Source organism: Levilactobacillus yiduensis (genome assembly GCF_024718525.1).
GTDB lineage: Bacteria > Bacillota > Bacilli > Lactobacillales > Lactobacillaceae > Levilactobacillus > Levilactobacillus yiduensis.
On record NZ_JAMXAZ010000007.1, the window covers coordinates 1 to 115,343 of the forward strand.

General features: G+C 52.6%; 110 protein-coding genes and 1 other annotated feature (1 of these 111 running past the window's edge). Of the genes, 9 read left to right on the forward strand and 101 right to left on the reverse strand.

All coding sequences use genetic code 11. The features are described from left to right. The first annotated feature begins 101 nt into the window (after window positions 1–101). On the forward strand, window positions 102–734 hold the full coding sequence (locus NGM66_RS05485) for an XRE family transcriptional regulator (protein ID WP_258115434.1): 633 nt from the start codon (window positions 102–104) through the stop codon (window positions 732–734). 3 nt (window positions 735–737) lie between these two features. Here the strand turns inward: NGM66_RS05485 and NGM66_RS05490 are convergent, their stop codons facing one another. Beyond that, window positions 738–1,022, reverse strand: a complete 285-nt coding sequence (locus tag NGM66_RS05490; RefSeq protein WP_208909774.1) for an LlsX family protein — start codon at window positions 1,020–1,022, stop codon at window positions 738–740. A 474-nt stretch (window positions 1,023–1,496) separates the two neighbouring features. On the opposite strand from NGM66_RS05490, the gene NGM66_RS05495 reads away from it, so the two are divergent. Further along, window positions 1,497–4,598, forward strand: a complete 3,102-nt coding sequence (locus NGM66_RS05495; RefSeq protein WP_208909775.1) for a YhgE/Pip domain-containing protein — start codon at window positions 1,497–1,499, stop codon at window positions 4,596–4,598. Between the two features lie 217 nt (window positions 4,599–4,815). Here NGM66_RS05495 and rplS read toward each other — a convergent pair whose 3' ends face one another. From rplS to NGM66_RS05590, 19 genes are all read right to left on the reverse strand, one after another. Then, window positions 4,816–5,172, reverse strand: a complete 357-nt coding sequence (gene rplS, locus NGM66_RS05500) for a 50S ribosomal protein L19 (RefSeq protein ID WP_048736156.1) — start codon at window positions 5,170–5,172, stop codon at window positions 4,816–4,818. A gap of 112 nt (window positions 5,173–5,284) precedes the next feature. Further along, window positions 5,285–6,064, reverse strand: a complete 780-nt coding sequence (gene trmD / locus NGM66_RS05505) for a tRNA (guanosine(37)-N1)-methyltransferase TrmD (protein ID WP_208909776.1) — start codon at window positions 6,062–6,064, stop codon at window positions 5,285–5,287. Continuing rightward, entirely contained in the window at window positions 6,064–6,582 is a 519-nt protein-coding gene (gene rimM, locus NGM66_RS05510; RefSeq protein WP_208909777.1) for a ribosome maturation factor RimM, read from the reverse strand. Before rimM ends, trmD begins: the two co-directional genes overlap by 1 nt. Before the next feature lie 84 nt (window positions 6,583–6,666). After that, the gene (locus tag NGM66_RS05515) at window positions 6,667–6,927 is read right to left on the reverse strand and encodes a KH domain-containing protein (RefSeq protein ID WP_208909778.1); all 261 of its coding nucleotides are present in this window, start codon (window positions 6,925–6,927) and stop codon (window positions 6,667–6,669) included. A gap of 9 nt (window positions 6,928–6,936) precedes the next feature. Continuing rightward, the gene (rpsP, locus tag NGM66_RS05520) at window positions 6,937–7,212 is read right to left on the reverse strand and encodes a 30S ribosomal protein S16 (protein ID WP_024525325.1); all 276 of its coding nucleotides are present in this window, start codon (window positions 7,210–7,212) and stop codon (window positions 6,937–6,939) included. Between the two features lie 87 nt (window positions 7,213–7,299). Next, window positions 7,300–7,590 carry a hypothetical protein gene (locus tag NGM66_RS05525; RefSeq protein ID WP_245155239.1) on the reverse strand — a complete coding sequence of 97 codons (291 nt, stop codon included), beginning with the start codon at window positions 7,588–7,590 and terminating at the stop codon, window positions 7,300–7,302. After that, a complete protein-coding gene (locus NGM66_RS05530) occupies window positions 7,587–8,912 on the reverse strand; it encodes a vWA domain-containing protein (RefSeq protein ID WP_208909780.1) in 1,326 nt (441 codons plus the stop codon). The genes NGM66_RS05525 and NGM66_RS05530 overlap by 4 nt, the downstream gene beginning before the upstream one ends. 3 nt (window positions 8,913–8,915) lie before the next feature. Continuing rightward, the gene (locus NGM66_RS05535) at window positions 8,916–10,091 is read right to left on the reverse strand and encodes an ATP-binding protein (protein ID WP_208909782.1); all 1,176 of its coding nucleotides are present in this window, start codon (window positions 10,089–10,091) and stop codon (window positions 8,916–8,918) included. A gap of 92 nt (window positions 10,092–10,183) precedes the next feature. Further along, window positions 10,184–12,832, reverse strand: a complete 2,649-nt coding sequence (locus NGM66_RS05540) for a cation-translocating P-type ATPase (RefSeq protein WP_258115436.1) — start codon at window positions 12,830–12,832, stop codon at window positions 10,184–10,186. Window positions 12,833–13,274: 442 nt separating this feature from the next. Next, window positions 13,275–14,720, reverse strand: coding sequence for a signal recognition particle protein (ffh, locus tag NGM66_RS05545; protein WP_208909786.1), 1,446 nt, complete (start codon window positions 14,718–14,720; stop codon window positions 13,275–13,277). A 19-nt stretch (window positions 14,721–14,739) separates the two neighbouring features. Then, entirely contained in the window at window positions 14,740–15,081 is a 342-nt protein-coding gene (locus NGM66_RS05550) for a putative DNA-binding protein (protein WP_258115437.1), read from the reverse strand. Window positions 15,082–15,535: 454 nt separating this feature from the next. Next, on the reverse strand, window positions 15,536–17,020 hold the full coding sequence (ftsY, locus tag NGM66_RS05555; RefSeq protein WP_208909789.1) for a signal recognition particle-docking protein FtsY: 1,485 nt from the start codon (window positions 17,018–17,020) through the stop codon (window positions 15,536–15,538). Then, entirely contained in the window at window positions 17,020–20,574 is a 3,555-nt protein-coding gene (gene smc, locus NGM66_RS05560; RefSeq protein WP_208909793.1) for a chromosome segregation protein SMC, read from the reverse strand. Before smc ends, ftsY begins: the two co-directional genes overlap by 1 nt. 12 nt (window positions 20,575–20,586) lie before the next feature. Then, window positions 20,587–21,282, reverse strand: a complete 696-nt coding sequence (gene rnc / locus NGM66_RS05565) for a ribonuclease III (RefSeq protein WP_208909795.1) — start codon at window positions 21,280–21,282, stop codon at window positions 20,587–20,589. A 197-nt stretch (window positions 21,283–21,479) separates the two neighbouring features. Further along, window positions 21,480–21,731, reverse strand: a complete 252-nt coding sequence (gene acpP, locus NGM66_RS05570) for an acyl carrier protein (protein ID WP_208909798.1) — start codon at window positions 21,729–21,731, stop codon at window positions 21,480–21,482. 75 nt (window positions 21,732–21,806) lie between these two features. Continuing rightward, complete coding sequence (gene plsX, locus NGM66_RS05575) at window positions 21,807–22,841, reverse strand: phosphate acyltransferase PlsX (RefSeq protein WP_208909800.1); 1,035 nt, start codon at window positions 22,839–22,841, stop codon at window positions 21,807–21,809. Between the two features lie 751 nt (window positions 22,842–23,592). Then, window positions 23,593–25,626: an ATP-dependent DNA helicase RecG gene (recG, locus tag NGM66_RS05580; RefSeq protein ID WP_208909806.1), complete on the reverse strand. Its 2,034-nt coding sequence runs from the start codon at window positions 25,624–25,626 to the stop codon at window positions 23,593–23,595. Between the two features lie 72 nt (window positions 25,627–25,698). Beyond that, window positions 25,699–27,390 (reverse strand): DAK2 domain-containing protein, encoded by a 1,692-nt coding sequence (fakA, locus tag NGM66_RS05585; RefSeq protein ID WP_208909807.1) that lies wholly within the window; start codon window positions 27,388–27,390, stop codon window positions 25,699–25,701. A 32-nt stretch (window positions 27,391–27,422) separates the two neighbouring features. Next, on the reverse strand, window positions 27,423–27,785 hold the full coding sequence (locus NGM66_RS05590) for an Asp23/Gls24 family envelope stress response protein (RefSeq protein WP_125575174.1): 363 nt from the start codon (window positions 27,783–27,785) through the stop codon (window positions 27,423–27,425). Between the two features lie 232 nt (window positions 27,786–28,017). On the opposite strand from NGM66_RS05590, the gene rpmB reads away from it, so the two are divergent. Beyond that, a complete protein-coding gene (gene rpmB / locus NGM66_RS05595; protein ID WP_125575175.1) occupies window positions 28,018–28,203 on the forward strand; it encodes a 50S ribosomal protein L28 in 186 nt (61 codons plus the stop codon). A gap of 672 nt (window positions 28,204–28,875) precedes the next feature. On the opposite strand, the gene NGM66_RS05600 is transcribed toward rpmB, so the two are convergent. From NGM66_RS05600 to gmk, 11 genes are all read right to left on the reverse strand, one after another. Beyond that, entirely contained in the window at window positions 28,876–29,550 is a 675-nt protein-coding gene (locus NGM66_RS05600; RefSeq protein WP_208909808.1) for a thiamine diphosphokinase, read from the reverse strand. Continuing rightward, complete coding sequence (gene rpe / locus NGM66_RS05605) at window positions 29,550–30,203, reverse strand: ribulose-phosphate 3-epimerase (RefSeq protein WP_135367930.1); 654 nt, start codon at window positions 30,201–30,203, stop codon at window positions 29,550–29,552. The genes NGM66_RS05600 and rpe overlap by 1 nt, the downstream gene beginning before the upstream one ends. Window positions 30,204–30,215: 12 nt before the next feature. Then, window positions 30,216–31,112: a ribosome small subunit-dependent GTPase A gene (gene rsgA / locus NGM66_RS05610; protein WP_208909809.1), complete on the reverse strand. Its 897-nt coding sequence runs from the start codon at window positions 31,110–31,112 to the stop codon at window positions 30,216–30,218. A 302-nt stretch (window positions 31,113–31,414) separates the two neighbouring features. Then, entirely contained in the window at window positions 31,415–33,445 is a 2,031-nt protein-coding gene (gene pknB / locus NGM66_RS05615; RefSeq protein ID WP_208909811.1) for a Stk1 family PASTA domain-containing Ser/Thr kinase, read from the reverse strand. Beyond that, window positions 33,445–34,191, reverse strand: coding sequence for a Stp1/IreP family PP2C-type Ser/Thr phosphatase (locus NGM66_RS05620; RefSeq protein WP_258115438.1), 747 nt, complete (start codon window positions 34,189–34,191; stop codon window positions 33,445–33,447). The genes pknB and NGM66_RS05620 overlap by 1 nt, the downstream gene beginning before the upstream one ends. A 12-nt stretch (window positions 34,192–34,203) precedes the next feature. Further along, entirely contained in the window at window positions 34,204–35,547 is a 1,344-nt protein-coding gene (gene rsmB, locus NGM66_RS05625; protein ID WP_208909815.1) for a 16S rRNA (cytosine(967)-C(5))-methyltransferase RsmB, read from the reverse strand. After that, on the reverse strand, window positions 35,547–36,491 hold the full coding sequence (fmt, locus tag NGM66_RS05630) for a methionyl-tRNA formyltransferase (RefSeq protein ID WP_208909817.1): 945 nt from the start codon (window positions 36,489–36,491) through the stop codon (window positions 35,547–35,549). The genes rsmB and fmt overlap by 1 nt, the downstream gene beginning before the upstream one ends. 487 nt (window positions 36,492–36,978) lie before the next feature. Further along, complete coding sequence (gene priA / locus NGM66_RS05635; protein ID WP_208909819.1) at window positions 36,979–39,396, reverse strand: primosomal protein N'; 2,418 nt, start codon at window positions 39,394–39,396, stop codon at window positions 36,979–36,981. 11 nt (window positions 39,397–39,407) lie between these two features. Then, on the reverse strand, window positions 39,408–40,619 hold the full coding sequence (coaBC, locus tag NGM66_RS05640) for a bifunctional phosphopantothenoylcysteine decarboxylase/phosphopantothenate--cysteine ligase CoaBC (protein WP_208909821.1): 1,212 nt from the start codon (window positions 40,617–40,619) through the stop codon (window positions 39,408–39,410). 88 nt (window positions 40,620–40,707) lie between these two features. Beyond that, window positions 40,708–40,923, reverse strand: coding sequence for a DNA-directed RNA polymerase subunit omega (gene rpoZ, locus NGM66_RS05645; RefSeq protein WP_061776946.1), 216 nt, complete (start codon window positions 40,921–40,923; stop codon window positions 40,708–40,710). A gap of 3 nt (window positions 40,924–40,926) precedes the next feature. Then, window positions 40,927–41,541, reverse strand: coding sequence for a guanylate kinase (gmk, locus tag NGM66_RS05650; RefSeq protein ID WP_208909824.1), 615 nt, complete (start codon window positions 41,539–41,541; stop codon window positions 40,927–40,929). A 404-nt stretch (window positions 41,542–41,945) separates the two neighbouring features. On the opposite strand from gmk, the gene NGM66_RS05655 reads away from it, so the two are divergent. Next, entirely contained in the window at window positions 41,946–42,272 is a 327-nt protein-coding gene (locus NGM66_RS05655) for a hypothetical protein (RefSeq protein WP_208909826.1), read from the forward strand. Window positions 42,273–42,328: 56 nt separating this feature from the next. Here NGM66_RS05655 and NGM66_RS05660 read toward each other — a convergent pair whose 3' ends face one another. From NGM66_RS05660 to NGM66_RS05770, 23 genes are all read right to left on the reverse strand, one after another. After that, window positions 42,329–44,389, reverse strand: a complete 2,061-nt coding sequence (locus tag NGM66_RS05660; protein WP_208909828.1) for an MSCRAMM family protein — start codon at window positions 44,387–44,389, stop codon at window positions 42,329–42,331. 151 nt (window positions 44,390–44,540) lie between these two features. Continuing rightward, complete coding sequence (recN, locus tag NGM66_RS05665) at window positions 44,541–46,256, reverse strand: DNA repair protein RecN (protein ID WP_208909830.1); 1,716 nt, start codon at window positions 46,254–46,256, stop codon at window positions 44,541–44,543. Window positions 46,257–46,330: 74 nt separating this feature from the next. After that, window positions 46,331–46,786 (reverse strand): arginine repressor, encoded by a 456-nt coding sequence (locus NGM66_RS05670; protein ID WP_208909831.1) that lies wholly within the window; start codon window positions 46,784–46,786, stop codon window positions 46,331–46,333. Window positions 46,787–46,878: 92 nt separating this feature from the next. Beyond that, window positions 46,879–47,694 carry a TlyA family RNA methyltransferase gene (locus NGM66_RS05675; protein ID WP_208909832.1) on the reverse strand — a complete coding sequence of 272 codons (816 nt, stop codon included), beginning with the start codon at window positions 47,692–47,694 and terminating at the stop codon, window positions 46,879–46,881. Beyond that, the gene (locus tag NGM66_RS05680; protein ID WP_208909833.1) at window positions 47,695–48,597 is read right to left on the reverse strand and encodes a polyprenyl synthetase family protein; all 903 of its coding nucleotides are present in this window, start codon (window positions 48,595–48,597) and stop codon (window positions 47,695–47,697) included. After that, window positions 48,587–48,835, reverse strand: coding sequence for an exodeoxyribonuclease VII small subunit (locus NGM66_RS05685; protein ID WP_208909834.1), 249 nt, complete (start codon window positions 48,833–48,835; stop codon window positions 48,587–48,589). The genes NGM66_RS05680 and NGM66_RS05685 overlap by 11 nt, the downstream gene beginning before the upstream one ends. Beyond that, complete coding sequence (xseA, locus tag NGM66_RS05690; protein WP_208909835.1) at window positions 48,828–50,180, reverse strand: exodeoxyribonuclease VII large subunit; 1,353 nt, start codon at window positions 50,178–50,180, stop codon at window positions 48,828–48,830. Before xseA ends, NGM66_RS05685 begins: the two co-directional genes overlap by 8 nt. Beyond that, on the reverse strand, window positions 50,167–51,033 hold the full coding sequence (gene folD / locus NGM66_RS05695) for a bifunctional methylenetetrahydrofolate dehydrogenase/methenyltetrahydrofolate cyclohydrolase FolD (RefSeq protein ID WP_208909848.1): 867 nt from the start codon (window positions 51,031–51,033) through the stop codon (window positions 50,167–50,169). Before folD ends, xseA begins: the two co-directional genes overlap by 14 nt. Window positions 51,034–51,684: 651 nt before the next feature. Next, window positions 51,685–52,113 carry a transcription antitermination factor NusB gene (gene nusB, locus NGM66_RS05700; RefSeq protein ID WP_135367947.1) on the reverse strand — a complete coding sequence of 143 codons (429 nt, stop codon included), beginning with the start codon at window positions 52,111–52,113 and terminating at the stop codon, window positions 51,685–51,687. Continuing rightward, window positions 52,110–52,553, reverse strand: coding sequence for an Asp23/Gls24 family envelope stress response protein (locus tag NGM66_RS05705; RefSeq protein WP_208909850.1), 444 nt, complete (start codon window positions 52,551–52,553; stop codon window positions 52,110–52,112). The genes nusB and NGM66_RS05705 overlap by 4 nt, the downstream gene beginning before the upstream one ends. Window positions 52,554–52,592: 39 nt before the next feature. Next, window positions 52,593–53,153, reverse strand: coding sequence for an elongation factor P (efp, locus tag NGM66_RS05710; RefSeq protein ID WP_125575197.1), 561 nt, complete (start codon window positions 53,151–53,153; stop codon window positions 52,593–52,595). A gap of 76 nt (window positions 53,154–53,229) precedes the next feature. After that, entirely contained in the window at window positions 53,230–54,294 is a 1,065-nt protein-coding gene (locus tag NGM66_RS05715) for a M24 family metallopeptidase (protein ID WP_258115442.1), read from the reverse strand. Between the two features lie 98 nt (window positions 54,295–54,392). Further along, the gene (rpmA, locus tag NGM66_RS05720) at window positions 54,393–54,686 is read right to left on the reverse strand and encodes a 50S ribosomal protein L27 (protein ID WP_125575279.1); all 294 of its coding nucleotides are present in this window, start codon (window positions 54,684–54,686) and stop codon (window positions 54,393–54,395) included. Window positions 54,687–54,711: 25 nt separating this feature from the next. Next, window positions 54,712–55,050: a ribosomal-processing cysteine protease Prp gene (locus NGM66_RS05725; protein WP_208909853.1), complete on the reverse strand. Its 339-nt coding sequence runs from the start codon at window positions 55,048–55,050 to the stop codon at window positions 54,712–54,714. Between the two features lie 27 nt (window positions 55,051–55,077). Continuing rightward, the gene (gene rplU, locus NGM66_RS05730) at window positions 55,078–55,386 is read right to left on the reverse strand and encodes a 50S ribosomal protein L21 (protein ID WP_011667708.1); all 309 of its coding nucleotides are present in this window, start codon (window positions 55,384–55,386) and stop codon (window positions 55,078–55,080) included. A 21-nt stretch (window positions 55,387–55,407) separates the two neighbouring features. After that, window positions 55,408–55,486 (reverse strand) — a sequence feature (ribosomal protein L21 leader region). A gap of 48 nt (window positions 55,487–55,534) precedes the next feature. After that, window positions 55,535–56,134 carry a TetR/AcrR family transcriptional regulator gene (locus tag NGM66_RS05735; protein ID WP_258115443.1) on the reverse strand — a complete coding sequence of 200 codons (600 nt, stop codon included), beginning with the start codon at window positions 56,132–56,134 and terminating at the stop codon, window positions 55,535–55,537. A gap of 602 nt (window positions 56,135–56,736) precedes the next feature. After that, the gene (locus NGM66_RS05740; protein ID WP_208909855.1) at window positions 56,737–57,279 is read right to left on the reverse strand and encodes a dUTPase; all 543 of its coding nucleotides are present in this window, start codon (window positions 57,277–57,279) and stop codon (window positions 56,737–56,739) included. 11 nt (window positions 57,280–57,290) lie between these two features. Then, complete coding sequence (locus tag NGM66_RS05745) at window positions 57,291–58,232, reverse strand: hypothetical protein (protein WP_208909857.1); 942 nt, start codon at window positions 58,230–58,232, stop codon at window positions 57,291–57,293. Continuing rightward, window positions 58,225–59,103 (reverse strand): exonuclease SbcC, encoded by an 879-nt coding sequence (locus NGM66_RS05750; protein ID WP_208909859.1) that lies wholly within the window; start codon window positions 59,101–59,103, stop codon window positions 58,225–58,227. The genes NGM66_RS05745 and NGM66_RS05750 overlap by 8 nt, the downstream gene beginning before the upstream one ends. Before the next feature lie 880 nt (window positions 59,104–59,983). Beyond that, a complete protein-coding gene (glnA, locus tag NGM66_RS05755; RefSeq protein ID WP_258115444.1) occupies window positions 59,984–61,324 on the reverse strand; it encodes a type I glutamate--ammonia ligase in 1,341 nt (446 codons plus the stop codon). A gap of 41 nt (window positions 61,325–61,365) precedes the next feature. Further along, on the reverse strand, window positions 61,366–61,746 hold the full coding sequence (locus NGM66_RS05760; RefSeq protein WP_208909862.1) for a MerR family transcriptional regulator: 381 nt from the start codon (window positions 61,744–61,746) through the stop codon (window positions 61,366–61,368). 109 nt (window positions 61,747–61,855) lie between these two features. Continuing rightward, entirely contained in the window at window positions 61,856–62,785 is a 930-nt protein-coding gene (miaA, locus tag NGM66_RS05765; protein WP_208909864.1) for a tRNA (adenosine(37)-N6)-dimethylallyltransferase MiaA, read from the reverse strand. Beyond that, a complete protein-coding gene (locus NGM66_RS05770) occupies window positions 62,782–63,537 on the reverse strand; it encodes a glycerophosphodiester phosphodiesterase (protein WP_258115445.1) in 756 nt (251 codons plus the stop codon). The genes miaA and NGM66_RS05770 overlap by 4 nt, the downstream gene beginning before the upstream one ends. A gap of 195 nt (window positions 63,538–63,732) precedes the next feature. Here NGM66_RS05770 and NGM66_RS05775 point away from each other — a divergent pair, with 195 nt between their 5' ends. Continuing rightward, on the forward strand, window positions 63,733–63,909 hold the full coding sequence (locus NGM66_RS05775; protein ID WP_125575207.1) for a DUF3042 family protein: 177 nt from the start codon (window positions 63,733–63,735) through the stop codon (window positions 63,907–63,909). Window positions 63,910–64,618: 709 nt separating this feature from the next. On the opposite strand, the gene NGM66_RS05780 is transcribed toward NGM66_RS05775, so the two are convergent. The 7 genes from NGM66_RS05780 to NGM66_RS05810 all read right to left on the reverse strand — a co-directional run bounded on the left by NGM66_RS05780 (window position 64,619) and on the right by NGM66_RS05810 (window position 70,580). Continuing rightward, entirely contained in the window at window positions 64,619–65,029 is a 411-nt protein-coding gene (locus NGM66_RS05780) for a rhodanese-like domain-containing protein (RefSeq protein WP_208909868.1), read from the reverse strand. 29 nt (window positions 65,030–65,058) lie between these two features. Beyond that, window positions 65,059–66,030: an ROK family glucokinase gene (locus tag NGM66_RS05785; protein ID WP_135367958.1), complete on the reverse strand. Its 972-nt coding sequence runs from the start codon at window positions 66,028–66,030 to the stop codon at window positions 65,059–65,061. 4 nt (window positions 66,031–66,034) lie between these two features. Then, a complete protein-coding gene (locus tag NGM66_RS05790) occupies window positions 66,035–66,265 on the reverse strand; it encodes a YqgQ family protein (protein WP_125575210.1) in 231 nt (76 codons plus the stop codon). A 42-nt stretch (window positions 66,266–66,307) separates the two neighbouring features. Continuing rightward, window positions 66,308–66,988 carry a rhomboid family intramembrane serine protease gene (locus NGM66_RS05795; protein ID WP_245155241.1) on the reverse strand — a complete coding sequence of 227 codons (681 nt, stop codon included), beginning with the start codon at window positions 66,986–66,988 and terminating at the stop codon, window positions 66,308–66,310. A gap of 15 nt (window positions 66,989–67,003) precedes the next feature. Then, window positions 67,004–67,558, reverse strand: a complete 555-nt coding sequence (locus tag NGM66_RS05800) for a 5-formyltetrahydrofolate cyclo-ligase (RefSeq protein ID WP_245155242.1) — start codon at window positions 67,556–67,558, stop codon at window positions 67,004–67,006. Between the two features lie 55 nt (window positions 67,559–67,613). After that, entirely contained in the window at window positions 67,614–67,763 is a 150-nt protein-coding gene (gene rpmG / locus NGM66_RS05805; protein WP_081721478.1) for a 50S ribosomal protein L33, read from the reverse strand. A gap of 705 nt (window positions 67,764–68,468) precedes the next feature. Continuing rightward, a complete protein-coding gene (locus tag NGM66_RS05810) occupies window positions 68,469–70,580 on the reverse strand; it encodes a peptidoglycan D,D-transpeptidase FtsI family protein (RefSeq protein WP_245155243.1) in 2,112 nt (703 codons plus the stop codon). Between the two features lie 812 nt (window positions 70,581–71,392). Here NGM66_RS05810 and NGM66_RS05815 point away from each other — a divergent pair. Then, the gene (locus NGM66_RS05815; RefSeq protein ID WP_258115446.1) at window positions 71,393–74,035 is read left to right on the forward strand and encodes a YfhO family protein; all 2,643 of its coding nucleotides are present in this window, start codon (window positions 71,393–71,395) and stop codon (window positions 74,033–74,035) included. A gap of 467 nt (window positions 74,036–74,502) precedes the next feature. On the opposite strand, the gene NGM66_RS05820 is transcribed toward NGM66_RS05815, so the two are convergent. The 9 genes from NGM66_RS05820 to NGM66_RS05860 form a co-directional block, all read right to left on the reverse strand. Beyond that, window positions 74,503–74,811 carry a HesB/YadR/YfhF family protein gene (locus tag NGM66_RS05820; RefSeq protein WP_125575215.1) on the reverse strand — a complete coding sequence of 103 codons (309 nt, stop codon included), beginning with the start codon at window positions 74,809–74,811 and terminating at the stop codon, window positions 74,503–74,505. Between the two features lie 220 nt (window positions 74,812–75,031). Continuing rightward, window positions 75,032–75,508, reverse strand: a complete 477-nt coding sequence (gene greA / locus NGM66_RS05825; RefSeq protein WP_125575216.1) for a transcription elongation factor GreA — start codon at window positions 75,506–75,508, stop codon at window positions 75,032–75,034. A 101-nt stretch (window positions 75,509–75,609) separates the two neighbouring features. Then, window positions 75,610–76,293, reverse strand: coding sequence for a uridine kinase (gene udk, locus NGM66_RS05830; RefSeq protein ID WP_373418473.1), 684 nt, complete (start codon window positions 76,291–76,293; stop codon window positions 75,610–75,612). Window positions 76,294–76,296: 3 nt separating this feature from the next. Continuing rightward, window positions 76,297–77,430: an endolytic transglycosylase MltG gene (gene mltG, locus NGM66_RS05835; protein WP_245155244.1), complete on the reverse strand. Its 1,134-nt coding sequence runs from the start codon at window positions 77,428–77,430 to the stop codon at window positions 76,297–76,299. A 324-nt stretch (window positions 77,431–77,754) separates the two neighbouring features. After that, on the reverse strand, window positions 77,755–80,163 hold the full coding sequence (gene pheT, locus NGM66_RS05840) for a phenylalanine--tRNA ligase subunit beta (RefSeq protein ID WP_208909874.1): 2,409 nt from the start codon (window positions 80,161–80,163) through the stop codon (window positions 77,755–77,757). A 9-nt stretch (window positions 80,164–80,172) separates the two neighbouring features. Further along, a complete protein-coding gene (pheS, locus tag NGM66_RS05845) occupies window positions 80,173–81,219 on the reverse strand; it encodes a phenylalanine--tRNA ligase subunit alpha (RefSeq protein WP_208909876.1) in 1,047 nt (348 codons plus the stop codon). Between the two features lie 332 nt (window positions 81,220–81,551). Then, window positions 81,552–81,911, reverse strand: coding sequence for a winged helix-turn-helix transcriptional regulator (locus NGM66_RS05850; protein WP_373418475.1), 360 nt, complete (start codon window positions 81,909–81,911; stop codon window positions 81,552–81,554). Between the two features lie 41 nt (window positions 81,912–81,952). Further along, window positions 81,953–82,450: an HD domain-containing protein gene (locus NGM66_RS05855; protein ID WP_125575222.1), complete on the reverse strand. Its 498-nt coding sequence runs from the start codon at window positions 82,448–82,450 to the stop codon at window positions 81,953–81,955. A 524-nt stretch (window positions 82,451–82,974) separates the two neighbouring features. Further along, window positions 82,975–83,745: a TrmH family RNA methyltransferase gene (locus NGM66_RS05860; RefSeq protein ID WP_208909878.1), complete on the reverse strand. Its 771-nt coding sequence runs from the start codon at window positions 83,743–83,745 to the stop codon at window positions 82,975–82,977. Window positions 83,746–83,856: 111 nt separating this feature from the next. Here NGM66_RS05860 and NGM66_RS05865 point away from each other — a divergent pair, with 111 nt between their 5' ends. Next, window positions 83,857–84,129, forward strand: a complete 273-nt coding sequence (locus NGM66_RS05865) for an acylphosphatase (protein ID WP_208909879.1) — start codon at window positions 83,857–83,859, stop codon at window positions 84,127–84,129. Window positions 84,130–84,232: 103 nt separating this feature from the next. Then, window positions 84,233–85,147, forward strand: a complete 915-nt coding sequence (gene yidC / locus NGM66_RS05870; protein ID WP_208909880.1) for a membrane protein insertase YidC — start codon at window positions 84,233–84,235, stop codon at window positions 85,145–85,147. Window positions 85,148–85,361: 214 nt separating this feature from the next. Here yidC and NGM66_RS05875 read toward each other — a convergent pair whose 3' ends face one another. From NGM66_RS05875 to NGM66_RS05885, 3 genes are all read right to left on the reverse strand, one after another. Continuing rightward, on the reverse strand, window positions 85,362–85,766 hold the full coding sequence (locus tag NGM66_RS05875) for a YxeA family protein (RefSeq protein ID WP_208909881.1): 405 nt from the start codon (window positions 85,764–85,766) through the stop codon (window positions 85,362–85,364). Between the two features lie 258 nt (window positions 85,767–86,024). Next, window positions 86,025–87,689, reverse strand: a complete 1,665-nt coding sequence (locus NGM66_RS05880; RefSeq protein WP_208909882.1) for a HAMP domain-containing sensor histidine kinase — start codon at window positions 87,687–87,689, stop codon at window positions 86,025–86,027. Further along, window positions 87,686–88,372 (reverse strand): response regulator transcription factor, encoded by a 687-nt coding sequence (locus NGM66_RS05885; RefSeq protein WP_020090053.1) that lies wholly within the window; start codon window positions 88,370–88,372, stop codon window positions 87,686–87,688. The genes NGM66_RS05880 and NGM66_RS05885 overlap by 4 nt, the downstream gene beginning before the upstream one ends. A 414-nt stretch (window positions 88,373–88,786) precedes the next feature. Between NGM66_RS05885 and adhP the strand changes: the two genes are divergently transcribed. Then, on the forward strand, window positions 88,787–89,803 hold the full coding sequence (adhP, locus tag NGM66_RS05890; RefSeq protein ID WP_208909883.1) for an alcohol dehydrogenase AdhP: 1,017 nt from the start codon (window positions 88,787–88,789) through the stop codon (window positions 89,801–89,803). A gap of 163 nt (window positions 89,804–89,966) precedes the next feature. On the opposite strand, the gene NGM66_RS05895 is transcribed toward adhP, so the two are convergent. The 28 genes from NGM66_RS05895 to NGM66_RS06030 all read right to left on the reverse strand — a co-directional run. Further along, window positions 89,967–90,596, reverse strand: a complete 630-nt coding sequence (locus NGM66_RS05895) for a matrixin family metalloprotease (RefSeq protein ID WP_208909884.1) — start codon at window positions 90,594–90,596, stop codon at window positions 89,967–89,969. A gap of 128 nt (window positions 90,597–90,724) precedes the next feature. Beyond that, entirely contained in the window at window positions 90,725–91,381 is a 657-nt protein-coding gene (locus NGM66_RS05900) for a matrixin family metalloprotease (protein ID WP_208909887.1), read from the reverse strand. 450 nt (window positions 91,382–91,831) lie between these two features. Continuing rightward, a complete protein-coding gene (locus NGM66_RS05905) occupies window positions 91,832–91,990 on the reverse strand; it encodes a hypothetical protein (protein ID WP_208909889.1) in 159 nt (52 codons plus the stop codon). 83 nt (window positions 91,991–92,073) lie between these two features. Further along, window positions 92,074–92,886, reverse strand: a complete 813-nt coding sequence (locus NGM66_RS05910; protein ID WP_208909891.1) for a Cof-type HAD-IIB family hydrolase — start codon at window positions 92,884–92,886, stop codon at window positions 92,074–92,076. 114 nt (window positions 92,887–93,000) lie between these two features. Then, window positions 93,001–93,189 (reverse strand): 50S ribosomal protein L32, encoded by a 189-nt coding sequence (gene rpmF / locus NGM66_RS05915; RefSeq protein WP_125575232.1) that lies wholly within the window; start codon window positions 93,187–93,189, stop codon window positions 93,001–93,003. Window positions 93,190–93,255: 66 nt separating this feature from the next. Continuing rightward, a complete protein-coding gene (locus NGM66_RS05920) occupies window positions 93,256–93,807 on the reverse strand; it encodes a DUF177 domain-containing protein (protein ID WP_208909893.1) in 552 nt (183 codons plus the stop codon). A 73-nt stretch (window positions 93,808–93,880) separates the two neighbouring features. Then, complete coding sequence (locus tag NGM66_RS05925) at window positions 93,881–95,029, reverse strand: nucleotidyltransferase (protein ID WP_208909897.1); 1,149 nt, start codon at window positions 95,027–95,029, stop codon at window positions 93,881–93,883. 1 nt (window position 95,030) lies between these two features. Further along, complete coding sequence (locus NGM66_RS05930; protein ID WP_208911040.1) at window positions 95,031–95,774, reverse strand: class I SAM-dependent DNA methyltransferase; 744 nt, start codon at window positions 95,772–95,774, stop codon at window positions 95,031–95,033. Then, a complete protein-coding gene (rsfS, locus tag NGM66_RS05935) occupies window positions 95,771–96,127 on the reverse strand; it encodes a ribosome silencing factor (RefSeq protein WP_208909898.1) in 357 nt (118 codons plus the stop codon). Before rsfS ends, NGM66_RS05930 begins: the two co-directional genes overlap by 4 nt. 11 nt (window positions 96,128–96,138) lie before the next feature. Beyond that, window positions 96,139–96,747, reverse strand: a complete 609-nt coding sequence (gene yqeK, locus NGM66_RS05940) for a bis(5'-nucleosyl)-tetraphosphatase (symmetrical) YqeK (RefSeq protein ID WP_209280026.1) — start codon at window positions 96,745–96,747, stop codon at window positions 96,139–96,141. After that, complete coding sequence (locus NGM66_RS05945) at window positions 96,737–97,369, reverse strand: nicotinate-nucleotide adenylyltransferase (protein WP_208909902.1); 633 nt, start codon at window positions 97,367–97,369, stop codon at window positions 96,737–96,739. The genes yqeK and NGM66_RS05945 overlap by 11 nt, the downstream gene beginning before the upstream one ends. 15 nt (window positions 97,370–97,384) lie before the next feature. Further along, window positions 97,385–97,693, reverse strand: coding sequence for a YhbY family RNA-binding protein (locus tag NGM66_RS05950; protein ID WP_208909905.1), 309 nt, complete (start codon window positions 97,691–97,693; stop codon window positions 97,385–97,387). Between the two features lie 18 nt (window positions 97,694–97,711). Continuing rightward, complete coding sequence (gene yqeH, locus NGM66_RS05955; protein WP_208909908.1) at window positions 97,712–98,854, reverse strand: ribosome biogenesis GTPase YqeH; 1,143 nt, start codon at window positions 98,852–98,854, stop codon at window positions 97,712–97,714. Continuing rightward, window positions 98,835–99,377, reverse strand: coding sequence for a YqeG family HAD IIIA-type phosphatase (locus NGM66_RS05960; protein WP_208909909.1), 543 nt, complete (start codon window positions 99,375–99,377; stop codon window positions 98,835–98,837). The genes yqeH and NGM66_RS05960 overlap by 20 nt, the downstream gene beginning before the upstream one ends. 198 nt (window positions 99,378–99,575) lie before the next feature. After that, complete coding sequence (gene rplT / locus NGM66_RS05965; RefSeq protein ID WP_208909910.1) at window positions 99,576–99,935, reverse strand: 50S ribosomal protein L20; 360 nt, start codon at window positions 99,933–99,935, stop codon at window positions 99,576–99,578. Window positions 99,936–100,005: 70 nt separating this feature from the next. After that, window positions 100,006–100,200, reverse strand: a complete 195-nt coding sequence (gene rpmI / locus NGM66_RS05970) for a 50S ribosomal protein L35 (protein ID WP_045806761.1) — start codon at window positions 100,198–100,200, stop codon at window positions 100,006–100,008. Between the two features lie 50 nt (window positions 100,201–100,250). Continuing rightward, window positions 100,251–100,775 carry a translation initiation factor IF-3 gene (infC, locus tag NGM66_RS05975; protein WP_209280027.1) on the reverse strand — a complete coding sequence of 175 codons (525 nt, stop codon included), beginning with the start codon at window positions 100,773–100,775 and terminating at the stop codon, window positions 100,251–100,253. 707 nt (window positions 100,776–101,482) lie between these two features. After that, window positions 101,483–103,423 carry a threonine--tRNA ligase gene (gene thrS, locus NGM66_RS05980; protein ID WP_208909912.1) on the reverse strand — a complete coding sequence of 647 codons (1,941 nt, stop codon included), beginning with the start codon at window positions 103,421–103,423 and terminating at the stop codon, window positions 101,483–101,485. A gap of 357 nt (window positions 103,424–103,780) precedes the next feature. Beyond that, the gene (gene dnaI / locus NGM66_RS05985; protein WP_208909914.1) at window positions 103,781–104,707 is read right to left on the reverse strand and encodes a primosomal protein DnaI; all 927 of its coding nucleotides are present in this window, start codon (window positions 104,705–104,707) and stop codon (window positions 103,781–103,783) included. Between the two features lie 3 nt (window positions 104,708–104,710). After that, window positions 104,711–106,075, reverse strand: coding sequence for a replication initiation and membrane attachment family protein (locus NGM66_RS05990; protein ID WP_208909916.1), 1,365 nt, complete (start codon window positions 106,073–106,075; stop codon window positions 104,711–104,713). Between the two features lie 3 nt (window positions 106,076–106,078). Beyond that, on the reverse strand, window positions 106,079–106,585 hold the full coding sequence (nrdR, locus tag NGM66_RS05995) for a transcriptional regulator NrdR (RefSeq protein ID WP_208909918.1): 507 nt from the start codon (window positions 106,583–106,585) through the stop codon (window positions 106,079–106,081). Continuing rightward, complete coding sequence (gene coaE, locus NGM66_RS06000; protein ID WP_208909920.1) at window positions 106,585–107,214, reverse strand: dephospho-CoA kinase; 630 nt, start codon at window positions 107,212–107,214, stop codon at window positions 106,585–106,587. Before coaE ends, nrdR begins: the two co-directional genes overlap by 1 nt. After that, window positions 107,207–108,067: a DNA-formamidopyrimidine glycosylase gene (gene mutM / locus NGM66_RS06005; protein ID WP_208909922.1), complete on the reverse strand. Its 861-nt coding sequence runs from the start codon at window positions 108,065–108,067 to the stop codon at window positions 107,207–107,209. Before mutM ends, coaE begins: the two co-directional genes overlap by 8 nt. Before the next feature lie 20 nt (window positions 108,068–108,087). Continuing rightward, window positions 108,088–110,748 (reverse strand): DNA polymerase I, encoded by a 2,661-nt coding sequence (polA, locus tag NGM66_RS06010; protein ID WP_208909924.1) that lies wholly within the window; start codon window positions 110,746–110,748, stop codon window positions 108,088–108,090. Window positions 110,749–111,125: 377 nt separating this feature from the next. Beyond that, complete coding sequence (locus NGM66_RS06015) at window positions 111,126–111,830, reverse strand: Bax inhibitor-1/YccA family protein (RefSeq protein WP_208909926.1); 705 nt, start codon at window positions 111,828–111,830, stop codon at window positions 111,126–111,128. A 142-nt stretch (window positions 111,831–111,972) separates the two neighbouring features. Next, window positions 111,973–112,644: a nicotinamide riboside transporter PnuC gene (gene pnuC / locus NGM66_RS06020; RefSeq protein WP_208911042.1), complete on the reverse strand. Its 672-nt coding sequence runs from the start codon at window positions 112,642–112,644 to the stop codon at window positions 111,973–111,975. Between the two features lie 314 nt (window positions 112,645–112,958). After that, window positions 112,959–114,290, reverse strand: a complete 1,332-nt coding sequence (gene murC / locus NGM66_RS06025; RefSeq protein WP_208909928.1) for a UDP-N-acetylmuramate--L-alanine ligase — start codon at window positions 114,288–114,290, stop codon at window positions 112,959–112,961. 159 nt (window positions 114,291–114,449) lie between these two features. Continuing rightward, window positions 114,450–115,343, reverse strand: partial view of a DNA translocase FtsK gene (locus NGM66_RS06030; RefSeq protein ID WP_258115448.1) — the 3' portion only. Its footprint extends 1,986 nt past the window's final position; the window shows 894 of its 2,880 coding nt (coding positions 1,987–2,880); the start codon falls outside the window, past its right edge; its stop codon occupies window positions 114,450–114,452.

Consider the following 115,343-nt stretch of genomic DNA (forward strand, 5'->3'; position numbering starts at 1 on the left):
CATAAGGGAAGGCATTCCCTATTTCTATACAATTCAGAAATCTTTTATGCATTTACACAAGATATTTTACGCTCTCAAATATTAGTTTGAACGCCATTTCCTTGGCACACGATTTTGATGTCAGTAACCGGGAAAATTTCAACACCCGCGTCAGTGACCTGTGCGCGCAGCACGACTACCGGCAATTACGCGATTATCTGAACAGTGAAGCCGTCCTGTCCGCAATTGAAACGGCAGATCAAACGCAGGCCTATTACTATTACCTGGGCGTTACTGACTTTCAGCTGGGCAGTCTGACCGCGGCCCAACAAAATTTCCGCCTCGCGCTCGCCAGTGCGGCAACCAAACGACCTACGGCGTTGACACGACTCTGTTACGGCTCACTAGGGCTGGTCGCCGCTTGCGAACAAAAACGACAAACGGCCACGACCGCTATTCAAGCAGCCCTGGCCTACCTTGATGAAACACCCTATGAGGAAAATCTCAACTGTCTCTTTTATTTGGCCGCCTATGCCCATGAAAAACTGGGAGATTCTGCCATTGCGGCGACCTATCTGAATCAAGGCATCGCTTTTGCCAGTGACCACAACTCTCACTACATGCTGGCCAACGACTACCACTTGTTGGCGCTGTTAAGTACGCACGCGGCAACCCCCACGTCGCCACTGATGGCCAAGCAATACGAAACCATGTTAACGACCCTATTTCACGAAAAAGTCTACGACGACTTTTAACTTTCAAGGAATCAACCGGTGTCTGAGTTCTAGCAAGGTAAATAACGCCACACTCCCACCCAGCCAAACTAGGCTCATTCCCTGATTTAAGGTCTGCCCACTCACTTGACCGGCCGTTCGGCTAAGGTGATAGAAAACTAGACCAAAGACGCGTAAATTCATTACAGCGGCGGGCCCCATGCGAATCGTCGCGTAGGCGGCCGAAATCACGACTGACAGTAGGCCCGCTATCACACACAAGCTGATCAGACTTTCCAAACACCAACGCCGCGCATTTACCTTAAACATGATGGTACCCCCTCTTTTAGCGGTAATCCTAGCACAGACCGCCCTAAGCAGTGACCCTCACAACCAAGTTAGGGCACATGATTAACTAAAATGCGGTTAAAAAAATCACCCGCCATTCCTGCGAATGGGCGAGTGATTTTGATTCCATGGTTTTATAATTTTTTTATGCTCGCAAAAAACACGGTTACTCAATATCACCTTGACCACATCTATTCCGCCATTCCACGAAAAAAATTAACTGGCCAAATGCCCAGTCAAATAAGACTTGGCTAACAGTTCATCAAAAATAAATCTTGCAATCTAAAACCTAGACGAGTAAGCTCCAAAGTATGGCTGAATTTTCAGCCTGTTTTTTAACGCAATTGCGACATGCCCTATACTAATTTCTCGGGGTGGACACAGATTAGTGTCAGGGCCTGCATTGTAATACAACATGCCATATACATTTTATGGTGTCACTGAGGAGTGTGGAACATGAAACATAAGTTTTTAACCGGCGGTGTCTTAACCGCCGGACTCGTACTACCCGTCGTTTGTGCCGGAATCGTCATCCATTCACTTTGGGACCCGTTCGGTCAGACAAGTCACTTACCAGTAGCCGTCGTGAATGAGGATCGCCCGGTTACATTTCAAGGCAAGCGCTTAGCAGTTGGTCAGCAAGTCGTGGACCAGCTCAAACACAACCACAAGCTGGGCTGGAAATTCCTCTCCGCTAAGGATGCCGCCGCGGGAATGCGCCACAATCGGTATTATACCGTCGTCACCATCCCCGCTAATTTCTCACAACACGCCACGACCGTGTCCACTAGTCATCCCCAAAAGATGCGCCTAGCCTACAAGACCAACGATTCGTTGAACTATATCGGGGAGATCATTAGCCAATCAGGCGCCGCTGAACTAAACACCGCCGTCAAACGGGCTGTGACCAAAGCGTACGCGCTGAGTATGTTTAAACAGATCAAATCCAGCGGACGTGGCTTTCAAACGGCCGCCAACGGCGCCACACAGCTCAAGGATGGCACCGTCACGCTGGCAGACGGCATGAATGTCTACACGACAGGTGTCACGAAGGTCAACAACGGCCTGCTCCAGCTGTCGACGAAGGTCCAGCAATTGCCAACTGGTGTTCAACGACTATCCGCGGGCGCTGATCAGTTATCGACCGGCCTCCAGACCCTTCAGGCCAAGACCCAGCCACTAGCCAGCGGTGTCACGCAACTGGCTACCGGGGCTAACCAAGTCGCGACCGGGTCTACGACACTCTCTGGTGGCCTGCAGCAACTGGCCACTAAGACACACCCACTGGCCAATGGCGTTACCCAGTTGGATAACGGTTCCGCCCAGGTCACGGCCGGGTTGAAAAAGCTCAATCGCCAGACTGGCGCGCTTGCCTCTGGCGTGGTCCAACTGGCCGATGGCAGTCAGGTGCTGGCCACGAGTACCGCTAAGTACGTCAACGGCGTTTATCAGGTCCATACGGGGATACAACAGCTGGATACGAATGGCCAAACGCTAGCTGGCGCCGTCTCCAAGCTAAGTGATGGCTCCTCGTCATTGGCCAATCAAGTGGCTGCGGGACAGGCTGACGTCAACAAGTTGGGAACAGCCGTGACTGACTTAAAGACTAAAGCTGCCAGTGGTGCCACCGACCTGCAGTCTCAGGGGGCCACGTTGCAGCAGGCTCTTCAGGCCCATTTAGGTGCTTTAGATAAGGCAATCGCCGGTAGCGCATCAGCCGCTAAATTGCAGGCCGTCCAAACCACGCTGACCAAACTGCAAGGCGCTTCCACAGCCAGCACCCCCGAGGCCACCCAAGCCGCAGCAAAACTAAAAACCGCGGTCGCCCAGTTGGATCATTCCCAAGAAGCATCGTCTTCGACTGGAATGACGCAAGCCGAAATCGACGCCAAAGTGAACGCCGTGGCCAAGGATACGCAAATGACCGCGGCACAAAAGTCTGCCATGACGGCGGCCCTAGCGGATGCTGGACAAAGTCAATCAGCCACCACAACGACTACGACCGCGGCCAAGTCAGCAGTCACGGCAGCGGCCAATGATCTCGTCTCGGCAAGTGCCACCGCAACACCGGATACGGCAACCACGCAAAAGACGGTAGCCACCCTAAAACGCGAGGTTGCGGCGTTAGCACCAACCAGCGAGGCAACGACCATGAGTGCCCTGCAACAGGTCACGCAAGATGTCCAACAACTCGGCACTTTATTCGCGACTATCACGAAAACAACGTCCGAACAAAATGAGGCCCTAAACCAACTCAACGGTGCCGTCAACACCGACAACAAGTCCCTCGTCAAACGGTACGGCGCCCTAGTCAGTGGCACCCAAGCCCTTTCAACCGGCCTGACGCAGGTCAATCAAAAGGTTCCAGCATTTACAGCAGGCGTGCAGCAATTGCTTGCCGGCAGCCAGCAGCTCGCCACCAACGGGCCAGCGCTGGTCACCGGTTCGCAACAATTGGCAGCCGGCACAGCCAAGTTCAAAGGCGGATTGCCAGCATTGACTGGTGGGGTAACGCAACTGCTCAATGGCTCACTCACCCTCACCAACGGGTTAGACCTCTTAAATGGCCAGCTACCGGCATTAACCGGTGGGATTGGCCGGTTGGTCGCTGGTGCCGGTCAGTTGACCACGGGCACCCACCAACTCTCTAACGGATTGACCCAACTCAACGGTCAGGTCCCTGCCTTGACTACCGGTGTTTCGCAGCTGGCTAACGGCGGGACTCAACTAAAAGGTGGGCTGCAAACGCTGAACCAGCAGGCACCCCAATTAGTCGCTGGTGTCGATCAATTAGCGACTGGTTCGCAAAAGTTAGCCGCCAATTCGCCTAAGCTGATGGCGGGAACCCAGAAGCTTCAACGGGGCAATGGCAAACTAGCCACGGCATTACAAGGCGGTGCTGATCAGGTGAAGGCCACGCCATTGACGGCCCAAACAGCCGACATGTTCGCTTCACCTTCTACCTTGGCCCATGAACGTTTCAGCTACGTTCCCAACTTCGGTCACGCCATCGCACCATTCGTGGTCTCGCTCCTCACTTTCTTAGGACTGACCGGCTTGGTCGTCTGGTTCGACTACCGTAAGCAGTTACAAACGCCACGGCAATTGGCCAACTTAACGGGATGGGTTCTGTTACAATCCCTGATTACCAGTGCCGGTATGGCTGTCATGCTCCAGGCGGCCCAACCATTTACGTTCATGGCCTTAACCGGACTGTTTGCCCTAGCCGTCCTAGTCGTTGAACTCGTGTTACGGTTCTTCATCGGTCGCCTGGCAGTTCTGGTAATCGGCGTCCTGTTCTTCTTACAGCTCTGCGTCGCCAATGGAATCTTCCCTGTCCAAACCGTGAAGACCCTCTACGCACCGCTAGCCAAGTTTTTACCCATCACGTACGCCAACCTGGGACTGACGCAAGCGCTCAGTGGGACTGGCATTAGTCCCGCGGTCCTGACCATGGGCATCAGCGCCGCAGTCGTCATCATTCTGATTGGTGGCGCGCTGATTGGGTTCAAGCTTATGCAACTCCAGACAGCGGCAACTGACGAACCTGGCAAATAAGTTTTAACAGTACGCACGACACTAACACTTATGACTAAATAAAGCAGGCCTACCGGTGACATTCTCACTGGTGGGCCTGCTTTATTTGGGTAGCTTAAATTTTTTGCGCTGATTGACAGCCATCTTCGCGTTCAAATGCTTTGGTGACCACGACCTGATGCAATCCTTTGTTATAAAAAAACCAACCACCGAAGTGATTGGTTTTTTAAGACGCAAATTAGTTGCGACGGCGTTCTGGGATCCGCGCTGCCTTACCGTTAAGTTCACGGAGGTAGTACAGCTTAGCACGACGTACACGACCTTGACGAATAACGTCAATCTTAGCAACACGTGGGGAGTGTAATGGGAAGATCCGTTCCACACCGACACCGTTACTGATCTTACGTACCGTGTAAGTTGCTTGGATGCCAGCACCCTTACGCTTGATTACGACACCTTCGAACAATTGGATACGTTCGCGGGTACCTTCGACGATACGGGCGTGAACCCGAACAGTGTCTCCGGCACGGAAGTCTGGAACATCGTCCCGTAATTGTTCTTGGTTGATCTTAGCAATTAAATTGTTTTGGCGCATAATATATTCTATCCTTTCGCCAACATTCATTCTCAGGAGCGACAGCGGAATGTTGTTTCTGTGGCTAAACAGCCAAAATTAAGTGTACCATATCTGAAAATGCCTGTAAAGGTTATTTTCTTGACTCCTGTTTGGCGGCTTGCCGTTCTTCCTCTTCAATACGGACATCGGCCAGTAAATGCTTCTGTTGCGCGGTCAACTTGTGGTGGTCGATCAAATCCGGCCGCCGCAGATAAGTCCGCCGCAGCGCTTCTTTTTGCCGCCACTCGTCGATTTTACCGTGGTTGCCACTGATCAACACGTCTGGGACCTTCATCCCCCGGAATTCAGCCGGTCGTGTGTATTGCGGGTATTCCAGCAAGCCCGAAGAAAAGGAATCACCTGGGGCCGACTCTGCGTTACCCAAGACACCCGGCAACAGCCGCACCGTCGCATCGATCATCACCATTGACGCCAATTCGCCCCCGGTCAAGACGAAGTCCCCCAAGGAGACCTCATCCGTCACCAGCGTGCGAATGCGCTCGTCATAGCCTTCATAATGCCCGCACAGGAAGGTTAGATGCTCTTCATGGGCAAATTCCTCGGCCACGTGCTGATCAAAGGTCACGCCGGCAGGATCGAGCAAAATGACCCGCCCCTTCGGCAAGCCTTCCGCTGCCGCTTGTTCTTCGGTGGCCTTGAGCGCATCGAAAATGGGTTGTGGTTGGAGCAACATACCAGCTCCGCCGCCAAACGGATAGTCGTCGACGTTACCGTGCTTATTGGTCGAATAATCACGGAAATTCGTCACGGGCATGGTCAAATGGCCGTTTTCAATGGCCTTGCCGACGATTGAGTCGTGCATTGGCCCTGAGAACATGTCGGGAAATAAACTTAACACATCGATTCGCATTACTCGAGTCCCTCCATCAATTCGACCGTGACTTGGCCGGCATCTAAGTCGACCTTCTTGACCACGTCATCAATCTTCGGCAATAACAGGTCGTCCTTGTCCGGCCGTGCCACGACCCAAACGTCGTTAGCGCCCGGCGACAGGATCTCTTTGATCTGGCCGAGTTCCTCACCGTCAACCGTGACGACCGTTAAGCCCACGATTTGGTGGTAGTAGTATTCACCCGGTTGTAAGTCGCTGGTCTCTAACTCATTGTCCGTGACCTTGAGCGTGCTCTGCTTGTAGATCTCCACGTCGTTAATGGACGGTTTGCCGGTGAACCCTAACAAGTAGAAGTTTTTGTGCTTGCGCATGGTCGCGACCGTCAATTGTACGGGTTGCGTTTGGCCCTTTTGAAAGGCGTAGAGCGTGGACCCGACCGCAAAGCGACTCTCCGGAAAATCCGTGGTCGCCACGACCCGGACCTCGCCCTTGATTCCATGGGTGTTCACAATGGTCCCTACCGTATAGTAAGCCATGTCAGTCGCCTCCTTTTTCATTCGTAATTTTTTAAAGTTTCCTAATTAATTGGGTAACAAAAAACTCGAGGAAACGTTGCCGCCTCACTCGAGTTTCTTTGCTGGGCGGTCATCAATGATGAGCCGGACCCGCTTGTTGCCTTGTACGCGCACGCTATAGACAATCGTCCGGATAGCCTGTGCGACACGGCCTTGTTTACCAATCACCCGTCCGACATCATCGGGGTGAACGGCTAACCGATATTCGTAGAAGCGTTCCGTTTCGACCGGCGTCACCACCAAGTCTTCGGGATGCTCCACGAGGGGGCTAACAATCGCTAGAATTAATGCCTTAAAATCGGTCATTGCTAATCACTACTTTTTAGTGTACTTAGCTTCATGGTATTGCTTCATGATCCCTGCGTTAGAGAGCAAAGTCTTAACCGTATCTGAAGGTTGAGCACCATTGTTCAACCAGTTCAAGATAGATTCTTCCTTTAACGTCACTTGGGCAGGTTGGGTAACTGGGTTGTAGGTCCCAACTTGTTCGATGAACCGACCATCACGAGGGCTCCGTGAATCGGCAACCACGACCCGGTAGAATGGGCGCTTCTTAGAACCCATCCGCTTTAAACGAATCTTAACTGACATGTAGACACCTCCTGTATTTCTTTCAACGTGTAATAATATACCAGTTTCTGGATATGATGTAAAGGGTTTTTTCTTTACACCTTGAAATTATTCAAAATTCCGTTGTAACCAGGCAATATCGTTCGGCGTTAATGACTGTCGATGGGCACCGATCCACGACTGAACCGCCGCGTAATTCGTGAAGTCGACAGTACTGTCGGCGACCCCCGCCGCTTGTAGGTCCTGAGCAAATTTCAAATCCGCAATCGTCATGGGTGCCTGAAACAACGGGTTTTCTTCGGCCCGCGCCGCCCACTCATCGGCCAAAATGGCCCGGGCGTTGCGAAAGGCCGCGTCTTGTTTGAGTAATGATCGTAATTCGCTGGGTGTCAATGTCATGATTGCGCCCTCCTTAAGGCTTGCCACTGCGGGTCGGCCGTCAGACTCACGACGGTTCCCGGGGCCTGCGTAACGGAAAATTCGGCGACAGGACTGGTCAGTAGCCATAGAACCGTGGCCGGCAACGTCGATTGGACCCGGTCTTCGCCATACCCATCCGTCAAGATGATCACGAGCGGCTGGCCTTGCCCAGCAAACAATCGCGGTAGGCTGTCAAACACCGCCTGGAACCGGGTGCCCCCGCCGCCCGTGCGCATGAGGCGCTGGGGGCGTTTCTCCAAGCGAAAGCCGGCCGTCTCGTCTACGACCGTATCAAACGGGTAAACGGTCACCTGCGCTGGATAAACGGCCAATAACGTGGCCATTTGCCCCAACAGGTAGCTGATCTCCTGGTTGCCCATTGACCCCGACTCATCGACGAAGACCGCCACCCGTTGCCAGGTCCGCACGATTTGACCAGGTAAGTCCATCCTGACCGGCTGGCGGCGGTTGAAGCGCCCGTAAGCCGCTTGCCGACCCGCGGGGACCTGACTAAGGCCGCGCTTTAAGACCGCCCGCCAATCCAGCGTTGGTCGCTGGGAGGCCACCGGCTGTAGAGCTGCTTGGACATGGCCCGGCAACGTCCCCCGTTGCTTAGCTGACAGCGTCGTGGCCACCGTTTGAAAGAGCTGTTGGCGCCACTGTTCACGCGTCTCTGCGGCGGCATCCGTCGCCGTTTGCCAGCCCGTGTGACCGTCAGCAATCGGCGTTGTTTCCCCAGCCGCGGGGCCGCCCGGTGTTAACGCTTGGTCCGTTATCTCTTGTTGGGCTTGCCAGTGGCGTAACTGGCGCAGATAGACGGCCGAATCCTGACGTGGTTCGACCGGTTCTTGAAGCAGCTCGCCCAACCGCCGACTGGTCACGGCATTGCGCGGCAAGTCGGTGAGATAGTCATTGACGGCCGCGTCGGTCGCCCAGCGGACCAAACCGGCCTGCGCGCTGGTCTGTACAGCCGTTGCGTAGCGTTGCGGGTGACGCCACAACAGGTGCAACACCGTGTGCCGCAACATGTCCAGGAACTGGGCACCCGTCCAGTCCGTTTGGGCCAATGCCCCCGGTTGGAGCTGGAGTTGCCACTCTTGCGGCGTCGCGGTCAGTCCCAGTGGGGCTTGCTGCTGCGGTGTCGCAGGGACCACCCGCAGCCGACTGAGCACGTGTCCGTAAAAGGCGTCGTGTTGCAACAAATACAGCACGCCATGCCGGTATGCCGTCTCCGTCAAACGGGGTTGGTCCGCCACTGTGGCTTGACGCACCCGATTGAGGTCTTCGGTCAAACTGCTCATGGGCTACACCTCGATTTCGCTACTGCGTTTGCCAATCAGCGTCAACTGTTGATAGAGCTGGGCCACGGCCGGCCGCTCAGTCTGCACCGCGGCCAACTGTTCCAACAAGTCTTCCTGGTCAGCCAGGCGTTGGGCGATGGCAAATTGTCCATCCGGTGGACAGGCCGCCAACAGCGCACTAAATCGCGCCGCGGTCGTGGCGGTGGTCAGCGGCCAAGCACTATCCGCCAGACAATTTTGTAGAATCGTCTGCTGCTGAGCTGGCGTCAGTGTTTGAAACGTCGCGACGGCGTCCGGTGCGCCCAGGGCCTGGGCTACCGTCAATCCCGGATGTTGACGCAAGATTTCACTGGCAAACGCGGTCCCCACACTGACGCCCAAGTTACCTTGCATCAGGGCAGTCACCACCGCCGTTTGCCCCCAGAGGCCCTGGGCCGTCAGTTCACGTAGCGCTCGTGAGACCCGTTCCCAGGCCCGTGGCGTCGGTTGGAGGTCATCGTCCACGGCGTTGGCCGTTGCCGTGACCTGTAAGTCGGCCGGATGCTCTTGTAAATACGCCGTCACCAACGGGTCGATGCGCGGTTGTCCCGCCACGGTCGCCGTCGCCCATTTCAGCCAGGTCGGCGTATCGGCCTGTAAGATCAAACGGGTGGTCCGGTCGGCGATTGCCGCATCCCCCGGCGTCACCCCGTAATGGCTCTGGGAAAAGCCGGCCATCGTGGCGTCCGGGTTCTCTGCTAAGATCAAGTGGACCTGTGGCGGTAAGGTCAGCGTATTGATCTGCCGCTGTAATACCAGGTTCATGAGCTCACTTTGCACGGCCTGGGTGCCACGGTTGAATTCGTCCAAGAACCAAATGATTTCCTGATCAGGGTGGGCCTCGGCGTAGCGAATCATGGCCACCAGCGTATGGGAATAACCGAATTGCACATCGGCCAATGACCCGTATTTCGCCGTTTGGACGAACGAATCACTGGTCAGTGGCGGCACCGGAATGACCAGGTCACCCTTCTCAACCAGGCTGACCACGGTCGTAAATAACTTGGCCTGCCGCTGCTGCGCGAGATCAGCCACCAGAGCGGACTTGCCGATCCCCGCCTCACCCACGATGGTGGGCACGGCGCCGCTAGCCAAGACCACCGCCGTCGCCTGTAAACACGCTTGATACGTTAATGCCATACGCACATTCCTCCTTTTCAGCCCACAAGAAAACCCCACCGCACCTGCGAATGGGGTTCTATCAGACTAGTCAGCCAGTTCGCAAGTTAGTCTTATTTTAACATGCGTCGCTGAAAGAATTTAACAATTTCCACGATAACGATCATCATGAACGAAGCCGCCAAGACGATCCCCCATTGGAACAGGTCCAGATGGGCCACGTGGAACATGCTGTTCAAGCCAGGCACCAAGATCGTCATGGCCAGTAAGGCAAAGACAATCAGGATGGCCCAGTTGAAGAATTTGTTTTTGAACAAACCAACGGTAAAGATTGACCCATGAATCGACTTAGAGTTGAAAGCGTGGAACAGCTGAATCAGCCCCAGTGTGGCAAACGCCATGGTCAAGGCGTCGGCGTGGATCAGACTGGTCGTTGCGTGCACCGGATACGTCAGTGCCAGCCAGTAGACGAACAGGGTGATGCCTCCCTCTAGCAGGCCCTGGTAGATGATGCCGCCCAAGACCCCACCGGAAAAGAAGTTCGACTTGCGGCCCCGCGGCGGCTGTTTCATAATGTTGCGCTCCATGGGTTCAACACCCAATGCAATGGCGGGCAGCGTATCAGTCACCAGGTTGATCCACAGGATGTGGACCGGTGCTAAGATCTGCCAGCCCAACATGGTCATCATGAACAGCGTGAGGACTTCCCCCAGGTTGGCGGACAACAGGTACTGGATGGCCTTTTGAATGTTGGCAAAGACCTTCCGTCCCTCTTCGACCGCTACCACGATGGTCGAGAAATTATCATCGGCTAAGACCATATCACTGGCCCCCTTGGAGACCTCGGTCCCGGTGATCCCCATGCCGATACCGATATCAGCGGCCTTGAGGGCGGGGGCATCGTTGACCCCATCCCCGGTCATGGCCACGACCTTGCCGCGCTTTTGCCAGGCGTTCACGATTCGCACCTTGTGTTCGGGGGCGACCCGAGCATAGACGGCGTAATCACTGACCTTTTTGGCAAATGTGGCGTCGTCCATGGCGTCTAACTCGGCCCCGGTGATCACGGACTGGGTCTCGCCTTTTTCAATGATTCCCAACCGCGCCGCAATGGCTGCCGCCGTATCCCGGTGGTCCCCGGTGATCATCATTGGCCGAATCCCGGCTGATTTGGCATCAGCCACCGCCTGGGCAACTTCTGGCCGTTCAGGGTCGATCATGCCGACCATCCCGGCCAAGATCAAGTCATTTTCCACGGCTTGGCTGGTCAACTCAGCCGGCACTTGGTCTACGATGCGGTAGGCAAAGGCCAAGACCCGCAGCGCTTGCGTGGCCATCTGGTGATTGGTGTCTAAGATCTGTTGCCGGTCGCCATCGCTCAGTGGCGCCACCGCGTCCACCTGAGCCAAGCGTGTGACCCGTTTGAGCAACTCATCCGGCGCGCCCTTCACGGCGATCAGGAAACGACCGTCGGCTAATGGGTGCACCGTTGACATCAATTTTCGTTCGGAATCAAACGGAATTTCGGCAACCCGTGGCATCGCTGCCAGGACCTTTTCGACGGGGTACTGCCGGTCCATTTGGTACTGAACCAGCGCCGTTTCGGTCGGGTCACCCGCCAGGCCGTCCGTTGTAATCTTGGTGTCGTTACTTAGAATCATGACTTGGGCCAATCGATTCTCCTGGTCAAAATCGACCGTATGGGCATCGGTCAGTTGCAAGTTTTCATAAACCTTTTCGACCGTCATCTTGTTTTGCGTCAGCGTCCCGGTCTTATCCGAGGCGATGATGTCGGTACTCCCCAGTGTTTCCACCGCCGGCAGCTTGCGGACGATGGCGTGCCGCTTAGCCATACGTTGCGTCCCTAAGGCCAAGGTGATTGTCACGATGGCCGGCAAGCCTTCTGGAATGGCCGCCACGGCTAAGGAAATGGCCGTCAGCAGCATGTCGATCAGGCTCTCGGCCTGGCGCCACATTCCCATGGCAAAGACGATGGCCGCAATCACTAAGATCAAGATGGTCAGCGACTTCCCCAGTTGCGTCAGATTCGCCTGCAGCGGTGTGGTGGTCTCGTCGGCGGCTTCGATCATTCCGGCGATCCGGCCAACCTCCGTCTGCATGCCCGTGGCCACAACGACCCCGGTTGCCCGACCATAGGTGACGTTAGAATTCATAAACGCCATGTTGTGGCGGTCACCGATGGGCAGGTCACTGCCAGTCAGGGTGCCTTCCGCCTTTTCCACTGGTACAGATTCCCCAGTCAACGCGGATTCCTCGACCTTCAGTGAGGCCACGTCGATCAAACGCAAATCGGCGGGGATAATGTCGCCCGCTTCCAACAAGACGATGTCTCCCACGACCAACTCGTCGCTTTTGACCGTCATGACCTGATTGTCCCGTCGAATCGTGGCGTTGGGTGCGGACATTTCCTTCAGGGCATTAATCGCTTCCTCGGCTTTGGCCTCCTGGAAGACCCCGAAGACGGCGTTTAAGACCACCACGATCAAGATGATCACGGCATCGACGACTTCCCCGGTCAACCCGGCAATCAACGCCGCGACCAGTAAAACGATGATCATGAAGTCCTTGAACTGGGCAATGAACTTCTGTAGCAGTGACGTGGTTTTCTGTTGGTTCAAGGCGTTACGCCCATTTTGTGCGAGCCGCTCCTGCGCGGTGGCTGAGCTCAGCCCTTGTTCCCCCGTCTGAAACCGCTGATACAAAGCGGTGACGGTTTCCTGATAAAACGGTAATTTGGCCATTGGCGCTTTTCCTCCTATGATGTGCCGTGCAGCCCATCTTCGACCATTTAGAAGTCAAAAAAGAGGCTTACGCGTGCACACAAAAAATTTGTGCTCACACATAAGTCTCACTATTTAAGGCAATCCCGGATTGACCCACATCACCGGGCCAAAAGCATCTTGCTGACGGGTATTGCCGCAGAAATATTCTGCTAGTTACTCCCTTATGGTTGCTTTAGGGGTAGTATACCGGAATAATTGCTCGCCGTCTACCCAAAAGTCATCAAAAAGTTAATAGTGTTGGTAAGTTTTCGCTAAATTATTCCCAGCTATTACCCGTTTGGACTGGCACGTGATCGGTGAATCTGGACAGGAAACGACTGCCACCTTACGCGTAGAGTTGGCAGTTGTCTGCATCAAAAAGCAGCGCTGACCTTATGCCAGCACTGCCCTTCACTAACGCCTAACGCCGCTTTTTGCGCTTCAGCCGTTTCTTTTTATTCTTTTTCATTTGCCGCGTCATCCGGTTCATGGCCATCTTTTGCATCCGGCCACCGATGCCGCCGCCCATGCCAGAGTTGCCCATGAGCTGCTCCATCCCGGACATGTTGCCCTTGGAGACTTGATTCATCATTTTCTTCATTTGGTTGAACTGCTTGATCATCCGGTTCACCTCATGAATCGGTCGACCAGAACCAGCCGCAATCCGTCGCCGCCGTGAAGGGTTCAACACGTCGGGGTTGGTCCGTTCTTGGGGCGTCATCGAGTAGACGACGGCCTTCAAATGATTCATATCCTTGGGGTCGACCTGGGCGTTTTTCAGCGCCGGGTTATTGGCCATTCCGGGAATCATCTTCATCAGCTCATCCATTGGCCCCATCTTTTGGATCTGTTCGATCTGGTCCAAGAAGTCGTTGAAGTCAAAGGAATTTTCCTGAATCTTTTCGGTCAGTTCCTTGGCTTGCTTCTCGTCGTATTCCTTTTGGGTCTTTTCAATCAGGGAGAGCATGTCGCCCATGCCCAAGATCCGTGACGCCATCCGGTCGGGGTGGAAGACGTCTAAGTCGGTCATCTTTTCCCCTTGCCCGATGAACTTGATTGGCTTGCCAGTGACGGAGCGAATCGACAATGCGGCCCCACCACGGGTGTCACCATCTAACTTGGTCAAAACGACCCCGGTCACGTCGAGCTTACCGTTAAACCCTTCGGCGGTGGCCACGGCGTTTTGCCCCGTCATGGCATCGACCGTCAACAGGATTTCGTCTGGGTGCGCTAGTTCCTTGATGTTGGCCAGCTCATCCATCAGTTGCTCGTCGATCTGTAAACGACCAGCCGTATCGATGATGACGTAATCGTTGTGGTCCTTTTCCGCCTGGGCTAACCCTTGGCGAACGATTTCCACGGGATCCACGTCGGTCCCCAGCTGGAAGACGGGAACGTCAATGCCGGCAGCCACTTGAACCAATTGGTCAATGGCGGCTGGCCGGTAAACGTCGCCCGCAATCATTAACGGTCGCGCGTTTTCTTCATTTTTCAACTTCAGGGCCAATTTACCAGCGGTCGTCGTTTTCCCGGCCCCTTGGAGCCCGACCATCATGATGATCGTTGGAATCTTGGCGGACTTGTTCAACGGAACTGCTTCGTCCCCCATAGTCTTGGTCAACTCTTCGTCAACGATCTTGACGATTTGTTGGGCAGGGTTCAAGCCTTCTAAGACATCGGCCCCCATGGCCCGGTCACGAACCTGCTTCACAAAGTCCTTGACCACGGTAAAGTTAACGTCAGCTTCCAGTAAGGCCAGTCGAATCTCTCGCATGGTTTCGCGCAGGTCACTTTCAGAGACTTTACCTTTGCCTCGAAGCTTGCGCATTGCGTTTTGTAGTCGTTCAGTTAATCCTTCAAACGCCATTCGTTTTGCCACCTAACTTTCATTGTTCTTCTAGATTTTCGAGTCCCACGACCAACCGATTGAGCTTGGCATCTTGCGGGTATTTGGCCGCCACGTAGACCTGAATCTCGTCAGCCTGCGCATTGCGTGCCGTAAATTCTTGATAAAGGTGCAGCTTGGCTTCATAATCCTCGAGAATTTTTTCCGTTCGCCGAAGATTATCGTAAACCGCCTGGCGACTCACGTTAAACTCTTCTGCAATTTCGCCCAGTGAATAATCATCACCGTAATATAACTGCATATAATTATTCTGCTTTGCGGTCAGTAGCGGCTGGTAGAACGCAAATAAGGAATTAATCCGATAATTTTTTTCAATTTCCATGATGGTCCTCCAGTTCGTGTCACACTCTACCAGAATACCGATTTTTCGCGGTTTCGTCAATTTTTTTAGCTGATTTCACTGGTAAACGTGAAATCAGTTGGTATGTTCAACATGGTTGGCGCTGGCCGCCTACCGTTCGCCAAATATGGGTCGGTTCGCTGTGGGCGGACGGGTCGAGCCAAAGACCGGTCTCGACACCTCGGCTGAACCCATATTTGGCGAACTCTCGGCTACAATAGTACTTTCACATGACCAACCGTTTAGCCCTTATCAGACTGATTGCCCAGTTAACTCCAAGCTGACATAACGTCTAACAAGGTTACTTCAGGGCATTCCCCAGCTGGTTCCAGATTCCAACGGTTACCGATGCCGCCCAAGCCTAAACTGCAAACCTGACGCTAACCAAAAAACGACCACCCGCCAATATCAGCGTCGGTCGCTTCCAGTAAAAAAATTAAGCCTTTTTCTCCAAAGCATTGACATCAATTAAGCCCTTAAACAAGCCGTAGACAAACTCATTCGGATCAAATGGCCGTAAGTCTGAAATCTGTTCGCCCAGGCCAATGAACTTCACGGGTACGTGGAGCTCGTTGCGAATCGCCAACACGATTCCCCCACGCGCCGTTCCGTCCAGCTTGGTCAAGACAATTCCGGTCACGTCCGTGGATTCCTTGAACAGCTTGGCCTGCGTCAAGGCATTTTGCCCCGTCGTTGCGTCCAAGACTAACAAGACTTCGTGCGGCGCGTCCGGAATTTCTCGGGTGATGATTCGCTTCATCTTCTCCAACTCGTTCATCAGGTTGACCTTATTTTGCAGCCGGCCCGCGGTATCCACGAATAGGATGTCGTAGTCTTCCTGCTTAGCCTTTTGCACGGCGTCAAAGACCACCGCGGCGGGATCGGATTGTGGCTTACCCGTCACAATGTCCACGTCAGCCCGTTTCGCCCAGACGTCCAATTGCTCGGTCGCCCCGGCCCGGAATGTATCGGCCGCCGCCAACAAGACCTTCTTACCGTCTTGATGGAACCGGTTGGCCATCTTCCCAATGGTCGTGGTCTTGCCGACACCGTTGACCCCGACAAATAGGATCACGGTTGGCCCCTCACTGGCCATATTCAACGCGGTACTTTCGTTATTGCCAGCCGCATCATAAATCTCGACTAGTTTTTCCACCACCACATTTTGCACGTCCGCGGACTTCTTAGCATTTTGCAACTTGACCTCGTCACGCAACTCATCGCTGAGCTTAACGGCCATGTCAAAGCCAACATCGGCGCCAATCAGGGTCTCCTCCAAGTCATCGAAGAAGCCTTCATCCACGTGCCGGAAGTTCGCCAATAAGGCGTTCAGTCGTTGGCCAAATGTGGTCCGAGTCTTTTCCAATCCCTTGTCGTAGAGCTGTTCGTCCGTCTTCTCGGCGGATTCAGCGGCTTTTTCCGCTGGCGCTGCTGGTGCCGCAGCCGGTGTTTCTGTTGCGGCCGACGTCGTGGTTGGTGCCTCACTGGCAGCTGCGGGTTCAGCCGCCGCACTGACTGGTGCTTCACTTTCAGCCATTGGTGCTTCACTGGCCACCGACGTTGGTGCCACCGAGGTTGCCGGTGCACTGGACTCTGCCGCGCTAGAAGCCGCCTCACTGGTGGAGACGGATTCGGCAGCTGACTCGGCTTCAGTAGCAGATTCGGCTACCGCTGAAGATTGGGGCGTGGCCTCACTGGCTACCGATTCCGGAGCGCTAGATTTTGCCACTGCACTACTGGCGTCGCTGCTAGGTGCCACCTCGCTAGTCGCCGCACTGCTAGCGACGGGTGTTTCACTGGCACTGTCCGGTGTAGGTGTAGCCTCACTGGCCGCAGAAGAGACCGCCGCTTCACTACTAGCCGGCGCCTCGCTGGTGGGTTCCTTTTTGGCACGCCGACGAAAAATATCAAATAATCCCATTAGGATTGCTTCCTTTCCTGAGTGGTTTCTTGGTCCAAATCAACGGCGACCATTTTTGAGACGCCGGATTCTTGCATCGTGACCCCGTAAAGGATATCGGCTTGCACCATGGTTTCCTTTCGGTGGGTGATCACGATAAATTGGGTCTGGTCCTGGAATTGGTGGATGTAGCGGGCAAACCGGGTCACGTTGGCCGGGTCAAGGGCCGCCTCCACCTCATCCAAAATACAGAACGGAACGGGTTGAACTTGTAAGATAGCAAATAATAAGGTGATGGCCGTCAACGCCCGCTCGCCCCCGGAAAGTAAGCCCATGTTCTGGAACTTCTTGCCCGGTGGCTGGGCCATGATGTCCACGCCAGTCGTCAAGAGATCATGCGGGTCAGTCAAGACCAATTCGGCCTTGCCACCGCCAAACATCTGCTTGAAGGTCGCGGTGAATTTCGCCGCCACTTGGTCGAAGCTGGCCTTGAACCGACTCTTGACTTGACCATCGAGTTCGGTCATGGTGGCCGTCAATTGTTCCTTGGCCGTGACCAAGTCATCGCGTTGCTGGGTCAAGAAGTCGTAGCGTTCCTTGACCTCACGATACTCATCGATGGCGTTCACGTTGACCGTCCCAATCTCGTCTAAGCCCTTCTTCAAGAGCTTCAACTGCACGGCCAGTTCATCGGCCGGCAAATCGCTGACATCCTGTTCGGCCGCCGCCAAACTCAGCTGATACTTCTCAGCCAACTGATTTTGTTGCTGGTCGATCAGTGCCGCCAGACGCGTCTGCTGGACCTGGGCCGCTTGGAAATCATCATTGGCCAGTTGCAGTAAGCCGCTGGTCCGTTGATTGGCCGTCTCGGCGGTTGCCAACTGATCATTGACCGTAGTCAACTGCTCATCGGTCGCCGTCAACGATTGTTGGACGGTCTCCCGGTCCGCTTGCGCCTGGGCCAATTGTTGCTTGGCCGCAGCCGGCGTGAGGGCCGTTTGCTGGGTCACCTCAGTCAGCTGGGCGGACACCTGTGCCACCTGCTGCTGATCTGCGGAAATGTCGGCCAGCAACGACTTGACCGTGTCACGCTGTTGTTGATGGCGTTCCTTGGCACCGGCCAGCCAGGTCTGTTTGGCCGTTAAAGCCGTTTGCTTTTGTGACTGCTCCGCCGTGACCATGGTGATCTTTTGTTGTAACGCTGTGATGGCCTTTTCCGTAGTGGTTACCTGGGCCTCGCCGGCTTGAATCTGTTGGGCCAGCTGACTGCTCTGGTCATCGGCGTCACTGGCCTGAGCCTGCTGAATTTCTAGCTCAGCGGCCTTGACCTGTCGATTGGCCTGGTCCAACGTCGTCTTGGCGCTGGCCAACTGGTCGTCCAATTGCCGACACTTGGGTTGTAGGTCATTGATGGTGCTCTGTAAGTCTTGGCTTTTCTGCTCGCTGGTCGCCAATGCCGCCCGTTGCGCCTTGATCTTGGCTTCCTGGGCGTTTAGCGACTGCTGCATTTGCGCAATGCTGGCCTGGAGCTGTTGGAGCTCTTGTTGTTGGCGGAGCACGCTACTGTGAGTCTGCCGCGTTTGTCCCCCCGTGATGGCCCCACTGGCACTAACCACGTCACCGGCCAGGCTCACCACGCGATACCGGTGGTGAATCCGCTGGCTGATGGCCACGGCCGTATCTAGATTGGCCGCAAAAATGGTGGTGCCCAATAGGTAGCCTAAAATCGTTTCGGCGGCCTGGTCGATCTTGACCAGATCACTCCCGACTCCCAAGAAGCCCGGCAAATTGCGGACCTGCTGTAAGGTGTTGTGATCCAGTTGCCGCCCATGCACCGTGCTTAGGGGCAGGAACGTTGCCCGCCCAGCCCGGTGCTCACGCAGGTATCCGACCGCGGCCTTGGCCGTCGTTTCATCATCGACCACGACCTGTTGTAGTTGGCCGCCCAAGGCGTATTCCACCGCGGTGGTGTAGCGTTCGGGCACTGTCAGGAGTTCTGAGACCGCCCCGAGGAGTCCCCGGAAATGGTCCCGTTGCTTCAAGATGGCCCGGACGCCTTGATAAAAGCCGCCGTATTCCGCGGAAGACGCCTGTTGGCTCGCCGCCTTGGTCTGCGCGCGTTGGTAGACCTCGAGGGCTGCTTGCCAGTTGTGCTGGAGCGTTTGGTACTGTTGCTGGTGCTGTTGGTACGCGCCGGCTTCGGTATCCAAGGCCTGTTCCGCTTGGTTTAACGCGGCCTTTTGCGTCGTGGCCTGAGCATCTAGCTCAGTGACCGCCTGTTGGGCCGCTTTGGCTTGGTCCTGTAACGTGGCCAATTGTTCGGCCACCCGCTTGCCTTGTTGCTGCATGCGTTCTTGATTCTGTTGTAAATATTGGCGTTGGTTACGCCAGTTGGCAACGGCCTGTTTCTGGTCGAAATACGTTGCGCGCTGGTCTTCCAGCTGTTGACGCAGGTCCGCAATCGTCTGGGGATCCGTGGCCGCCGTCAGTTCGCGGGCTTCACGTTTTGCCGTCTTCATCGCCGCCGTCAACTCATCGATGGACGCCTGAGCCTGGGTCAACGCGTCTTGATTTTCCGCCAACTGGGCCTTCAGGGTGGCCAGTTGGTCTTCTAACCGTTGACGTTGTTCGTCTTGGTGCTTTTGTTGCTCGCCGGACAGATTGACCTGGCCTTGCCGTTGCTCGACCAATTGGGTGGCTTGCACCAGCTGTGCCTGTAACGCATCCTTTTGGGTGAGCAGCTCGGTCTGTTGGCGTTTTAACGCCGTGACCGTCTCCGTTTGGGTCTTTTCTGCCGCCTGGTGTTGGGCCACCTGCTGTTGCTTGTCGGTGACCTGCGCATCAGCCGTCTGCTTTTGGGTCATCTCGGTGTGTAATTGCCGCACCAGTTGGGTTCGGTCCAGCAGTGCGAATTTCTGCTGCTGGTCCAAATAATCCTGAGCCAGATTGCTCTGCTCTTCCAGCGGCTGCACACGGCCTTCCAGCTCCGCGATGATGTCTTCGACCCGGTGCAGGTACGCCATGGTGTCGTCCAGTTCACGCTGGGCCTTTTCCTTGTGCTTCCGGTACTTGTAAACGCCGGCCACTTCTTCAATGATATTGCGCCGGTCTTCTGGCTTACTGTTGAAAATGGCCTCGACGCGCCCCTGAGAAATAATGGAGAAAGAATCTTGCCCCATCCCCGAATCCATCAGGAGTTCCGTAATATCCTTGAGTCGACAGCTCTGCCCGTTCAGTTGGTAATCCGAATCACCCGAGCGATACAAGATCCGACTGATGGTCAGCTCCGTGTAATCGCTCTTCAGGTAGTGATCGCTATTGTCCAACGTAATCGACACGGCGGCCCGATTCAACGGGTGCCGGTCAGCCGAACCCGCAAAGATCACGTCGGGCATCTTACTTCCCCGCAAGCTTTTGGCGGATTGTTCCCCCAAGACCCACCGAACGGCTTCGGAAATGTTACTCTTACCGCTCCCATTTGGGCCGACGATGCCAGTCATCCCCGGCAAAAAGTCAATTCGGGTTTTATCCGCAAAGGACTTGAACCCGCTAATTTCTAATGTCTTTAACCGCATCGTTAGTCATCCTTACTCTTCTTTCAAATTCGCCAACGCGTGGCGCGCGGCATTTTGTTCCGCGTGTTTCTTCGAGTGGCCGTGGCCCTCGCCCAATAACTTGTCATCCACGTACACGGCGACCTTGAAGGCCCGGTCATTGTCGGGCCCCTCTTCGTCTAACAAGCGGTAGTCGATGTCGACCGGACCGTTTTGTTGGACCAGTTCTTGCAATTCGGTCTTGTGATCGAAGAACTCGTCGAAGCGGCCCTCATCGAGCTTGGGGAAGACGACCTTCGTGACGAACGGCACGACCTTCTCCAATCCCTGATCCATGTACAAAGCACCGATGAATGATTCAAAAATATCGCACAACAGGGAATCCCGTTGCCGAGCCTGAGCCTTTTCTTCGCCCTTGCCCAAGCGAATGTACTTGTCAAAATGGCATTCGCGAGCAAAGCTGGCAAAGCTCTGTTCATTGACCATGGCGGCCCGTAGCCGCGTCAAACGTCCCTGGGGCATCTTGGGGTAACGCCGGAAGATGTAGTTGGAGACGACCAGCTGCATCACGGCATCCCCTAAGAACTCGATGCGCTCATAAAATTTCAACCCCTGATTGGGATGTTCGTTGACGTACGAAGCTTGGGTAAACGCTTCGTCGAGTAACGATTGATCTTTAAAATGAATATCAAAATTTTCTGCTAACTCTTGATTTAATCCAGCAATCACGCGCTAATTCCCTCATTTCTTCTGTAACTCTATCAGTACCTATCGTTCATTTAAAGACATACATGCCTATTATACCTGAACCCGGTCACCACAACGGCGATTTGCCAAAAATTTTCGGCGAATCGCCGAAATTTGCCCCATCTAAAGCGTGAAAGAGCCCGGGACGACGTAATCGACGGCCCGGACTCGCTCAGTGTTTATTTTTCTTGGTTTTGGTGAGCGTCGATGTAATCAACGACTTCGCCAATCGTGTTTAGCTTTTCGGCATCTTCATCCGAAATCTCAGCGCCAAACGTGTCTTCCAATTCCAACACGAATTCCACGAAATCAATGGAATCGGCGTCAAGGTCTTGCTTGAAGTTCAGTTGGTCGTTGATGGCATCCCAGTCGGTTTCAAACCGGTCGGCGATGATGTCCGCAATCTTGTCAAAAATTTCTGCTTTTGTCATTGTAATCCCTCACTCACAGTATTCAATAAGTAGTCTAACCGTTTTGCCGGTCCTTGTCTAGCCAATTATAGCTGGCTACTTCAAGGATTCCTTCAACGCCGCCATCTGGTCACCGTGTTCGGCAAAATACGTGACTAACTGGTCGGCACTCTTGCTGGCAAGTAGCTCCCTGATCTGACCGATGGTGTTCTTCACGGTTGGTGCCTTCGTGGAACCATGCGTCTTGACCACGGGTGCTTTCAAGCCCAGCAGGACCGCCCCACCATACTGCGAGTAATCCATGGCACTCTGAACATTTTTGAAGACGGGTTTCAACAGGCCGGCCCCCAACTTACCGCCGAGACCGCCGCTCATGATTTCCCCTTTGATCAGCTTTAACATGGACAGGGCCGTGCCTTCAATGGCCTTGAGCGTCGCGTTACCAGTAAAGCCATCGGTCACGACCACGTCGGCGGCCCCATTTAACAATTCACGCGATTCCACGTTGCCGACAAAATTAATTTCGTCCATGGCTGATAAGGCGTCGTGAATGGCCCGGTGCGCCTTGTCACCCTTGTCCGCTTCGGTCCCGTTGTTCAAGAGGCCCACCCGGGGATTAGCCACGTGCATCACGGATTGGGCGTAATACTGCCCCATGATGGCGTATTGGACCACGTTAAATGGCTTGGTATCGGCGTTAGCCCCCACATCGAGCATGACGAAGCTGGACTGGTCTGGCTTGCGCAAAACGGGCAAAGTCGTGGTCAACCCGGGCCGGTCGATGCCCTTGATCCGGCCGACGATCAACAGGCCCGCCGCCAACACGGCCCCAGTATTGCCGGCAGAAAAGAACGCGTCGGCCTGGCCTTCACGCACGGCCGTAGCGGCCAGTACGATGCTGGATTGTTTCTTGCGGCGAACGGCGCGTACCGGTTCGTCTTCCATGGCAATGACTTCCGGTGCCGAGATCAGCTCGATGCGCGTGCTGTCCTGCAGCAGCGGCTTGACCTGTTCTTCTTGACCATAGAGTAAAAATTCCAGGTCCGGATAAGCATCCCGGGCCAATTCGATGCCCTTAACGATTTCTGCGGGGGCGTAATCGCCACCCATTGCGTCTACGGCAATTTTCATGAGTACCCTTCCTTTGCATCACGTCTACGTGCTCAGACGGTATTTTTTGGTTTGATTCATTGTTTTAAAATGGCTGACGAGATTGATGGGAGCTGGCCGCCTGCCGTTACGCGAAATTCTAGGCTGGAACGCTGGGGAAGGACCGGGCGAGCCACAGTACGGTCTCGCCCTTGCTTTAAGCCGGAAACCCACCGTCTTAAAGTCACCAATTTCGTAGCAAAGTACGCTACGAAATTCCCCGGCTGAGCCTAGATTTCACTTCACTCTCGGCTTAGGTGGTCCTCGTCAGCAATACTGACTTAAACCATCCTCGACCACTGAGTCATCGACAGATTCACTCCCACAGTGGCAGTAAAACACTGACCTAGCTGCCAAGGCTACCACCACCGTAGCCGATAGTTCGGCAAAGATGGGCTAGACTTCCCAACCACAAACGTGGCTAGGCGCACACCCCCATGTAACATCACAGACAACACACATCCGTGAACCTTAAACACACCATGAATCACCAACTGACGGTCGTGGACACCCACCACGTCAGCCGTGAGTGGAGCAAAACTAGGCTCAGCCGGGGAATTTATCTGCGGTCTTTGCTGATAAATTGGTGTCTTTGAGACGTGTTCTTTCGGCTCAAAGCAAGGTCCGAGACCGCATTTTGGCTCGGGCCGTCCTCCCCAGCGTTCCAGTCCTAGTTTTGCGGAACGGCAAGGCGGTCAGTCCCCGCCATGTCGCCAACCACGACCAATAACGTCTAGTCCATGGTCGTGTTTTGGTGAGCGGTGGTGCTGAGGAAGGCGGCGAGGGCCAGATTGGCATCCTTGTCCGCCCAATCAGGTGCGGCCACCGTTTCCTTTGCGGCCTGTTGTGCGGCGCTCAAGATGTTCAGGTCCGCCACGGGATCGCCCACCTTGAAGTCGGGCACCCCAGACTGCTTTCTCCCTAGAATATCACCTGGGCCCCGCAATTCCAAATCCTTTTGCGATAACACGAACCCATCATTGGTACTGGTCATGGTCGTCATCCGTTCCACGGCCAACTGGTTCTTGGGGTCCGCAATCAAAATACAAGCCGACGCGCGCGTCCCCCGACCGACCCGGCCCCGCAACTGGTGCAGTTGTGCCAAGCCAAAGTGATCGGCGTCATAAATCATCATCAACGTCGCGTTGGGCACGTCGACCCCGACTTCAATCACGGTCGTGGCGACTAACACCTGGAATTCATTGGCTTTAAACGCCGCCATAATGGCATTTTTCTCGTCGTCTTTCATTCGGCCGTGTAGGAGACCGACCTTGTACTCGGGTTCAAATTCTTCTTTGAACCGCGCGTAAATGGCCTCGGCGTTTTTCATATCCACGGCCTCCGACTCCTCAATCAAGGGGGTGACCACGTAGGCTTGCGACCCCGTGCTCAGCTCCGCCTTGACCTGCCGGAGCGTGGCATCGACCTGATTACTACGAATCCAGGTGGTCTTGATGGGTTGCCGGCCGGCTGGCAGTTCATTGATGACCGACACGTCCATTTCGCCGTACGCCGTAATGGCCAGCGTCCGCGGAATCGGCGTTGCCGTCATGGCCAAGACGTCGGGTTGTTGGCCCTTCTCACGCAAGGCTTGACGTTGGTTGACCCCGAAACGGTGTTGCTCATCGATCACGGCCAACCCCAACTGATGATAGGTCACTTCCGGTTGAATCAAGGCGTGGGTCCCAATCAAGAGGTCGACGCCGCCTTGGGCAATCTGTGGCAGTAACGTCTTGCGCGCACTGGCCTTGGTGGCCCCCGTTAGTAAGGCGACGTTGACCGGAAAGTCGGCAAACAGCTTGGCCAAATTATTGGCGTGTTGCTCGGCCAGAATTTCCGTTGGCGCCATCAAAGCGGCCTGGGCACCCGCGGTAATCGCGGCGTACATGGCGATGGCCGCCACGACGGTCTTCCCACTACCGACATCCCCCTGTAACAGGCGATTCATGTGGACCGGTCGTTTCAAATCGAAACAGATCTCGTTGACGACCTTCTTTTGGGCGCCCGTCAATTCGTATGGGAGTGAATCGATGAAGGCCTTGAGCTTGGGCAAATCGTAATGCAACGCCTGACCGTGTAGCGTGTGGTCTTGTTGGCGCACGATTTGTAACCGCAACTCAAATAAGTAAAATTCCTCAAACTTCGCCGTCCGCCGCGCGGCTTGGGCGGCCGCACCGTCCGCTGGAAAATGCATGTCGTGGATCATTTGCTTGCGGTGTAACAGGCGGTACTGTTCGCGCAGGGGTTCGGGAATCAGGTCGACGATCACGGGTTCATAGGCCTCGTAGGCCGACGTTACCAACTTTTGAATCGTGCCCTGACGAATCTCCTTATTGGCCGGGTAGATCGACCCCATGCCGCTGTCGGCGCTGGCCAAGATCTTCATCCCCGCCAGCGACTGCCGTTTGGCATCAAAGCGACCGTAGACCACGATATCATTGCCGACTTCCAGCTTGTCCTTCAACCACGGCTGATTGAAGAAGGTCACCGGGATCACGTTGTGTTCGTCCAGCAACAGCCGAAAGTTCAACCGATTTTTCTTGCGGCCAAAGCGCGTCAAGACAGGCGCACCAGCCACCGTTCCCTTAAGTGTGACCTTAGCTTGGTCGCTCAGTTCTGCCGGATCCTTGGCCTGCAGATCCTCGTAACGGAAGGGAAAGTACGTCAAAAGGTCATTGATATTTTCAATCTCCAGGCTGTTTAGCGCCTGAACCCGCTTGGGGCCGACTCCGGCCAATGCCGCCACGCTATCACTTAAACTTGTCATTTCGTTCCCTCCCGTCAGTTAGATAGCGAAAAAAAGACTGGACGGTCAGCCCAATCTTTTTTCGTTTACCGGTTATTCAACCGAAATCAAGAATGGGTAAACCGGTTGGTCCCCTTCATGAACTTCTGTTTCTAGTTCGTCATCTAAGGCCGCGACCTGTTGTTGCAGTTGGTCGGCCACGTCTGCCGTGGTATCGGCACCATAAATGATCGTCACAATTTCACTGTCGTCATCAAGCATGGCCTTAACGGTCGCCACTGCGGTCGTTAAGAGGTCAGCGTCGGTCACCTTGATCGTGCCGTCGACGATGCCCATGTAATTGCCTTCCTTGATGTCAAAGCCATCCAATTGCGTGTCGCGAATGGCGTGGGTGATCTGCCCACTCTTCACGGCGCTCAAATTGTCTTCCATGGCTGCTTGGTTTTCGTCCAATTCAGCGTCCGGATTGTACCCGAGCATCGCGGTCATCCCTTGTGAAACCGTCTTGGCATGCACAATCACAGTGGGAATGTCGGCGACCTTAGCGGCTTGTTCTGCGGCTAAGAAAATATTCTTGTTGTTGGGCAACACGATGGCGCGTTTGGCTTGGCTCTGGTTGATAGCATCCACGATATCCTGCGTACTTGGATTCATGGTTTGACCACCGTTGACCACGTGGGTCACACCCAGGCTCTTGAACAGCGTTCCCAGGCCTTCACCGGCCGCAATCGCAATGATGGCCGTGTCAGCTGGGGCTTCTTCAGGCGCCGTTGCAACAGGTGCGTTGCCGGCCTCTTCATCGTGTTCCATGATGGTTTCTTGTTGCATCCGCATGTTGTCGACCTTGACCTTAGCCAGGTCACCGAATTCTTGGCCCCAAGCAATGACCTTGCCGGGGTGTTCCGTGTGGACGTGGACCTTGACGATTTCCTCGTCGTTCACGACCAGCAGAGAATCCCCTAAGTCAGCCAGGTACTTGTAGAAAGTGTCGTAGTCAAAGTCGTGCTTGACTTGCTTCCCACGGCCGATACGGACCATGATTTCTGTACAGTAACCGTACTTGATGCTGTTGGGGTCCAGCTTCCCTTGCACGCTTTGGTGGTGGGCAGCATCGATCATTTCGTCCATTTCAGCATCGTCTGGCTTGTAGTCGCCCTCTTCAGCCACGCGACCGTTCAATGAGTCGTTAAAGGCTTCGAGCACAAACGTCAACCCTTGACCACCGGAATCCACGACACCGACTTGTTTCAAGACGGGCAGTAAGTCTGGTGTCTTGGCCAAAGCCGCCTTGGCCGCCTCAAACACGGCATCCATCACGGCTAAGACGTCGTCGGATTGCTTAGCCGTGTTTAAACCGGCCTGAGCCCCTTCACGGACGACGGTGAGGATAGTTCCTTCAGTTGGCTTCATAACCGCCTTATAGGCCGTTTCTGCGCCCGCTGCGAAGCCATCCGCCAAATCCTGTGCGGTCAACACTTGCTTGTCGGCTAATTTTTTGGAAAAGCCGCGGAAGATTTGGGACAAGATGACCCCGGAATTTCCCCGAGCGCCCATCAGTAAGCCCTTGGCCAAAGCAACGGCCAGAACCCCGACGGCCGTACTATCGGCATCGCGTTCGTACTTGGCCCCACTTTGAAGTGAAAGGCTCATGTTGGTCCCCGTGTCCCCATCTGGAACCGGGAAAACATTGAGTGAGTTAATAAAATCAGCGTTTTGGTTTAGCTTTTGCGAGGCGGCTTGGACCATCTTACCAAACTCAAGATTAGTAATTTCTGTTACTTTCAACTAAGTTTCCTCCTTGATTTCAGTACGTCTGGCTAATCAGCCAACACCCGCACCCCTTGGACAATCACGTTAACTGAGTTTGCGGTAACCCCCAGCATGGTTTCCAGGTTATATTTGACTTTAGCTTGCACGCTACGAGACACTTCAGAGATCTTCGTGCCATAGCTGGCAATGATGTACACGTCAATGGCCACGCCGTTTTCTTCCTGACGTACGACCACACCGCGGGCGAAATTCTCCCGCCGTAAAATATCATTAACGTTATCACGAATCTGATTCTTACTTGCCATGCCCACGACACCATAATTATCAGTCGCGGCACCCCCAACTACGGTCGCAATTACTTCATTGGTAATATCAATTGTTCCGTACTGAGTCTTAATCTTAACGGCCATGGAAATAGCCTCCTTGTCTGGATATAGAATCTTAACAGAAATTAATCTTACCACAACCCACGCAAAAATAGAAATAGGAAGACCAAAATGCGTGTTCTGACGGTAAATAAGTGTCAAGCAAAATTACTTGAAAGAAAACATTGCGTTCGACAAAAGAGTATGGTAAATTAGTCAGGTGAGTAAAAAGCACTGCTTTTTAAAAGTAATGAATCCATAAAGGAGGGTTTACGCCATGGCAAAGGATTTTATCAACGGTAAGCGGACGCGCTTCGGTAACAAGCGTTCTCACGCTTTGAATTCAAGTCGTCGCGCTTGGAAGCCGAACTTGCAAAAGGTTCGCATCTTAGTGGACGGTAAGCCAAAGAAGGTCTGGGTTTCAGCTCGGACTTTGAAATCAGGCAAGGTCACTCGCGTCTAGTTAACGACACGATGAATCTTAAGAGCACTAACCAGTTTTTGCTGGTCGGTGCTTTTTTATTGGCCTTAAATCATGCTGGCCGCCTACCGTTACGTGAAAGTCTAGGCTGGAACGCTGGGGGAGGACGGCCCGAGCCAAAGTTCGGTCTCGAGCCTTGCTTTGAGCCGAAAATTCACGTCTCAAAGTCACCAATTTAGTAGCCAAAATCGCTACTAAATTCCCCGGCTGAGCCTAGATTTCACTTCACTCACGGCTGACACAGACTATTTCAACTAAAAGTTGTAAGTTGATAATACTCAGCCGACAAGGATTGTGAACACTAAAGTAGTCCACACCGCCACCTGTGACTGTCGGAGATTACCCACAAAACTTGCAAGAAATCGCTGAAATGGCAACGTTCGTCCACACTAGTGGGTAACCTGTCACATAGCCGAGAGTGAGCTGAATTTGGACTCAGCCGTGGGCGTTTTCAAGTGGTCTGCTTGGAAACTGGCGTCTTCGAGACGCGATTTTCGGCTCGAAGCGAGGTTGAAGACCGATTTTTGGCTTCGACCGGTCCTTCCCACAGCGTCACGGTCCAAATTTGGCGAACGGTAAGGCGACCAGCACCGATCACATGACATTCAAAGACTCATTTTGTCCCCGTAAACCCTGGTGTCACCATGCCTGTGACTACTCGTGCCGGGCCTCGTACGTGTCGCAGCTTTGGATCACGCACAATACGCCGGTGTCGAACTGAAACTCCCCCGTCTCGCCCACAAACTCGTTGCTGGCCAATGAGATGGGATACGGAATCGGCTCGTCGTGTAGCTGGTATTTTTCGTCAATCAGGCTCAGATGGTCGATGGACGTCAGCGGAATAAAGGCCAGATAATTTTTATCTGGTTCTTTACGCAGCTGGTAGTGACCGGGCAGGTAAAATGAAATCGTGTTTTGCTTATCGATCAAGCGAATGCGATTGGCATACCGCTTGTACTGAGGTTCCAGCACGATAAACAGGTTCGCTAAAAAGTGGTCGAGGCGGCCACCCGTCGCGCCGTAAATATCGACCCGTTCGGCGCCGTAGTCACCAAAGGCCACGGACACCGCCATTTGGGTATCAGTAAAATCTTTTTCGGGTTGCGACTGCCGAATATCTTTGACACTTCGCCGGACACGTTGCAGCTCCGGTGCGGCCAGGGAATCAAAATCCCCAATGGCTGCTACCGGTTGAACATTGTGTTCGATCAACCGCAAGGTCCCCCGATCAACGCCAATCCAGGGGCCAACGATTTTTTCAGTGAGGTCCGCTGGCCAATCCGCCTTCGGGCCCCCCACCAATAAATTAAACGTTCCGCCCCGAGGCATTATTTTGTTGCGTCCTTCAGGGCTTGAATCCGGGCAGCTGGGTCGTCGGCGTTGAAGACGTATGAACCAGCTACAGCAACCGTGGCACCGGCGTTTGCGCAGTCAACAACGGTTTGATCGTTGACCCCACCATCGACTTCGATATCAAAATCATACCCCTTGGCCTTCTTGATGGCATCCAGTTCAGCGATCTTAGCGACCGTGCTGTGTAAGAACTTCTGACCACCAAAGCCAGGGTTGACCGTCATGACCAAGACTTGACCGACCATGTCCAAGACAGGTTCAATCATCGCCACTGGCGTCCCCGGGTTGATCACAACTTCTGGGGTAGCCCCAGCGTTTTGGATCATTTGTAAAGCCCGGTGAATGTGTGGCGTTGCTTCAACGTGGACCCCGATGATGTCGGCGCCGGCCTTGGCAAAGTCTTCAACGTAGCGTTCTGGGTTTTGAACCATCATGTGAACATCCAAGACCATCTTCGTAATTGGCCGAATTGCCTTGACCCAACCGGGGCCGTAAGACAATGCTGGGACGAAGTTGCCGTCCATGATGTCGATGTGTAAGACCTCGGCACCCGCCTGGTCGACCTTTTCGATATCTGGTTGTAGGTTCACGTAATCCGCACTTAAAATTGATGGCGCTACTTTAATCATAAAATCTCTTCCTCATTTCTTCTTGTTATAAATTGGTTTTTGATTCTTTAACAACGTGAGTAATTGTAAATAATTGTCGTACCGGCTCTGCATGATGTCACCAGCAGCCAACGCCGCCTTGACAGCACAGCCTGGCTCATTGACGTGCACACAGCCGCGGAACCGACAATCGGCAGCCAAGGCCATGAATTCTGGGAAATAATGGCACAGCTCGCGATAATCCAGCGTCAGCGTCTCGTAAGATGAGAAGCCCGGCGTGTCGGCCACTAAGCCACCCGCGATGGGCATCAGACTGACTTTCCGTGTGGTATGCCGCCCACGATTCAGTGCCGTGGAGATCTCACCCGTCGCCAGCTCTAAGTCTGGCGCAATGTGATTCAACAACGTCGACTTACCGGCCCCGGTCTGGCCCATGATCACCGTTTCCTTATCTGCTAAGGTCGCCTTGAATTGGTCCAACCCCGCTGTCGAGAACGGCTCACGACTCAAGATCACCGGATAGCCAACCTGTCGATACCCCGCCGCCAATTTTTCAAAATACTGGTAACGGTCATCATCGATCAAATCGGTCTTCGTGAAGTAAATAACGGGCGCAATGCCACTCACTTCTAGGGCAATCAGCTGGCGATCCAACAGACCAGTCGAAAATTCCGGCTGGGCCACGGCGGTCACGACGACCCCCTGGTCAATGTTGGCCACGGGCGGGCGCGTCAGTGAATTGTCACGCGGCAAGATCTCTAAAATGTAGCCTTCCTGCGGTGTCGAGCTTTCAAAGGTCACGCGATCCCCGACCAGCGGTGTAATCTTGCGTTTCCGAAAGTTCCCCCGTGCTCGGGTCCGATACATCTGACCGTCGCTAAACACATCGTAGAAGCCACTAAGCGATTGACGAATCTGTCCTTCTGACATGCAACGCCTCCTTTATGGGTTTGTTTCCAGTTTACACTACTTTTCAGGCTGGCACTAGTTTTACTGTAGTTGTGTTAAATATCACAACTAAGCCAGTCGTCTGACAACACATCCCGCAACGCGTTCCTCAGAGCAGGCGGAACCCCTGGCAGCCGCAGGTAACTGACACGTTCAGTACGGCAATTTGACGAGTGGTCGTCAATCAATATGCGCTTAACCATTGGCACGGCCGTTTTCCCATCCACGACAAAAAAGCCCAATTCCCATTATACCGAGAATTGCGCTTGATTTGCAGCACTTTCTTAATTTTTCGTCACGTGGCTATCCGACGCAATCACGTGACCGTCACGCACCACCTTGTACGCCCCGGCCTTGCCGGAAGCGACGGTGAATGGCAACGTCACGCTGGTGTCTGAGGTGATCGTCATTTGCTTGTAGATGGTGCTGAGTGAGTGGTCTTGGTCCTTCAAGTAGATCTGGACCAGGTTTGAGGCCGACGAGCTACTACTGCTACTGCTGTCGTCATCACTGTCCGAGTCACTGGAACTTTCGCTAGCACTATCGTCAAACGGAATCTTCACGTTAACGCTGAACTGATCGACGCTAGAACTGCTTTGACTCTCCATGCCCCGTGACATGGTCAACGTAACCTCGTCACCTTCTTGGACCACGGCCCCCTCACCCGGCGACTGCTTGATGACGCGGCCCTTGGTCACGTCATTTGAGTAGGCGTAGTCAAATGCCAGGTTCAAGTTGTGGTTGGTGGCGTAGCTTTGCGCCTGGGCCTTGGTCTTGTTAGTCAAATCAGCCAAGGTGACCGTTGCCGACCCCGTGGAGACCGTAAACGTGATATCCGTTCGAGACGGAACGACGTTTTTTCCGGACGGCACGCTTTGTTGCATGATGCGCCCAGCCGGTACACTGGTCGAGTGGACCGATTCGCGGTGGACCGTAAAGCCCAACGCCTCCAGCTTAGCAGCGGTGCTGGCGTACGCATCCCCCTGGTAATCGGCCAACCGGTACCGCTTAGGCCCAGTACTGATCCACAGATCAACGACCGTGTGGCGTTTCAGCTGGGTCCCCGAGCGTGGTTCGGTACGAACGGCCCGGTGAATCTTGACTGTCCCGCTCGCCGTCTTGTGCACCTTGCCCACCGTTAAGTAGGCATCGGCTAGCCGGCTCTTGGCCACCTTTTCCGTGCGACCTGCCACGCTAGGCACACTGGTCATCTGTGGCCGAAAGAGGGCCATCCCAATCAAGATGCCTGCCACCAACAGGAGGACGACCAACCCGGCCAACAAGAACTTGCGCCGCCGGGGATGGCGGGTCTTCTTTCGACCCTTTTTCCCGGTGGGTTTGGTCTTTGCACTGGCCTGGTCCGCGGATGTCGAAGCATCCGTCGTCGCCGCCTTGGCGTCAGTAGGCTGTGACAGATTCAAGGCGCTCAACGGCAAGACCTTGGTCTCCCCATCGTCGTCTTGGACCGGCGTGAATTTGACTTCGCCCGCCCGCTTTGGCGACAGCGACGTCTTTAGATCCGCCGCCATACTCGCCGCGTCGGCGTAACGGTCTTCGGGCCGTTTGGCCGTAGCTTTGAGCACCACGTTTTCCAATGCTTGGGGAATCCGGGGGTCAATTTCACGGACCGAGGGAATCTCTGATTGGAAATGCTTCAGGGCAATGGAGACCGCCGTTTCGCCTTCAAACGGGACCGTGCCCGTCAGGAGTTCGTAGAGGATGATCCCCAACGAATAGATATCGGACTTCTTGGTCGCCATCCCCCCACGGGCCTGTTCCGGCGACAGATAGTGCACGGAACCCAGCACCGTGTTGGTCTGCGTCAGGCTATGCTCTGACAAGGCCACGGCGATTCCAAAGTCGGTGATCTTGGCGACCTTGTGCTGGTCAATCAAAATATTTTGTGGCTTCAGATCCCGGTGAATGATGTTGTGTTCATGCGCCGTTTGCACCGCACTGAGAATCTGTTCCATGATGTGAATGACTTCTTGATAGGCAATGGGGAAATGGGCCTTGATGTACGCCTTGAGGTCGGTCCCCTCGACGTATTCCATGACCAGATACTGCATCCCATTTTCTTCGCCGACGTCATACACCTGCACGATGTTGGGATTGACCAGCTCAGTCGCGGCCAACGCCTCACGTTGAAAGCGCCGAATCGTGCTGGGGTCATCCCGCAGATCGAGTCGTAATAATTTTACCGAAACATCACGGTCTAAGATCAGATCGTGTGCTAAATACACGTTGGCCATACCACCCTCACCGAGCGCGCGAATGATGCGGTACCGGCCACTTAACGTATAACCCGTCCGCATTAGTCCGCCACCTCCCGTGAGAAGTTGGTCAGGAGCAACACGGTAATGTTATCGAGGCCCCCGGCGTCATTGGCCAATTCAATCAAGTAATCACATTTTTCCTCGGCCGACCGGTCACTGGTCAAGACGGCTTGAATCGTCTGGTCATCGACCATGTTGGTCAAGCCATCCGTACACATCAACAGCTGATCATTTAAGACCAGTGGGTAGGTGTTGAGGTCAAACCGGGCATCGTCAGAAATGCCCAACGACCGGATGATGACGTTTTTTTGCGGGTGATGGCGCGCCGCTTGACGACTGATCTCACCGCGTCTGACCAATTCATTGACCAACGAATGGTCCTCGGTCAGCTGGCGCAGTTGCCCGTCCCGTAACAGGTAGGCCCGGGAATCGCCAATGCTGGCAATGACGACTTCTTCGGTAAAGTACAGCGCCGCCACCAGTGTGGTGCCCATGCCGTTCAGGTCCGCAAACTGGTTAGACTTGTCGATGATCGACTGGTTTTCCGCGGTAATCTGTTGCGTGATCCACTCACTGGCCGTCGTCGGCGTGGTGAGCTTCGTTTGCTCAAACTCGTGGCCCAAATGCGAAACGGCCATGGCACTTGCCACGTCGCCGCCTTGGTGCCCACCGATGCCATCGGCAATGATGGCCAGATGCTGGCCGGCTAAGTTCGTGAAAACATCGACATAATCCTCGTTGTCATTGCGCTGCTTGCCAATGGACGTGCGGTATGCCACTTTCATGACTGGTCACCCCTACTTCTTCTTCCGAAAGGCACTCACGAAGAACCCATCTGAATCGAAATCATCCGGATAGATGTTCAACGTGTCCGTGGTCCGGTCAGCCTTAACGTCTAAGGCCGTTTGCACCCGCATGGATTCGAAATCCGGATGGGCAGCCAAGAACTTGGCCGCCACGTCCGCGTTTTCCGTGTCTAAAATGGTGCAGGTACTGTAGACCAGGATACCGTTCGGCTTTAATTTTTCACTCACTGTGTCCAAGATGCCCAGCTGTACTCGCTGTAACTGTTGAATATCTTGGGCAGTCTTTTCATAACGAATCTCTGGTTTCCGGCGAATCAAACCCAACCCAGAGCACGGTGCATCGACCAAGATCCGGTCAAATTGCTTCTTGGGGAACTTGTCGTTGATCTTCCGGGCGTCTAACGCCACGGCGTCGACCCGGTCGTCCACGTGCAGGCGTTCTGCGTTGGCTTCAATCAGGTTGACCTTCTTGGGATGCAGATCTAGCGCCGTGACCTTCCCACCAGAATGGGCGTCTAACAACGCCGCAATCTGGGTGGTCTTGCCCCCAGGCGCCGCACAGGCATCTAAGACCTGGTCGCCAGGCCGGACCTGCAGCGCTTCGACCGGCAACATGGCACTCTCGTCTTGAATCGTCAGCTCACCGGTCTCAAAGACGTTGCTTTGGTTGGCCGCTTTGTCATCCAAGCGAAAGGCATTGGCAGCGACCACACTTGGCGTTACCGTGTAGCCTTGATCCGTCAGGGATTGGGCCACTTCTTCTTTAGTCGCCACCGCCGTGTTGACCCGTACGGATTGCGCGGCCGGTTGGTTGATGGTTTCTAAAATGCTGACGGCCTTGTCGTCGCCCACCTGCTTTTGAATCGCCGTTACCAGCCATTCAGGCACGGAGTATTGCAGGCTCAACCGCTGTGTCGGGTCCTGAATCTTGCTTAGATCTGGTAAGCCTTGACGGTCAATGGCGTGCAAGACACCCGTCACAAAGCGCCGAATGCCTTCGTGACCCCGGTCTTTGGCCAATTGAATGGCCTCGTTGAAGATGGCTCGTTTAGGCACCCGGTCCAGGTAAAGTTCCTGGTACAGCGCCACGAGTAGCGTCATCTTGACCCAAGGCAAGACCTTTTGATTTGGCTTGACGAAGCCTTCTAAGTAATATTCCAACGTTAATTGGTGTTGGATCGTTCCGTAGACCAAATTGGTCACGAAACGCCGGTCCACGTCACTTAAATTGTGACTCTCTAACGTCTGTTCCAGTTGTAAATTTGAGTAAGCCCCGTTTGCGACTCGGGTCAATGCTTCGACCGCTAAAGCCCGCGGTGTCGTGTTTTTTGTCATTATTCAGCCACCTGTTCGCCAATTGTCAATGCGTCGCTCGTCCCGTTCAGAAAGTCCGTGATACTTAGCTTGGGCTTGCCAGCCGGTTGAATCTCGTCTAATCCTAATACACCGTGTTCCCCGGTCGCAATCGCCAAGTGGTGTTTGTCATGGCTGACCAATGATCCCGGCTTGAGGTCGGTCGTTTGGTCCAAGACCGTGACCTGCCACAGCTTGGTCCGCACGCCGTTTAAGTAAATGTGGGCGATTGGTGCTGGCCGCAATGCGCGGACCTTGCAGTCGATCAGGTGCGCACTGAGCGTCAAGTCAATGCGTTCCTCGTCAGACTTGATGGTCGGCGAGAAGGTCACCAGCTCTTCATCCTGTGGTACCGGCGTGATCTCACCAGCTAGTAGCTTTGGCAACGTCTCCAATAAGAGGTCGCGGCCCAAGTCGCTGAGCTTGTCAAACATGGTGCCCACGTCGTCTTGGTCCGTAATCGGAATAGCCCGTTGCGCTAGGACATCCCCGGCATCCATCTTCTTTTCCATGAACATGATGGACACGCCGGTCTCCTTGTCGCCATTCATGATGGCGTAATGCACGGGCGCGCCACCACGGTACTTTGGCAGTAAGGAGGCGTGCACGTTAACGGCTGCGACCTTGGCTGCCTTGAGCAACTTGGTCGGCAAAAATTGACCAAAGGCCGCCGTCACGATCAGATCCGGCGCCAGTTCAATCGCCCGCGCCATCTCGGGACTCCCCGAGATTTTCTGTGGTTGGAGCACTTCAATGTCGTGGGCAACCGCGACTTCCTTAACGGGGGAAGCGGTCAACACGTGTTTCCGTCCCACGCGCCGATCTGGTTGCGTCACCACGGCCAAGACGTCATAGCCATGGTCGATTAAACTACTAAGGATGGGTGCCGAGAATTTCGGCGTGCCCATAAAGATTACTGAAGTCATGTACTGCACCATACTTTCTGATAGTTTTTACTGAATTACTTGTTCGATTAGATTAGTGGTAGCTGTCCGCCTTGCCGTTACGTGAAACTCTGTCCGCCTACCGTTCGCCAAATATGGGCCGGAACGCTGTGGGCGGACGGGTCGAGCCAAAGCGCGGTCTCGACACCTCGCCTTTGAGCCGAAAATCACGTCTCAAAGACGCCAGTTGCCTAAGCGGCATGAATCGCGCCGCTAAGACAACTCCCACGGCTGAGCCCATACTTGGCGAACTCTCGGCTACGTTAGCAGTTGCCAGCAACGATGCCTACTCACACCGACAATAACTGTCAGCGTTTTAGTGAGCACCGCCACTGTTGCTGGTGAACTAGCAGGAATGACACCGGCATAGAACGCTCAAGCGTCTAATTACTACCGACTATCCCGCTAACGATCAACAACCCGTTTTACCTCTTGGCAACAACCGCCGGAGACAACTGACATGCTCTTGTTACATAAAGTTCATCGGCTCGGGGTCGATGGTGATGGTCAGGCCGTGGCGGGCCGGGATTTGGGCCGCTTGGCGGATCTTTTCCAGCACCGCCTTGAGCTGCGGTTCCTTTTTATATTTGATCACAACTTGATAATAATACTTCCGCTTGACCCGCGCAATCGCCTTGGGCGTCGGCCCTAAGATAATTGCGTTGTCGCTGAGACCCTTTTGCAGTTGACCCACGATTTGATACATCGCCTTGGCCGCCTTCGCCTCGTCCTCGTGACTGGCCGTCAGCTGGACCGCGAAGTAATACGGCGGGTAATTGCCCTGATGCCGCATGTGCATCTCCGTGACGAAGAAGCGCTCGTAGTCCTGTTGCTGGGCCAGTTCGATAGCGTAATGGTCCGGGTTGAAGGTCTGGATGAACACCTCACCTGGCTTTTGCGCCCGCCCGGCTCGACCACTGACCTGCGTTAACAGCTGGAAGGTCCGCTCACTCGCCCGAAAATCAGGTAGGCCGAGCGCCGTGTCGGCGTTTAACACGCCCACCAGCGTGACGTTAGGAAAGTCCAGCCCCTTGGCAATCATTTGCGTGCCCAGTAAAATATCAGCTTGGTGTTGGCCAAACTGCCGCAGGATCTTTTCGTGGGCCCCCTTGCGCCGCGTTGAATCCACGTCCATCCGCAAGATACGAGCTGTGGGAAATTCCTTTTGCAAAGCCGTTTCCACCTTCTGGGTCCCGGTGCCGTAGTACCGAATCTTACGGCTATGGCAGTTGGGGCAAACGTGAGGAATGGCTTCTTCGTGGCCGCAGTAGTGGCACTTCATGGTGTGGGTATCCATGTGAAGTGTCAGGGAAATATCGCAGTTGGGGCATTTCAGCACAAAGCCACAGTCCCGACACATGACAAACGACGAGTATCCCCGCCGATTGAGCATCAAGACCATTTGTTCTTGCCGGTCCAAGCGCGTTTGAATCGCGTTGATCAGCGGCTGGGAGAAATCCCCTTCGCTGCGTTGCTTGACCTCTTCGCGCATGTCAACGATGTGGACCGTCGGCAGCGGGTGGTCGTTGACCCGTTTGGCCAAAACCAGCCGCGTGTACAGGCCCTTGGCTGCGCGGGCCCGTGTTTCCAGGGACGGCGTGGCGCTGCCCAACACGACGGGACAGTGGTTGTAGCGGCCCCGCCACAGGGCCACGTCTCGAGCGTGGTAACGCGGATTTTCATCTTGTTTATAACTACTTTCATGTTCCTCATCCATGATAATAATCCCGAGGTTGCGGACGGGGGCAAACACGGCTGAGCGCGCCCCCACGACCACAGTGGCTTCCCCGCGGTCGATGCGGCGCCACTCGTCGTACTGCTCACCCTTGGACAGGCCACTGTGTAACACGGCAACCTGGTGGCCAAAGCGGGCCTTGACCCGGTTGACCATTTGCGGCGTTAGGGCAATTTCTGGGACCAGCATCAAGGCCGTGCGCTGTTGTTGGAGCGCTACCGCGATACTTTGCAGGTAGACCTCCGTCTTCCCACTCCCGGTGACCCCTTCGACCAGAAAATTCTCGGTGCGCTGGTCATCAACGGCACTGGTGATTGCCGTCACGGCCGTCTGTTGCTCGACATTGAGTTGTAAAGGCTGCGTCGGCTTGACCGGTTGATGGAACGGATCACGGTAGACTTCTAACGGCTGTTTGACCAGCCACCCCTTATCCGCAGCGGTTGAAATGACCGCCGTGCTGACATCAGCGGCGTGACTGACTTGGCTTTGGGCCACTAATTTGTCCGGTGCCATCGTCTGTAAATACGCCAATAACTCGGCTTGCTTCGGCGCCTTCTTGGCAACCGTTGCCTGAATCTCCTGAAGCTTGGCGACCGGTAACGCCGGCTTGATGCCCGTCGTGGTCTTGGCGGCCGCCTTGCTGGTCACTTGGTAGACCACCTCGACCTTGCCGGCGCGTTGCAGGCGTAACAGCCCGGCCAACGTACTGGCATCTAATTTGCTAGTATCAAAGTCCCGCGGCGCCCCATCTGGGAAATACGTCTGCATGTCAGCCGCAGACAACGGTTCGGTCGGTTGAATCTGCCGTTCCGTTTGGGCCTTCAAGAGGTTCGGTAACATGGTCTGGATACAGGTGATGCGAAAGGCATAGGTCGTGTCTGCCAGCCATTTGGCCAGCTGTTGGAGCTCATCATCTAAGACGGGCGCCAGGTCCAAGACAGACTGAATCGGCTTCAGTTCGCCATCAAAAGTCGTTGCGTCGCTAAGACCGACCACGACGCCTGACACCACGCGATGACCGCGACCAAACGGCACCGTGACCCGCATCCCCAGCTGTACTTGATGTTCTAATTCGGCTGGAATGGCGTAGGAATAAGGTTCATTCGTCTGCATGGTTGGCACATCAACGATAATTTGGCCAATCTGGGCCATGGTGACTCACCTCACTTTTCTGCTAATAATTGGGCGACCCGGTCGACTAATGCCCGGGCAATCAAAACTTTGCTGGTCTTAGGCGTCTGGTCGGTCACGCCATCTGGCATGATGAAGGTGACCTGATTGTCATCCCCGTTAAAGCCGATGTCGGTTCGAGAGACGTCGTTGGCGGCCAATAGGTCTAGTGACTTGCTTTCAAGCTTCTTTTGCCCGTTTGCCAGCAAATTTTGCGTCTCAGCGGCAAAGCCCACCGTTACCTGGCCAGGGTGCTTGATGGCTGCCACTTGTTTTAAAATATCGGGTGTTTTCTTGAGTTTTAAAATAAATTCATCGTTGTCAGCCGTCTTTTTGATCTTCTGGTCAGCCGTAACTTCCGGTTGGAAATCGGCAACGGCCGCGGCCATGACCAGTGCATCGGCCTTAGGGAAGGCGGACAGAACTGCTTGTGAGAGATCCGTGGTACTTTGAATCGGCACCACGGTCACGCCAGCGGGGACCGTCAGCTTAGTGGGGGCTGTGATCAGCGTCACGTCAGCACCCGCCTGTCGTGCGGCGGCGGCCACGGCGTATCCCATTTTGCCGGACGAGTCGTTGGTCAAAAAGCGCACGGGATCGAGGCGTTCGCGCGTCCCCCCCGCCGTGACGATGACCCGTTTGCCGGTTAAGGTTTGGGGCGTGAAGAGTCCCAGTTGACTGACCTGAGCAACGATCTCGGCGGGTTCTAAGAAACGCCCCTGTCCCGAATAGCCTTCAGCCAGTTGGCCGGTCGCCGGCGTGAGCACATGGGTCCCATCGGTTTGTAACAACTGGACGTTGCGCTGAGTTGCCGGGGCCTGCCACATGTGGCTGTTCATGGCCGGTACGACGACCTTGGGTGCAGCGGTCGCTAGCCAGGTGGCACTAGCGGCGTCGTTGGCCAAGCCGTTGGCCAGTTGGGCCATCAGGTTGGCCGAGGCCGGGGCCGCAATCGCCAGGTCCGTCCAGTCTGCCAGTTCTACGTGGGCGATCTGTCCTTGGGCCTGCCACCAATTTTCATCCGTCATGACTGGCGCCTTGGTCAACGCCGCAAAGGTCGCCGCCGTCACAAACTGGGCCGCCCCCGCGGTCAACACGATGCGTACCGTGGCCCCCGCGCGTTCCAACTCCCGCGCCAACAAGGCGGCTTTGTACGCCGCGACACTACCACTGACGGTCAAGGTGATGTGTTTATCTGCAAACATTGCGTTCCCTCCAATTCAACTTGCCACTACCTTGATAAAAAAGGCCAGATTACCCAACGGCAACCTGGTCTTTCCTGAACCGCCAAACTTAGGCGTCCAGATCCTTTTCGTCCGGATCGATCATTAAAGCACCGGCAGCGATTTCTTCCAATGCCCGACCAATCGTCTTGGGCGACTTGTAATCGGTCAAGAGTGGCTTGGCACCGGCGTCCAACTCGTGGGCCCGCTTACTAGCCAGCATAATCAAAGAGTAACGGGAATCAACTTGTGCTAATAAATCATCAACTGAGGGATAAAGTAACATCTTTTATTCGTCTCCAATCATTTGTTCGTAATCCGGCATGACCCGGGTTACCCGTAAACGTTCACTGCGGATAATCATCTGGATGCGGTCAACAGCCTTGCTGACCTCGTCGTTGACCACGGCATAGTCGTAGTTACGCATCATCCGAATCTCACCAACAGCCTTCTTGATACGCTTGTTAATGACGTCCATGGCATCTGTGCCCCGACCGATCAGGCGGTGTTTTAATTCCATCAAGTCCGGTGGCGTCAGGAAAACGAACACAGCGTCTGGGCAGTTGGCCCGAACCTGCATGGCCCCATTGACTTCAATTTCCAAGAAAACATCTTTTCCCTGATCAAGGGTCTCATTTACATATTTTAACGGGGTACCGTAGTAGTTGTCAACATACTTGGCGTACTCCAGCATTTCCCCATTACGAATGTTCTCTTCAAATTCTTCCTTCGAGACAAAGTAGTAGTCGACACCATTGACTTCGCCTTCCCGCGGTTTCCGGGTGGTCATTGAAATCGAGTACGAAAAGTCGGTCGCCCCCGTTTCAAATAGCGCCTTACGAACCGTTCCCTTACCAACTCCGGAAGGACCCGAGAGCACAATGAGCATTCCACGTTTAGCCATCGTTTAAAAATCCCTTCATCACAAAATTTAATTAATCCGCCGTTCCCCAAATTCAGGTCGACGGTTAGCACCAGATTGCTTGGCGCGAACTATAATCTATAGGTTACTATATTACCACTATTCAGCGGTAAATACTGCATATCCGGCCTATTTCTCGAAAAAAACCGGTGCGGACTGCCTACGCTGGGATTGGGAAACGTCAGTCACCGCTACTCGGCTTGGCGAACAGGTCACCACTAACGGTAAAAACGGTCCGAGAAAAAATAAGTAGTCGTCTTAAGGCAGCCAAAGCCAGTTGGACCGGGATGTTCCCGTAATGAGCAAAATAATCGAACAAAAAGGCTTGCAATCTCAAACAAACGTTCGTATAATAAAAATACAAACAAACGTTCGAGGTGATCAGCATGCAAAATTCAATCGCAAAACGCGTTACCCTGTCTGATCGGGTAGCCACCATGTCACAGGAGCTTTTCAGTCCGTTACCGGTCATTGATGGCCAAGTCATTTACGCCCAGATGCCTGACTTCCAGTTGGCGATGTTTATTCAGCAAGCCATGGACCGCCATTACCTGGTCCGGCTCCAATTCAAGGCCGCTCCAGACGTCGCCCCTGCCACAGTTATTGGCCAGCTAAAAGAAGACGCCGCTGGTCACCTCATTTTAAAACAAACTAAACAGCTCGCCACCATTGTGACCCCCGCCCTGTTGCGGTCGGTCCAACGCGTGAAGTAAGTCAAACGACCATGATAGAATTTTGGATTCTACCGTGGTCGTTTTTTAGACCTATTTTAATTTTTCCGGGTGCGGCGGTATTGCCAGAGGCTGAGGCCACTGCCAAGTAATAACAGCCCACCAATTGCGCCATAAATAGTCTTGGCTTCGTTGGTCTTAGGCAATACCTGGTCAGCCAAGCTGTGATGGTGTCGACTTGATCCTGAGTCTTGGTGGGTTGGCGTGTTCTGATTACCCGCAGTGTTCAAATCGTCAGAAGAGCCATTTGACGACGAACTAAAACTAGTCTTATCTGCCTGGCTTTCCTTATTATCGGTCGAACTCTCAGAGCTACTGGATGTGACCGAGTACACGTTATGGCTGCTATCAACCGAGGAGACAGCTGATTGTGAACTCTCCGACGAATAACTCAGAGAATTACTTGAAACGCTCGGGTTGCTCGAATCACTTATTTTGCTAGAACTGCCACTTTCAACAATCGAATTAGACGACGTCAAACTATCACTATTCTCCGAACTGCTAGTAGACTCATTATTCGGCTCGTCTTCCTGTTCAACCGAAACTGTATTCTCAGCCTGCTGTGTCTCATCAATGGTGAACGGAATCGGTGTTCGATTTAATTGATAGCTCGTTGGTGCTTGTTCCTCAACGAATTCGTAGTCTCCTGGTGCGAGCCCCATAACTGTCAAGGTACCATCAGTACCCGTTGTGTATGACTCTGTCGTGACTAGCGAATTGGCCTTGTGATCATCCCATCCTGAATCATACGCTAGTTGATACTGAGCACCTTGCAATTTTTCCTGAGACTGCTTATCTACTTTCGTTAATTTAACAGACCCCTTAGTGTCTACTTGCTGAACTGATTGTTGAGCAGAGGCATCGGTAGGACTGATTGTAAACGCAACTGGGGTGAGATTAATTTGATAACCGCTGGGCGCCTTAGTCTCAATAAATTGATAGGTACCCACTGGTAAGCCATAATCATTGAGGACCCCTTCACCTTCAGACGTGCTTTCAGTTGTCAGTTTGGTCTGGTAATCTTCAAACATCTTCGTACTTTCATTTAGTTTTTGCAGTTTATATTCAGCACCATTCAGCCTCGTACCGTCAGACGCCGACTTCGTCAATTTAACGTTACCGATATAAGTCCCATCAATTTCCGCAGAACCACCCCACTGAACATTCTTATGTGAATCTCCAGTTATGGTCGGGTTATCTGGATTAGTTCCTGAACCTGGGTCCGTGCCTGCACTACCTGTTTCACCATTTTCGGCTACTAAATTAACACTATTACTGAGAAAACCACTTGTCGTCCCACTGAAATGATCAACGTCCACTTTTGTATAGTAACTCAATGTTATCTTACTGGTAACCTTGGCAAAAGTAATGGTTAACTTTGAACCGTCAACACTAACTGTTGGTTTTAATATTTCCCCGGTTGCATCATCTGTTGCTTTAAAACCATCGGCATAAGACTGATAAGCGCCCAACGTGTCAGTTAAGGTCACGGTACCCATATTGTTAGCCGCTGGATTAAGGACAATTTGCCAGACCGCTTGCGTAGGAATACCAGCCGCATTGAAATCACTATCCTGAATCCAACCATTCTTAGCAACAACATAATCATCATTGTCAGAACTAGTATCATCTGCAGTTCCTGTTACATTAAAGCTTAAACTTCCTTGATGGTAAACATTGGCATTAGCTAACGCGTCGTTGAATTGAATAGTTGCAGTATGACCCGAATCCGAATCTAACTTAAACTGACCAACTACAGTATGATTCTGATCACTGGTTGTCACCGGGAAGGTCACCATTCCATGACTCGCCGACTCAGGTAGCGTTACTGTCGTTGTGTCACCATCACTAACCTTGGACCCATCGGTCACCGTCCAAGAATAGGTCAACCTGTAATTCTGCCCCGACTTCAGCGGCGCCGTCTTGTCCGTAACTTCTGTATAAGTATTGTTCCCAGTCTCCTCTTCAATTTTGCTTGGTGCATCCAACCCCGTCACGTGACTGTCTATGTTGTCTGCACTAGCTTTAATCTGAAATCCCCACAACATTAAAAATGCGACACCCAAGCTCAGTAAACCCAACCCTATCCGTTTTAACATTTCTCACACCTCATTCGACTTGTTACATTTGTTTTAAGTATAACGCAACAAACGAATATAATCGTATGAAATTTGTTAATTAACTAAATAAACGCAATCTAACCTACTAAAATGACGTCGCCCCAAATTGCAGGCGACGTCATTTTTTAAATCATTTCTTTTTCTTCACATGTTTTGCCTTAACCTCATCAGCTAACCCCAGCAACTCATTGGCGTGTTCCAACGCCAGTTTCGTGACCTGGGTACCGGCCGACATGCGGGCGATTTCGCTGATACGGTCCTTTTCACTCAGCCGGGTCAACTTGGTCTCGGTACGGTTGCCCACGATTTCTTTAGCGATGAAGTAGTGATGGTCGGCCATCGCGGCGACCTGGGGCAAATGCGTGATACATAACACTTGCGAGGCCCGTGCAATCCCGCTGATCTTCTCAGCGATGGCCTGTGCCACCCGGCCACTAACCCCGGTATCCACTTCGTCAAAGATAATCGACGTGATTCCTTGGGACTCGGAGAAAATCGTCTTCAAGGCCAACATGATCCGTGATAGTTCCCCACCGGACGCAATCTTGGCTAACGGCCGCATGGCTTCACCCGGATTGGTGCGCAGATAAAATTCGACATGGTCCAACCCCGTACTCAAAATCGGTTGGGACTTGGAACGGGTGAAGTGCACGGCAAAGACCGTCTTATCCATGTACAGATCAGCCAGTTCACCGTGAATCGCTGCTTCCAGCTTTTCGGCCGCTTGTTGGCGTGCCTTGCTGAGCTGTTCACCCAGCTTTAACAACGTCGTGCGTTGGGTGGCCACTTGACCTTCCAAATCATCGGCCGTCTCATCGGTGGCTTGCATCTGCTTCAATTCAGTCGCAATCTTGTCAAAGTACTTCAAGACCTGGGCTTCGGAGTCGCCGTATTTACGCTTTAACTGGTTGATGACGTCCAAGCGCCGTTCAATCTCGTCTAAGCGGCCCTCGTCCCATTCCAGCAGGTCCAATTGTGACGACACATCACCCACCGCGTCGCTCAACGCGTAGTAGGCCGTTTCCAAACTGCTGGCAATCTGTTTGAAGGCCGGATCAAAGTCCGCAATGCCTTGCATCGCCTGCATGGCGCCACTGATCTGGTCGGTCGCACCTGGTGCAGTATCTTCGCCCGTAAGTGTGACTTGGACCAGCTGTAGTGCATCATTGATTTTTTGAAAGTTGTCCAACCGGTCGCGTTCCGCAACCAAGTTGTCCTCTTCCCCCGGTTCAAGCTGAGCGGACTCAATTTCATTGACCTGAAATTTAAGCATGTCTAGGTGCTGTGCCCACTCCTTTTCATTCGCCCGCTTATTTTCCAGCGTCGCCCGCAGCTGCGTGTATTGTTCGTAGACTGCTTGGTACCGCTGCCGCAGCTTGGCCACCGTGGCGCCGGCAAATTCGTCCAGCATCCCCAGGTGTTTTTCTGGCTGCATGAGCTCCTGATGTTCATTTTGACCGTGAATATCCACGGCCGTTTCACCAATGCGCTTGAGCGTGTTGGTATTGACCAGCATCCCGTTGACCCGACAGGTATTGCGCCCGTTTTGATGAATCTCGCGTTGTAAGATGACACTCCCATCGTCATGATCGATGCCCAGGTCGTCTAAGACCTGATACGTGGTGCCACCTTCAGGAAACACGAAGCTCCCTTGAATGACGGCCTTATCGGTCCCGGTCCGCACAAAATTCGCCGACCCGCGGCCGCCAGCCAATAAGCCCACGGCGTCGATGATGATTGATTTTCCGGCACCCGTTTCCCCAGTGAGAACGGTCATGCCATTTTTAAACGCCACGTCGAGTTGGTCGATGATGGCAAAATTTTTAATAGACAGCTCTTGTAACACGTTGTGACCCCCTAAATAAAAGACCACTGCTGCTTCGTCAGCTCTTGCTGGTCGTCAGTCGTGGTCTGGTCTTGCTAATCCGCAAGCATGCGGTCAATCGTCTTTTCTAATTGTAAGGCACCCTGGTGAGAAACACAAACGGTCAAGACGGAACTGTCATCGCCCACCGTGCCAAACACGAATTCATAACGCATCTGGTCCAGTAGTGACGCAATTACTGGGCCGTTACCGGGCAAGACCTTGAGAATCGTGAATTGGTCTTGGACCGCGAAGGATATGTAAGCGTTTTGTAAGGTGCGCTGCAACTTCTTTTGGGTATCGATTTTTTTCTGGACGGGTAGACTGTAGCGGTAACCCCCGGATTCTGCTGGGAGTTTGACCAGCTGCATCTCCTTGATATCCCGTGAAATAGTCGCCTGCGTCACGTGAATCCCATCCTCATCCAATAGCCGGACAAAATCCTCTTGTCGTTCAATTTCTCGTGATGTCAGTAATCGTTTGAGCAATTGCTGGCGTTCCTGCTTCTTCATACCTAGCCCCCCTTATGTGATAAAAATGCATAATCTTATCATATACCAGACCTAAGTATTTGGAAAGTAAATTCTCATAAATTTCTCATAATCTATTGCTTTAAGCCTTTGTAGGCGGCCGCAATCGTGTCAGCCACCGATACCGAACTTGCACAAACTGCATGTTTATCAACTGAGCGTAAATGAACGAGGAACTCAATATTGCCCTCTCCCCCACGAATCGGTGAGAAATCGAGGCCTAAAACGCTGTACCCGGTCGCCACGGCAAAGTCGATAATCATCTGTACCACTTGTGTATGCGCGTTGCGATCACGGACGATACCGTGACTGCCCACGTCTTCGCGGTCGGCCTCAAATTGTGGCTTGATCAACGCTACCACGTCGCCATTTACCGCCAAAATCGCCTTCAGCGGTGGCAAAATCATTTTTAATGAAATAAACGACACGTCGATCGAGGCAAATGTCGGTTGGCCCTTGGTGAAGTCAGCTAACTTACTGTAGCGGAAATTGGTGTGCTCCATGACGATGACGCGCGGATCTTGCCGGAGCTTCCAGACCAGCTGGTTACTGCCAACATCGAGCGCATAGCTAAGCTTGGCCCCGTTTTGCAACATCACGTCGGTGAAGCCCCCGGTCGACGAACCAATGTCCAAGACAATGCGGTCGGTCACGTCGATGTCGAAGGCCTTCAGTGCCTTGGCCAGCTTGAACCCGCCCCGTGACACGTATGGCAAGGGATGACCCTTCAAATGCAACTCCGTATCAATCGGAATCAACGACCCTGGTTTATCCAGCCGTTCCTCGTTCGTCCCCAGAATTTCACCCGCCATGACGGCCCGTTTGGCGTCATCTAAAGACGTATACAAGCCTTGTTCGACCAGTAGATCTGCGACCCGCTTCTTTTTCATTTATTTCACCCGTTTCGTATCAAAGTAACTAAAGAACGCTGCCAACAGACTGGTATCTACCGTAGCTGGCAGGTCAGCTAGGGCGGCTTGCCCCTGCGCAATCGTCTTGATCAGCGCCTGATTAGCCCCCGTCAAGCCCAGCTTACCCGGATAGGTATTCTTGGCCTCACCGGCGTCCTTCTGCGTGGCCTTCCCCAGCTCGGCTGGCGTGCTGACCACGTCTAAGATGTCATCGTAGATCTGAAAGGCCAGTCCAAAGGCATCCGCAAACCGCAATAAAGGTTCCCGCTGACTTTGCGGCGCACCGGCTAAGATTAAACCAGCCTGTACGGCGTAATGGAGCAAAGCACCGGTCTTTTCACGGTGTAATACCCGCAACCGATCCATCGGTAGGTCCACGTGTTCATTTTGAATATCCTTGGCCTGACCCGCGACCATTCCGTGGGGACCAGCCGCCACGGCCAATGCTTGAACCAGTGCCGCGCTGGTCTCCGCCGGCAGATCCGTGGCCGTTAACCACTGAAAGGCCAACGTTAACAGGCCATCCCCGGCCAGCGTGGCCATCCCAGCACCAAATTTCATGTGGTTGGTCGGCTCACCCCGGCGCAGGGCATCATTGTCCATCGCTGGCAGATCGTCGTGAATCAACGAATAAGTATGCAGCAGTTCCAGCGCCATGACCGGCCGCCAATCGCGGTCTTCGTCAAAGGTGGCGCCCAGCGTCTGCATCGTCGCCACGGTCAATAGTGGCCGCAAGCGTTTGCCCCCAGCTAAAACGGAGTAGCTCATGGCCTCGGCCAACCGCGCATCCCCACTGTCGGCCGCAATTGCATCCGCCAGTGGAGCATTTAGCCGCGGGACCCAGGTCGTCTCAAATGTTTGGAGCCGTGAATCAATCGGCATCCCCATTGCCCCCTTGTGGCGTTTCAAAGGCGACTTCTTGGTCAGAATCGTTCATCATGGTCGTCAACGTCTTTTCCGCATCCTGTAAAGTCGCTTGCAGGCTCTTGCTCAACGCCACCCCTTTTTGAAATTGGTCGAGGGCTTGTTCCAAGGGAATGTCGCCTTGTTCCAGTTGGGACACGATGGTCTCTAAAGTGGTTAAATTTTCTTCAAAAGTTGGTTGTTTTTCCTCACTCATGATTATCCTCCGTTGCTGGTGTGATTGTTTTGATGTCTGCTTCCGCCGTGCCGTCACTCAGGTGAATCGTGGCTGGGGCCGGCTTCAGGTCCGTAACGCTCTTAACCACGTGGTCATTTTGCGTCACGTAACTGTAGCCCCGGCCCATGATCTTCAGTGGACTTAAATAATCCAGTCCATTGATCAGTTGGGCCACGTGCTCCTGTTTTGTCGTCAGGTAGCGCTTGGCTTCGGTGTTCAGCCGGGCCGTCGTCTGACTCACGGTCAACTGGTCACGGTGCACCCGTTCCAATGGCGATTGGCTCCGCAACCCTTGTTGGGCCAATTGGAATCGTTGCTTGCGCTGGCGCAGTTGCGTCTGCATCGTTTGTCCCAACGCCTGTTGTGCGCGGTCTAAACGCTGGACGTAGGTTTCGTACAGCCGTTGGGGCTGGCGGAACACGTAGGCCGTCATTAATTTATTCAAACGTTCTTGTTGGAAATTGATGCGGTTGTTCATCGCATTGTACAGCCGCGTGCGTTGCTGGCTGAGCTTAAGCAGTTCATCGTTTAGGACTGGCACCGCCAATTCAGCCGCTGCAGTGGGCGTTGCCGCCCGGACATCGGCTACCAAGTCAGCAATCGTGGTATCCGTCTCGTGCCCGACCGAAGAAATAATCGGCAAGCGACTGGCAGCGATGGCCCGGGCCACGCTTTCCTCATTGAAGGGCCACAGGTCTTCGATCGACCCACCACCCCGGCCAATGATCAGCGTGTCAAACGACCCGTTGGCATTGGCCCGCTGAATCTGGCGGACGATGTCAGGTGCAGCCGCGTCACCCTGGACTACCGCTGGATATAACACAATCTGGGCGATGGGGTAACGCCGCCGAGTGGTCGTGATGATATCTCGAATCACGGCCCCACTCGGACTGGTCACCACGGCAATGCGTTTGGGAAAGCGGGGTAATGGCCGCTTGGGCGCGGTAAATAAGCCCTCATCGGCCAATTTTTGTTTCAGCTGTTCATAAGCCTGGTACAGCTGACCAACCCCATCTGGTTCCATCCGTTCCACGTAGATTTGATAGTTACCAGTTGGTTCATACAGGGAAATACGGCCGGTCACCAGTACCTTCATCCCCGTTTCCGGGGTGAATTTCAACTTTTCAAAGGCCGACTTGAACATGATCGCGCTGATTTTGGCGTGGTCGTCCTTGAGGCTGAAATACTGGTGGGCGTGAGGCCGCAGCCGAAAATTAGAGATTTCCCCCGTTAGGTAGACTTTCCCCAGGTACGGGTCCACGTCGAATTTGCGCTTTAAATATTGGGTCAGCGCTGTGACCGTTAAATAATCAGTTTGTGCCACGTTCCTCACTCCACTCACAAAGGTCAACCGTCTGTTGCATCAGGGTCGCAATCGTCATTGGCCCGACGCCACCGGGTACTGGCGTAATCGCGCCCGCCCGTTTCACGACGCCATCAAAGTCCACGTCGCCGGTCAATTTACCGTTCTCATCCCGGTCCATCCCAACGTCGATCACGATGGCACCAGGCTTCACGTCCGTTTCTTTAATCAGATGCGTGACCCCCGTGGCCACCACCAAAACGTCCGCCTGTTGCGTCAGTTCGCTCAGATCCTTGGTGTACACGTGGGCGACGCTGACCGTCATATCGGCATTCAACAGCATGGATGCCATTGGCCGGCCAACAATCATACTGCGGCCGACCACCACCGCCCGTTTACCACGTAAATGCGTGTGCAGTGACTCCAGCATGGTCATGATGCCTCGCGGTGTGCAAGATACGGGATGGTGCCCCGGTAAATTTGCAAATAACTTGCCCACGTTCAGCGGGTGGAAGCCATCCACGTCCTTGTCCGGGTCGATGTGTGCCACCACGGCTTGTTCGTCCAGTCCAGCGGGTAATGGGGATTGCACCAGGATACCGTGAATCTTGGGATCTTGGTTGTATTCGGCCACAACTTGTAAGAGTTCTGCTTGTGAAATCGTTGCGGGAAGCTGCCGTACGACTGAGTTGATGCCCAGTTGGCCGGCCTTCTTGTGCTTATTGCGCACGTAAATGGCGCTGGCGGGGTCCTCACCCACGATAATGACTGCTAATCCGGGAATGATGCCCCGTTGTGCCAGGTTTGCCACCCGATCCTTAGTCTGCGCGTTGAGGTCCTTGGCCAGTTGTTTACCGTCGATAATGGTCGTCATGAAGTACTTCCTCCCGTAAATTTCAAGTTATCTTCCATTTTAGCATAGTTGACCTGAAAACGGGACTGCATCACGTCGCAAAATGAACCGCACACTACCCGTTGAATGACTCAACTTTTTGTCGTTAAAATGGGCCGGCTAGGCGACAAGATTAGTCCGCGAACGTAAGATGGTCCGTGCTGGCCGCCTGACCGTTCGCCCACTAACGTAGTGAACGGTACCATTCCAGCGATATTCCCCTAACTGAGCCGACACAGGGGCACTAAATACTGGCGCCGGTATTGCCACTTGTCAGTACTCCCGAATCAGGTCAGATCTGATTGCAGTTCACCTGTCACCAAGGATTAGCCCAATTACAGTAAAACACCCCCGTAGCCGGGAGTCCGCCAAATATGAGCTCAGCCGTGGGAGTTCCCTTAGCGGCACGGTTCACGCCGGTTAGGGAACTGGCGACTTTGAGACGTGGTCTTCGGCTCAAAGTCGAGGAGACGAGACCGCTCTGTGGCTCGTCCCGCCGCCCACCGCGTTCCGGCTCATATTTGGCGGACGGACGGCGGCCAGCTACTTATTACCAGGTGTTTTGGCATTCACAACCTTTAGTCAATACAAAAAAGACCGACCACTAAATATTAGCAGTCAGTCGATTTGTGACTAGGATTGTGAATCCAAAGGTTCATCCAACGTGTGCGCGAGCACCCCGTTGATGAACCGACGAGAACGGTCATCACTGAAGTTCTTGGCTAATTCCAAGGCTTCGTTGACGGCGACTCTGTTCGGCACGTCTTCCACGTAGTCAATTTCATAAAAAGCGATCCGCATGATCACCAAGTCAGTCTTGGCGATCCGCTTGAGTTGCCAGCCCGTGCTCAGGTACTGGTCGATCTTGGCATCCAAGTCAGCTTGGTGTGCCAACACGCCAGTTACCAGCGTTTGGAGGTACTCAGGCACCGGAACGGTTTGGTCGGGGTCATCCGTCAAGACACGTTGATACAACGCATCGTGATCGGCATCAGGATTGGCATTCAGTGCAAAGAGCATTTGAAATGCACGTTCCCGAATTTGATGTCGTGTAAGTGTCACTTTTGGTCACTGTCTCCTTCATCGCTCTGGTTAAACAGGTTATCAGGGTCGACCTGTTGCGCCGTCTTTTCGGGAATGACGCCCTCAACGTGCACGTTTACTTCGCGCAGCTTGAGGTCCGTCATGAACAACAATTGTTGCTTCACGTTATCTTGAATGGCCAAGGCAACCTTGGGAACCGCTACCCCGTAGTTCAAGTAAACGTAAACGTCAACTGCTAATTCGTCGCCGTCAAAGACCAGCTTCACGCCCTTACCATGTTGTTCCTTACGACCCAACAGTTCGGTGACGCTATTCGCTAAAGAACCCCGCATCCGAGCGACGCCTTCGGTTTGACTAGCCGCAATGCCGACGATGATTTCGAGGACTTGCGGTGCCACTTCGATTTTGCCCAAAGCAGGTTCCTTGGATTCTAAAATAATATTAGTATCTTCTGCCATTCGTTGACCCTCCCTTACTGATTCAATGGATCGTAAAACCTAGGCGCGAGAAATGTAAGTCCCATCGGTTGAGTTGATGGAGAGCTTGTCGCCTTCGTTAACGAAGAAAGGCACTTGAACAACCAAACCAGTGTTCATGGTAGCTGGCTTGGAACCACCAGAAGCGGTGTTGCCCTTGATACCAGGTTCAGTCGCAACGACTTCCAAAACGACCGTGTTTGGTACTTCGATACCGAGAACTTCGGAACCGTATTGGACCAAGTCAACGTTCATGTTTTCTTGTAAGTAAGGCAATTGATCCTTGATCTGTTCACCAGGCACTTCGATTTGTTCGAAGTTGTCGGTGTCCATGAAGACCCGGTTGTCGCCATCTTCGTACAGGTATTGCATCGAACGCGTTTGGATGTCCGCTTGTTCCATCTTAGCACCGGCACGGAAAGTCTTTTCTTGCACAGCACCCGTCCGTAAGTTCTTCAGCTTTGAACGAACGAAAGCGCCACCCTTACCAGGCTTAACGTGTTGGAATTCAATGATGCGCCAGATTGCGTGATCGACTTCAATAGTTAAACCATTTTTAAAATCAGCAGTAGAAATTGCCATAATGTGTTAGCCTCCTAAAATATGTCCTCTTTATAATATCAATTCTTACCCATAAAAAGCAAGATTGGTGTGCCACTTACAAAATAATTAAATTTCGTGGCACGGTCGTCAATCCCTCGTGACCCGTATCCGTGACCAGCAGATCATCCTCAATCCGGATGCCACCCTTGCCAGTAAAGTAGACGCCAGGTTCGACAGTGATGACCTCATTGGCCGCTAAAACGTCCGGCCACCCCCGCCCAATGTTGGGCCCTTCATGGATATCTAACCCAATGCCGTGGCCAGTCCCGTGAATAAAGGCTGGACCATAGCCGTGATCGGTCAAGTATTGCCGACCCACCACGTCGAGTTCATCGCCGGTGGCCCCAGGACGCACGGCCGCCATGATCTTTTCTTGAGCCGTTTGGACCGCATGGTAAGCCGCCGTCAGTTCGGTACCCGGATCACCTAACGCAACGGTACGCGTCAGATCCGAGGTGTAGCCATCCACGTAAAAGCCACAGTCGATGGTGACCAGATCGCCGGTCGCTAAGACCTTATCGCTAGCCTGCCCATGAGGCCAAGCCGAACGCACGCCGCTGGCCACAATCGTGCCAAAACTAGGCCCCGTCGCGCCGTGATCTTGCATCCAGCGTTCCAGCCATTGGGCGGCCTGCCGTTCGGTCATCCCCGGTCGCAACACCTCCAGCAAAGCGAGAACGCCTTCACTGGTCAATGCCGTGGCCCGGCGAATCGCAGCCAGCTCAGCCGGGTCTTTCACCTGCCGCAGCGTGTCGATGACATCCTTGAGTGGGACGATATCCGTCATTAAATGCTCGTCTAGCCACTCAAATTCGGCCAAGGTTAAACTATCTTCAATTCCCAGTACCGTGGCACCAGCAGCCTCTAAGGCATCATCTACGGCTTGTAAGTAGTCGCGGGTAATGGTCTTAGGCACCGTTGGCATCGTGCTAGCCAGTTCTGCTTCATACCGGGCGTCTGTGATAAACACCGCGTCATGTTGCGTGACCAACAAATACCCGTCGCCGGGTTCGACACTGGTTCCCACCAGATAACGTTGATTACTGGGGGAGGAAACTAAAAAACTATCAATGCTCAGTCCTGCAAATTTGGCCTGCAGGCGTTCGATTCTAGTCGTCATTTAACCTCAGCCTCCTTAAAAATTGGGAGAAAAAAGAAGAACTCAAAGCGAATTGGTCTCGCCTCAAGCTCTTCAGTCGTTACGAGGAAAACCTCGTGTTATTTAGCTGCTTCTTCTGCAACTGGGTATACGGATACTTGACGCTTGTCACGGCCAAGACGTTCGAATTTAACGACGCCAGCAGCCTTAGCAAACAACGTATCGTCACCACCGCGGCCTACGTTCAAGCCTGGGTAGATGTGCGTCCCACGTTGGCGGTAAAGGATAGAACCAGTGGTAACCGTCGAACCATCAGCAGCCTTCGTCCCAAGACGACGACCAGCAGAGTCACGACCGTTAGCAGTGGACCCACCACCTTTATGGTGAGAGAAGAATTGTAAGTTCATGTTCATCAGCATAAGTTTCACCTCCGCAATTTTAATCTTTGATTTCAACAAATTCAACAAAATCCGCGTAATTTGTGGCGACATCTCTTAACCCATCCGCAAAACTCTGGAGGAGTGTTTGTCCCTTCAATTCGGTCGATGCTTCCAGCTTTGGTGGTAGGTGAACTTCCAGAAAGCCACCCGCCTGATCACGATTTTCGACTGACACCGGAATCTCAGCGACCCGCTGTAAGCCGTTAACTGTCGTAATCGCAAGCACCGAAACCGCAGCGCAAACAATGTCTTGACCATACTCACCTGAGTCAGCGTGGCCAGTGATTTGAAATGAGTTGATTCGGTTCGCTCCATAATGGACCGTCGCATGAATCATCGAGATCGCCTCTTTTATTCGTTAGGCTTAAGCGTTGATAGCATCAACGACAACCTTAGTGTATGGTTGTCGGTGACCCTTCTTCGTGTGTTGGCCCTTCTTGGCCTTGTACTTGAAAGTAACAACCTTCTTTTCCAGACCCTGCTTTTCAACAGTTCCAGTTACGGTTGCACCAGCAACAGTTGGCGTCCCAATCTTAGGCGTGTCGCCACCGACAAAGACAACTTGGTCAAAAGTAACCTTTTCACCAGCTTCAACGTTCAACTTTTCGACGTAAACAGCTTGGCCTGCTTCGACCTTGTACTGCTTGCCGCCAGTTACGATAATTGCGTACATGTATGTGCACCTCCTTCATATAATTAGACTTAGACTCGCCGAAAACGAGTGCTCCGCAAGCGGAAAACTTAAAACTCGTCCCGAGCGGTTGCAGCTGTGGAAGTCCACAAATACAACATGAAAATTGTACTTGATGGGGACCCTCGTGTCAAGCTTTTTCTGCATTCACGGGAGAATCGATCCCCACCGGCGCGAACCAAGTCGCCAGAGGCGTGGTTTCTGGCGCCAACAGCTGACAGAAAGTTCGGGCTAAAAATTCTGGCCGGTACCGCCGATTATCATTTAACCAATGGTGTACCAGCCCGGTAAATGCCGTGGCCAAATATGCTGCTTGAATATCGACGGGGGGGTCATCCCCCGCCGGTGCCGGTAGTTGCCGACCAAAGGCTAACAGTTCGCGTTCAAAACGTTGTAAGAGCCGCGGCTGAAATTGGGTGAACTGCGGGTGGAGCAAGACCAACAGAATTTGGTGGTGCTCATCCACATAGCGCAATGCCGGCCCTAAGGCAAAGCCCGTAATCGGCTCTCCCTGTGGGGTCAGCGTCGTGGTCTTCGCGGTTGCAAACCACTCATCAATGACCTGCTGCTCCGTTTGCTCCAAGAAATCCAGCTTGTCCTTGTAATGAAGGTAGAAGGTCCCCCGGGTGATCTGCGCCTTTTGCGTCAGCTTTTGTACGGAAATCTGCTTCAATGATTGCTGTTGCAACAAGGTGCTCAGCGCCTGGCGCAGGCGTTCGTTGGTCCGCACGACGCGTGGGTCTTTTTGACTGATAGGTCTCGCTCCTTTCCTGCTAGAAAGGGGCTGTGCCAACGTGTACACAGTCCCTTAGTTTCACCATTTCTACGCTATATTGCGGTAATACTTACATTGATCATGCCAGTTGCCTGCGGCTGCCAGGGATTCCGCCTGCTGTGGGGGACACTTCCAGCCTAAGAAACAGGCTTCCAGTTTGCTCGTAAGCCGCGCTAACCCCGCGCGTCTTCCGAGTCACCCCCACCCAGTAACCCGGCAAAAAGCACCGGCTAACTGGGTCGACACGGCTGGCTACACCCTGGCCTCCTCCGGCAAAGTAGCGGACACCCCCATCACCGACCGCCATCAGGCAGCCATACTGATTTGTCATAGTCCGCTACAATGTTAGCCGTGAGTGGAGCGAAACTAGGCTCAGCCGGGGAATTTAGCAGCGTCCCTGGCTGGTAAATTGGTGACTTTGAAACGCGGTCTTTGCGGTTCAAAGCAAGCCACGAGACCGCCCTTTGGCTCGGGGCGTCCTCCCCCAGCGTTCCAGCCTAGCTTTCGCGCAACGGTAAGGCGACCAGCCCTAGCAGCCGCAGACACTGAGTTGACGCCTAGTAATTGTGAGCTTGGCGGTCCAGGTTGACTTTGCGCTTGGCTTCGTAGGCCGCTTGGATTTGATCTTGGCTGAAGCCGAAGTCGACAAAGCCCCACTTCAGAAATAACCGCCAGGCATGGCGGAAATCTTCTTGCCGGTGAGCAAAGTGGCTGTTGAACAGCATTCGTTTTAAGATCAGATACTGCTGGTCCAAGTCCTTGGCCGGCCGACTGTTAGCCAACGTGGTCAGGTCTTCTTCCGTCAACATGATCAGGTGCGTCCAGGTCTTCTTAGCCGATACCAGGAAAAAGAAATCCATGGCGTCCGTGTACTCCGTTAATAAGGTCTCTGCCGGTGTCTGACCAGCATCCGCCTTCCCGCGGTGCGTCTTCCAAACTTTGAACCACTCCGAGGTGTTGGCCACCTCAGCGAGTTCGACGTCCAAGGCCACGTAGGCATTTTCAATCTGCGACTTGCGAGACATCTCAATATCACGGTCTCGCGTGATCTGCTCGTCCAGTGCGATTGATTGTTGAACTAACTTTGCTAACTCTAACACGTACTTCCCTCCTAGCCAAAAATCAGGGGATCTGACTTGATCTCAAGGTCCGTTAAGTTTTCTAAGTACCAGTCACGCATGAAGGGATACTTCAGTAAGACGTCGAACCAAGAAACCTTTTGGTCGTCATCGTGGACCGTTAAGACCCACTCTGGTTGCCCTTCCAATTGGTTGTTGAAGATATCGACCACGACGCCACGGTCCAAAGCGATTTCCGCCCCATTGCCGTTGACACCGTTGGTCAGCATGTAATCTTCTTTGGCCGCCATCACAAATAGGCGGTCAACCACACCAGCTGGTAAATCTGCGGCCCGAACGGCGTAATTCTGCCGGTTAGCGGCGTCCAGCAAGTTGAAGTCCACGGAGTAACCGTAATCTTCTTTTAAGTAGCGGGCAAAGTCCACTAAGATCTGAACGGACGTCTTGACCGTTTCGGCCGGCACCGTATCGTGGAGGTCGATGATAAAGAGTTGCGTCAACGCGTGACTGTTGAAACGGAACATTTTACGTTCCAGATTCAGGTAGAACAGGGATTGCCCCGTTGCCCGTTCGCGGTAGTAGACGCCGCCGTTTTCGGACGTCTCAACGCGGAAGTTAAAGGTCCCCCGGTCACCCAGCGGTGTTAGCTGTTGGGTCAGTTCTTCGCGGTGATCCCGTGATTGTAAGATGACGTTCTTACCCTGGTCGTGTAGCTCCAGCATGCGTGACATAAACAGCAGGTAGTAATCGGCATTGCTGTACTGGTGCGGAAAAGTCACGTAATCGGAATCGAGCTTAAAGTCTGCCAATTCCGTCGCGGCAGTGACCAATTCGTCCGGGTCCGTGGTCTTGATCAGCTGGTCCATCAGCTTGGTGAACCGCAGTCCCGTTTCCAGGCCATCTTTAATAGCGTCGTTATAGTTCAATAACCGACCGCTAGTCGTCAAAGTCGAGGGGTCATTTTCATTAATCATTATCTGCCACCTCGCCCTCACTCTTGCCTACCAAACTGTTTAAGTAGTCCGCATACAGACTCGCATTGTGCGCTTCGAAATGTTCAAAGTCGTCAAAGGCATCGCGAATACTTTGCTTTTCGTAATTCAAAATCGTGTCTTCTTTCGACAGCACCAAAATCTTGTCATCATTTTCCTTAATGGTCTTGTGGGCGTTCAAGGCTTGTTCATCCTCGTCCGCCAGTTTGGTCAACTGGTCAATGATGTTTTGCCGTTCGTCTTTGAGCTTACCGGAATCCCAAGGCATACTGCTCTTGGAACTGTTTTCCTTCAGCTGTTCGCGCAACTCTGCCTTTTGGTTGTCCCGCTTAGTCTGGGCATCGACCAGGCGTTGTAACTGCTCGCTTTGTCCGGAAATGGATTCGATCTGGGCAGTGTTCAGCCGTTGGCCGTGCGCTTCTAAGGCAAATGAGTCCTTGAGCTTTTGGTATTCCTTTTCGTCGAACTTAAACTGAACGTTGATCACGTCCAAGTCGCCGAATAAACGCCGGTCCCACCAGTTCCCAAAGTAAATGTGGAACAGTCCCGTGGTGTATTCTTCGTAGTAGAAGAACGGGTAGATGTGGCCTAAATAGTCAATCAATTTGTCACTTAAATAGTGACTGATTTCTGGGTGAATATTGTCGACCAGCTCGGCCAGATGATTGACGGTCCGAGTCGAACGGGTCTTCTTAACTTCTTGGTAGTAACGTACTTGGTCCAACAGTTCATAGACCTTGCGATCGTCGCCGTGCTGAACCGCCGCCTGTAGTGTGCTTAAGTAATCGAGCTTGTTGGCGATTGCCTGTGTTAAGGTATCGGCGGCACTAGCTTGTTGTTCTTGATTTTCCATGGATTATCCCTCATTATTCTGATGTTCCCTAGCGCTTGCCGTGAACATTTGGTTATATCTTCATGTTACCAAAAAATCTGTGAGAAAAAAGCAGTTTGCCTGAAGTTTTAGGGGAAAAGCAGGAATTTTTCCTTTTCTCCTGATTTTGCTGGCAACATCCTGTGTTGCTGGCCGCCTTACCGTTCGGCAACTATGAGACTAGGTCGCTGTGGGCGGACCGGCCGAGCCAAGGGACGGTCTCGACCTCGCTTTGAGCCAAAAACCACGTCTCAAAGACGCCAGTTTCCTAACCGGTAAAAACCACCGCTAAGGGAACCCCCACGGCTGAGCTCATAGTTGCCGAACTCTCGGCTACGGTGGTGCGTGCCCAACCAACTCGCTGAATTCAGGCGTCACTGACGTTTGAAATCGTACTCGTTGCAACCTGTCTACTCTCTTCAGGAAAGTCAATTCAGTTGTGAGACACCAATTTGCCTTGGACTAGCCTAGATGTCACGCTGCGAATCAAGCATCGTGAAAACTACTTTTAGTTGATGCGGTTACCCGATGACTAAAGTCATGTTTAGGGCTACAACTACCGTAGCCGATAGTTCGCTAGAGATGAGTTCAGCCGTGGGAGTTTTCTTAGCAGCTTGCTGGTTAGAAAACTGACAATTTGGAGACGCGGGTTGTCGGCTCCAAATTGAGGGGTGAGACCGCACTTTGGCTCACCCCGGCGCCCACAGCGTTCCAACTCATCTCTAGCGAACGGCAAGGCGGCCAGCACCACACCACACTCGCCCGTTAACTACAAATTAGCTGTTTGCTAAAAAGAGAGCCAGGACCAGTAGGCCTCAGCTCTCTTTCAAATTTTAAGTTAGTCGCCCAACCAGCTCCTGGATTAGTACAGTTCCAGGTATTGATCCCGTTCCCATTCAGATACTTGGGTCCGGTAAGAATTGTATTCCAAATTCTTGGCTTCAATAAAGCTTTGATACAAGTGATTGCCCATGGCACCGCGCATCACGTCGTCAGCCGCCAAGTCCTTCAACGCGTTGTGCAGCGTATCTGGCAGGTTGGTGATGTGGTTTTCTTGCCGTTCTTCGGCATCCATGCGGTAAATGTTGCGGTCAATGGCTTCACGTGGCGCCAATTTGTTCCGCAAGCCATCCAAGCCGGCTTCCAGTACCGCCGCAATGGCCAGGTATGGGTTAGCTGCTGGGTCAACACTCCGCAGTTCCAACCGGGTGGACAGTCCACGAGAGTTAGGCACCCGGATCAATGGTGACCGGTTAGAACCGGACCAAGCCACGTAAACGGGGGCTTCATACCCTGGAACCAGCCGCTTGTAACTGTTTACGATTGGGTTGCAGATAGCCGTGAAGCTGCGTGCATGCTTTAACAGGCCGCCCAGGAAGTGGAACGCGTCTTCAGACAATTCCATTTCACCGTTCTTGTCGAAGAAGGCATTGCCTTGATCATGGAACAAGGACATGTTCAAATGCATCCCGGAACCGTTGATACCAGCCAGTGGCTTTGGCATAAACGTTGCGTACAAGCCGTATTTACGCGCAATGGTCTTCACAACCAGCTTGAACGTTTGGATGTTATCCGCCGCAGCTAAGGCGTCGGCATACTTAAAGTCGATTTCATGTTGGCCTGGCGCAACTTCATGGTGTGCTGCTTCGACATCAAAGCCCATTTCTTCCAGCGTCAAGACGATTTCACGCCGGCAGTTTTCACCCAAGTCCATGGGTGCCATGTCAAAGTAGCTCCCCTTGTCGTTGAGTTCCGTGGTTGGCTTGCCGTTTTCATCCATCTTGAACAGGAAGAATTCAGGTTCTGGCCCAATGTTAAAGTCCGTGAAGCCGGCCTTGCGCATGTCGCCTAAGACACGAATCAAGTTGTTCCGTGGGTCGCCTTCAAATGGCTTACCATCAGTCGTGTAGACTTCACAAATGACGCGGGCAATCTTGCCCCGTTCCGTACTCCACGGGAAGATCATCCAGGTGGAGAGGTCGGGGTACAGGTACATGTCACTTTCTTCGATCCGAACGAAGCCATCGATTGAGGAGCCGTCAAACATTAATTTGTTATCGAGCAACTTGCCGAGTTGGCTGATGGGTACTTCCACGTTCTTAATGGTCCCAAATAAATCAGTGAACATTAGCCGCAAGAACTTAACATTCTCGTCCTTGGCCATCTGACGAATCTCATCCTTGGAATATTCCGGTTTTGCCATGAAAATCGCTCCCTGCTATTTTTTAAAATCCAATACCTGTCTTAAAGGGGTCGATGCATCCCCGGTGTGGGGCGACCCAACCCGCCTTGACGAATAAATTCATCCTGCAAGATCCGCCGGACGTCTTCATCCGTTAAAGGACGGTGCTGCGCCGCGGCCTTCGCCTGGGCTGCCTGCTGTTGCTGATCATAGATGGCTTTGATGCCCGCCACATTGACCCCGTCAGCCAGATAATCCTTGATCTCCAAGAGCCGGTCGACATCATTTAACGAATACATCCGCCGGTTCCCTTCGTTGCGTTCGGGAAAGACCAACTGCTGAGCCTCATAGTAGCGAATCTGGCGCGCCGTTAGGCTGGTGAGCTTCATGACCGTTCCGATCGGTAAAACCGCTAGTGAACGGCGTAATTCTTTTTCCTTCATCACTACTGGCCCCCTTCAACTATGATGCTATCATACCACCTTGAAAGCGGTAGTCAAGCATTCATGTCAGATAATCTAACATCGGCGTCAAACATTAACAATTCTTTAATTAATTGTGAGAACTAAGTCCCGACCACGCGGCTACCTGTGCCTGAATCTGCGTGTACGTTTCCGGGTGTTGCACCAGGTCATACCAAGTTGCCGTCGTCTGGTTACGAAACCAGGTCAGCTGACGTTTGGCATAGTGGCGGGAGTCTTGCTTGACCTGGGCCACGGCGGCCGGGTACTGATCTGGCTGGTCGATCACCGGCAAGAGTTCCCGGTAACCGATCCCCGTCGCGGCCGGAAGCTGTGTGCCCCCCTGTTGTGCCAACCAACGGACCTCGTCGAGTAAGCCCGCATCAACCATTTGGTCTACCCGTTGGTTGATCCGCTGGTACAGTAATTGCCGATCGGTATTCAATGCCAGGTAGAGCTCGTCGTATTGAGGACCCCCATTGTCTTGATGAGAAAATAAGTGTCCCGTCACCTGAATGACCTCTAGGGCCCGGACAGTCCGGCGTACGTTGGTCGGGGGAATCTTCCCTGCCGCCACCGGATCTAGATGCTGGAGCCGCTCCCAGAGGGCTTGGGGCCCCTGTGTGTGGGCTTCTGCGCGTAGCTGTTCGCGAATCGCCGGGTCGCCGGGAGCCGCCGCGCCTAATTTTAGCCCGTCGAAAAGTGCCTGCAGGTAAAAGCCCGTTCCCCCGGCGATGATTGGCAAATGCCCCCGGTCCGTGATCTCTTGAATCAGTCGTTTGGCTGCGGCCACAAACTGGGCGACCGTAAACTGCTGATCGACGTCGCAAATATCAATCAGATGATGGGTAGCGGCGGCCTGTTCCGCCGGTGTCGCCTTGGCCGTCCCAATGTCGAGATGCCGATAAACTTGCATCGAGTCCCCCGAGATGATCTCGCCGTTGAAGGCCTGTGCCAACCGAATGGCTAACGCCGTCTTGCCAACCGCAGTTGGGCCGACGACTGCTAAAACTTTCGTCATAATTCGTTGCCTCCCTGAATTTTCGTGCGTAACGCCACGGCGCGGGCTGGATAGTCCGTAATCAGTCCAGCAAAATGGTGCCGCAAGCAATATGCCATGTCAGCGGGACTATTGACGGTCCACGGCCGCAATTGCACGTGGGGCAACCAGAACCGGTGCGCCTTGACCCAGCGAATGTCCGGATGCAAGCCCCCCACCAGATGTTGCCGTTGCATGCGCCGGGCTTGGCGGCCAGCCGTTTTGAATAATTTTGCGTACTCGGCCTGCGGATACAAGCTACGCAGGGTAATGATCGATTGGGCCCGAAAGCTTGAAAAGACCACGCGGAAAGGCACCGGTTGCTGGGTGAAGTACGTTGCCAGCGCCTGCTCAATGCCCTCATAGTGGATCTTGTTGGTCTTCAGCTCCAGGTTAAAGACGCCCGTGAAGTTGTCTTGAATCAGTAGCTGAATCACCTCATCAAGCGTTGGGATCTTTGTTCCAGCAAATTCACTGCCGAAGTGGCTACCCGCGTCTAGCCGTTTTAGCTCGGCCAGCGTGTGGTCCTGCACCAGTCCCGTGCCGTTCGTGGTTCGGTCGACCTTCTCGTCATGCATGATGACCAGCTGATGGTCCTGTGAAAACTGGACATCCGTTTCGATCCCGTCGGCGCCAGCATCTAAAGCCGCTTGAAACGCCAACAATGTATTTTCCGGGCGCGTCCCCTTGCTGCCCCGGTGGGCAATAATTTGTGTGGGTTGTCTCTTAAACACGAATCCCCATTCCTTTCACGTTCAGACTTCTGTAGTAAGGGTACCACAACGGGCGCCCAACCGCCTGAAATCTGTGAGAAAATATTTCCGGTCGGAATCGCCGGTAATCAGGTAAATCGCTAGCAATTTCCGGATAAAACAAGCATAATGGAAGCGGATAACTTAAAATCTTATACATGATGGGAGTCGAATACGATGAAGCACTTTACGAAAGGTTTCTTATTTGGCGTTGTCGCTACTGCTAGCGCCGTTGCTGGTGCCGTCTTTTCTTTCAAGAAAAAGGTCGTCCAACCAATCGAAGACCAAGAAGCGCGGTTTGAAGAAAACCGGAAGCGGGCTAACCGCAAGAGCCACGCCGCCCACCACGGTTAAATCACCTCTGACTAACCCTAGCGACCAGGACATAATTGTCCCGGCCGCTTTTTTGTCTTAAATTTCACCACTAAAGGTTGACGCGCGGAAATAGCCAGATTTATAGTGACTCCAGGGTTTACAAGGACAAAATTAGTCTTTGAATGTCATGTGATCTGTACTGGCCGCCTTACCGTTCGCCAAATTTGGACCGTGACGCTGTGGGAAGGACCGGTCGAAGCCAAAGAGCGGTCTTCAACCTCGCTTCGAGCCGAAAAACACATCTCGAAGACGCCAGTTTCCAAGCAGGTCACTTGAAAACTCCCACGGCTGAGTCCAAATTTAGCTCACTCACGGCTACGTGGCAGATAAACCACTAATGTAGCTGAACGTTGTCATTTCGGCGATGTTCCCGCTAATCCTATGGGTGAGCACCGACGTAATCGTCATCTCCGACGATTGGTGTGAACTAATTTAGCATTTATAATCCTTATCAGCTGGATATCATCAGATGTTTCAGCCTACACCATACAAGCTGGCGCGTTCTTGGCTACAGAGAAGATTACTTCGGCAACCAATTTAGTCCTCAATGTCGCCGTTAGATATGATCTGACAGGACGCACCCATTCCCAGAGTAGATTGGCTGGACGTTTTGTGCGAATCACAGTTCACAATGTTTCTCCAAAAAAAATAGAGCCTGGGCAGCTTGTCCCAGACTCATTTTTTCAACTTAATTGGACTTCTTCGTCTTGCCTTGCCAACGGGCGTAACCCGTTTTCAAGATCGAGATATCCTCGTAGCCTTCCTTGCCCAAGACCAATGCTGCCCGTGTGCTGAGGGCCTTACCTTGGTCGTACAGGTAAACCGGTAAGTCAGACCGGATACCTGTGTGGTAAGTCTTAAACGTGGAATACGGGATGTTACGGGCGCCTAAGATGTGGCCCGCGTCAAAGTCTTTCTTTTCACGCAAGTCAATGACCTGTGCCTTACGCATGCCCTCTTGGAAAGTCTCCTCATCGATGACGGTAGAAACCTGGTTCCGCCGGATCACGGTGATGAGTTGCCAAGCAGCCCACGCGATAATCAAGACTAGCAAAATGATGGTGTAGACCGTCATTCCTGAAATTGCTGCAATTACCAAACTAAATCGTCCTTCCTAAACCACAAGTTCTAGTTACTCTTTTGGAAACGCAAAGCTAATGAAGCGGCACCAATGACCCCGGCATCGTTCCCTAATTGGGCTAAGCGTAACTTAGTTGAGTCACGAACGGCTGGGAAGGCATTTTCTTGGAAATACCGCGTCGTTGGTTGTAATAACGTGTTACCGGCGTTGGATACCCCACCACCAATGATGATGTTGGCTGGGTTCAAGATGTTGGCCACGTTGGCTAAAGCTAAGCCCAGGTAGAAGGTCACCCGATCGACCACTTGGTTGGCCAAGATGTCGCCGTTGTCAGCCAGGTAGAAGACCATCTTGGAGGTCACGCTTTCCTGATTGTCTTCCATTTCCTTCAAACGAGACGTGCCCATGAAGTCCTTGGCCATATCGTTGGCAACGTGGACGACCCCGGTAGCGGAAGCGTATTGTTCCAAGCAACCGCGTTTGCCACAAGTACATAAGTAGCCGTTGGGCTGTACCGTGACGTGGCCTAACTCACCAGCACCACCATTGATACCGTGGAGCAGGTGGCCACCAGCAATCACACCGCCACCAACACCGGTACCTAACGTCACGAAGACGACATCGCTGTCTTTTTCGCCGGCACCCTTCCAGTATTCACCTAAGGAAGCCACGTTGGCATCGTTGTCTAGGATAAATTGGAGACCCAAGCCTGCTTGAATCTGGTCACGCACTTGTTGGCGCTTCTTCCAGTTCAAGTTGAAGGCCCCAATGACCGTGCCGTTTTCAATATCGACAGAACCGGGTGTCCCCATCCCAATGCCTAAAAAGTCATCTTTACTAAATTCTGAATTTGTAATATGTTGACTGATTGAATCAATGATATTCGGCACAATGTGGCTACCTTCGTCGGTAATATCCGTTGGAATGCTCCACTTCGTCAGAATATCCCCTGCCAGTGAGAGAAAAGCCATTTTCGTGGTCGTCCCACCTAAATCGATTCCAATTAAATTCCGTGCCATAACGCTAAATACCTCCAATGGATTGGTGATTATTTTTTGCTCGTTGTTCCTCTAACCGGTGCTCATGTGTCAACACGATTTTGGCCTGGGCAAACGTCGAATCGTCCACGACCCGTGCTTGTCGGAGGTGGTCCAATTCTAGTGCCATGACCTCGATGTCAAATAGGCGTCTGCCAATGTACACATAAATACCAAACTTTTTAAGTAGCTGCTGAACATCATATAACGTTTTCATTGTGCCACAACCTCCATGAAATTGCACGAGACTTTTCGTTGTTTACTGTGCCATTCCGTGCAAATACAACCAGACCAATCCACCAATTAGGACAATGGTCGCTACCACTCTTTTAATTGGGCTAACTTTACCAATTCGTGGAACACCGACTGTATACGCTACCAGAAATCCGGTCGCTAAGCCGCCTAAATGCCCCGCTAAATCAATACCGGGTGTAAACAGATCAAAGGCGATGTTCATCACGACGAAGGCTAAAAAGGTGCGTGCCAATTGGCGAATCACCGGATTTTGCCAGAAGGATTCCCCCAACATCAAGAAGGCCCCAAATAGGCCAAAGATCGCGGTGCTGGCTCCGGCAGATAGACTGTCCGAGAAACAAAATGACGCGATGTTCCCACCGACCCCGGCCACCAAGAACATGGCTAGGAACCGGGTGTGCCCAAAGGCCGCTTCAATCTGCATCCCCACGAAGTACAGGGTCACCATGTTCATCAGAATATGCGTGAACCCAATGTGTAGGAACATCGGCGTGAACAGGCGCCACCATTCGCCTTGCTGAATCAGCGGATTGAGCTTGGCCCCAAAGGTAATCAACACATTCACGCTGGTGCTACCGCCGGCTAACGTCATGGCCAAGAAGACCAACACCATGATCACGATGAGCCCGACCGTCATAAAGGGGGTCTGGTCCAGTCGCCGTATCCGGTATTTAAAATTTGTCACCGCAAGGCTTCCTTTCTATTCGGTGGGTGCCATCAATACGGCATCCAGTAAGACATCAAATGGGTCAACTGGCCAGTTCGGTTCTGGCGCCTGCTGTGCTGGCAGTGCCAAGGCAACCTTAAAGCCAGTCGTCTGGGGTAAATAACGGTCGTAATAGCCACCGCCAAAACCGAGTCGTTGCCGCGTGGTCGCAAAGACCAACCCGGGCACGACGATCAAATCAAACGCGTTTGGTTCGATAATGGCACCATTGACTGGTTCCTGCAAGCCAAACGAACTGGTCGAAAAAGTCGTCTGCTCATCTACCACGTGAAAAGCCATCTGGCGGTGTGGCAAAGTGGCCGGCACCGCGATGATTTTGCCCTCGGCATGGGCCTGATCAATGATTGGCTGCGTCGCTAATTCAAAGCCCCCACTGATGGTCGTCGCTACACGCTGAGCGGACTGCCAGGCTGGTAAGGCAAAGAGTTGTCGGTACAGGTCTGCCGATGCGCGTTGTCGTAACGCTGCGGGCATTGCATTTAGTGCCTGAATGGTTTGCTGCCGAATTGCTGCTTTCGTTGGCATCATTTACCCCCTCGGTCGATTTTCTCAATAAAAAAAGGTGCGGACTCTCGCCCGTACCTTACTTAGTTTCACGATGCAAAGTTACTTTCCGTTCGCGCGGGCAGTACTTCTTAAATTCAACCCGGTCCGGGTTATTACGCCGGTTCTTGCTGGATAAGTAGTTGCGTTCGTGGCATTCCGTACATTCTAAAGTGATGTGTACACGCATTGTGGGTAACCTCCCAACTTGTTTAGAATTACAGGCTAGAGCCCTTAACTCGTAATATATTACCATTAATCCGCCGCAATTACCAGAGATATTGCCAAATATGTTAAGGAAAAATACTTAACAGCTGATTTCCGCCGGTAAAATCGGTGGTTTCTGACGCCGCCTACCGTTCGCCAAATATGAGACTGGAACGCTGTGGCGGACGGCCGAGCCACAGGGCGGTCTCGGGCCTCACCTTGGAGCCGGTTTTCTAAGCGCCGTAGCCCCTGCCGCTAAGAAAACTCCCACAGCTGAACTCATCTCTAGCGAACTATCGGCTACCGTAGTGTTTGGCAGAACGACTCATTTGACCAGCTATCAGCTGTCAATTAACACCAGTCATCCTAGTGATTGGCTAAATCGTGTGCCGACACCAACAACCTAGTTGCGGAAAAACGCCAATTTAGCCGGAAGCTCACCAAATATGAGCTCAGCCGTGGGATTCCCTTAGCGGCGGTGTTGGCCGGTTAGGGAATGGCGTTTTTGAGACGTGACTTTCGGCTCAAAACGAGGGGCAAGACCGCCCTTTGGCTTGCCCCGCCGCCCACAGCGTTCCAGTCTCATATTTGGTGAGCTGGAGGCGGCCAGTTTCATCCCAAATTATAGAGCCAATGAAAATAGCCGTCGCAACCCAGACGCGGTCACAACGACTATTTTTACCCATGATTATCCGTTGGTGTTCTGAGCAGCTCCAGACTTCGTTGCCTTCGTCGGGTTCGTCAACGTTGAGGTCGATTGAACCGAACTCCAGTAAGCGGAGTAGATCTGTTTCGCCAGCTTCATGTTGTTGTCTTCGGCACTGGTGCCCAAGTTTGGCATCGCTAAGGCCACAACCACTTGTGGATCGTTAGACGGTGCATAAGAGGCCAGACTCAAGGTGACCGTTTCATTCCCCTTGTAGTAGGTTTGCGCGGTCCCGGTCTTGGCGGAGATTCCTGGCGAGATGGAAGCCAGTTCAGCCCCCGTCTTGTAGGTGTTGGTCCCGTGAACCACGTCGTAGAGCCCTTCAGTAACCAATTTCTTTTCTGCCGCCGTCATATCGATGCGGTTCAAGATCTTTGGTGTGACCGTTGACTTCACGGCACCTAACGTTCCATCTGACTTGGTCCCACGAATAGACTCAACCACGTGTGGCGCGATCCGCGTCCCGCCGTTGGCAATCGTGGACATGTATTGGGCAACCTGCAAGACCGTGTAGGCATCGTAGTTCCCAAAGGACAAGTCCAAGGCATTCCCAATGTGGGCCTTACTGCTGGACCCTTTCAACCCGGTACTTTCACCTGGTAAATCAATCCCGGTCTCGACTCCCAACCCAAATTGGTTGAAGTAGCCCCGTTCCTTGGCGAAAATACTGGTGCCCATGGTCAAGGCGGCACCGGAAACGTAGTTGAACTTGGCTTCCTTCATGGCCAACTGCATCATGTACGAGTTAGAAGAAACTTCCAACGCGGTCGAGGCATTGACGGCCATGTCGGCACCACCGTTGGCGTTAAACCAAGAAGCCTTCTTGACCCCACCAACCGTGATAGGTTTATCAGTCAAGGTGTTGTTCGTTGGCGTAATCACGCCATCCATCAACGCCCCAGAGACCATGGCCCCTTTGACGACAGACCCCATAACGATGTCACTGTTCATGGCACCTAAGGCGTTCGTGGTGATCTTACCCGTTGATGGGTTCCGGTCGACCCCGGCCATTCCAATGATGCCCCCAGTTTGTGGGTTCATCACGACAGCATAGGTCCCAGTCGAGACGCCACCCGCACCGGATTCGGCGGAGTGCACCAGGGACTGTAGCTTCTTTTGGAACGTGGAGTTGATGGTCAGCTGGAGGTTGTCCCCCTTAGAGCCACCGTACTTCTTGACTTCCTTGGTCACCGTAGTCCCAGAAACCTCGACCTGCTTTTCGGCCTTGGTTCCCCGGAGAACAGATTCGTATTCCTGTTCCAGGTAAGACTGACCGACACTGTCATTTCGTGAGTAACCCTGTGACAAGAGTTCATTGACCCTGTCGCTTGGTAGCCCAGTCTTTTCGGATGAGACCGTCCCAATAATCGACTTGATCGATGACCCGTTTGGATAGTTCCGTGACCAACTCGTCCCGACTTGAACCCCGGGCATTTCGGATAAATGCTCACCGATTTCAGCGATTTCCTTGCTGGAGACCCCAGAATCCTTGATATAGGTGGTCGATAACGAGTAGGCTCCGCTCATCTTGGCGAAAATTTCTGCCGCGTTCTGTTGCGTCTTGGTCAGCTTGAACGAGGAGTCATTTTCCAAATAAGACAGCGCCTTGTTGTAGAGCTGCGTCGTTGACATACCCTTGGTCCCGGACAGTTTGCTTTCCACTGCTTTTAACCGATCCGTATCCGTCAAGTAGTAGTCGATCGACTGCCGCGGGGTCAGTGAACTGGTTGAGACAGTTAAGTATTTACCAAGCTTATTCGCGATATCATACATGCTGGAAGACAGCACACTGACGCCCTTGGTGTAGGTGATGGCTTGGTGCGCTTTGTTGCCGACCAGGACCTTACCGTTGGAATCGTAGACCATCCCCCGTTGCACGTTGGTGGTCTCAATCGTGGTATCAGTCGAATTGACCTCGGCTTTGAATTGCGACCCATAAATTACCTGCAAATACGCCAACTGACCAATCAGCGCCGCAAATAACAGGGCAACAATAATGAAAAGAAAATTCAACCGAAACGGAATCTGTGACTTAATGGGACCGCCACTGGACCGCTGATTTCGGTTGCTAACGCGATTATAAAAATTCTTCACAATCTCTGCTCCTTGTTGTACAGCTACTATTTTACCAAATTTCGTTGCCGGTCACTATCCCGCTTCCGAAATTTAAACAATCTATGCTATTCTAGAGACCGGAATAGAATGACGCTCACTTGGTATTCTAGCATACTGTGATTCGACTCCAAACGGCCTGCTCCCCATTTTACCAAAAATAAATAAAATATGGGGCTTTTCGCCTGAATTCCCGTCAGTTCCGCCAGTGAATTACCGGGAAGCTGGATTTCACCAGGTACATTGTGGTTATTGTCCGCCTTACCGTTCGCTAGATATGAGTCGGAACGCTGTGGGCGGACGGGCCGAGCCAAAGCCCGGTATCGGCCCTCAGCTTAGAGCCGATAGACCACGTCTCCAAGCTGCCAGTTTTCTTAGCAGCAAAGAACACTACTAAGAAAACTCCCACGGCTGAACTCATATCTAGCGAACTCTCGGCTACGGTAGTGAATGTCCCTAAAGTTTGCCCGTAGTTCAGTTGGCAATTCCTGTCAATATCTTGCCAGAACGGTCAGACGTGTCACAAGCTCAGTTTAACTGGCGAAATTTACCAAATGAGCTGAATTCAGCGGCTCATCAGAGCTTGCGTGAGTTTCTCGACCGTGGTACGCGCAACACCTGTAAGGCGGACAGCATCAGCAAAGTTAGTTGAGTTCTGAATTATCTTTAAAAATATTTCATGGACCCACCGTCACGACCACAATATAGTATGATGGTAGGTGGCCGTTGAACATCGGCGCGGCCGCAAGTAATCAGACATTCCTAAAATCGCTTTAAACTTTGGAAAGATTGAGGTGGCTTCCTTGCAAAAAAAGAAACAGCGTTGGGCCCTCACCCGGCGACAGTTAACCTTATTTGGGGCATTTTTAACGCCCTTTCTACTCATGACGATCTACTTTATCTACCGGCAAATGGCGCCCTTTGGCACGAACAGCCTGTTGACGGTGGATCTGGGACAGCAGTACATTGACTTCTTCGCGTACCTGCGTCGGGCTATTTTACACGACCCCAGCAGCATCGTCTATTCCTTTGCGAATGGCCTCGGCGGCGAAATGCTGGGGACCTGGGCCTACTACCTGTTGAGTCCGCTCAATTGGCTGTTACTGCTCTGCCCCGGCGCCAGCCTCACGACCGGTGTCTTCTTACTGACCGTCATCAAGTACGGCTTAGCGGGCCTGGCCTTCGCGTGGTTGCTGGACAAGACAACTAGTCAAACCGGACTCCAAGCCGTAACGTTTGCGACGGCCTACGCTTTGATGGGCTGGTCGATCGCCAATCAACTGAATATCATGTGGCTGGACGCGGCATACCTTCTACCCCTGATTTTCTACGGCCTGTACCTACTGATGCACACGAGCAAGTGGCGGACCTACGTGGTCTGGTTGACACTAATGCTCATCGTCAACTACTACATGGCCTACATGATCTGCCTCTTCATGATCTTAGCCTTCATTTGGCTAGCCGTTGACCAATTCACCAACTGGCGTCATTTCTGGGGACAGACTGCCAAGTTCGCGGCGACCTCCGCTGTCAGTGGCCTATTAGCGGCCGGCGTGCTCCTGCCAACGTGGTGGTCCTTGGCGCAAAGCAAGGCCCAGTACACGGTCACCACATTTAAATGGAAATTCGAATTCTTCCCACCCAAGATGATTGCCAAATTTTTCATGGGCGCCTTCAACTTTGACCAAATGCCGGATGGGACCGCTAATCTGTTCATCGGAGCTATCGCCCTCCTAGGGAGCCTGTTTTTCTTCAGCGACCACCGCATCCGCTTACGGAGCCGCATCACCGCGGGCCTCATTACCGGCTTCTTGGCTCTGTCCTTGTGCGTCCAACCGTTGGACCTTCTGTGGCACGCCGGCCAATTCCCCGTCTGGTACCCCTACCGGTTCTCCTTCGTCGTCAGCTTCTGGCTGATCTGGTTGGCCGCGCAAACGCTGACCGAAGACTTTGAGCCCGGGTGGCTGGCCATCGCCGTCGTGACGGTCATCATTGCCGTGGGGGCCGCCTACGTGGCGCTCAACCTCAAATCATTTAAATTTTTACAACTCAATCTCGTCTTACTGGGCATCTTCTTCGTCGTCTTAGCGCTCGGCCTAACGACCCTACCCATCAAGCACCACTGGATCTACCCGCTGGCCTTTTTCGTAATTGGTGTCACGGAGATCTCCGCCAACGCCTTCGTCTCGTTAAATAACATTAGCTACGTCTCTCAGAGCGAGTACGGCAACTACACCAATGAGCTTCAGCGACTGGTCAACCGCGTGCAAAAGCGCGATGACGGCGCCTACCGGATCGGTAAGACCTTCTTGCGGACCAAGGGCGATGCCTTTCAAACAGGATACGCCGGTGGCGGCGTCTTCTCCTCAGTTCTTCCCAAGGCTACCCCGGCATTTTACGGCCACATTGGGAGCCCGGATGGCGACGGCTTCGTTGAATACAGTAACGGGACGCTGGTTACCGATTCCTTATTGAATATGAAATACTACTTCCAGCAAAAACAATTATCTGGGGCGCTGAGTGGCACTAGCATGTTGCCCGCGTCCACGAACAAGGCCGACTTAGCCAGCTACCGTGCGATTGGCCAAGACCAGTGGGCCACCACCTACCAGAACCAATACGCTCTACCAATGGGCTACGCGGCTAGTTCTAAGATTCTCACGCTCAAGAACAAGACCGCCGATCCGGCCCAATATCAGGCCAACTGGTTAGCGGCACTGACGGGCAAAACAACGAACCAGAAGCTTTACACGGCCAAGAACTTTGACCAGGTCACGTTCCAAAACATTGCGCAGCAGACCAAGATCACCGGGGCGGTCCTACAACGTAAGAACCTCCTGAAGCCCGCCAAGATCACGCTGACCTTCACGCCCACGACGAATGACGCTTACTACTTGACCTTTGGCTCAACGGTCAATCCCGACAATGCCACCTTTATTTTAAATGGCAAGGCGCTCGACCAGTACAAGACCTACCGCAACACCATCATGGTCAGCGCGGCCGACCGCGCCAAGGGCAAGCAACAGAAGCTAACGATTCAGTTGAAGAAGGGCTCGTTGTGGCTAGAAAACTTCACCCTTTACCAGCTGAACACCGCCAAGTTCCAACAAGCCGTTGCGCAACTCAAGCAGCAGCCTTGGCACCTGACCAAGCACAGCAGTCGCTACTTCAGCGGTACCATCACGAGCCAACGCGCCAATCAGGTGCTCAACACCTCGATTCCGTATTCAACCGGGTGGCACGCCACCGTCAATGGCAAGGCCGTCAAGACCTACAAGACTGTGGGCATGTTCACAGCCCTCAAGTTGCCTAAGGGCCAGAGTACCGTGACCCTGGCTTACTGGCCACCCCTACTCAATGTTGGCCTGCTGATCAGCGGTCTGACACTCATCGGCTTGACCGGTGGCTGGTGGCTCGTTCATCGCCGCCGTTCCTAACCGACATCCCTGAACCACCGCAACCTCATCAGCTGAGGTTGCGGTGGTTTTTTACTGTTCCCGCTGTTGGTCGCCTGCCATTCGCTAAATATGGACTGGCATGCAAAAGTGGATGCGTTTCTCATTTCTGACTGGGCTGACGGCGTTGATGAATTCAGGTAGCCCTACGCATGAGCCTGAATGGCCGTGATCCTGGGGCGGGTCCTTGATGACCGCAATCGTAGCCGAGAGTTCGCCAAATATGGGTTCAGCCGTGGGAGTTTCCTTAGCGGCACAGTTCATGCCGATTAGGAAACTGGCGTCTTTGAGACGTGGTTCCCGGCTCAAAGGCGAGGCGTCGAGACCGACCTTTGGCTCGACCCGTCCGCCCACAGCGACACGACCCATATTTGGCGAACGGTAGGCGGACAGCAACCACAACAGAAAAAAACCACCAGCCCAAAAGGGTCAGTGGTTGGCGGTAAACGTTATTTATCCAGTTCACCGTTGTCGTCATAAATATAAACAGGGCCATCAGTCTTGGCATCGTAATCAATCGTTAGGTCGTAGCCCACGAAGAACCATTGGTCGCCCTCTGTGATGTAGTACGTCACGTCATCTTTCTTTTCCGCTACGATGGGGTGACGGGGATGGTCGTCTGGCGTCATGCCCAATGAGAATCCTTCATGCACAGGCGTCTTGCCGTAAACCTTGCCAAAGAAACGGACACCGTGACCAGCCATACCCATGCCTTCACGGAACCATTTACTTGCTGCATCAGTAACATTAATTTTCATTTGTAAGACTCCTCTTTGACAGTCTGTGAATCCGTTTTCATAACCATTTATACCACGCCAAGTAGGGTCTTGGCAAGTATCATTTCACTAACTACATGATACACAATTAAATTGTCAGCCGCAATTCAATTGCTCAAAAGTAAGTAAAAGGGCGCCCTGACCGCAGTCAGTGCACCCTCGCTTCGTTAACATTTCACCGTTAACGGGTTCATATTTTTTCTTAGTCGACCGCTAAAATCTTGACGGTCATGTCGCCACCTGGTGTATCAAAAGTAACCTCTTCACCATTGCGATGACCTAACAGGCCCTTGGCAATTGGTGAATCGTTGGAAATCTTCCCAGACATTGGGTCAGCTTCTGCGGCCCCCACGATCGTGTATTCTTCGGGTTCTTCGTCTGGCAATTCCTTGAACGTGACCTTCTTACCCACGGTGATCTCATCCTTGTCAGAGCCATCGTTGTCGATGATCTGTGCGTATTGCAGCATCCGTTCAACGGTGCTGATCCGCGTTTCTAACATACTTTGTTCATCCTTGGCTGATTCGTATTCCGAGTTTTCAGAAAGGTCCCCGTAAGAACGGGCAATCTTGATCCGGTCGATAACCTTAGGCCGTTGAACCATCTTTAAATCTTCCAGTTCGGCTTCGAGCTTCTCCTTACCTTCTTCAGTCATTGGATACATTTTGTCTTGTGCCACATTGGCCACCCCTTTAGCGTATTTTTATGATTGTGGAATGCCACAACTTAAATTTAATTTGATAGAAAAGGCTAGCCGTTTACCAGCTAACCTGTCCTATTCTATATGGTTGTATCTGGATTGTCAAAAACTTGGTCATTGCCACTAGCTTCGAGAATCGCCCGAATCTTGGTTACCAGGAGGTCAATGGCGACTTGGTTCTCGCCACCTTCTGGTACGATCAGGTCAGCGTAACGCTTCGTTGGTTCAACGAATTGGTGGTAGGTCGGCTTGACCGTGGCCAAATACTGTTGGATCACGGATTCTAACGACCGGCCCCGTTCGTTCATATCCCGCTGGATACGGCGAATGATGCGGATATCATCATCCGTATCAACGAAGACCTTGATATCCATCAAGTCCCGCAACCGTTCATCATCCAAAATTAAGATACCTTCCAAAATGATGACGTCCCGTGGTTCCTGGTGAATCGTTTCCTTGCTTCGCGTGGACAACGTGTAGTCGTAGACGGGTTTTTCAATCGGTTCGTATTTCAACAACTGCTTCAGTTGTGAAATCAACAAGTCGGTGTCAAAGGCCAGTGGGTGGTCGTAGTTCACGGCAGCCCGTTCCTCCATCGTCATGTCGTCTTGGTTATTGTAATACGAATCTTGTTGCAAGATCATGATTGAGTGGCCAATCAATTGATTAAAGATTGCCCGACTAACGGTCGTTTTCCCGCTACCGGAACCCCCGGTAACCCCAATGATAATCGGTCGCTTTTTGTTTGCCAACACTGTCGCCATCCTTTATTTATTATCGCTAGCTAATGAACTGGTTTTTTCTTGATGCTGTTCGTAAGTCTGTGAGAAGTAGACCTTCCCTGTCTTGGTGTTCGCAATGAAGTAGTAGTACCCCTTGCTGCGGTCCTTCGGGTGGAGAACCGAATGGATCGAAGAGGTGCTAGGATTGGCAAACGGTCCTGGACCATATCCGGTGTGGATATACAGGTTATACGGCGACTTGACCTTCAGATCTTTGTAGGTCAGCGTCGACTTGGTAGTCTTTAAGGCATATTGCACGGCAATATCGGATTGTAAGGCCATCCCCGCCTTGATGCGGTTCAAGAAGACGCCAGCAATCTTATCCCGGTCGCTTTGCGTCACACCTTCCCGCTCAACCAAGGAAGCCAGCGTCAGCGTCTCTTGGACCGTCAACTTTTGCTTCTTGATGGTGGCGTAACTGCCCTGCAAGTTCTGATCCATTTTAGCCACCATTTCGGTGATTAATTGTTTCAGGGTCATCTTCTTGCCGGCTTGATACGTCGCGGGGGCTAAATACCCTTCCAACCGGTACCGTACGTTTTTAGCTTGTTTGGCGGAACGCAACAACTTCGGATACTTGGCGGCCAATTGATTGAAGAAGGCCTTATCCGTAATCAAGTTCATGAATTCCTTTTTAGTGAAGTCCGTTTGGATCGGGATTTCCGCAGCCAATTGGTCGATGGTTTCCCCTTCACGCACTAACACCTTGCCCGCTGTACTCTGGATGGGTTCTGCCGAGCCACCCTTTTGTAGTTGCCGGGCAATTTGTTTCAACGTCATGGACGGCTTCAACTGGTAATAACCGGCCTGGAAGTTTGTGAACTTATTTGATTTAACGTAGTAGTTAAACACCATGCCGCTCTTAACCACTTTTTTGTCCTGGAGAATTTCCCCAATCTTATTGGAGGTCGCCCCCATCGGAACGTGAACCTGAACCACGTCGTCATCGCTAGAATCTAGCGGCTGCAGCGCCGTTTGAAAATAGTGATAGCCGAAAAAGCCAATAATCACGGCTAAGACCACCAGCAAGCTGACCACACCAATCATGATGCGGCGGCCAAACGACCGTTTCTTCCCCGACTCTTGCCGCGACGGGGTAGGATTTGTGCCATTATCCAACTTATTTCCTCCGTTCTAATGCCATAGTCTTCTCTATTATACAGAAATTCCCGGCGAGCGGAAACCTGAAATGGGGATTTGGGAAAAATGTAATAAATAGAGTGTGGCGAAGGGCGCTTAGCTGGCGAGCATTAACGTCGCTAAGTGAATAACCCCGGGCTTGGGTTGTTCACTTAGCGGGGTTAAGCGCAACCAGCTGCCCGGTAGCCACACGTTTCCAAGGCCGCATATTTCCAGACATATCGGCTGAAAACTACCGGAACGCCCTAATAAAAAACACGTCACTCTCCTTGGAAAGTAAACGTGCTCTCTTTGTTTAGTCGCTTAACGAATCTCGGCACCGAGGTCGTCTTGCAGCCGCTTCTCAACCTTTTCAAAGGCTTGGGTCACGGCGTCATCGACCAGCGTTTCGTGCTTGTCTTGGTACGTCAACGTGTAGGCCAAGGACTTCTTGCCCTTTGGTACCTTCACGCCATCATAGACGTCAAACAGCTTGACGGATTGTAAGAACGCGCCGCCACGCTTTTCAATCAAAGCAACGATCTGTTCGTTCGTGATGTCGTCATCAACCAGCATGGCCACGTCACGCGTGATGGCTGGGTAACGGGAGATCAGGTCGTATTGGTTCTCCTGCTTAGGCATATCGATAATCGCCTGCAGGTTCAGTTCGAAGACATAGGTTGCCCCAATCTTGAATTGCTTAGCGATCGTTGGGTGAATTTGCCCCATGAACCCGATGCGGTGGCCGTGAACTAAGATGTCAGCGGTCCGCCCTGGGTGCATTTCCGGCATGTCGTGGTTCGCCACGTAGGTGACATCCCCATTGACGGCCATATCCTTCAGGTAAGCCGCCACGATTCCCTTAACTTGGTAGAAATCGACTGGTTGGGCTGGCAGGTCCCAAGCCGTTGGTAACAGCGTCCCGGTAATGGCCCCTGCAATGTGTTCCTGTTCGCTCGGCCGGTCAACGCCGTCCTCACGGTAGAAGACCCGTCCTTGTTCGTACAGGGCCACATCCTTGACCTTGCGCGCACTGTTGTAAGCAATGTCGTCCAGCAAGCCCGTGATGACGTTCATCCGCAAGACGGCGTGGTCGACGCTCATTGGCCAAGCCAATTTCGTCGTTTCACTGGCCTGCATCGTGAACATCTTGGCCTTATCTTCGGTCGTCAGCGCGTAGGAAATGGCTTGGTTCAAGCCCAGGCCTTCCAGTGAGTGCCGTGTTGCCCGCATTAATTTTTGCGCGCTTGTCAATTCACCCATGGTCATGCGACCCGTTGGTAAGGTAGCTGGCAATTCATCGTAACCGTAGATCCGGGCGATTTCTTCCAGCAAATCCGCAGGGATATGAATGTCATTACGGCGAACTGGTACCGTAACGGTCAGCGTGTCGCCAGCAGCCGTCACGTCACACCCCAACGTGGTCAGAATATGCGTCACTTGGTCTTGCGACAGCGTCGTCCCTAAGACGGCATTGATGTGGGTCATCGTGATGTCGATCACAGCTGGTGCAGGCACGTTATCCGTAGCTACGACCGTGCCAGCTTGAACCTCACCACTAGCCAGGTTTGTCATCATCTCTGCGGCGGCGTCTAAGGCCTCTTGCACGCCGGCTTGGTTCACGCCCCGTTCGAAGCGTTGGGAAGCATCCGTGTGCAAATTGTGGCGTTGCGCGGCCTTTCGGATGTGGTCGTGTTCAAAGACAGCGGCTTCGATAGCGACAGTTACGGTTCCGTCAGCGATGGCCGTGTCTAAGCCACCCATGACGCCGGCTAAAGCGATTGGCTTTTGGTCGTCGGCAATCACGATGTCGTGGTCGTCTAAGTCGTGTTCACCCTCGTCCAGGGTCGTTAACTTTTCACCGGTTTTAGCAGTCCGGACGTAAACATCTTGGCCGCTAAATTTATCGTAGTCGAACGCATGAAGGGGTTGGCCATACTTCAACATGATGTAGTTGGTGATGTCCACCACGTTGTTGATTGGCCGGTAACCGGCGTTCCACAAGCGAATTTGGAGCCACATTGGACTAGGTGCCAACTTGACCTGCTTGACCAAACGCATCCGGTATTGCGGTGCCAGTTCAGCATCGGCATGGACCGTCAATTGATCCGCAATAGCCGCGCCCGTTTCTTGAACGGCTGGTTGGTCGAATTTAACGGGCAGGTCGTAAATGGCTGATAAGTCATGTAACGTCCCGTACAGGCTCAACATGTCCCCCCGGTTCGGCGTTACGTCCAAGTCGATCAGACTGTCGTTCATGCCCAGGTAATCGTAAACGGCGTCGCCAGGCGTGGCGTCGGCGGGCATCACGTAAATACCGTCTGCGTACTTCTTAGGCACGACGTCTTCTGGGAAGCCAATTTCTTGTAAGGCACAGATCATCCCGGCAGAAGGCACGCCGCGCATCTTAGACTTCTTGATCTTCACGTTGTCCGCGATCCGCGACCCTGGTAAGGCAACGATCACCTTTTGGTCCTTGGCGATGTTCGGTGCCCCACACACGATTTGTAAGGGGTCGTCCTCACCGACGTCCACTTGGCAGATGTGCAAGTGATCGGAGTCCGGGTGAGCCTCCACAGACAAGACGTGGCCGACCACGATCTTCTTTAAGCCGTCACTCGGCTTGATCACATCATCGACTTCGACGGAAGTCCGTTCGATCTTTTCCGCCAAATCAGCTGGTTTGACGTTTAAATCTAAATATTCTTTAATCCAATTGTATGAAATCTTCATGGTTGGCGGTTATCCTTTCTTCGTGAATTGCTTGAGGAAGCGAACATCATTTAAGTAGAAGTTCCGGATGTCATCGACGCCGTACTTCAACATGGCGAACCGGTCAGGACCGACTCCAAAGGCAAAGCCGCCGTAAACATCGGGATCCACGCCCGCCATCTTCAAGACGTTCGGGTGGACCATGCCGGCACCGAGGACTTCGATCCAGCCAGTGTTCTTGCAGACCTTGCAGCCCTTACCGCCACAGTTGAAGCAGGTAATGTCGGCTTCCACGGATGGTTCCGTGAATGGGAAGTAGCTGGGCCGCAACCGTACGTCAAATTTATCGCCGAACAGTTCGTGCGCCAAGACCTGCAGGGTCCCCTTCAAGTCGGCCATGGTGATGTGCTTGTCGATGACCAACCCTTCCACCTGATGGAATTGGTGGGAGTGGGTCGGGTCATCCGTGTCTCGCCGGTAAACCACGCCGGGGGAGATCATCTTGAGCGGGCCTTGACTGAAGTCATGCTTTTCCAGCGTCCGGGCCTGCATCGGTGAGGTCTGCGTCCGCATCAAGATTTCCTTGGTGATGTAGAAGGTATCTTGCATATCACGGGCGGGGTGGTTCTTAGGTAAGTTCATCATTTCAAAGTTGTACTTGTCTTCTTCAACTTCGGGGCCGCTCAGGACTTGGTAGCCCATCCCCAAGAACAGGTCTTCAATTTGGTCGATGATCTGTTGGATCACGTGTGGTTCACCCTTGGCCACCGGCGTCCCAGGCAGCGTCACGTCAATGGCTTCGTTGGCCAGTTTGGCGTTCAAGACGGCATTTTCCAATTCCTCACGGCGCTTGGCTAAGGCTGCAGTCAAGTCATCGCGAATCTCGTTGGCAAACGCACCCACCTTGGGCCGTTCTTCAGCGTCTAAATCCCGCATCCCCCGTAAGACCTCGGTGATGGGACCCTTTTTCCCTAACAATGACACCCGAACTTGGTTGACGTCCTTGAGGTCAGCAGATTTTTTGATTTCCGCCAGACCGCGGTCGTGCAGTTCGGTTAATTTATCTTTTAAAGACATACGTCATCCTCCATTTTCTATTTTGACAATACTTGGGCAAACAAAAAAGCCCCGCCCCATAACTAGGGACGAAGCTTCGCGGTACCACCCTGATTCAGCTAAAAGTCGAGACTTCTAGCCACACTCAGAAATGATAACGGTCATTCACCGGAAAATCATTCATCGCTTTCACGAATCCCGACTACAACTCAAGAACTGAATTCACCCAGTAATTTGAAGTTTGCTTCCAGTCTAGGCAAACTCTTCCTGACAAATTGCACCGGCTACTGCTTTTCTATCATCGTTTTTAACTATTACTTTCATAGCCTAGCGGATTTTTCAACCCCTGTCAACTACTTCTGGTTGACTTCGGTAGGACAATACCACTTATCCGACCACGCGTGGACGGCGGCCATAATGTCTTTGAATTCTTGACCCTTTTCCGTTAATTCGTATTCAATCAACGCATTGTCGGGGAACGTCCGGCGTACGATCACGCCGTTTAATTCCAGTTCCTTCAGCCGTTCGACCAACACCCGATCACTACACCGGGGGATGTTGCGGGCTAAATCACGGAACCGCTGTGGTCCCTCCTGTAAGAGTACATCAATAATTAAGCCATTCCACTTCTTGCCCAGAAACGAAAAAGTCTGTTCGAATCGGGGGCAAAGTTCAAAATCCACCGTTGATTCATCTTGGGCCTTTGGTGACATCATTTGCAATTTTCTTGCCTCCCATCCATGTTTCGCTGAAACTAGGCGTTAGGCGTTACTTTGTTCATGAGGGCTTCGACTCGCTTACGGGCAGGTCCACAGAACTCATGGACCGCTTCATAATCATCGACCAGAGAAACAATTGCACTTTCCCGGTATTTCGGCATAGCGAGCGTTGCGCCCCACATGTGCTTCAAGATAATATCCTTTTCCATCGGGCTGAGATCAGTCAGCTTTTCGGCGTTCCGCAAAGCGACCCGTGGATGGATAAACGCGTGCGAACCCAAATTGAACTTCGTCGTCCGCCAATCATAATAAAACAAATCATGTAATAACCCACCCCGCGCAGTGGCCCGGGTATTCAAACCAAGTTTCTTCGCAATCAAATAACTGTTGTAGGACACTGAAATGCAGTGTGTTAATCGGTCAGAATGATGGTGCTGGGTATAATTCGCCAGGCGTTGGACCGGCTCCTTGGCCAACAAATCAGAAACTAAAGCAAGGTACTCGGGGTCATCACGCCAAGTAAGTTTGGTCATAGAATGCTTCCTTTTCATTTATAGAATTATGATGTTCAGTCATCTTATCCTTATATGATACTTGCTTTTGGCCAAAATGCAACCATCTTGCTTGATTTTTCAGCGGGTTTACCATTTCTTTAGCTTTCGTCGCTCTCACTGGCCACCTACCGTCTGCCAAATATGGGTCGTGTCGCTGTGGGCGGACCGGACCGAGCCTGAAAAGCGGTCTCGGCCTCGCTTTGAGCCGATGACCCGCGTCTCAAAGACGCCAGTTTCCTAAACGGCATGAGTCGCGCCGCTAAAGGAAACTCCCACGGCTGAACCCATATTTGGCAGACTCTCGGCTACAGTGATTATTGCCAGCATCGCTCGGCTCAGGCCTTGGTGCTAGCTAAATGTTAACCCACCGAAGGAATCCAGTAGTGTCGACACAATTATTCGGTGCCCTGGGTCAAGTGATTAGGCGACGTAACTCGTGAGCTTCGGATCAGCATCAGAATAGACAAGGTTCTTGAAATACTATCGGTTCAGATTTAACTGCTCTAGCTCACCAACCGGAACATCACGACCCCCGCCGCGACCGCCACGTTCAATGATTCGGCTTGCCCCTTGATGGGGATGTAGAGGTTGCGCGTGGTCATCTGCTGCAGGTCTGGCGCCATACCGTTGCCCTCGTTGCCCATGACGATGGCGCCCGCCGTCAGTGCCGGCACATCGCGGTAACTCTTGGCGTTGCGGTCCAGATTGGTGCCGTAGACCGGTAATTGTCGCGCCGTAAAGGCACTGATCCAGTCGTGAAGGTCCGCTTCAACCAGTTGGATATGAAATTGACTCCCCTGCATCGAGCGCAAGACCTTGGGCAAGAACCGACTTGCGGTCCCTTTCCCAAAGACGACCCCGGTCAAACCAGCCGCATCGGCCGTCCGCACCATGGTGCCAATGTTACCCGGGTCTTGAACGTAATCCAAGAACAGCCACACACCACTAGCCGTTTGCGGATCGCCCACAGTATCCTTGGGTAGCGGTACCGTGGCAAAAATCCCCTGAGGTGTTCCGGTATCCCCAATGGTTTGGGCGATACTGTCGGTCAGCTCATAGGTCACCACCCCTGCCGGCAATTCGCTGGCGTGGTCGGCCAATTGGTCCGCCGTGCCCATGATGGCCGTCAATGCGTGTTGGGCCTTAATGGCTTCTTGCACCAAATGCCATCCTTCTAATAGGTAAGTTTGGGTGGCCTTACGCCCCTTCTTGGTGGTCAATGCCCGCCACTGCTTGACTTTTTTGTTTTGTCCCGACGTAATTTTTTCTGTCACGGTGAATTTGCTCCCATCTGAATTCTTTTCCTAATTCTACCATATCCCTAGGCAGCACCGGCGACTCGCGGTATGATTAAGGTGAATTTTTTTGCGAAAGGAGGCCTGGAGATGCAGACCCAAAAGATTCTGGTCAGCGGTCAGGTTCAAGGCGTGGGGTTTCGCTGGTCGGCCAGACAGCTCGCTCAACAACTAGGGGTAACGGGCACGGTCCAAAATCTGCCCACCGGTCAAGTCGCCATCGTGGCCAGTGCATCGGCCAAAGTCCTCAGCGACTTCACCCACCAACTTCAGCGCGGTTTGGCCCCCTGGATTCAGGTCACGGATCTCGCGATTACCGACTTACCCACGCGACGATTCAATGAGTTTCGCATTATTATTTGAAAAAGCCCGCTAAATCAAGTAAGATGTTTGATGTTAACGGCGATTTTGCCGCTGGGGGCGTCTACGCTCTACACGTTTAATTAAAAGGGGTTCAAAATAGAATATGAAAATCTCCAAGAAATTTTCGGTTACCGCGGCCCTCGCGGCACTGGCACTGGTCCTCAGTGGCTGTGTCCAGACCAAAAACGGTAAACCCTACGGCTTCGTCTACGATTACCTAGCCGTACCCGGGCAACACGTGATGGATTGGCTCGCCCACATCTTTGGTGGCAGTTACGGTTGGGCCATCATCGTTTTGACCGTGATCGTGCGGATGGTCTTATTGCCAGTCATGGTCAAGCAAATGCGTAACGCCACGGTCCAACAGGAAAAGATCTCCATGATCCGCCCACAAATGACCGCGTTACAAAAGCAACAAAAGGCAGCGACGACCCAAGAGGAACAACAAGCCGCTAGCCAAGCCATGATGGCGCTCTACCGTAACAATGGTATCAGCATGACCGGTGGCATTGGGTGCTTGCCATTATTGATTCAAATGCCGATCTTCGCTGCATTATACGCTGCGATTCGCTATTCACCTGAACTCTCCAAGGCGGTCTTCATGAATATTCCGTTGGGGAAAGCCAGTTGGATTTTGGCGCTGCTGTCCTTCCTGTCCTACCTGTTACAGGGATACTTGTCTCTGCTGGGGATGCCGGAAGAACAAAAGAAGCAAATGCGCTTCACCCTGTTGCTCTCACCCGTGATGATTCTGTTCTTCACGATGAGTTCACCAGCCGGATTAGGGTTGTACTTCTTCGTCGGTGGGCTGTTTGCCTGCCTGCAAACGTTGATCATTAACTTCTACCGGCCACGGATTCGCCGTGAGATCCAAGAAAAAATGAAGGATCAACCCGCTCCCGCTGCACCTGTCGTCCCGAAAAAGGTCGCGACGCCTGCTGCTAAGCAAGCTACGGCCAAGAAGGCCAGTCAGAAGAATCGAAACCGGAATGCAGGTAAGCAACAACATCATAAATAATCATAGAAAAAACCTCCTCCCTGTTGAAATGGGTTGAGGTTTTTTTGTACTTAGATTTAGTTGTTATACCCAATTTCCAATTGGCCGGACTTCTTGTCAAGTTTCCGGCAACCTAAGCCACTGTCCGGTCGTGCCGTCAAGCCCGTCATTTGCTATAGGCAAAATGCTTTAAATCAACAATTCACTTCGTCTGACGTAACACATCACTCGTCGCTTAATCAGTCATCAAGCTTTGGCGTACATTGTGAGGAACTGCCGCCCGTTCGACCTTTTCCCACGTTTCGACGTTTTGACCCTTGGCAGTGATCTTCAAGAACTTGTTGGGCTTCAATCGCCATTGCGCGTCAAAGGTCAGCGTGCGGGCCTCTCCCTCGGCGTTGTATGTCAGCAGTTGGTAAACGTACTCGTCCTCACCCCCACCGCCGATGTAGTGCCGCACTGGCTTGGCATTAGTAGACGCATAAACGTCCGTCGTTTTGACTAACGGGTTGACATTGTCCGCGGCCATGGCCCATTCGCTGTGCTGATTCTTGGTCACGCCGGGTAAAATGACGGCACCGACCACACCAATAACTGCTAGACCGCCAATGACGGCAATTAACTTCCGTAAAATCTTCATGATTGTATATCCCCCTATGTTGGTTAGTTACTCATGTAATTAACTAGTTACCATAGCATACTGAAATTTCTGCGAGGTGTCAATGCCTATCGTTTAAGATTTTCCAAAGTAACAGATGTGAGCTACCCGCTGGTCATGTCTGGCCAAGTTACTTGACTGCATCCAGCCTTTTGGCGTACCAGAAGGCCATTTTTCCAAAATTTAAGGATAACAAAAAGCCTGAGAAATTTCTCCCAGGCTCTACTTCGTGCATTGTATTTATTTTGTTGCATCATCATCTGTTGACCGAGTCTCTGACGAGTCCGCCAGCAACTCTGACTGAATGCCCGGAACGTCATTGGCCGCTTGGGCCTGTTCTTTCTTTTCCGTCAGGATCTGCGCATCCTTGTCCGATAAGATCGGCAAGGAAATCCGGAAGACTGAGCCTTGGCCCAGGGCACTTTCAATGGTGATACGTCCGTGGTAAGCCTCAATCAGCCGCTTGGCGATGGCTAACCCAAGGCCGTTGCCCCCTTTGGTCCGGGAGCGGGCCTTGTCCACCCGGTAGAAACGGTTAAAGACACGGTCACGGTTCTCCTGCGAGATCCCCTCACCGAAGTCTTGGACCGCCACTTCTAAGCTGCGAGAATCGCTCTCATAGCTCATGTGGACTTCCTTACGCGTCTGCGAATACTTGACGGCATTATCCATCAGAATGATCAGGATCTGTTCCAAATGATTCCGATAGATCTGTGCCTGTACCGGTCGCTGAACATCATCGTCTAAGATAAAGACATAGTCCGGATGAATCATCTTGAAGTTATCAAACACCTGCTCGACGACTTCACTCACGTCCGAGACCTCATTGGGGTAATTGACCTCAATTTGTTCGGCGCGTTGTAGGTCCAACATTTCTTGGACCAGACTCTTCATCCGCTTGGTTTCTTGCAGCGATGCCTTGATCGACTCGTTCAGCACCTCAGGGTCGTCTTTTCCCCAACGGTCCAGCATCTCCATGTGCCCTTGAATAATGGCCACCGGTGTCCGCAACTCATGGGAGACATCTTCCACGAATTGCTGTTGCTGGTCCATGTAACGTTGGGTCGTGTCCAACATGTCGTTGAAAAGATTCCCCAGGTCACTCAGCTCATCTTGATGGTGCATCTCTGGTACCCGCCGATCCGTTTGGGGATCCTCGCGCATGGCGTGAATCGTCTCTCGGATGGCTTCAACCGGCCGCAACAGGAAGGTCGCGAGGCTATAACTCAAGACGGCCGCCGCGAGCACTGCCATCATCCCTAACACCAGATCGATCTGGAGCAATTTCACCTGGGTCGCCCGGTAGTCCCGTAAATTATCCGTGACCTGGACGTACCCTAACAGATGATTGCCTTGCTTGGCGCGAATTGGCGTGATACCAACCAGATTCTTGTGCCCTTTGATCTTCTGCGTAGAAATGCGAAGTTGCTTAGACTTCTGAAACTGTAGCGGACTTTCCCGTGTCGCAAATAACGGCTGGCCGTTTTGGTCATAGACCGTCACCGTTTGGCTATCACGTGCTAAACTGGTCAGCACGGCGTTGTTGTACGGCCCAGTTGGCTTCTTGGCTTCTGACAACACGGTCCGAGGCCGCAACAGTTGATTAACCTGTGCGCCCGTCAGCGGTTGCTTTTGGGTGTTCAGTTTCTCAACGACCACGTTCAAGGTATCCGACACGTGGGTCTTCTCCTGGCGCATCAAGACCGTCATGAAGCTATTGAAGATCAACAACACGATGACCGCGAAGATAACCAGCACGCCAAAGGCCGTCGATAAGGCCCATTCCCACTTCAATGAGAACCGGAACCCGGGCTTCTTGACTTGGTCATCAACCGCCGCAGCCGCTACCGGTGCTTCGGGAACAGCCGGCTTTTCTGGAACTCTTGGTTCTTCTGGCGATTTCACGAACGCATCACGTACCCTGTCCCCCGAACCGTCTGGATGTAGCTCTTCTGGCCGGCGACATCAATTTTGTTACGTAGATAACGGACATACACATCGACCACGTTCGTCTCAACTTCAGACTCGTAGCCCCAGACCTTGGTTAAGAGGACATCCCGGGCCAAGACCACGTTGATGTTTTCCATCAATGCCAGGAGTAATTCATATTCCCGCTTGGTCAGATTGATGACCTCATCGCCACGCCGGACGATCCGATTTTCCTTTTCAATCGTCAGGTCCTTGAACTTTACGGTCGTTTGCTTCGTGTTCTTCTGTTCGCCTTCCAAGTGGATCCGCCGTAACAGCGCCCGCACCCGAGCCAACAGCTCTTCAATCGCAAATGGCTTGACGATGTAATCGTCGGCCCCGTGATCCAAACCAGATACTCGGTCGATCACGGAGTCACGCGCCGTCATCATAATGATGGGGGTGCTCTTGACTTCGCGGACCCGCCGCGCAACTTCGATACCGTTCAATTCCGGCAACATTAAGTCCAATAAGATCACATCAAAGTCTTGCGACAAAGCTGCTTCCAGCCCGGTCCGACCATTGAATTGGACATTCGTCTCATAGCCCTCATGCTTTAATTCCAATTCCACAAAGCGGGCGAGATTTTTTTCATCTTCAATAATTAAAATTCGACTCATTACACTTTAACTCCTCTGGCTAATTCGCGGCAGCCCCTCTAGTCAAACCCACACCAGGAGTGGCCGTCCGATATTCATTTCAACATTTAATTTTATCATATTTTCTCATAATTGTATGCAAAACGACGTGGCTTCCCACATTTAGTTTAATCTTAACCTTCTAAACCTGGAAAAAATCCTTCACTTGTAAAAGTCAACCGGTTGCATTCGATAGTTAATTTTGCTTATGAAAGCGATTATGTTGTTTGCTTCACATTGTTAAACAGCTTACACTACCAGTAAACAAGCGTCATATTACCGATAGTTGTCTGTCTTGGAAAAATCTTAATAATTTTTGTGCAAAATTTCACTTGAAACTGACAACTTTTGCAGTATACTGGGTCTTGTAGATAAAAAGAAAGAGGGATTGTTTTCATGAAAGCAGCAGTTATTCGCGATTCAGTTGATGGTTACGTAGATATCAAGGATGTTACCCTTCGCCCAATTACCCACGGTGAAGCCTTAGTTAAGATGGAATATTGTGGTCTCTGTCACACCGACTTACACGTGGCTGCCGGTGACTTCGGCAAGCAACCTGGCCGGATCATTGGTCATGAAGGTGTCGGTAAGGTTATCCAAGTTGCTGACGACGTTAAGAACTTAAAGATCGGCGACCGCGTTTCTATCGCTTGGTTCTTTAAGGGCTGTGGCCACTGTGAATACTGCTTGACCGGTCGTGAAACACTTTGCCGTAACGTTAAGAACTCTGGGTTCACGGTTGATGGTGCGATGGCTGAAGAATGCATCGTTGACGCCAACTACGCCGTTAAGGTGCCAGAAGGTTTGGATCCCGTTGAAGCAACCTCTTTGACCTGTGCCGGTGTGACCATGTACAAGGCCTTGAAGGTCGGCGAAACGAAGCCTGGCCAATGGGTCGAAGTTGTTGGTGCCGGTGGTTTAGGTAACCTGGCTATCCAATACGCCCACAATGTCTTCGGTGCGCACGTCGTTGCCGTTGATGGGAATCCAGACAAGTTAGCTGCTGCTAAGGCTAACGGTGCTGAAGTGCTGATCAACCGGCATGACGGTGACGTTGCTGAACAGATTCAAGAAAAGGTCGGCGGCGTGGACAACGCCCAAGTCACTGCCGTTAACAAGGATGCCTTCACCCAATCCGTTAACGCTTTGAAGCCAGATGGCAAGTTGGTTGCCGTGGCCTTACCACAAGGCGACATGGAATTAAACATTGCTAAGACGGTGCTGGACGGCATCTCCGTTCGCGGTTCCTTAGTTGGGACGCGCCAAGACTTAGCCGAAACTTTCCAATTCGGTGCTGAAGGCAAGGTTCACCCAATCGTTCAAACTCGTCGTCTGGACGAAGTTAACGATATCATTGATGAAATGAAGAACAACCAAATCGTCGGCCGGATGGTCGTTGATTTTACTAAATAAGCTGACGCTGTTCTAGCGTTGTGCGAAAGAGGTTCCTGGTACCGACACCTGTCGGACGGGAGCCTCTTTTTTGTCACGACCTAATGCATTGTCACCGCTAGACTTGGTGTTTCCGCCAAGTTACGCTGAATCGGGAGCGCGTACCTCCACCGCAGCTTGACGGTCACGCATGTCCTGGCCCATATAACAGCCGTAACGCCGCTAAATCCGCTGGTGATAACCATTCTTGCTCGTGGTCCCTGGCGGTCATCACCGACGTTTTAGCGCTACTGTGCGCCAACCCTACCGCGTGACCGATCTCATGAATCGCCACGGACAGACGTGGTCGCAGTTCTGGGTGGGCCAAGTTCACGCCGGCTCGTGCCTGATTGACCGTCCCCTGACCGGTATGAATCACGTGCGGACCACCCTTCCCCAACTCGGTAAAGTCAGCGCGCTGAGAATCGGCATCCCGGTAAGTGAAGAAGGTTAAGCTATTTTGACCCATCTGTGCGGTGCCCGGCCGCAATTGGACCACCCCGGTACGATTAAACACCATTACGGCTTCCTCGAACAGCCCCCGAAACTCGGCGGCCTCAGCACTGGCAAAGTGATAGTAATAAACTGGTCGTAGCGGATGGGCTAGCGCAATGGGTTCCAGTGGCGTTTGCCCGTGGGGACTCGTAACGTGTGTCGCCAACTGGTTAACCACGCCATCCTGACGCAAAGTCATGGCAACCAAAGCGCTCCCGCTAAACCACAGACTGGCAAATAAAACGACCATCCCGCCTAACCACCAGTAAGTTCTTTTCAAAGCCACCATCCTCTCTCACCCTTTCTAGAAAACAGTGTAGCGGATTTTTGCAAGGATGACGACTAATCTGCAAAAGATTGGTCACATTTCACCGGATTCGCAACGAAATGTGCGTTTCCTGTTAAATCTTATTCGTAGAGCGTGTGCAACGCCTTGAGGTCGCCGGCAGATAACGCTGACTTTCCCTGATCGATCGGATACATCACGGAACGTCGACTCGAACTGTGGTCTAATCCCAGGGCGTGCCCAACCTCATGCAGGGCCACCGACAACTTCACTCCTTGCGGATACTGGAGATTGACGCCTGCACGGGCGTGGTTAGCCGTATACCCTTGAAAGCCACTGACTTCCTCGATTTCGGGGCCACCCTTTCCCAGTTCCAGGTAGTCGGACTTGTCTGCCGGCATCACCTTATGATAACCAAAGATCGTCATGCCATTTTGCCGGTCAGTCGCATCTCCTGCGACCAAATTAACGATCCCCGTATCATTGTAGATGGCGATGGCGGCACCAAAGGTCTGGACTGCCTTGTCGGGCAGATTGCCCGCAAAGCGGTAATAATAGGTCTTCTTGAGCGTTTGTGGTTCGACGATAGACTCAATCGGGGTCATCACGGATTTCTCCTGACGCCCCATCAATGGCAATTGGACCGTTAGCTGATTCGTAGCCTGTACGGCCATTGTCTGCGACATTGCAACTATTTTAGGCAGGGACCCTTGTAGATTCGGTAGTAAGAACAATCCACCGATGATGACCACTAACAAGAGGCCCAATCGTTTGCGCATGCTCCTAAACTCCCATCCAAAATGATTACTGCTAGTCTACCGGTTATTCACAAGCCTGACCACAAGATTCGGTAATTTTGGTGGGAATCCAAGACTTTCTTAAACTATTAGCGGGAATAAATTAATTCTCTAATTATCCTATCATCTTAAAATCCTGTTATAAACGAATTTATATTTGATTCGGTATGTTTTTTCTCATAATCTAATTTTTAGGATGCAGTCACCAAACTTTGTGCAATTTTACAAATAAACGCGAATTTTCTCCAGTAAAAAAGGGCTGGGACAAAAGTCTCAGGCCCTTTGTGTCTCCGAATATCTAGTGTTGAAACCTGGGCCAAAAGGCAGCTGGTTCCGCTTAAAACTGATAAGCAAACAATCCAAATCCAGGATTATTCGCTTATCAGCCTTAATGCTCGCCAGCTAACCACCTTTTGGCCCACTCTCGAACCTTTATTCAAATCCATTTTGCTTAACCACCAACGCAGGAACCCGGTCGTCCAGGTCCGTGTGGGTGGCACGCGCCGTAACCGTGTGATACAGCGTGACACCATCGATCAGCAGTGCCAGGCAGATAATGACGAGCAAAAAATCGCGACTTAAAATCTTCATGATTATCCCTTCGATCACCATGAAGTATACTGCAGTCAGCCCCCCAGTGCGGCGTTGACCAACAAGTAGGTTAGGTCAACAACTCACGCTAGGATTTGGTCATTGATGGCGCGTAAGACCCCATCTTGCTGGTTATCATAGGCAGTGACGCCGGTTGCGATAGCCTGAATCGTCGGTGCGGCATTGCGCATCGCCAACCCCTGACCGGCATAGGCCAGCAACGCAGCGTCGTTATCGCCGTCGCCAAAGGCCATGATCTCATCGGCGGACAGCGAAAACCGTTGTGCCAGCCATTTGACCGCCGGCAACTTGCCGACGCTAGCAGCCACCACGTCAATGACGCCATAGCCACTGTCATGCGCGTGCAGGCGCCCATCAAAGTAAGTGTTCAACTGGTCGGTCAAGGCAGCCGCTTGGTCCGGCAGCGTTGAAATGCTAATTTTCTTGATCTTGTCCGTCACCGTCCGCAAATCAGCGACCTGTTGCAGGTTATCGTAATAGGCATTGGCGGCATCTAAGAGCGGTTGCGGCGCCCCCAACTCCGTGTATGAGGCCTTGGCCCCGGTCATGATCACGTAGGCCTGACGCAAGAAGTCCTGCTGCCGGTCGACCGTGACGAACTGGGTCACGTCGTCATCACGCAGACTGCCATCAAAAATCAACTGGTCTTGCTGGTAAATGGACGCGCCATTTTCCGCAACCAAAATCATATTATCCGTCAAATCTGCCGCAAATAAGTCCCGCAGATGACCATACTCATTGCCAGAGGCCAACACCAACGGAATCTGGCGTGCCTGTAGCTGCCGTAACACCTGCCGAAAGAGCGGCCGGTTATAGCTTTGGTCATCGTGTAGCAGCGTGCCGTTCAAATCCGTTGCAATCAATTTAATCGTCACAATGTCACCCCTTCTGTTCTGTGTGCGTTCATTATACGTGAAAATGCACGCCAAGCGTCAAAAAAACTCCCAGAAGCCGCGGACTTCATGGGAGTTTCATTTGACTAATTAAAATTAGTTGTTTGCGTTCTTAACCGCAACGACCTGACGGCCATCGTAGAAACCACAACTTGGGCAAACCATGTGTGCCTTACGCAACTCACCACAGTTAGGGCAAGGAGTTAAGTTCAGGGAAGCCAACTTGATGTGACCCCGACGCATACGCTTTTTCGTCTTAGACGTTTTCCGTGCTGGTACAGCCAAAGAAAACACCTCCTTTAAATAAATTATATCCACTAGTGAAAAAATTTTTAAGGCTTACAAAGGCGATTATTGATCATCCTGATCAGGGAAGAAATCTTTTAACTTTGCAAGACGTGGATCAACTGATTGATTTTCCTTCTCCACCTTTTCCAGGTCAGCCTCGCTAACGACTTCCCAGTCATTACCGGTCGGCATCTTTTCACCCTGTTCTTCGGCTTTTGAAAGAATGTGCATCGGAATTTGTAAAATAATGTTATCCCCGACAGCCTTATCGAAATCGATCTGGTCATCCTTGACCACCATCACAACGTCGGTCTTTTCAAACCGTTGCGTTGCGGCAGGGTCAGATACATAAAATTCCGTCATTTTGAAATCTACGGGTAAGTCCACCGGTGCTAATGACCGACTAGACGGGACCGTTAAGTCCGCCGTTACCTGTGCATCAACGACAACGTCACCATCCACCACGGAAACCATTCCCTGGGCATGGACGGGGCTTAAATCCAAGACGTCATCGCCGTAGCGTTCCATCAAGTCCGCCTTCAAATTCAACGTTTCGTCGAATGAAAGTGGCTCATTTCGGTAATTCTTGCGGAGCTCGGTCAACGACCATTTCATCGCAATCCCTCCAATGCAACGTGATAAATTATACCTGTCAAAAAATGTGATGTCAAGGTAATTTCCTTGATAGTCATTCAGAATCGTCTTTTTTTACCGGAATCCGGCCATAATCTTGGTCGATTCCCGTCAAAAGCGTGCGTAACGCGCCAGCGCGGTCGTCTAATTCGCCGGGACCCTTTTGCCAATCCCGGTCGGCGCGACTGACTAACGGCAACGGCACCTGCTTCTTGATTTGGTGCAAATACGCTTGGCCGGCTGCCGAATACCCCAGCACGCGCAAGTACTGCGGCTGGACCAGCATCTCTGCTGGCTTGGCCTGAAGTAACATGTAGGCGGCCTGTCGTTGCAAGCGCGTGTAGGTGTAGCGTTTGGTCTTCACCTCGTGCATGAATGCCGCAAAGGTCGCGTTGGGCAACGCTGCATGTTTTAGCCGGTACTCGACACCTTCTGTAATCTGGTACAGTTGCCGCAAGTCCGCCACATCCCCGCTAACCAGCTGGTAACGTAGCCAGGGCCAAAAGTCCGACCAACTGGTCAACTGTGCGCCCTGCAATAAGGCCAGGGTGCTGGCCGGGACCACTGCCGCCACGCTGGTCCAGTCACCCGCTAAGGCCGCTGAACGAATTGCTGTCGCGCTGGCAAAGGCCGTTTGTACCGCAATCGTGGTGTCGTTGTGCTGACTGCCCCGCCGTGCCAATGGCAACAACGTCAACGGGTTGCCGGCGCGCTGATTGGCCAAGGCGTAAAAGAAGCCCAGAATGTCATTGGCCGCGTTCAACGTAATGCCCGTTTGCTCGCGTAGGTAGCCCTGAAAGAGCGACGCATACGTCTGGTCAAAGCGTTTGAAGGTGGCTGGATTCGTGGGTAAATGCGCCATTAAGCGCTGATAGTCCATGTCCGGGTGTTCGGTCCCAAATGCTAGCCAACGGCACTGTAGGGCTGCTAAGAGCATCACACCACCTGCTGCGAACAAATGCGCCGGTTGTAAGGCGCTGGCCGTCGGAAGTTCCACGACCAGATCAACCCCGCCGGCCAGGGCAGCCGCTGTGCGTTGCCATTTGTCCATCAACGCCGGTTCCCCACGCTGGACCCAATTGCCACTCATGGCGGCGACGACCACATCGGCCCCCGTCTGCGCACGGGCCTGAGCAATCTGATAGGCGTGGCCATTATGAAACGGATTGTATTCCGCAATAATCCCGACTGCCTGTAACGTCATGTTAAGCCTCCCGTGTAACCTCGAAGAACCACCGGGTCGTGTCTGGGGCAACGTCGTGTTCCCCAAAGTCGGCGCTGACCCGCTTGACGGTCAACCCAGCGGCAGCGAGTGCCCGTTGGTAATCCGCCAGTGGATACGTCCGCTCATGATGCAACTCGGTCACCTTGCGATACTCACCGGTCTCTTCATTTTCCGTGAAAAAGGTCAGGTCGTGTTCGGCGGCGTGTTCCTCGTCTTCGATGCCATAACTGGTCCAGACGAACGCCCGGGTCTCATCCACGTAATTGTACATGTAACCGGGGTAAACGTCATCCGTTTGGTGTGGCGTGATGACGTCAAACAAGAACTGCCCGCCCACGGCCAAATGATCATGGACCTGGGTGAAGGCTTGCGTCACTGCGTCCAAGTCAGTCAGATAACAAAATGAGTCGGCAAAACAAGTTACCGTTTGGTATTCGCCAATGGCACTGAGGTCCAGCATGTTGCCCGCCATCAATGGCATCGTCACGTCGGCTTCCTCGGCGTGCTTGGCGGCTAACGCCAGCATCTCTTCACTGAGATCCAAGCCGCTGACCTGATAGCCGTGTTGGGCCAACAAGACGCCTAAGCGGCCACTCCCACACGCCAGGTCGAGCAACTCGCCACTGGTAGGCGCCACCCGTTTAGCGACAAAATCCAGCCACTGGTCGTACATGGCTGGATCAAAAAGTTCGTCGTAAAGCTCTGCAAAGGATTGATAGATCATGCTTCGACCCATTGGCCCAGATCAACCTCTGGGGCGTCTGACCAGAGCTTTTCTAAGTTGTAATGGCTGCGTTGGTCCTTTTGGAAGACGTGCACGACCACGTCACCCAAGTCGATCAGAATCCACTCAGCACTGTTCTTCCCTTCAACGTCGCGAATCGTCACGTCGTTCACGTTCATTTGGTCAACGATCTCATCGGCGATGGCTTGGACTTGACGGTTGGAATTGGCTTCCATGATCAAGAAGTAGTCGGCCATTAAGCTGACCTTGGTCATGTCTAAGGCGACCATTCCCTCTGCACGCTTGTTTTCCGCAGCCTTAACTGCGATTTCTAAAATTGCTTTGCTTTCCATATTTTCTCCTCTCAAACAGTCGGATATTGGGGCACCCACGCATTGTAGGTGTCGATGGACTTGGGGTAGACCGGCTTGCCGTTATCTACCAGGTACGCGAGCGTATGCTTGGCTTGAAACGCCACACTCTTTGCCAGGTCCGTTTTCGCCAATCGGCGGGCCTCATCGACCCCGGGAAAGTCCCGTTGTGGTTCGATGTAGTCGGCCATGTAAACGATTTGTTCTAACGGTGACATGTAGACCGCCCCCGTCGTATGGTGCCGGACAGCATTCAAGATGTCTTCATCATAAATGCCCAGCTCATGCTTGATCAGCTCGGCACCGACGACCCCGTGCCAAATCGCATTGCCGTAATCCAGCAAGATGGGGTCCAAGTGATATTGCTTAATGGCCGCAATGAAGTCTGCGTCCGGGCGCTGCTTGGCGTAGTCATGGACCAGACCCGCAATGCTGGCCTTTTCCAGATTCACGTCATTGCGCTTGGCCAAGTCGATGGCCGTTTGTTCCACCCGTTGCACGTGTTTAAAGCGCTTGGGCTTCAGCTGTTGACTGATTTTTGCTAACAGTTCAGCCCGAGTGCCCGCAAAGATATTTTCAGTATAGGTTAGTTCAGTCACGATATAATAGATGCTCCTTAATATAGAGATCGACCATGGTCGGCACCAAGTAGCGCACAGATTGGCCGCGGCGCACTTGGTCTCTGACCATCGTTGAGCTAATACCGATCTGAGGCACGTCGACCCACAAGACGGGGTACGGCGACTCGCGATTAAATCCTTGGCGACAGACACCCACGAACTGGACTAATTTGACCAGTTCGTCGATGCGGTACCACTTTGGCAAATAAGCAACCATGTCGCCGCCGATGATGAAATAGTACTGGTTCTCCGGATGGGCCTGCGTCAGTTGCAACATGGTGTCATAGCTATAGCTACGGCCGCCGCGTGCCACTTCCGTTAGCTCCAAGTCAAACCGCGGATTGTCCTTGATAGCTGCCTTGACCATCGCCACCCGGTCCTTGGCAGAAATCGTCAATTTCCGGTCCACGTGCGGTGGCTCGGCATCCGGCATGAATAGTACTTTGTCCAGTCCCAACTGGGTCGCAACCTGATCAGCAATGACCAAGTGCCCCAAGTGTGGCGGATTGAACGTCCCACCCAAAATACCGATGCGCCGCTTCTTAGCGGTCGCCGCTAACTGCGTCGCCACCTGCGTACTCGTTCGTTCTAGGATCTTCACCACGACTGCCAGACCTCCCTACATGTTTTCCACGATTGGTGAAATCTTTTGGTTTTCTGCTTCAGTTGCGACTCTGTACAAGACCAATACCCGGCCGATGGTTTGCACCACCTGAATGTCCGTGTTGTCTTCGATGAAGGCTTTGGTCTCGTCAACGGAGACGTCAGCGCTTTGTTGCAGATTGATTTTGATTAATTCGCGATACTCCAAGGCACCGGTCAGTTGTTCCAACCAGGCTTGGGTCAGCCCATTTTTACCCACGGAAAAGAGTGGGCGCATGGCATGGGCGTGGGCCCGTAAATAACGTTTTTGTTTTCCTCGTAGCAAGTTGTTGTCCTCCAGTTTTTAAATCATTGCGCGGCGAATCAAGACGCCGACACCCGCGGGTGCCCAGCCAGTAACGTTAACACCAGCTGGAACGGTAATCCAGCCTAAGCCTTCAAAGACCAGGTCACTCTTGACCGTCGTCTTGAATTCATGGGCCACAAGCGGTGGAAAATCATCCTTGGTATCCGCGTGTGGTGGCGTTAACAGCTGACCCAGCTGCCGTTCATAAAAGTCATCGGCATTCTCCAGCTTGGTGCGGTGAATGTATAAGTTGTTCTCAAAGTAAGCCGTGAACCCGTTCTTGGGGCCCTTGGTGTAGTCAAACCGCGCGATACCGCCCAAAAACAACGTCTGTTGGTCGTTGAGCTGGTAGTTCTTCGGCTTGATTGGCTTTTGTGGCGTCACGATCTTCAGGTCTTTGCCATCCAAATAGTGCGCCATCTGTTGGTTTTGAATGATACCTGGGGTGTCGACCAAGACGTGATCGTCATCCAATGGCAATTCAATCTTATCCAACGTGGTGCCCGGGAACCGCGACGTTGTAATCAAGTCTTGGACCCCCGTATTTTGCCGAATCACTTGGTTGATCAACGTAGACTTGCCGACGTTGGTCACCCCGACCACGTACACGTCACGGTCGCCACGATACTTGTCGATCAGTTGTAACAGGCCGTCCACGGATTGATTGGTCTTGGCACTCAGCAGCGTCACGTCGATGGGCCGTAACCCCTCTTCGTTGGCTCGCTGACGTAGCCAGTCCCGTAATTTACTCCGCTTCAATGAGCGTGGCAACAAGTCTTCCTTGTTCCCCACGAGCAAGACGGGGTTGTCGCCGACAAAGCGGTGGAGCCCCGGAATCACACTACCGTTAAAGTCAAAGATGTCCACAACGTACACGATCAAGGCGTTGGCGTCTTGAATCTGCGTCAACAACCGTAAGAAATCATCATCGGTCAAGCCGACGGGCACGATTTCATTGTAGTGCCGTAGCCGGAAACACCGTTGGCAATAGACTTCTTCCTTTTCAATTCCCTTGTCGAGCGCTGATTGCGGCGTATAGCCTGGTGCCGTCTTGTCCGTTGTTTGAACCACCGCGCCACAACCAATGCAGTGCAAGGGTTCACCATCAATTACTACCGGTTCAATGTGTTTTTCGTTCATTAAGATCCTCCTGCCAAGTTAATTCAGGATAGTTGTGCCGCAAGCGCCACATGACTACCTTTTCCAATAACCGATTGCCCTTCGTGATCCAGGCATCCGAGCTTAAAATAGGTTTGACCAAGACGCTGCGAACGCCGCTGTGGTGCGCGGCCCAAACGTCCGTTAACAGTTGATCACCCACCATGACGACTTCGTCGCGGCGCAAGTGCCAACGACGTAAGGCCCGATTCAATCCCCAAGATAGTGGTTTGAGTGCCCGGTGAATGTAGGGAAGGTTAAACGGTGCCACTGCCCGGTCAACGCGGGCCCGGCTGTTGTTGGACACCACGATCACCTGAATCCCCGCTAGCTCTAACAAGTTGAGCCAGTGGTGCAGTTCCGGTGTCCCATCCGGGTTGTTCCACGCAATCAGCGTATTATCCAGGTCGGTCATGACCGCCTTGATCCCGTTGGCCCGCAAATCTGTTGGCGTCAAATCGTATATGTTCGTAACCATCCACGTGGGTTTGAATCCAGAAACCATGCGGGTGACTGCCCCCCTTCGTTCGTTTGCCAGTATTGGCATGTCTAGCTTTTTATTATACGCAATTTTTGCGAATTTTACCACCATCAGCCGTCGAGAATCCCAACTGATTTCTGACGACATGACTATAAAATTTGCGATATCAAATTCGTAATAAAAAAGACCCCGCCGCAGCGAAGTCTTTTCGAATTGACTGAATTAAGCAGCCAAAGCTTCCTTAGCTTGGTCAGCTAAGGCCTTGAATGCAGCAGCGTCGTTCACTGCTAAGTCAGCTAACATCTTCCGGTTAACATCGATGTTGGCTAACTTCAAACCGTGCATCAACTTGCTGTAGCTCAGACCATTGATCCGGGCTGCGGCGTTGATCCGGGCAATCCAAAGCTTCCGGAAGTTACGCTTAGTGGCTTTCCGGTCACGGAAGGCGTATTGACGGCCCTTCATGACTTGGTCCTTGGCAACCTTAAATAAACGGTGCTTTGAACCACGGTAACCCTTAGCTAACTTTAAAACCTTCTTGCGACGTGCGCGTGTAACAGTACCGCCTTTAACTCGTGGCATAATCTTTTCCTCCTAAATCAATTCAAACATTATGTCGACATTTCGTCGACCCGAAAAATTTCCGACTAGCTTACTTTTGTAATAAAGAACGGTAAGTCTTAATAGTCGTTTCGTTCATCATCCGGGTACCACGAAGGTTCCGGCGTTGCTTCTTGGTCTTACCGTGGAAACGGTGAGACGTGTATGCGTTGGCACTCTTGATACCGCCCTTGGCAGTTACTTTGAAACGCTTAGCTGCGGCGCGGTTAGTCTTCATCTTTGGCATAATACGAAATTTCCTCCTTAAATCGGCAGCTAAAGCTACCCAATCAATTCTTACTTAGTCTCCGCGATAGGCGCGAGCATCAAGAACATGCTCCGACCGTCCATCTTAGGCCGTTGTTCAACCGTGGCAACATCAGAAGTTTCCTGAGCCATCCGGTTGAGCACCTCGCGACCAATGTCTTTATGCGTAATCGCCCGACCCTTAAACCGGATTGAGACCCGAACTTTTTCACCCTTGGCCAAGAACTTCTTAGCGTTCTTCAGCTTGGTGTTAAAGTCGTTGGTATCAATGGTAGGACTGAGCCGTACTTCTTTGACACTGACCACTTTTTGCTTTTTCCGTGCTTCGCGTTGCTTCTTTTGCAACTCAAAGCGGTATTTCCCGTAGTCCATGATGCGGGCTACTGGTGGCTTAGCTTTCGGTGCAACCAAAACTAAATCGAGGTTTGCGTCTTCAGCGATCTGTAAAGCTTCACGCTTGGACTTAATACCCAATTGTTCACCGTCGCCGGCAATCAATCGAACTTCGCGTGCGCGAATCCCCTCGTTGACAATCGTGTCGTTTGCTATGGTAATCCACCTCCAAAATAATCTCGAGAACTGCAGAAATCTCACTCATAAAAAAATGCGGGAACCTTTGATCAAACATCAAACAGCTCCCGCATGAAATCCAATCCAAAGATTGAACTAACGTGCCTATCTAGCCCGGCAGCGTTAGCCACAGGGCGAGAAGCGGAAGCCTCTGCTTAATTTCTCAACTTAACCATCATACCAGCTAGGCCAGAACATGTCAACAGTGTTTCGTGATTAAACTGTTTTATTAGGGCAAACTTGGTTGTGCTGGCCGCCTCGCCGTTCGCCAAATATGAGTTGGAACGCGGTGGGCGCCGGGACGAGCCAAAAAGCGGTCTCGGCCCTCAACTTGGAGCCGACGACCCACGTCTCCAAGTTGTCAGTTTTCTAACCGGCAAAAACCACCGCTAAGAAAACTCCCACGGCTGAACTCATATTTGGCGAACTATCGGCTACATCTAGTAAACATCATCATTAGCGCAACCATTGATGTGGCACAGCCTCTCGGAAATCAGTAATACAGGTGCATAGCCAACTGACAAACCTAAACGATTTGGGCTATTCATTCTGTGATTCAGTCCTCCGAGCCAAAAGACTACCCTTTTCTGGCCAAAAGTCTTTGAGACAACAAAGGGGCCGGGAATTTACCCCGACCACCTTTGTCTCAAAACTCTTCTATTCTCTGGTTACTCGCCAGGATCTCTGAAGTCTTAGTTTTCGCGACTGTAAGAAGCAATGTCGGCTAAGATTTCCTTGACGAAGGCGTCACTGCTCATGGATTGGCTGTCGTCTTCCCCGTACTTCCGGACAGAGACAGTCCCATTTGCCATTTCGTCTTCCCCAACGACCAACGTGTATGGAATCTTGTGGGTTTGGGCATCCCGAATCAAGTAGCCCATCTTTTCGCCACGCTTGTCAACGTTGACCCGCACGTCAGCAGCCTTTAATTCAGCGGCTAACTTGTCAGCGTAAGCACCATGCTTTTCTTCAGAAACAGGAATGATGGTGACTTGCTTAGGTGCCAACCAAGTTGGGAAGGCGCCCTTGTAGATTTCAGTCAGGTAAGCGGTGAAGCGTTCCATCGTTGAAACCAAGCCACGGTGAATCATGACTGGACGGTGTTCTTCGCCATCAGCACCGATGTAGTGCAGGTCGAAGCGTTCTGGCAACATGAAGTCCAATTGAATCGTGGATAACGTTTCTTCGTTCCCAAGGGCCGTCTTGGTTTGGACGTCCAACTTAGGACCGTAGAAAGCAGCTTCCCCTTCAGCTTCAACGTAAGGCAAGCCCAGGTCATCCATGGCACCCTTCAACATCTTTTGGGCGTTGTTCCACATTTCATCATCGTCAAAGTACTTTTCCGTGTTCTTAGGATCACGGTAGCTCAGACGGAACGTGTAGTCCTTGATATCAAAGTCTTTGTAAACCTTGACCATCAAGTCCAAAATACTCTTGAATTCATCTTGAATTTGTTCTGGGGCAACGAAGGTGTGACCATCGTTCAAGGTCATTTCCCGAACCCGTTGCAGACCACTCAGGGCACCAGACTTTTCGTAACGGTGCATCATCCCAAGTTCAGCGATCCGTAATGGCAATTCACGGTAAGAACGGATGTGGTGGTTGTAAATTTGAATGTGGCTTGGGCAGTTCATTGGCCGCAATTCAAGCTGTTCGCCATCCCCCATGTCCATTGGTGGGAACATGTCTTCACGGTAGTGGGCCCAGTGACCGGATTGCTTGTACAGATCCAGGTTGGCCAGCACTGGCGTGTAAACGTGTTGGTAGCCGTTAGCGACTTCCTTGTCGATGATGTAACGTTCAATGGTCCGCCGAATCGTGGCCCCATTTGGCATCCAGTAAGGCAAGCCAGCGCCGACCTTAGGATCAACGAAGAACAAGTCTAATTGGTTCCCGATAACCCGGTGGTCACGTTCGCGGGCTTCTTGGCGCTTAGCTAAGTCGGCGTCTAAGTCAGCTTGCTTGTAGAAGGCCGTCCCGTAAATCCGTTGGAGCATTGGGTTGGAGGACTTGCCTTGCCAGTAGGCACCGGCAACGGACAGCAACTTGAACTTCTTCACGTCACCCGTGTTCGCTAATTGGGCACCGTCACTGAGGACTTGGTAGTCGCCAATCTTCAAGAAGGAAACGGCATCCCCATCCACAGCGTTGATCAACTCCGTGCTGTAAGGATCATCCTTGACCAAGGCCAATGCATCGGCCTTAGGCAAGCTGGTCCGTTCGATAGCTAATTTATCACTGACTAATTTTTCAACGATCACGCTCAGGGCGTCCAGTTCATCAACGCTGACTTGTTGGTCGTCCTTGTCGGTATCCACGAAGAACCCGTCTTCATCGGCACTCACTTCACCCAAACGGATAGCTGGGAATTGCTTCTTCAAGGCGATCCGCAGTAAAGCAGCGGTCGTGTTCCGCAGAACGCTCAAGCCTTCAGCGCTATCCTTAGTGACGATTTCGATGGCCCCATTGCCAGCCAATGGCGTTAAGTAGTCGACCAACTTGCCGTCTAACTTAGCGGCCACAGCCTTTTTAGCCAAGCTGATTGAAATCGACTTGGCCACGTCAGCGGGCGTCGTACCTGCTGGGAAGTCCTTAGACTTGCCATCAGGGAATTGAATTGAAATATCTGCCATAATGATGATCTCCCTTATTGAAATTTGGGCCAACTACGCAAAAAGTCCCCAGTACCTAATAAGGCACTGGGGACGTCAATAACGTGGTTCCACCCGATATTTTTCACGAGACTGGTCCCGTGAACTCTAGTCGTTGATAACGGGACGGACCGGCCGAAAATTTCCTCTCGACAGCTGATAGAAAGTGGTAATGCTTACGGTCGCTAAGCTGGCTTCCAAGCTAGGCCAGCTCTTCCTGTGAACGATCTCGTAACCATCATGTCTTTCGTCATAGCTCTTTTGGTTTCACAGACTATTAAACACTCACACGCAGCAGATGTCAAGGCATGCGTCGACTTTTTTCTGAAGGCGGTTATTCTACTGTGGCCGGCGGTTGGCCCCGATCATGGTGATCTCACGGGCCAAGAAGCGAATCCGTTGCATCAATCGCTGGGCTTTCAATGGTTCGTCGTCCCCCCGCGTTGAGATGCGTAAATGTTCCTTTTCCAGTTGTGCCATGGAGAAGTTCGAACTGAAAAATGTGGGCAGTTCTTCTTGCATCCGGTACTCCAAAATGACCCCTAGCACATCGTCACGCACCCACGCAGACATGGCGTCAGCGCCGATGTCATCGATCATGAGCACGGGTGACTTCTTCAAGGCATCCAGCTTCTCCGCCACCCCATTTTGGGCAATGGCGTTCTTCATTTCCACGGCAAAGCTCGGGAAGTGAACTAACGTGGTGGAGAACCCGTCTGCGGCAAGTTGATTGGCAACGGCAGCCAGCAAATAGGTCTTGCCAACGCCAAAGCTCCCGGCCAAATACAACGCCTGGTGCCGGCGTTTAGGACTGGCTTCATAGGCGTCCACAAAATCCAACGCGGCCATCAGCGCCTCGGCACGGTCCGGGTCCTGATCAAAGTTCTTCAGGTTGGCCTCACGAATGCTCTTGGGCATGGCAATCGACTTCACCCGTTGGCGGAGCTGTTGCTGGGCTTGCTTTTCTTGTGTTTCCTTCGTTGGTACGTAGGCCACGTCGATCAAATGATTGGAGACGATCAGTTGCGGCTCATAGCCTGTCGCAAAGGTCGTGCCCCCCTTGGCCAACTTCTCGCGTTCACTGACGAACTCATACAATTTCGCCGCCGAGCGCGTCAAGACGTCTTCGGCCAGGTCGTCACGATGTTCCTGATAAAAGGCCGTTACCATGGGGTCATCGTACACTTTGGCCATCAACTGGCGGTAATTGTCGTTCAAATGCCGTTGATTCATCAACTGTTGCATGGTCTTACTTAAATCTTCCATCGGTTAATCCTCCTTCCCGTGATTGCTGTGTTCTTGTAGCTTGGCAATCCGCGCCTGCAATTGTTGTTGCTGCTTATCAGATAGCTTAGCTTGCGTGGCCGCCGGTTTGGCAGTCGGCTTCTTAGCCCAGTCTGGCAGTGTCTCTTTCACGGTCGTTTGTCGGTTCCGTGAACGACGAGACGGTTGCGGCGCCTGCTGACGTTCACGGATTTTCTTAATGGCCAGCTGCGGCGTGGTGACCTTGCTTTTGCTCCAGTCGTTGGCAATCGTATCCATCAGATTTTTATTCAACGTCGGCCGATCTTCATCGACTAGCAGATGGTAAATCATCAGGTTCAAGACCGAATTGGGAAATAACTGGCGACTGACCAGGTCCCGCACGATGCGCTGTTCACCGTCCGTCAAGAAGCCCCCACTCTTTTTCTTGATACCTTGTAAAAAGAGTGCTGGTGCCGACTTGCTGGCAACGGTAATCAGCGCTTGTTCGGCGGCGTTCAAGTCAGTATCCGCAGTCGCAGGTGCCGTAGCCGTTGGCGTTTCTACCGGCTGACTGCGGTGCTGCTGCGAAAAGTGTTGAGCAATCACCCGTTTAAACTGTTCTGGGTCGAATTGATTGGTCGCCAAATCAGTTGCTTCACCAACGTAGCGGGCCATGGTCACCTCGTCAAGGTTATAGGTAGCGTGCTCCGTCAGCAATAGTTGCCGGTAGCTACGCAACGCCTTGGTGTCGATAAAGGAGTGCTCCAAGATCTCGCCGAGGAGCTTGAAATCAAAATCCTCTTGGGTCGTGGGCGTTAGCGCCGGGGCGGCGTTCTCACTTGGCAGTTCCTCGCGTGTCGCCGTAATGGCAGCCGGTAAGCGTTGTAGCTCCTGGCCGTCCACGTGAAACACGTCGAGAAAATTCTTGGTGATGTTCTGTTCTCCCGGCGTCTCGTGGGGCGTCACGGTATTGACGGCCACCAGAGTCCGGTAAGCCTCCTCACCGACCACGCCCAGTAGCTGCACGCTGAGCAAGTCGTCGCGAAAGAAGGCAACTGGCGTCAACGGGGCTTGCAGCTCATAAACAAAGCTGGTCAACTCCGCTTCCGTCTTGACCTTCGTCGTCAACAGGCCCGTGGCCTCCAAGCGTAAGCGGGCCTCGTAGAAATGGGCCAAGTCCATCCCCAGCAGGCCTAACAGGGTGGCGTGACGCTGATACTCCCCGCGATTTGGGAGCCAAAAAAGGGCCGAGTAAAGCCCCGCGGCACTCGGTCCCACAATCGGCTGGTAAAGCTGGGTCAACGTCTGCCAACTCTGATCGGTCAAGCGGTCCGCTAATCGCACCAAAAAGCCAGTTCGTGGTTTTAATTGGTGCCAGGAATTCTCCATGCTTTACTTCGCCTCACTTTGTCCCTGATCTGGTGAATCCTTTTTAGCTTTTTCTTTGTCTTTCGCCAGCATGTCCTTCAACTCGTTGAAGAAGACACCGGTATCTTTGAATTGACGATAAACGCTGGCAAACCGGATGTAGGCGATCTCGTCGACGTCGACCAAGCGGTTCATCACGTATTCCCCAATCAGCTGACTGGAGATTTCATTGACGCCCAGCGCCCGAATCTTATTTTCAACTTCATCAACGATATTGGTCATGACATCCATGCCCACTGGGCGTTTTTCAGCGGAACGGATAATCCCACGCAGGATTTTCTCCCGGTTGAACTCTTCTCTCGTCCCGTTCTTCTTAATCACTAGCAGCGGCGTAACTTCAACCCGCTCAAACGTCGTGAACCGAAAACCACAGTTCTCGCACTCACGACGGCGGCGAATCACGCGCCCGTCGTCGGTGGGTCGACTATCAACGACCCGCGATCCATTATGATGACAGTGTGGACACTGCATTATTGTTCACCTCGTTTTAAATGGTTACTGTTGCCAAAGTTATTGGCGTCAAGCCATTTTACCACTTGTTGGCGCGTTTGGGCAATCGTTCCCCCGTTATCAATGACGACCGTCGCCTGGGCAATCTTTTTGGCCAGTGGCCACTGCCGGTCCATTCTGGCCTGTGCATCCGCCGCAGAAAGCCCGTCGCGCGCCATTAAGCGTTGCTTTTGGGTTGCCACGTCGGTTGCTACGACCATGACGTGATCGACCAAATGAATCAGATACCCGACTTCAAAAAAAGTTGGTGCGTCGATCATGACGACTGGTACCTGCTTTGCTTTTGCCGCCGCTAGTTCCCGCCGAATCTCGGCTTGAATCAGCGGCGCCGTGATGGCTTCTAACTTTTTCAACTCAGCCGGTTGGGTGAAGACCCACTGGCCCAATTTTTTGCGGTCCAAACCGTCGTCAGTCACGAAGTCAGCGCCAAACACCTGGGCAATCTGCTGTAGCCCTGCTGTCTTTGGTGCCACGACTTGACGGGCAATCACGTCAGCGTCAATGACGGGAATTCCCGCCGCGCGTAACCAGGCGCTCACAGTCGATTTGCCCGTCGCAATGCCGCCGGTCAATCCCCAAGTCTCAGTCATCTTGCAAGGCCTCCAATGCATCTAATGGCACCGGCTGACACCGCGGACAGTAGTGCGTCCCGCGCTGGGCAACCTTGATCTTAACGATCTCCGTGCCGCACCGCTCACAGGGTTCACCTTCACGGCCATAGACGTGCAGGTGATTTTGGAACTGCCCGGCTTCACCAAAGGCCGTCGAAAACGAATGCACCGTGGTCCCGTGTCCCTGAATCGCCAAACCAATTTCGGTGATGATGCTCTGCCGTAACGTCTCCAGTTGCGCGTCAGTCAATTCATCGACCGGCGTTAACGGATTGATCTTTGACAGCCACAGCACCTCATCGGCATAAATGTTGCCCAGTCCGGCAATTTTTGATTGGTCCAACAAGAAGGGTTTGACCACCTTGTGGGACTTGCGGAAAATCTGTTGCATGTACGCCAGCGTCAGAGTATCTGCCGTGGGTTCCGGCCCCAGCTTTCCCAGCGATGGCAAGACCGTGCCCTCTGTCCCGGTGGGAACCAGTCGCATTCGCCCAAACTTACGGGTGTCCGTGTAGCGTAGATCCCGGCCATCGGTCAGGTGAAAGACCACGTGGGTGTGCTTGGTAATGGGACTGCCCGTGGGTTGGACGTCGTATTTGCCTTCCATTCGCAGGTGAGAGACCATGGTCAGCTCGCCACTGAATCGAAATAACAGATACTTGCCCCGCCGGTCGATCCGTTCAATCTGCCGGCCAATCAAGTCCGCCGTGAAGACCTCAGCCTCCGGCGTAACCATTTTACGGTAGTAGACGTCGACATGGTCGATCGTGGCGCCCTGCACCAGGCGGGTCAACCCCCGGCGAACCGTTTCAACTTCAGGTAATTCTGGCATCGCTTATCGTCTCCTTGCCGCTATTTCGCATCGTACCAGGTTGGCCCGTAATGGCTTTCCACCTTCAACGGAATCTCCAACTTGACGGCTGAGTCCATCACACTTGGGACCAGCTTGGCCAACGTTTCGATCTCCTCAGCCGGGGCTTCGAAGATCAATTCATCATGGACCTGCAGTAACATCGTTGCCTGAAGATCCTTGACCGCGTCTTCCATCTGAATCATGGCAATCTTAATAATATCCGCGGCACTCCCTTGAATCGGCGTGTTCATGGCCGTCCGTTCGGCAAATGACCGCTGGTTGAAGTTACGCGAGTTGATGTCCGGCAAATACCGCCGCCGGTGCGCAATCGTTTCCACGAAGCCTTGTTCCTTGGCCTGTTGGACCATCCGATCCATGTAGGCCTTGACGCCAGGATACTCTTCAAAGTAAGTGTCGATGAAGGCCTTGGCCTGCTTACGGGTGATGCCAATGTTTTGCGACAACCCAAAGTCACTGATGCCGTAGACGATTCCGAAGTTGACGGCCTTGGCCTGGCGCCGAATGTTGGGCGTGACCTCTTCGTCCGGCCCCATCTTAAAGATGCGTCGGGCTGTGGCCGCGTGAATATCTTCGCCCTCACGGAAGGCCTCTTGCATGTTCGCGTCATGACTCATGTGGGCCAGGACCCGCAATTCGATTTGTGAGTAGTCAGACGAGAAGATTTGCCAACCCGGATGCCGCGGCACAAAAGCCTTACGAATGGCCCGGCCCTCTTCGTTACGCACCGGGATATTTTGCAAGTTCGGGTCGACCGATGACAACCGCCCAGTCTGCGTCAACGTCTGGAGGTAGCGGGTGTGGACCTTGTGATCATCGGGATGGATGACCTTCAGTAAGCCCTCCACGTAAGTCGACTGGATCTTAGCAATCTTACGGTATTTCAAGATATTTTCGGCAATGGGAGCTTCCGCCGCGAGCTTTTCTAAGACACCAACCGCCGTGGAATAGCCCGTCTTGGTCTTCTTGATGACCGGCAAGCCCATTTTTTCAAATAAAATGTGGCCCAGCTGTTTGGGTGAGCCAATGTTAAATTCCTCGCCAGCCTCGTTGTAAATGGTCTGTTCAATTTCGGCCAGTTGCTCGGTAAATTTACTTCCCATGGCTTCGAGTTCGCTGGCTTCTACGGTAATCCCCGCAATTTCCATCCGCGCCAGAACGAACGCCATTGGCAATTCAATATCGCGGTAGAGCTGGGTCTGCTCATTATCGGCCAGCTCCTTGAATAATTGTGGCCGGAGTTGCTCGATGGCCCGAGCTTTCCGTGCCAAATGGGAGAAGAAATCCACGTCGTCGGCCGGAATCGCTTCCTTGGCCCCTTTGCCATAGACGTCTTCGTCCGTTGCCACCTGGTGATAACCGTGTTCCATGGCCACGCGCCCCAGGTCATTACTGTTGTCATACGTGTTCAACAGGTACGACACGATCAACAGGTCGCAGTCAACGCCCGCTAACGTGACGCCTAAGCGATTCAACGCCACGTAGGTCCGCTTGGCGTCAAAGACCTGTTTGGCCACGTCAGCCGACTCTAACAGGTCCTTCAAGGGCGCCTGCTGTAAGAGGCTGGTATCGCGACTAACCCACCAGTGATCCTCATGGCCGATCACAAAGCCATCAAAGTCGGCCAGATGATAGTTGTCACCCAGCATTTCCAAGTAAAATTCACAGCCGTCCGTAAAGGCCGGGAGCGTTTGGAGGTTATCTGCCTTCAAGACCGTGAAGTCCACGTCCTTAAGGCCTGGCGTGGCCGTTGGGGCTTCCCCATCAACGCTCATTTTGCTCAAGAATTGATTAAAGTTCATCCGTTGGTAGAATTCCACCAGCTTCTCTTGGTCATCCCCCTGATAGACCAAGTCGTTGACCTGCTTCGTCACCGGCGCATCGCGTAAAATCGTTGCGAGCTTCTTGGACAGTAAGGCCTCGTCATGGTCAGCCACCAGGTGTTCCTTGAGCTTCTTGGCGGTAATTTCATCAATGTGGTCGTACAGGTTTTCAATGCTCCCGTACTTGCCGATCAAATCCACGGCCCGCTTGGGACCCACGCCCGTGACACCGGGATAGTTATCCGAGTTATCTCCTTGGAGCCCCTTGATATCAATGATCTGTTCGGGCGTGACACCCATCTTTTCTTTGACGTAGGCCGGTGTGTAATGCTCAATATCCGTGACCCCACGCTTGGAAATGGAAACAGTCGTGTGGTCGTCAGCCAGCTGCGTTAAGTCCCGGTCCCCGGTCACGATGGTCGTGGTAAACCCGTTTTTCTCGGCCTGCTTGGCCAAGGTCCCGATAATATCGTCGGCTTCATAGTCGGGCAGCTCATAGGTCTGAATCCCGCGAGCCGCTAAAAGTTCTTTGACATAGGGAAATTGTTCCGACAACTCGGGTGCGGTCTTGGCCCGGCCACCCTTGTAGTCGTCATACATCTTAGTCCGAAACGTGGTTTTCCCCGCATCAAAGGCGACCAAGGCGTGCGTGGGCTTCACCTTGTCCAACATGATCTCTAGCATCGTGTTGAAGCCGTAAATGGCGTTCGTATGCAGCCCTTCGCTGTTGGTAAACTTACCCAACGCCGTGTACAGCGCGAAGAAGGCCTTAAACGTGACACTGTTTCCGTCAATCAATAATAATCGTTTTTCCGCCATGTTACGCTCCTTTCGAGCTACGGTCTGCCGCGCTCGAGTATTCTACGTCTATTTTACCAAAAAAACAGGTAAACCCGAAAAGAAATCTCTGAAAACCATTGGAACACTTGCGCCTCGGTCATATCGTTCCTGTCAGTGCCGACGTTAGCTAGGTATCTCGCCGGCTACTGGGGCTTCCGATGCGCTTGGAAATCTGGCAAGCCCATCAGTCTCTCTCAAGTCGTCTCACAGTGTCAGCTGAGACAGCTGGCTAACTCCGACAAGTTCCGGAAGTTAGTTGACAAGTTAACGGCTACCAAGGGTTAAGCCGATTGCCAGCTTCCCTGTTGACACAAAAAGCCCGGGCACTTGAGTCCCAGGCTTTCCTTGCGAAACCGTTAGTCGTTGTTGCCACCAAAGATTCCGAAAATTTGTAAGAGTTGTAAGAATAAGTTGACGAAGTCCAGGTACAGTTGCAATGCCCCGTTGACGGCTAACCCAGTCGTGGAGACCTGGTCACCGTATTGCAGGTACATCTTCTGCATCCGTTGCGTATCCCAGGCCGTCAGTGCCGCAAAGATAATGACTGCGGCGAAGGATAACACTAGTGAAGCCAATGGCATCCGCAAGAACATGTTGATGACCATGGCCACGAGCAGACCAATCAAGGCCCCCGTTGCTTGGGTCCCCAGCTTGGTCAAGTCCTTCTTAGTGAAGGCCCCGATACCAGCCATCGTCACGAAGACGGCAGCACTAGAAACAAAGGCAGCGGCCATCGTATTCACCGAGAAGACCATGGCGTAAGTCGAGATGACCCCACCAGTAATCACCGCGTAAACAAACAACCCGACTAAAGCGACGGTTGGCCGTTTCATCGATTGTCCGCTAATGACGAACGGTAAAATAAACCAGACGATAATGGGTAACCAAAGACCGGCACCGTGTAGGCCCTGGGCTTGACTTGCCATGGGAATCATCAGGTACGCCGTCACTGCAGAGACCAACACGGCCGCAGCCATCCAGCCAAACATTTTAGTCATAAAGCTGTTGAGGCCGACCTCAGTGTTTACTGTCGTCCGGGGTTGCTGATCATAGTTGTTCATTGAAACGCTCCTTCTTTTTCAAATCATTTCCTGCCTTAGCTATCGCGATTGATAAACCAGCCACAGGGTTATTAGACTATATTTTACCAAATCTAATAGTAAACACAAGTAATGTGTTCAGAACTGGAAAAGAAAGGTCACGCTATTTAGTCGCTGACTGACCGGCGCCACCCTCGTTGTCGGCTTCACCGCTGGCCCAAACTTTGTTGGCGTAAACGGCATTGAAGAGTAAGGCAATCTGCAAGGCCACTTGAGACAGGTTGGCCCCTAAGGTACCGACATTAGTAGCACCCGTGAGAATCTGGAAGGTTAAGATGCCCCAGTACAAGACATTGACCACGTTAACGACGATCCACAGTGACCAGTTTTCCTTGAACTTCATGATGTACAGCAGTTGGGCAATCAAACTCACCACAAAGTTGACCGAATCAAAGTACGGTAACTGCCCGTGTAACAGCGACAGAACCAACCAGCCGGCCGCCCAAGCGACAAAAGCCGCCGCAAAGATCCAGTTACGCGTGGTCTTCTTAAATGATCGGGTCGCTTCATCGTGACCCCACATGTACCAGCCAATGGGTTGTGAAATAACATAAATAATATCCATTGCAAAAGACCCATAGGCGTGGCTGATCCAAGCGACGTAGGTCATGGCGACACATTGAATGAAGCCGAAGATAAACGAAATCTTCCGGCCTTTCATCCCGTAGACCAGGCACAAGACGCCCCCGACACCAGAAACCATCCCAACAATGCTGTCAGGCACAATCACGTAGACCACGACCTGTAGCAAAATCAAGATCGACACGTAAATCATTTCAAACTTTTTCCAATTGGTAAATAGCTGGTTGTACCACCAATTATGTTGTGTTCCAACTTCCACTTGCACTCGCTCCCCTGAAAAAAATTACAGGACCAGTCGCGTCCTTAATTTACTAGAATACAGGTTCTCAATAAAAGTGCAACTCATTTCTAGCGAATGCATTAAGTGGGTTAAATGCCCACCATAACAGCGATTCTAATGGGTGTCATTTTTATAGATAATCCGTTCACCCTATCAGAGGTACAGACCAATTTGCCTAACAAAAAAGGTGCTGACCAGTGAAGAATCACCAATCAGCACCCATAAATTTAGTTATTTTTCAGTGATAAATGACTTAATAATTCTTCGTAAGACCGTTCGTACTTTTGCACGTCACCGGCACCCATGAAGACAACAACGGCGTCATGGAAATCTAATAATGGGGACATGTTATCAACCGTCAAAATGTCGCCACCCTTAGCAATTTTTGCTGCTAAGTCCTTGCTGGAGACTGCCCCAGAAGTTTCCCGAGCCGAGCTGAAGATGTTGGTCAAGAAGACCCGGTCAGCTAAGTTCAAACTCTTGGCAAAGTCATCCATCAAGGCAATCGTCCGGCTGAACGTATGTGGCTGGAAGACTGCGATGATTTCCTTATCAGGGTACTTTTGCCGTGCGGCATCCAACGTCGCCTTGATCTCAGATGGATGGTGGGCGTAGTCGTCAATGATGGTCATATCAGCAACTTTACGTTCCGTGAAACGACGCTTAACACCCTTGAAGTCAGCCAATTCACGCTTGATTTCGTCCATATTGACCTTTTCAAAGTAAGAAACGGCAATGACTGCCAGACTGTTCAAGACGTTGTGTTCGCCATACAAATGAATTTCAAAGTTGCCTAAGAATTCATCCCCATGGTACACGTCGAAGTTAGAGCCCGTCGTAGACCGCTTGATGTTCTTGGCTTGAAAATCATCGCGGTCCTTGGTGCCATAGTAATAGACCGGCACATCAGTCTTGAGCTTCCGCAACTCAGGGTCGTCCCCCCAAGCGAAGATGCCCTTTTTGACCTGGTTAGCCCAGGTTTCAAAGGCGCTGTAAACATCCTCGATCCCCGTGTAATAGTCGGGGTGATCGAAGTCAATGTTGGTCATGATGGCGTAGTCTGGCTTCGTGGCCAGGAAGTGCCGGCGATATTCATCGGCTTCGTAGACGAAGAACCGGGCGTTAGGCGTCCCTTTCCCAGTCCCATCACCAATCAGGTAAGACGTTGGTGCGACGCCACTCAATACATGTGACAACAGACCGGTCGTACTGGTCTTGCCATGGGCACCGGCAACCCCGATGCTCGTGTACCCTTCGATCAGGTGGCCTAGGAATTCATGGTAACGGTAAACGGGCAGACCCATTTCCCGGGCTTTCTTGATTTCTGGGTGTTCATCCGTAAAGGAGTTCCCCGCAATGACCGTTAAGCCCTCGTGAATATTGGCTTCGTCAAAGGCCATGACGTCGATACCGGCTTGTTCCAGTCCCCGTTGCGTGAACGTGTACTGGGTGATATCTGAACCTTGAACCTTAAAACCCTTATCGTGCAAAATCAGGGCCAGGGCACTCATCCCTGATCCTTTAATTCCAACAAAGTGGTAAACCGTTGCGTTATCCATTAAATGATCCTCTTTTCTACTCTTTCGGTCAGGCCACTACTCCCCCAAACCGTCTGAGTGACTCTTTCTTTATTCTAGCATATCCCCCACCCGCTTAAAAGAAATCACGGGGAGAAAGGCAGTGAGGCCTCCTCAACCTAAGGTGAAAATGGTGCATCCCTAGTTATGAGGTTCCGGCAAGTCCTTGCCCAAATCATCCGGTGTCAAGTAGACTTCCCGGGGCTTGGACCCATGTTGCGGTGACACATAATGGTGCTGCTCCAGGTCATCGATCAGATTGGCCGCACGGTTGTAGCCAATCGAGAAGACCCGTTGCAATTTCGAGGTCGAGACCGTCTTTTCTTGCGCAATGTATTCCAAAACCTTTGGCAACAGCTCATCTTGGTTCTCCTCAGCCGTTTCTCGTTGTAAGAGGCCCTTCGGCGAGAAAGCGTACTGTGGCTTACCCTGCGTCCGCACGAAGTCAGTGACCCCGTCAACTTCGGACTCGACAAAGGCCCCTTGCAACCGCATTGGCTGACTGGCACCGTTGCCCAGGTACAACATATCCCCACGGCCCAGCAAGTTCTCGGCACCGGCCGTATCCAAAATGGTCCGCGAGTCGATCTGACTGGAAACCATGAAGGCGATTCGCGTCGGAATGTTGTTCTTGATGGTCCCCGTCACGATGTCGACACTCGGCCGTTGGGTGGCGACTAGCAAATGAATCCCGGCGGCCCGCGCCTTTTGCGTGATCCGCACGATGTAGTCTTGTACCTCGCTGGCGGCCATCATCATCAGATCTGCTAACTCATCAATGATGATCACGATGTATGGCATCTTCAATCCAGGCTCGTCGTTTGCGTCGGCCCGGTCGTTGAATTGCTCAATGTTGCGGACCCCAGCAGCGGCCAGCTTTTCGTAGCGTTCGTCCATTTCCGTTACGACCCACTTGAGGGCGGCCGCGGCAGCCTTGGGATCAGAGATTACCGGTGACAACAGGTGTGGTAAGCCGTCGTACGGTGCCATTTCCACGGCCTTCGGGTCAATCAGTAACAGCTTGACCTGTTGTGG

What these genes read in the sequence shown, in the direction of transcription:
- smc (WP_208909793.1), bottom strand. Translation starts at nt 20,574, where the DNA reads ATGCGGTTAAAGACATTAGAAATTAGCGGGTTCAAGTCCTTTGCGGAT.
- NGM66_RS05790 (WP_125575210.1), bottom strand. Translation starts at nt 66,265, where the DNA reads ATGAAAACGTTATATGATGTTCAGCAGCTACTTAAAAAGTTTGGTATT.
- ftsY (WP_208909789.1), bottom strand. Translation starts at nt 17,020, where the DNA reads ATGGGATTATTTGATATTTTTCGTCGGCGTGCCAAAAAGGAACCCACC.
- rplU (WP_011667708.1), bottom strand. Translation starts at nt 55,386, where the DNA reads ATGTACGCAATTATCGTAACTGGCGGCAAGCAGTACAAGGTCGAAGCA.
- NGM66_RS05675 (WP_208909832.1), bottom strand. Translation starts at nt 47,694, where the DNA reads ATGAAAAAGAAGCGGGTCGCAGATCTACTGGTCGAACAAGGCTTGTAT.
- NGM66_RS05865 (WP_208909879.1), top strand. Translation starts at nt 83,857, where the DNA reads ATGCAGACCCAAAAGATTCTGGTCAGCGGTCAGGTTCAAGGCGTGGGG.
- coaE (WP_208909920.1), bottom strand. Translation starts at nt 107,214, where the DNA reads ATGACTGAGACTTGGGGATTGACCGGCGGCATTGCGACGGGCAAATCG.
- NGM66_RS05620 (WP_258115438.1), bottom strand. Translation starts at nt 34,191, where the DNA reads ATGAAAGTGGCATACCGCACGTCCATTGGCAAGCAGCGCAATGACAAC.
- pheT (WP_208909874.1), bottom strand. Translation starts at nt 80,163, where the DNA reads ATGAAGATTTCATACAATTGGATTAAAGAATATTTAGATTTAAACGTC.
- yidC (WP_208909880.1), top strand. Translation starts at nt 84,233, where the DNA reads ATGAAAATCTCCAAGAAATTTTCGGTTACCGCGGCCCTCGCGGCACTG.
- polA (WP_208909924.1), bottom strand. Translation starts at nt 110,748, where the DNA reads ATGGCGGAAAAACGATTATTATTGATTGACGGAAACAGTGTCACGTTT.
- NGM66_RS05925 (WP_208909897.1), bottom strand. Translation starts at nt 95,029, where the DNA reads ATGACGTTACAGGCAGTCGGGATTATTGCGGAATACAATCCGTTTCAT.
- fmt (WP_208909817.1), bottom strand. Translation starts at nt 36,491, where the DNA reads ATGACTTCAGTAATCTTTATGGGCACGCCGAAATTCTCGGCACCCATC.
- adhP (WP_208909883.1), top strand. Translation starts at nt 88,787, where the DNA reads ATGAAAGCAGCAGTTATTCGCGATTCAGTTGATGGTTACGTAGATATC.
- plsX (WP_208909800.1), bottom strand. Translation starts at nt 22,841, where the DNA reads ATGAAAATTGCCGTAGACGCAATGGGTGGCGATTACGCCCCCGCAGAA.
- NGM66_RS05530 (WP_208909780.1), bottom strand. Translation starts at nt 8,912, where the DNA reads ATGAGCAGTTTGACCGAAGACCTCAATCGGGTGCGTCAAGCCACAGTG.
- NGM66_RS05660 (WP_208909828.1), bottom strand. Translation starts at nt 44,389, where the DNA reads ATGTTAAAACGGATAGGGTTGGGTTTACTGAGCTTGGGTGTCGCATTT.
- dnaI (WP_208909914.1), bottom strand. Translation starts at nt 104,707, where the DNA reads ATGGAAGATTTAAGTAAGACCATGCAACAGTTGATGAATCAACGGCAT.
- NGM66_RS05525 (WP_245155239.1), bottom strand. Translation starts at nt 7,590, where the DNA reads ATGACATTGACACCCAGCGAATTACGATCATTACTCAAACAAGACGCG.
- NGM66_RS05540 (WP_258115436.1), bottom strand. Translation starts at nt 12,832, where the DNA reads ATGGCCAAATTACCGTTTTATCAGGAAACCGTCACCGCTTTGTATCAG.
- folD (WP_208909848.1), bottom strand. Translation starts at nt 51,033, where the DNA reads ATGACGACCATTATCGACGGTAAACAACTGGCCAAGGACCTCAACGCG.
- NGM66_RS05820 (WP_125575215.1), bottom strand. Translation starts at nt 74,811, where the DNA reads ATGAAAATTAATGTTACTGATGCAGCAAGTAAATGGTTCCGTGAAGGC.
- NGM66_RS05855 (WP_125575222.1), bottom strand. Translation starts at nt 82,450, where the DNA reads ATGACCAAACTTACTTGGCGTGATGACCCCGAGTACCTTGCTTTAGTT.
- rpsP (WP_024525325.1), bottom strand. Translation starts at nt 7,212, where the DNA reads ATGTCAGTTAAGATTCGTTTAAAGCGGATGGGTTCTAAGAAGCGCCCA.
- NGM66_RS05930 (WP_208911040.1), bottom strand. Translation starts at nt 95,774, where the DNA reads ATGATCTATCAATCCTTTGCAGAGCTTTACGACGAACTTTTTGATCCA.
- NGM66_RS05715 (WP_258115442.1), bottom strand. Translation starts at nt 54,294, where the DNA reads ATGACGACTAGAATCGAACGCCTGCAGGCCAAATTTGCAGGACTGAGC.
- rpmG (WP_081721478.1), bottom strand. Translation starts at nt 67,763, where the DNA reads ATGCGTGTACACATCACTTTAGAATGTACGGAATGCCACGAACGCAAC.
- rpmI (WP_045806761.1), bottom strand. Translation starts at nt 100,200, where the DNA reads ATGCCAAAGATGAAGACTAACCGCGCCGCAGCTAAGCGTTTCAAAGTA.
- NGM66_RS05550 (WP_258115437.1), bottom strand. Translation starts at nt 15,081, where the DNA reads ATGGAAATTGAAAAAAATTATCGGATTAATTCCTTATTTGCGTTCTAC.
- coaBC (WP_208909821.1), bottom strand. Translation starts at nt 40,619, where the DNA reads ATGTTTGCAGATAAACACATCACCTTGACCGTCAGTGGTAGTGTCGCG.
- gmk (WP_208909824.1), bottom strand. Translation starts at nt 41,541, where the DNA reads ATGGCTAAACGTGGAATGCTCATTGTGCTCTCGGGTCCTTCCGGAGTT.
- NGM66_RS05725 (WP_208909853.1), bottom strand. Translation starts at nt 55,050, where the DNA reads ATGATTCATGCGACGGTCCATTATGGAGCGAACCGAATCAACTCATTT.
- NGM66_RS05800 (WP_245155242.1), bottom strand. Translation starts at nt 67,558, where the DNA reads ATGATGCCAACGAAAGCAGCAATTCGGCAGCAAACCATTCAGGCACTA.
- rplS (WP_048736156.1), bottom strand. Translation starts at nt 5,172, where the DNA reads ATGCGCCAAAACAATTTAATTGCTAAGATCAACCAAGAACAATTACGG.
- NGM66_RS05750 (WP_208909859.1), bottom strand. Translation starts at nt 59,103, where the DNA reads ATGGAAAATCAAGAACAACAAGCTAGTGCCGCCGATACCTTAACACAG.
- NGM66_RS05705 (WP_208909850.1), bottom strand. Translation starts at nt 52,553, where the DNA reads ATGGCAGAAGATACTAATATTATTTTAGAATCCAAGGAACCTGCTTTG.
- NGM66_RS05900 (WP_208909887.1), bottom strand. Translation starts at nt 91,381, where the DNA reads ATGCGCAAACGATTGGGCCTCTTGTTAGTGGTCATCATCGGTGGATTG.
- rsgA (WP_208909809.1), bottom strand. Translation starts at nt 31,112, where the DNA reads ATGTCAGAAGGACAGATTCGTCAATCGCTTAGTGGCTTCTACGATGTG.
- NGM66_RS05685 (WP_208909834.1), bottom strand. Translation starts at nt 48,835, where the DNA reads ATGAGTGAGGAAAAACAACCAACTTTTGAAGAAAATTTAACCACTTTA.
- pheS (WP_208909876.1), bottom strand. Translation starts at nt 81,219, where the DNA reads ATGTCTTTAAAAGATAAATTAACCGAACTGCACGACCGCGGTCTGGCG.
- yqeH (WP_208909908.1), bottom strand. Translation starts at nt 98,854, where the DNA reads ATGAACGAAAAACACATTGAACCGGTAGTAATTGATGGTGAACCCTTG.
- acpP (WP_208909798.1), bottom strand. Translation starts at nt 21,731, where the DNA reads ATGACAAAAGCAGAAATTTTTGACAAGATTGCGGACATCATCGCCGAC.
- udk (WP_373418473.1), bottom strand. Translation starts at nt 76,293, where the DNA reads ATGGCGACAGTGTTGGCAAACAAAAAGCGACCGATTATCATTGGGGTT.
- NGM66_RS05600 (WP_208909808.1), bottom strand. Translation starts at nt 29,550, where the DNA reads ATGCCTCGGGGCGGAACGTTTAATTTATTGGTGGGGGGCCCGAAGGCG.
- miaA (WP_208909864.1), bottom strand. Translation starts at nt 62,785, where the DNA reads ATGACGAAAGTTTTAGCAGTCGTCGGCCCAACTGCGGTTGGCAAGACG.
- NGM66_RS05590 (WP_125575174.1), bottom strand. Translation starts at nt 27,785, where the DNA reads ATGGCCGTTAAGATTAAGACTCAGTACGGAACAATTGATATTACCAAT.
- NGM66_RS05515 (WP_208909778.1), bottom strand. Translation starts at nt 6,927, where the DNA reads ATGACCGATTTTAAGGCATTAATTCTAGCGATTGTTAGCCCCCTCGTG.
- priA (WP_208909819.1), bottom strand. Translation starts at nt 39,396, where the DNA reads ATGGCCCAGATTGGCCAAATTATCGTTGATGTGCCAACCATGCAGACG.
- rimM (WP_208909777.1), bottom strand. Translation starts at nt 6,582, where the DNA reads ATGGCTTACTATACGGTAGGGACCATTGTGAACACCCATGGAATCAAG.
- NGM66_RS05490 (WP_208909774.1), bottom strand. Translation starts at nt 1,022, where the DNA reads ATGTTTAAGGTAAATGCGCGGCGTTGGTGTTTGGAAAGTCTGATCAGC.
- NGM66_RS05885 (WP_020090053.1), bottom strand. Translation starts at nt 88,372, where the DNA reads ATGAGTCGAATTTTAATTATTGAAGATGAAAAAAATCTCGCCCGCTTT.
- NGM66_RS05990 (WP_208909916.1), bottom strand. Translation starts at nt 106,075, where the DNA reads ATGGAGAATTCCTGGCACCAATTAAAACCACGAACTGGCTTTTTGGTG.
- nrdR (WP_208909918.1), bottom strand. Translation starts at nt 106,585, where the DNA reads ATGCAGTGTCCACACTGTCATCATAATGGATCGCGGGTCGTTGATAGT.
- NGM66_RS05920 (WP_208909893.1), bottom strand. Translation starts at nt 93,807, where the DNA reads ATGAAATGGTCGTTGACCGAGCTCCGCAAGAATTACCGAAATGAGCCA.
- NGM66_RS05875 (WP_208909881.1), bottom strand. Translation starts at nt 85,766, where the DNA reads ATGAAGATTTTACGGAAGTTAATTGCCGTCATTGGCGGTCTAGCAGTT.
- NGM66_RS05775 (WP_125575207.1), top strand. Translation starts at nt 63,733, where the DNA reads ATGAAGCACTTTACGAAAGGTTTCTTATTTGGCGTTGTCGCTACTGCT.
- NGM66_RS05495 (WP_208909775.1), top strand. Translation starts at nt 1,497, where the DNA reads ATGAAACATAAGTTTTTAACCGGCGGTGTCTTAACCGCCGGACTCGTA.
- rpmA (WP_125575279.1), bottom strand. Translation starts at nt 54,686, where the DNA reads ATGAACATGAACTTACAATTCTTCTCTCACCATAAAGGTGGTGGGTCC.
- NGM66_RS05535 (WP_208909782.1), bottom strand. Translation starts at nt 10,091, where the DNA reads ATGGCATTAACGTATCAAGCGTGTTTACAGGCGACGGCGGTGGTCTTG.
- pknB (WP_208909811.1), bottom strand. Translation starts at nt 33,445, where the DNA reads ATGCGGACGGGTTATACGTTAAGTGGCCGGTACCGCATCATTCGCGCG.
- NGM66_RS05760 (WP_208909862.1), bottom strand. Translation starts at nt 61,746, where the DNA reads ATGAAGGAAAAAGAATTACGCCGTTCACTAGCGGTTTTACCGATCGGA.
- rsmB (WP_208909815.1), bottom strand. Translation starts at nt 35,547, where the DNA reads ATGACAAAAAACACGACACCGCGGGCTTTAGCGGTCGAAGCATTGACC.
- NGM66_RS05785 (WP_135367958.1), bottom strand. Translation starts at nt 66,030, where the DNA reads ATGGCACGGAATTTAATTGGAATCGATTTAGGTGGGACGACCACGAAA.
- NGM66_RS05905 (WP_208909889.1), bottom strand. Translation starts at nt 91,990, where the DNA reads ATGAAGATTTTAAGTCGCGATTTTTTGCTCGTCATTATCTGCCTGGCA.
- trmD (WP_208909776.1), bottom strand. Translation starts at nt 6,064, where the DNA reads ATGCGAATCGATGTGTTAAGTTTATTTCCCGACATGTTCTCAGGGCCA.
- pnuC (WP_208911042.1), bottom strand. Translation starts at nt 112,644, where the DNA reads ATGATTTACGTGTCGATCTTGATTTTGCTACAGGTCGTGGTCTACGTG.
- mutM (WP_208909922.1), bottom strand. Translation starts at nt 108,067, where the DNA reads ATGCCAGAATTACCTGAAGTTGAAACGGTTCGCCGGGGGTTGACCCGC.
- NGM66_RS05655 (WP_208909826.1), top strand. Translation starts at nt 41,946, where the DNA reads ATGCAAAATTCAATCGCAAAACGCGTTACCCTGTCTGATCGGGTAGCC.
- ffh (WP_208909786.1), bottom strand. Translation starts at nt 14,720, where the DNA reads ATGGCGTTTGAAGGATTAACTGAACGACTACAAAACGCAATGCGCAAG.
- rplT (WP_208909910.1), bottom strand. Translation starts at nt 99,935, where the DNA reads ATGCCACGAGTTAAAGGCGGTACTGTTACACGCGCACGTCGCAAGAAG.
- thrS (WP_208909912.1), bottom strand. Translation starts at nt 103,423, where the DNA reads ATGGCAGATATTTCAATTCAATTCCCTGATGGCAAGTCTAAGGACTTC.
- NGM66_RS05745 (WP_208909857.1), bottom strand. Translation starts at nt 58,232, where the DNA reads ATGATTAATGAAAATGACCCCTCGACTTTGACGACTAGCGGTCGGTTA.
- rpmB (WP_125575175.1), top strand. Translation starts at nt 28,018, where the DNA reads ATGGCAAAGGATTTTATCAACGGTAAGCGGACGCGCTTCGGTAACAAG.
- rsfS (WP_208909898.1), bottom strand. Translation starts at nt 96,127, where the DNA reads ATGGAAAGCAAAGCAATTTTAGAAATCGCAGTTAAGGCTGCGGAAAAC.
- glnA (WP_258115444.1), bottom strand. Translation starts at nt 61,324, where the DNA reads ATGGCAAAACCGGAATATTCCAAGGATGAGATTCGTCAGATGGCCAAG.
- murC (WP_208909928.1), bottom strand. Translation starts at nt 114,290, where the DNA reads ATGGATAACGCAACGGTTTACCACTTTGTTGGAATTAAAGGATCAGGG.
- NGM66_RS05960 (WP_208909909.1), bottom strand. Translation starts at nt 99,377, where the DNA reads ATGGTTTCTGGATTCAAACCCACGTGGATGGTTACGAACATATACGAT.
- rpoZ (WP_061776946.1), bottom strand. Translation starts at nt 40,923, where the DNA reads ATGTTACTTTATCCCTCAGTTGATGATTTATTAGCACAAGTTGATTCC.
- NGM66_RS06015 (WP_208909926.1), bottom strand. Translation starts at nt 111,830, where the DNA reads ATGAACAACTATGATCAGCAACCCCGGACGACAGTAAACACTGAGGTC.
- rpe (WP_135367930.1), bottom strand. Translation starts at nt 30,203, where the DNA reads ATGATTAAAGTAGCGCCATCAATTTTAAGTGCGGATTACGTGAACCTA.
- efp (WP_125575197.1), bottom strand. Translation starts at nt 53,153, where the DNA reads ATGGCAATTTCTACTGCTGATTTTAAAAATGGTTTAACTATTGAAGTC.
- NGM66_RS05680 (WP_208909833.1), bottom strand. Translation starts at nt 48,597, where the DNA reads ATGCCGATTGATTCACGGCTCCAAACATTTGAGACGACCTGGGTCCCG.
- NGM66_RS05850 (WP_373418475.1), bottom strand. Translation starts at nt 81,911, where the DNA reads ATGTCACCAAAGGCCCAAGATGAATCAACGGTGGATTTTGAACTTTGC.
- NGM66_RS05670 (WP_208909831.1), bottom strand. Translation starts at nt 46,786, where the DNA reads ATGAAGAAGCAGGAACGCCAGCAATTGCTCAAACGATTACTGACATCA.
- recG (WP_208909806.1), bottom strand. Translation starts at nt 25,626, where the DNA reads ATGACAAGTTTAAGTGATAGCGTGGCGGCATTGGCCGGAGTCGGCCCC.